Raw genomic sequence first — 115343 nt, forward strand, 5'->3', positions numbered from 1 at the left:
ATAAGATGTATTTGTTGACATGTTTTTAAACTTTGGAAAACCTCTGGTATTTATATCTAAATATCCATCAAATATATATTTCCCAGCTTCTTCTCCTTGTTTGTTATATAGAGTTAAAGTACCACCTTTTGTCGCTGCAGCTTCCTCTAACATTTTCTCAGAGAAAACATGATGTTGTAAATTCAATACACTTTCTCCATTTATAAAACTATCCATATCAACATCTAAGTTATTATCATCAACAAATTTTTTAAACATTTCAATTTCATCATCATTAACAATTCTTAATCCACTTTCTCTCACAGGTTCTTCCTCTAAAGAAATTTCTCCTGCTTTCATAAGTGGATCCCACACCTCTTCACGAAGATCTATATTTGCATATGCTTCATATGCAGCATCTACATCCGTAATACCATCAATATTTCTTACCTCTTCTACAAACTCGCTGTTTAGAAATACATCTTCTGGGCCTGTAGAATATGCATTAAAATAATCATCTTCACTAAGTTCAAAATCAGGAGAATCTTTATACATGTTAGAATAATCCAAAATCTGAATAGCCATAACCGAAGAAATACATAGGATACTTGCTGCAAACAACGAGAAGACAGTTTTTATAAATCTTCCTCGATTTTTGGTAATATTACGCCATGCCATCTTTGGAATTGAAACACTCTTTTTCGCATGAATTTCCTTTTTACTAACTTTAATTTTCCCTTGAGAGAAGTATAATGCTTCTTTTGGTGAAATAGAATTAATCTTTGTCAATGGCAACAACATACTGACAACTGCTATTAATGCTGCAACACCTAGAACCACAAATAACAGCCATACTCTAAATGTTAAAACATCTACTACAGAAACATTAGATCCACTTGACAATCCCCTTAGGAACATTGGTAAAATAAGTTGTATCGCAAGGAACGCTAATATGCTTCCAATAAGTAAACCAAATACGGTTATATAAATAATCTGTCTTTGTTGAATTAAGAAAACTTGTTTCTTAGTCGTACCAATTGTACGAAGCAATCCCAATTCACGAACATCCTTTTCTAATGATATCTGCATAATATTATTGATTAACAGAAATACACTAACAGCAATAATTACACATAGTAGAATCATTACATCATAATCACCATAAATATTTTCAATTGTTTTATATTCAATAGAATCACCAGCTGCAAATTGCTGTGTATCATCAATTGTCTCAATATCGTTATATAGTTTTTCTTCTGTTTCTTCAAACAGCAGACTATCATTTTGTTTCATTAGTAAATAATCCGGATTTTCCAACGATTTATTTGCTGTTTCCAAATATGCTTCTGAGAAAAAGGCAACCGCCGGAGATGTATGTGGATCAACATATTCAGTAAAATATCCACTAAGAATAAACTCTTCTGTAGTTTGAATCCCTTCATCCTTCACTACATCTAAGGAAACAACAGTCCCAATCTCTGGTTTTACTCCTAATTCATCTAATGCACGCATAGGTAACATTACTTCATATTCATTTTCAGGATATGTTCCTTGAACATCTGTAAATGCAGGAACATAAAGTTTTTCGTAAGCAACACCATCTGTTACTACACCAAGAAATATTTCATAATCACCCTTTACCCCTACATTTACATATGATTCCTTGCCTACAATATCTATATAATCTAGCTTCTTTATTTTTTCATATTGTTCTGGTGTCGGTCTATCTAGTAACGCTGTGCTTAGATCTCCACCCCTTCTTGCAGCTAATAGATATTCCGAATCCACTTGTGCAAAGGAAATACTAATAATACTAAATAATAATGTTACTACTGCCGCAATCGATACAATCAACAAATAATTTCGTGATCGGTTGTTCTTGTAACTTTTATTTGCTAATCGTTTGATGACAGATGCGTTGTTATTTGCAATCTTCATACTTATAGTACCTTTCCATCCTCAATACGAATAATCCGATCACACATCTGAGCGATTTCCTCACTGTGCGTTACAATAATAATCGTTTGCTGATACTTTTGAGCAGTCATCTTCATCAATCCAAGTACTTCCATACTCGTTTTTGAATCCAAATTACCTGTTGGTTCATCAGCAAGAATGATTGCTGGTTTTGTCGATAATGCTCTAGCGATTGCTACACGTTGTTGTTGCCCTCCTGATAGATTTAGTGGCATTGAATACACCTTATCATTTAGTTTCAATGTATCAATAATTCCATCTACAAATGCCGTATCGACTGTTTTCCCATCCAACTGTAATGGAAGGATTACATTTTCATATACATTTAATGTCGACATTAAATTATAGTTTTGAAAAACAAATCCAATGTTTCTTCTGCGAAACACTGTTAATTCTCTGTCATTCAATTTATCAATGTCAGTATCCAGTATTGTAACATTTCCATCTGTTGGATAATCCAATCCACCAATCATATTTAATAATGTAGTTTTTCCACTACCTGATGTCCCAACAATTGCAATAAATTCCCCTTGTTGAATTTCAATATCAACACCTTGTAGCGCTTTTACCTCGTTTTCTTTACCAGGTAAGTAAACCTTCTTAAGGTCTTTTGTTATAAGTACCATCATAAGTTTTGTCTCCTTTATCTAACTACATTATAAAAACCAAATATTACAATTTAATAACAAAAAAGAAACTTTTAACGTTTCTTATTTTGGCAGCACAATTGTAAAGATTGTTCCTCGCTCTTTACGTTTTACTCTCATAAATCCATTATGAGATTGAATAATACTTCTGCTGATATATAAACCAAGACCAAATCCCTCTTGGTTACTTACTTTGTTCCCTCTGTAGAAACGTTTGAAAATCAGATGTTCTTCACCTTCATCAATTCCAATTCCATTATCTTCTATCTGAATCTGGGCAAACATATCATTCTCAATAATTGATATCTTTACAACTCCATCTTCTTCACTGTACTTAATAGCATTCTCTATTACATTAATCAAGGCTTCTTTCATCCACTGGAAATCATGTAATGTTTCATAATCGGTTGATTCATCAATTTCTATAGAAACATTCTTTAATTTTGCTTTATCCATTGTTACTTCAACAGCATCTTTTAGTGTATTGGCAAGTGATTGTTTCAGAACTTTTAGTTGGATAATCTTACCTTCAATTCTAGACATCTTAATAAAACTCTCTGTCAAAAAGGATAATGACTCCATTGAGTTTTCAACACTTTTAATATACTCCTGTTGTTGAGGAGTGGTTTCTTCCATCTCCAACAATTCTAAATATAACTTCATATTTGCTAAGGGCGTACGCATCTGATGTGCAATATCATTAATCAATAATCGAATTTCATCTCGATCATTCCGTATCCCTTCTTCTTGTTGTTTATATAAAACACTTAACCTCTGCAGTTGGTGTTGAATCTTTGAAGTAATATAATCTTCATTGACAATAAACTCCCCTATACTTTCTTGATTGATAAGCTTATCAACAATCGCTGATACTTGTATCAGTTCCTGTTGAATCTTCTTTTGTTCTCTTAAAATAATCAGATAAGTACATACCGCAAAGATACAAGCAACAATAATTAATTCATAATTCTTCTCTATAATTCCATAAACACTTGCTGTGATAACAAGCACAAGAATCATAATAATAGAAGAATACTGTTTTAACTTATCTTTCATATTATTCACCAAAACGATATCCACTACCAAACACATTTTTAATATATGCTTTTGGATCATCATCTAGTTTTTTTCTTAGTCTACTGATCGTAACCGTAACCGTACTATCATCAACATATTGTTCTTTTGAATCCCAGATTACTTCAAGAATGTTTTCTTTTGTTAGTACTCGGTTCATGTTTTTCATTAATAGATACAAAACATCAAACTCTTTTGTAGTTAGACTAATAAGGTTATCATGAACTTTTACTTCACGTCGATCTACATTCATTTCCAGTCCATTATAAGTTAATATTTTTTTCTTATATTCATTTCGACGCAGCACTACTTCAATTCGTTTTAATAACACCTGCATCGAAAATGGTTTCACAATATAATCCTCACAACCTTCATCATATGCTTTAATCATATCAATTTCATCATCTCTTGCTGTTAAGAAGATTACTGGTAAGTATCGATCTGATGGAAGATAGTTACACACTTCAAAACCATCGCCATCTGGTAATCCTATATCCAATAGCAAAACATCAATACGCTCATTTTTCAGCATTTGAATGCCTTCATATGTCGTATATGTCTGAACTACTTCATAATTAGATTTCTTAAGTAGTAACTTAATTGCATTATTTAATTTTTTATCATCTTCTACAATTCCTATTTTTGTCATTGTTGTCTCCTACTACTATAAACTTATCTTACCATCTGCTATTTATTATGTAAAATGCTTGTCATGAATCATAGATTTATTAGAATGCTTATGATAGAATTTGATTGAATAAAGGAGGTTTCCTATATGTTAAGAGAAGTTGCAGAAAAGTACTATGAACAAGGATATAACTGTGCGGAAGCGATGCTTCGTGCAGGGAATGAGTATTATAACTTACAGTTACATGATAGTGATATGAGAATGGTAGCAGCATTTGGTGGAGGATTTCAAAGTGGTGATATCTGTGGTGCTTTGTCAGGATCAGCATGTATTATTTCATGTAAATACATCGAGACAAAAGCTCATGATAATCAAGAGGAATTAAAAGCCATCACCCAAAAATTAATGGATACATTTGAAGCAAGAATGAGTTCAAAATTATGTAGTGTAATTAAACCGATTTATTATACACCAGAAGTAAAGTGTAGAAATACCGTTGGTTTAAGTGCTGAGGTATTAGAATCAGTAATTCATGAATTTGAGGAACAAAAATAATATAATAGTAATATTTAAAAACACCAATTAGTTGCATTACGTAACTGATTGGTGTTTTATTCTCATTAATTTTCTTTTTTCTTCTTAGTCAGATAGATAACTGCAATTGCTGATATTAGCATTGCACCAAACAATAACATTGTTTGAGTACTATCTCCGGCTTCTATGGCTTCTGTTTCACTTGTTTTGTTTAAATCAGTAGTCGTATTGTCTGAATCTTGGATTTTTTCATTTATAATTTGATAATCTTCTTCAGATAATCCAACCACTTCTAATTCACCATCACCATTTGACACTATTTCAAATTCAATATTTTCATTAAATGTAAGATAACCAGCAAGACCTTTACTTTCTCTTAATACATAATTTCCTACACTCAAGTTGTTAAAAACTATTTCTCCATCTTCATTTGAAGTTTCTGTTGTAGTCTGATTAATATCTTTATTTGTAAGTATGAACTCTACACCTTTTAATGGATTTGAATCTTCATCGGTTTTAAAGAAACCTACATTAATAGTTTTTAAGGTATTAGTAATTGTATAGTCATTACCATTATTATTAACTGCAGTCGTATAGATATCACTTAGTGATTCCTCATGAATTGAATATATGAAATTCTCTCCTACATTATTATATAATGGTAAATTCACCGTTTCACTTGTATCCTCACCAATCACCTGATTAAACTTCGATGCCCAATTGTTTTTAGCACTAAGTTCTATTGGTGTACTTTTTGTCCAAACATCTGCATCTGTTGTATTATCTCTTGTTACTGTAAACAAGATATTATTTGGTCGTAACTGATAATTATTATCTAAATCGTTCCATACTTTATTTACTGACAGCTCAGTACCTGGTGCTTTCACTGATGGGATTGGGAAATCAAGCAACTGTGATGCTGTGTATGTATTCGCCTGCAATGTTGTCTGTCCATTAGCACGATACCATAGATCTGGCTCAAAATTGTTTGCTTCAGTATTAATTCTAACTTTATAAGTAAGTGTAATTTTTTGATTTGCACCTAAATTTATATGACTCATACTTATTGTATTATTTACTTCTTCTACTGTTACACCATTCAATAAATCAGCATCTTCCACCCATGTTCCATCAACTTTTTCATATCCTGTTAGTTCATAGTCTGCACTAGTAAATACACCATCTGTCTTTTGAAGCAGAATTTGCTCTCCCATAGGATCAGTTGCTTGTCCTTCAAAAACAGTGTTAAATACATTGAATGAAATCTTATCTAAGATAGCATCTAATCCTGATAAATCTTCTGGGATTTCATAATACAACCTTGAGGAAGATGCGATATTTAACGCCACAAATTTACCACGAGTACTTGGCTGCGATGCTACTGAATATACTTCATATCCCTTATCTTTTAAATCAATTGCTTTCCCTACTGTATATTCTGCTAATAATGTACTATCTTGAGGCGTCAAAGATGCAGGTATCGGATCAAAACTAGTACGAATAAAATTATCACTTGCCCTTACATAAATATCATTAGAATTTCTGTCATAATCCTTATAATAATTTGTCATTGAATAGTTTCCATTAGAAACAATTTCTCCATTATTTGTGTAACTTGTTGCACCTGATGATTCAGGATATACAATATTTGCACTTCCATCTCCAATATGAATAATAATCTTTCTAGCATCCACTCTTGAATTGGTTCCTTCCATAACATCCTCTGCTGCAAACAACCCTCTTTGAATAAAGGTACCAGAATGCTTTGATTCTACTCCTACAAAGTTTACAAGATCATCTACATTTGATCCTAATGGCATTGTTTCAATATTCTTGTTGTATTTTACAATTCCTACCTGTAGTACTGGGTCATTTCCATTTTCACTTTGAGTTGCCCAAGATACGGTATCTAAAAACGAGTTAACTGCTTCTTTTGCATTTTCTAGTTTTTGACCTCGCATTGTTGAAGAATAGTCCATAACAATCACTAAATCTACTGGTTCATATTTTGAATTACCTTTTATATCTAATGTAACATCAAATAAACCTTGAACACTTGAATCCTCACTAACATACTTTTTAAGATATGCCTGATCATCATAATTTACATATTGTTCATCATCAAAACTTACTTCTTGTGTATTTCCATAATCATAATTAACAGTATTTCCATTCACTACTGAATTCTTCAGATATTCACCGCTATCTGTATTTTCATATTCAAAATTTCCTATTGTATCTGCTGCTACTCCCTGGACAAATACAAAAGCACTTATCATAATTGTGCATAATAAAACAATTCCTAACTTCCCTTTACTTTTCATCATTTTCACCTTTCCTTGTTTACTCTAATCACTAGTATCCTAACTTTAATAATAGTGACTAATATCACCATTATTAAAACACTATATACCTTAATAACCAACTAATATGAATTAAAAAAAGAGAAGAAGTATAGTTTCCCCTCAATGTTTTAAACATTTACAATATGGTAGCCTGATACATTTGATGTTGTCTACATCATTAACTTTGCACTATGCATAGGTTTTCATCCTCATTTCTTATGAAACCTTACAGAATGCAGTTTTAATAATTCAGTATATGCTCTCAACAACTTGGTATTTATTATTTATTCTTCACTCTTGTTATCCTTTAATTGCATGTATATCCACCAGACTCTAGATTCTTAATATAGGTTGATAGTTTAAAACCATCTTCTTGATTACCTTTATCTAAATACTTGTCATCTTCAAAATATGCCAACACATCTAAATAGCCCCTTAAATCAATTGTCTCTAAATCTATCGTAGTTTCCATTATAATTACAAATTCCCCTGTTTGAGGATATTCAATAGTTGCTTCACACCCCTCTAACTTTTCACATTCCTCTTTTTGATCTTCCTGATAATGCTTTAAAACATCAACATACTCATCCCTGCTATATATACTCATATAAATATTTGTGCTATTCTCATCAAAATAATACATAACTGTATGTGTGTAAGTATTTATTCTATCTCCATCATACTCAAACGTTCTCACTAGCCTCACAGGTAGATCCTCATCCTTATAGGAATCATCTGGAAAACAAACTATCTCTCCACTTTTATCACACCCTACTAACATACAAAACATAAATATAATCCCTAATAATTTTCGCATACTGTCCCCTCTCATCTTTAATTATTATCTCTTCTATAATAACACAAAAAAGTATGTAGAACATCACAGTAAACTATAGCAGTAACAAACCCATGACTACTATTTGTATTCAAACTTTTGATTCAGAATTGATACCTTCAAATAGTGATAATACTCATGCTTATTTATATGTTAATGAGCAATGAATTAGCTATCATTACGTAAATAAAACACCTTTTTTTTATCTATATTTATTAATAAAGATTTTCAAGAATAGAAACTCGATAGCTCCCTTTCACAATAAGAAATGAAAGAATTGTTGATAATAGGATTGTGCCCATTGATACAATTAAATTAGCTTGAACAACATGTGTAAGAGCGGCAATTATCCAAACATGACCACAATAAATCAAAGTAGACATTGACCGTAGCACTCTTGTGTCTGACAACTGTGATTTCGTTTGAAGTAAAAAAGCAAATAGAAAGAATGTTAGTGGAATCAAAGATAAGTACATTGAAGACAAATCAGTGAGTAGATGTTGGTACTGAAGAGTATATACCTCTGCACATAACAAAACTGAACTGATAACTAACCCTACTCTAATAAAGCTTGTTCTAAATCTAGGAGTATATGCTAAGATTGCACCAATCACAATATAAATAGATACAAAGAAGATTCCATTTCTGGTAGTATCAAATATTTGAATAATTACTAAATTAATGGAATGCAGGAATGGAACTTGTTCTAAAACAGGACTATACATATTTGATAACATTCCAATAACATATAGAAGAAAAGTAATTAGCATTGTAACTGGCATTCTAACTTTTTTGAATATTAAATATACAATCCATGTTCCCATAAGTAATGCGGGTAAAAACCATAGATGATAAACGCTACCATTTAAAAATAGATTTTTAATGAAATAAACAGAATTAAAAAGATTATCACTATTTAAGGCATTTATATAAATAATTGGTAGATACAGAATTGTCCAAATTAGATATAGTTTTAAGATTCTAAAACTATATCTTTTCATAATCCCAAGTTCTTCTTGCTTAGTATCAGATGACCGTATTTTTTTAAATAAGAAATAACTTGAACAGCAACAATAAAATGGTACTGCAATACGAGCAAGTATTTGAACAATAACTAAATTTAAATCTGGAGCAATTTCTTGAAATGGAAATGTGTGAATACAAATAACTAACAATGAACTCACATACTTCGCTATATCAATCGCAAAATATTGTTTTTTCATAACTGTTTCCTCTCTCTTTTGAAAACTGTATGCTTGTATTATTATATTAACACATTAATATTGATAATGATAGAAAATTATTGATTTTATTTATATTCAATAAATAATAAAAGAATGCAATTAATAGATTCTGAACTAAAATCAGACTATATAACTACATTCTTTTTATTATAAACCTTATATATTTTTTAATATTTCATCAAAGCCATATATCGCTTTACCATTATCGCGAACGTTTTAAGATCCTCTTTTCTTCTTAGAATCATAATAATATTATCCGGCTTTGATTCACTCTCTATAATATGAACGTTTCCACCCTTATCTATCATTTCAGATATATCATCCAATATCTTTTGAATTTCATCATCAATATCCTTATGATCAAACAAGGATTTAGAAACTAACTCTGAAATGTGATGATATGAAATAACATGATGCTCTTCTTTGGGAATACCAAAAACACGAACCATTGCTGGATAAGTGGTTAACCATACATTTCCACTTTTTCGTATTTCATCAGGATTAAATTTGTTACGTTCGACCGCTTTTCTAATTGTATTCCCATCAGAGAATCCCCATTTTTCTGCAGCTTCACTAAACGTTAACACTTCACTTAAATCAATCACAATAATCCTCCATATCTCTTTATCATTATAAAGGTTCTATAATATGAAGTATAGTTAAAATGGTGTTTTTTCTTTTATATCTGCTAATGCTTTTTCTCCATTCATTCTACCAAAAACTAACATATCAATAGAATCAACCGGAATTCCATATGGTTCAACCACTTTCATTACCTCACCTTTTAAATGGCGCATCTGAGGAGCAATCCAAATTCTAGCTAAACGTTCACCTAGATTATTTTTAATCATATATTCTTCTCTTATGAATGTAGTAGGACCATAAGCTAATAATAAATCATACTTTTTATCAAGTTCCTCATAGTTTTTTAGTATTGAATCAATATCATCTACTAAGATATTTTCTCCCTCAGCTGCCTGTTTAATCTTCAAGCAGAAGAAACTAGAGGTTCCTCCTCCAGAACAACAAATATAAACTAACATGTCAATTCCTCCTTTATAAATCTTTTTGACTCTGTAATAAATTCTTTTTCTTTATCTTCAAATACTGCGTGTCCACAATTCGGGTAGAGATGAAATTCAATATTAGGGTTTTGAACTTCGTATATTACATCTACTATATTTTTTGCAATACATATCTTGTCATCTTCACCTTGAAGAATCAAAGTAGGTATTTTTATATCTTTAATTACATCAGTAAAGAAGTGTTTAAAAAACCAATCTGACATTGCTGCAGTGTGACGTAAAGAATTTGATGAATTGAATGATGAATAGATATAATTTGATATTAATTCATCTTTAAAAAATAATTCAGGAGTTCCTTTAAAAGAAGATAATACCTTTATTAATTTGGATGATACTTTAGAAGTATAGTTTCCTTTCATACCATCAAAGAGTTCTATTGCCTGTCTGCGGTTAAATAAGATTGCAGGACTGCTTAAAATTACTTTATCTACTAATACACCTTGTTCTATAGAAAGGCAAGCTAAGCAACCACCAAAGGAACAACCAAACAATATTACTTTATCCAGATTGAATCGTTTTTTCATATCATTAACAACTAGTGATACATCATCTGTAATTAACTGAATGCTTAATCCCTTTTGCAAATCATAAAGCGATTCGCCACTTCCTCGCTGATCAAAATATACGCAACAATAGTCTTGATGGAAAGATTGAAAAACTGGTAGTTCCATAATTGCCTTTGCACCACTACCAGGTCCACCATGAAGAAAAAGAACACCAGTCTTTGAGTTCAATTCCCCTTGAGCATATACTTGTAATTCACAATTATTAATTAATAATTTATAGTTCATCTTACCACCTTCGGTTGTCACTACTTAGTGACAATTATATAATATCACTATATTCTCCTTTATGCAATTCATTAATCATAATAAAAATCATTAAACATAACTACTAATAGCTATATCTAATGATTTCATTTATTATTTAAGAATTGAATTCAATGTCTGCACCGTCTCCATTGCATCTTTACAATAATAATCAGCACCTATATCGCTTGCTATATCTGCTGTTAACACTGCACCTCCCACCAGGATTGGGCAAACATTCCCTTCTTCTTTCAATGCTTCAATTGTCTTTTTCATTGAAAGAACCGTTGTTGTCATCAGTGCACTTAGTCCAATTGCTTTTGGCTGATGTTCTTTATAGGCATCTACAACTGTCTGCACAGGAACATTCTTTCCGAGGTCAATTACTTGATATCCATAACTTTCTAAAACAACTTTTACAATATTCTTACCAATATCATGAATATCGCCTTCTACAGTAGCCAACACAATCGGTCCCTTTTGCTGACTCTTGTCAGTTTCAAAACATGACTGTACTACTTCAAAAGCTTTCTTTGTTGTTTCGGCTGATTGAATTAATTGTGGTAAAAATATGATGCCTTTCTCATATTCTTCTCCTACAATATTTAGTGCAGGAATAATAATCTCATTCACAACAGTTAATGGCTCTTTGGTTTCTAACTCTTTTTTACAAACTTCAACCACTTCTTCCTTTAACCCTTTTTTTATAATTTCTGATAATGTGAAATCTGTTTTTGTTGCTGTTACTTTTTGTTCTTTACTCTGATTTGATTGCTTGTTAATATAATGCTCGCTATCAATATCTATATAATTGATTACATTAAACGCATCAATTGTCCCCATCAGTTCATTGTCTAATGGATTAATAATTGGTAGATTTAGTCCAGCATTCATTGCCAACGTCAAGAATGTACGATTCAGTAGTGCTCGATTTGGTAATCCAAATGATACATTGGAAACTCCAAGCACTGTACTAACCCCCATTGCATTTACCATCTCTACTGCTTTTAGGGTTTCTTTCACTTCTTTTTGCTGAGCCGATGCTGTTAAGGTAAGACAGTCAATAATAATATCTTTCTTATCGATACCATATTCTTTTGCCGTTTCGATAATTCGTTTCGCTATATCTACCCGTTCTTCTGCAGTTAACGGAATCTCATTATCTAAGGTTAATCCAATAACAGTACCACCATATTTTTTAACAATTGGAAAGATACTTCTCATTACTTCTTCTTTACCATTAACTGAATTAATCAGTGGCTTTCCATTATAATAACGACATGCTTGTTCAATTGCATCTGCAGATGAACTGTCAATTTGTAATGGCAAATTGATTACTTCCTGAATCATTTTAATAACTTTTGTCATCACAGCTACTTCATCAATTCCTGGAACTCCTACATTTACATCAAGAATATCAGCTCCTGCCTGCTCTTGAGCAATTGCTTCAACCAATACTTCATCATAATGTTCTTCTAATAATGCTTTTTTTAATTTTTTCTTTCCAGTTGGATTTAATCGCTCACCACAAACAACTACTTTATTAGTAATTGTTACTGTTTGGGTATGACTTGATACTTTTGTTAGTGATTCCACTGATCTTTGCTTAACATTTGTAACATTTAGCTTCTTTAGTTCTTCTATAAAGGCTGGAGTTGTTCCACAACATCCCCCTACAATAGCAACACCATCATTAAGAACATCTATTAAATAATTTGAAAATTCATCTGCTTGTAAATGATATACCGTTTCGCCAGATTCCAATGTAGGTAAACCAGCATTTGGTTGAATCATAACTGGAACGCTTGCTGTTGCCAATAATTCTTCAATAATTGGTTTTAATTCTTCCGGTCCCAGTGAACAATTCACACCAAGTGCATCTACACCTAATCCTTCAACTACATTCACAAAGGTTTCTGGGTTTGTTCCAGTTAGTGAACGACGATTTTGTTCAAATGTCATAGTAACAAAAACTGGTAAATCACTATTTTCTTTAACTGCAAGAATTGCTGCTTTTACTTCATATAAATCACTCATTGTTTCAAGTAATACAACATCTACTTCATCTTTTACAACTTCTACCTGTTGTTTTACAAGAGTATAAGCTTCATCAAATGTTAGAGTTCCTGCTGGTTCCAGTAATTGTCCAATTGGTCCAATATCAAGAGCAATATAGGAATCACTTACTCGATTTGCTTTTTGTTGAGCAATCTTTGCATTTTCTACTGCTGCCTTTATCATATGCGTATACTTATATTTTGATTCTTCCATCTTTAGTGGGTTACATCCAAATGTATTTGTAGATATAAAATCTGCACCTGCATTTAAATATGCCACATGAATATCCTGTATTAATTCAGGATTTGTAATATTCAGTTCTTCTGGAATATCTCCACCTTTTAATCCTGCTACCTGAAGTTGTGTACCCATCGCACCATCAAATATTAGTAACTCTTTCCCCAATCGTTCTAATAACATGTCTGATTCCTCCTTAGAAACTCACAATCATTTAGTTGCCTACATCCTTTGCAACTTTTTGTTTTTTCTACTTTGCCAATCCCAATAATCCCAAGCATTGTTTTCATTGGAATAAATAAATCATTCTGATCTATTGATATTCCTAAATGTTTATATAAATTCATCCTTGTCGCAAATAAGCGATTTAACGACAGTGGTATATCACTATATCCTGGAGCATAACGATAACTTCTATTTTCTGGAAGATACTTATCTTCATACTCATCACACCCAACTTCTAAATATGCACTTGCCACTGCATCAAAAACAATTCCTTTACTCATATCATAAGATGCGTAATATTTTATTTTTTTATCAATCTGTACTCCTAGTGTTGAAGCAATCACAATACACTCTTTACAATTTTCTAAGTTAAATTCCAGACTTTCAGATGAAATCAGTATGTCCAACTCTTCAACTCTTAATGGATGTTCTAATGAATATCTTTGCCAATAAACTTTCAGTTGAGCAATTTCCATAACTTCTTTTACACATTCATCAAGTAAGTTATCAAATGATTCTGTTAATTCCTGATTTGTATGACCAAGATATTTGAGTGCCAGTTGTTTAATCTTGTTCATAATAAGACTTCAATATAGAAGGAATATTAGAAAAGATACTTTTCGCAATTTCTGGACGATTCATGGTATAAATGTGAATGCCATCTGCACCATTGGCAACTAAATCAATAATCTGATGGACTGCATAATTAATCCCTACTTCTTGCATCGCTTCTGGATGATTATAAAACTTTTGTATTTCGGTAGATAACTGATACGGAATTGTACATCCACATAGTTTTGCTGTTCTTAATAGTTGTTGTGAATTTAAGGCTGGCATAACTCCAGCCAAAATGGGAACATCAATTCCTATTTTACGTGCTTCTTTTACTAAACGGTAATAGTAATTATTATCAAAAAAGATTTGAGTAATTAAATATTCTGCACCAGCATCCACTTTCTCTTTTAATGCCTTTAAGTCATTTTCAAAACAATCTGCTTCCTGATGAACTTCTGGATAACAAGCACCACTTATACAAAATTCATCTGGAAACGCTTCATGAATAAATTTAGATAAATCTTTTGCATAAGCAAAATCAGAATTCACTTCTCCTGTACTATCTAGCGGCTGATCTCCTCTTAGGGCTAGAATGTTATCCACATTCTTTTCCTTTAACTCATTACAGTATTTCAGTACATCCTCTTTGGATGATGTAATACAGGTTAAATGAGCTACGCTTTCAATCCCATATGTATTCTTTATTACACTCGATATTTCAACTGTTTTCCCAACTGTTGAACCACCAGCACCATAAGTGACACTTATAAAATCCGGATTCAAGTGAGATAACTCTTCAATTGTCTGATAGATTGATGAGATATCTCCACTTTTGTTCTTTGGTGGAAAAATCTCAAAGGAAATTGTTTTTTTCTGCTTTAAAATATCACTTATTTTCATAATACGCTCCTTAATTTTATTTTAAAAAAGGATAGACTTGTCTAAATGTGACACCTCTACCCGATAAAAGTGCATTGCTAATCCTTACAAATAATACATAAAACTATCATTAAAATTAATCTGATCAAATTTTTCCATTAAATCATATAATGAAATCTTTGAGAAAAATTCAACTATATGATTTTGAAATGGATGAAACACCATTTCAAATGAAGTTATTTCTATATTATTTGAGGGAGACTCTTCTGCATCAAATAAAGATGATTCCGTTGCCTGTAATATATTTAATACAGATATTTCTTTTGCATCACGCGAAAGTCGATAACCACCTTTAGGTCCTTTTATTGATACTACCAACTCATTTCCCTTCAGTTGAGAGAATACCTGTTCCAGGTATATTTTAGAAATGCCTAACTCCTCTGATAAAGAAACAAGTGATTTTAATGTCTTTGATTCATAGTATTCAGCTAATAATATCATTGCTGATAATCCATATTTTGTCTTTGTGGAAAATTTCATAGATCCTCCTAATTACAACTATTATAGCATAATCATAACTTCATTTATGCAATTAATATGGGTTTTAGTTCATACTTATAAACTTTTTCAAAAATTGTTTTGTTCGTTCTTTCTCAGGATTTTGAAATAACACATCAGGACTTCCCTGTTCTACAATCTCTCCATCCTCAATAAAGACTACATGATCAGCCACATCTCTGGCAAACTGCATTTCATGAGTTACAATCAAAGAAGTAACATGTTCATTTGCCACCTCTTTGATAACATTCAACACTTCACCTACTAACTCTGGATCTAATGATGATGTTGGCTCATCATATAACAAAATTTCTGGTTTCAAAGCCAATGCTCTGGCAATTGCCACTCGCTGTTTCTGACCACCTGATAATGTTGCTGGATATGCATCTTTCTTCTCCAGTAATCCTACTTTTTCTAATAGTTTTACTGCCGTTTGATTAGCTTCATGTTTGTCTATTTTCTTAACCACCTTAAGTGCCAATGTGATATTCTCTAGAACTGTCTTATTACTAAAAAGATTATAGTTTTGAAATACCATTGCTGACTTCTTTCGCACCTCTGCTATTTTGGCTTTATCTAGTAGCGCTAAATCATAGGAAGTATCATCTATCTCAAGAACCCCAGAGTTAGGTTTCTCCAATAGATTCAAACATCTTAGAAAAGTAGATTTGCCACTTCCACTAGGACCTATAATCGCAATTGTTGTACCTTCTTTGATTTGCATACTAAGTCCATTTAACACATTATTCTCATTAAAACTTTTATGTAAATTTTCTACTTTAATCATGACTTCACCTCTATGTAAGCTTCATTTCGTAATGACGTTCTAAGAATCGCTGCAGACTACTTAATACGGTACAGAATAGAAGATAAATAAATGCTACTTCTAAATAAAGAATCAATGGTTCATAAGTAGTTGCCACAATTCTTTGAGTCACCATAAACATTTCGCTGACTGTTATATTCGCAGCCAGTGAAGTATCTTTCAATAAACTGATAAACGTATTAAATAGTGCGGGAATAGCATTTCTCAGTGCTTGGGGAAGAATTACATGAATCATAATCTGAAAGTAATTCATCCCTACCATAAATCCTGCTTCTTTTTGACCACTGTCAATTGCTAGAATCGATCCTCGAATTGTTTCTGATGCATATGCACCCACATTTAATGAGAATGCTGTAATGGCAGCAGGAATTGGATCAAGTAGTATTCCAACATTCGGTAACCCATAAAATATAATAAATATTTGAACTAATAACGGTGTTCCTCTAAAAACCCAAATATAGAATCTGCTTATTGTTTTGAAAACTGGTATATTTGCAACTTGAACTGTTGCTGTTGCAATCGCAATTAGCAGACCAATAGCAAATGATATCAATGTTAATGGAATAGTATACAAGAATCCAGGAATAATTATCTTTCCAAATGAACTGACAATTATATCAAAAACTCTACTGTCCATATTTATTCACCTGCTTGTGTAGAAATATCTTTTCCAAAGTATTTTTCTGAAATTTCCTTTAATACTCCTTCGTCTTCTAATTTCTTTAAAGCATCATTAATTGCTTCTTGTAGGTCTTTGTCATCACTTCTTATAAGAAAGGCAGTTCTTGAAACTTCATCAGATGTAGCAGCGATTTTCACTCCTGCATCTGGTTTGTTTTTTATATAATCCAAATATGTTACATTATCATTTACTGTTGCATCCGCTCTACCTTGTGTAACTAATGAGACGGATTGATCAAATCCCTCTGTCCCAACTATTTCAGCACCATACTCTTAAGCAATCTTCGCCCAGTTTGAAGTAATTGTCTGTGCAGATTTTTTTCCTTCCAAATCTTCAAATGAAGTAATTTCTGTATTATCTTCTGGTACAATGATCACACCTTGTGAATATGTGTATGGAGTAGAAAATAAATATTTTTCTTCTCTTTCTTCAGTGATTCCTACCTGATTTGCAACAATATCATATTTACTTGCATCTAAACCTGCAATAATTCCATCCCATTTTGTCTCAACAAATTTTACTTCAACACCTAACTCCTGCGCAACAGCTTCTATAATTTCTACATCATAACCAACTAATTTATCATCTTCATAATACGAAAATGGTGCATAAGTTCCTTCTGTAGCAACTGTAATCACTTTATCATCTACTATCTTTTCATATGTTGTTTGTTCTTCATCACCAGATGCACAGCCACTGACTACTAAACCAAAGGCTATTGCAACTAACGTGTATTTTATTTTTTTCATCTTTTTATCTTCCTTTCGCTTTATCCAAAGCTTGTTTTAAATCATCTATTAAGTCTTGTGCGTCTTCAATTCCTATTGCAAACCGTATCAGGTTATCTGCAATTCCTAACTTATCCAATAATTCTTTCGGATAAGATTCATGAGTCATAGTTGCAGGATGACACAGCAGTGACTCTACACCACCAAGACTCACAGCTAATGCAAAAATTTCTAATGAATTAATGAATTTCTTAATATCATATTCTTTCTTTAAACGAATCGAGAATACCGCACCAGAACCTGTTGCCTGGTTACGTTGAATTTCATAACCTTCATTGCCTTTAAGTCCTGGATAATAAATTGCTTCAGCAATATCTGCTTTATCAATAAACTCAATTAATTTCTCTGTGTTCTCCTGATGTTTTTCTAAACGAAGTGGAAGTGTTTTAATTCCTCTCGCCAATAAGAATGAATCAAATGGATTTAGAACACCTCCGTACGTATTATGAAGAAATTTCAATCGTTCATTTAATGCATCATCATTTAATACTACTAATCCAGCAAGTAAATCTGAATGACCCCCATAATATTTAGTAGCAGAATATACTACTATATCTACACCCAAGTCTAATGGTTTTTGGAAATAAGAAGTTAAGAATGTGTTATCTACAATCAGAAGAATATCATTCTTCTTTGTAAACTCTGCCAGTCTTCTTAAATCTGTAACATCTAACAAAGGATTAGATGGTGTTTCAACAAATATTCCTTTTACATCTTTATCAATGGTATTTAAATCTAATTTATTCAGATCTGATACCATTTCATATTCTATTCCATGAGTAGGAAGAATATCTGATACATAACGATAGGTTCCTCCATAAACATTTGAATTCACTAATACTTTATCTCCACTTTTGAATAATCCAAACACCAGTGATATTGCTGCCATCCCAGTAGCTGTTGCGAATCCATATGTTGCACCTTCTAAATCCGCTACAATCGTTTCAACATTCTTTCTGGTAGGATTACTCCCTCTGCTGTATACATATTCACCGAATTCATCTAATCCCTTCTGGATAAACGTTGATGATACATGAATGGGAACATTCACTCCATGTATTGTATGATCATCACTTAAACCTGAATGAATTGCTTTTGTTTCATATTTCATAAAATAATACCTCCACTTTTAAAAAAAAGACCTCTCGGCCTAATATAAAACATCTCTTTTGATTTCTATAAAAAGCTCCTATTTAAATATATTCATTTTTCCTTTTGCATCATACAACACATCATAAGAATACCCCTCTTTCTGATAACATACTATTCATATATGTTATCTATGTTATTTGTTATTATATAGAAATTTAATTGGTAACGCAAGTAATAAATAAAAAAATCTTCCATCCCATAGGACGAAAGACTTCGTGTTACCACCTAATTTTGCTATTATCTCACAACAATAACCTCTTCGAGTACTATCATACTCTATCGCTTTAACGGGCGAACACGTCAATACCTAACATCTCTGCTCAGTATGCAACTCCGAAACCATGTTCACAAATCTACTCTTCTTACTCACTTTCACCATACGTGAGCTCTCTGCAAAGAATTTCTAATTGTTACTCTTTTCATCATCGTCTTTATTTATTGTTTACAATACTACCATCGTAAAAAAGAAATGTCAAACAAATTTTGATCTGTGTTAATTGAACACTTAAGTTCCAGCCCATAGTAGAAGTAACTTAGTAAAATAGAAAAAGTTGGAAAGGCTTTATAACTAGCACTTCCCAACTTTTATCCTTTTAAGCTATATTCCTATCTTTTTAATAATTTTTTTCTATTCATTAACAACAATATTGAAACTAATCCTAATCCAAGATAGAACATTATGTTTGTTGAATCAGAAGTATCTACTGTTGTATTGCCTGGAGCAACTGATGGATTGGTTTGGTGTTCTTTTAATACTGTTACATCAATTGTTGATGTATTTGTAACAACCTCACCATTGCTTGCTGTATATTCAGCAGTAAATGTAAGTTTGTATGTTCCACCATTCTTACCACCATTACGTATTGCTTCCAATTCTTTTCCATTCACTTTAATATTAATTGTTTGATCTGTTGTTATAATCTCTTTATTTTCATTTAGCAAGTATGCTTCTACTTGTGCTAATACCATCGCTTGGTTAGTATCAATCAATAGTGATTTTTGATATTCGATTGTGAAATCCCTAGCTGTTATTCCAAGCTCATATCCATCAGGTGTAACAATTACTGGAGGTGTAGAAGTTCCTTCTACTGTTACCTTAACCAGTTTGCTTACACTTTTATCACCTTGTTTTGCTTCAAACACCAAATCAAAGACTCCTCCTGCAGTAGTAACTTTATTAATTGATTTAATATTGTCACTGTATGCAGTAATCTGATTACTAATATCATTATAAGCAATGATGTTTCCATTTTCATCTCTCACTGCTTCAAACGCTTTTACATCTCCTTTAACAATTGCTTCTGCAATCGTTAAATCTTTTGCTTCTTTTTGTGTAAGATTAAATCCAGAACCTGTAATTAGTAATGATTTTGTACTATCCCAAGTACTCTCATCACCTTGTACCATTACATCAATTGTCGTTGTCGTTTCTTTACCATCAATGTTTGTAACTGTATAAGCAATTTGATATACACCAATGGCACTAAAATCAAGTGTACCATTTGGTCCTGATACAACTTCCACCTTCACATCACCAGTCAAGTCAACACTTAGTGGTTGTGCTCCAACTGTGTCTTGTGCCTGTAAGTAACTTGCACTAATTGCATTTTTTACTTGTTCAAGAATTTGTTTATCACTTACCATATATAACTGTGAATCTGCATTTATTTCTGGTAGTCCATGGACTTTCACAATTCTAGTTGATGTTTGAACATTTCCATATCTGTCACTGATTTCATATGTAAGTTGATAAGTACCAGGTGTTGTTAATTTACCATTTTCTAATGGCATATTATGTCTGATTACTGTATTGGAAATACTTCTTGTGCTTAATTCAGATAAAGTTATTTCTTCACCATGAGCATCTGTTGCGCTTACTCCGTCAAGTGAAAGGAATTCATCTCCAACATAGTATTCGACATCATTAATTGTTACATCTGGTTTGATTACTGTAGGTTTTACTGTAACTTCTACTTCAATGCTTACACCATCACTGTCTTTTGTAGCTGTAATAGTAAGTGGATATGTTCCACCAGGTAAACCACTGTTTTTAATACCATCCAATTGTGATGTGTCTGTTGTAATTGTTGATACTGCATCTAATGTTTTTAATTCATATGCACTTGCAGTTGCATCACTTATTACACTTGTAATATCAGCATTTTTCGCATCTGCATTCGCTAATTCAAATGATTTTGCTTTTACTACAATTCCATTGTCTTCTTGAATCTCAGTTCCTTCTACTACAACTAAAATATTCATACTTACAGATCGATCACCTTGTTTCACTTCTAAAGTAACTGTAAATTCATTTCCTGTTTCACCAACCTTTTTAATATCCTCAAGGTTACTTACAGTAATCTTACTTGTTACTTCTTCTGTTTTCGTAATATTTCCATTTTCTTTTGTGTAGTCATAAGCAACTGCGTTTGCTTTATTTACAATATCTTCTTTTGTAACTGCTTTTGCTTCCGCATGTGTTAATACGATATTCTCTGCATTAATTGATAAATCATCATTCTCTTGTGTTCCCTGTGAAATAACTAGAACATCTACTACTTTTATTTCTGTTTTTCCACCTTGAACAACTTTGTATTCTACTTTGTATAATCCAGCTTCACTATAATCATTACTTGGTCCGCTTACCAATCTAACTTCAATGTTAGTAGTGATATCTGTAAAATCAGCAGTATTACCTACTGTGTCTGAAGCCTTTAAGTAGCTTGCAGTTGCTGCACTTTCCACTTGGCTTTGAATTGATGCATCATCAATATTATAAGCCTGATTATACACATCAATTGAAGGTAATCCATTTACCTTTGTTGTTCTTGATGCTGTCTGTGCATTTCCATATGAATCGGTTACTATATACTCTGTTGTATATGTTCCAGGAGTTGTATAAATTAATGTTCCTTTAATTGTTGTAGTATAAGTAACACTCTCATCCAACACTAGTGGTATATTTGCACCCAATGCATCTTCTGCACTTACACCATCTAGGATATTAATTGGATCTCCAACATAATATTCACAGTCATTTGCTGTAATTGTTGGCTGTTGCAGAGTTGGACTAACTACTACATTAATTGTAATTTCAGAAGTTTTTCCATAAGCTTCTGCTGTAAATGTAAGTGGCTTCGTATCACCAGCTAACCCTACTGCTTTAATAGCAGCAAGTTCTTCTGCTTTTGTTACGATATCATCTACTTCATTTTCATTCTTAAGTAGATATGCACTTACTCTTCCTTTTGTTTGAGATAATGATTCATTGATTGTTTCTGTTTCAGTATTTGCAATCGTAAATCCCTTTGCTTTTACTACAATTCCATTATTCTCTTGAATTTCAGTTCCTTCAACTACAACTAGAATTTCTTTTGTGATTGTTCCACTAGTTCCTGTCGCAGTAAAGGTTACTTTGTATTCTCCACCTTCTTCAGTTACATTCTTGATACTTGTAACATCGCTACTTGTAATTTCACTAAGTGTATCAATTCCAGTAATCACATTATCTGTTTTTGTATATTCATACGCTTTCACATCCGCAGCAGTTATTGCTGTATCCTCAGTGAATTCTTTCGCTTCCTCTTGTGTAAGAACAATATTATCTCCTCTTATCGATAAATCATTTTCAGTAAGTGATGTATCATCTGTAATTAGTACACTCACTTCTTTCGTTGCTGTTTTACCATCATTCTCTACACTGTATTTAACTACATAAGGACCTACTTCTGTAAAGTCAGCACTTGGTCCACTACTCACCGTATATGTAACTCCTGTAATAGTTGTAGGCATCGCATTACCAACTACATCATTTGCTTTTAAATAACTTGCTGTTGCAGCAGCTATGATGTCTGCATCAATTGTAGATGAACTCACATTGTATTCTTGTGCAACTGCAGTTATTTCAGGTAATCCATTTACTTTTACTAACTTCGTAGCTGTCGAACTATTGCCAAACTGATCCGTTACTTCAATAGTAACATTATATGTTCCAGCAGTAGTAAATTTATCTTCATCATTTGGAATACTATGTGTTACATTTGTGTTCTTGTTTTCTTCACTCGTGTCTAATTTAATCGTTGTATTTGTTGCATCTACTGCACTTACTCCATGCAATACATTAAATGTATCTCCAACATAATGCTCACAAGCATTTGCAGTAATTGTAGGTCCTACTAAAGTTGGACTTACTACTACATCTACAACAATTGAAGCTGACTTTCCATCATCTTTTGCGGTGAATGTTAAGTCTTTTGTTGCTCCTGATAATCCAACATTATTGATATTCGTTAGTTCAGCTTCATTTACTTCAATTTCAATGACTGCTGTTTTATCTTTTAATAGATATGCACTTACCTCTCCGCCTAATTTTGCAGATGTAGCATCTATTGTATCTGTGTTTGCTAATGTGATTCCTTTCGCTTTTACTACAATCCCATCATTCTCTTGAATTTCAGTTCCTTCTACTACAACTAGAATTTCCTTTGTGATTGTTCCACTAGTTCCTGTCGCAGTAAAAGTTACTTTATATTCTCCACCTTTTTCAGTTACATTTTTTATGTCATCAATACTACTGATTGTAATATCTGCAAGAGAATCAACCCCTGTAATATCTCCATTTTGTCTAGTGTATTCAAACGCTTTTACATCTGCTTTCGCAATTGCTTTATCTAAATCAAATGCTTTTGCTTCTGTTTGAGTTAATGCAATATTATTCGCATCAATAGCTAAATCATTTTCAATTACCATATCCTCAGATTTAACAAGCACATCTGCCGTTTTCGTTCTTGTTACAGTACCAATTATTGCACTATACGTTACTTTATATAACCCAACTTTACTAAAGTCTGTAGTTGATGGTCCATTACTGATTGTGTATGTTACTGGTATGCTTTCTTCTTCTGGTGTATCTCCTACATTATCTCCTGCCTGCATATATACAGCACTTCCTGAAGATTGTACACTACCTGCTATATCACTATCACTTACTACATAACTTTGAGTATTTGCACTAATTACTGGAACTCCATGTACTTTCACTAATCTAGTAATTGTAGCTTTGTTATTATAGCTGTCACTTACTGTATATGATACTGAATAAGTTCCTGGTGTTGTAAGAACCCCAAGTTCGGTTGGTACACTACTTGAATTAATTGTAGTATTTGCATCATCACCACTTAGTTTTATTTCAATATCTTCAGTCTCATTATTTTTAGCACTAAAGCCATATAACCAATTTACAGTATCTCCTACATATTTCTCCATTGGTGTTGCTGAAAGCGTTGGAGGGGTATTGGATATAATTGTAATTGTGATTGGATCGCTAATTTTTGTATTTCCATAAATATCTTTTATTGTAAGTATAATTTGTACGCTTGTTGTTCCTGATTCCAATGGTTCTGGAGTAATTGTTGCACTACCATCATTGTTATTTCTTATTGTTGCTTTGCTTGTATCACTTGCACTAACAAACTCCCATGTGTATGGTGTTGTAGCATCTTTAATATTTTCAAAGAAACTTGGTTCGATTGTACTATCAATCGTTATTGTACTTCCAACTTTTACGTTTTCACTAGGTGTACTTAAAGTAACATCCATTGCACTATCTGGATCATACTCAATGAATCCACAACCAATAGTTGTTGCTGCTGGTTTAGTAGCATCAATACCAATTGCTTTTCCTCGATTTACACCTGTAGGAAGAGCATCACTATCAATAGACCTATTTGAAGTGTTATTAATTGTATACTCAAAATTCCCTTCTAGTTCAGCAAACTCTACTGCATATGTTCCATAACCTAATCCCTGATTATAATCAAAGAAGTACTCGCCATTTTCATTTGTTGTAGTCAATACTTGTGTTGAATCTTTCATAACCGGCTCATATACATTTGATTCATTCATCTTATATAGTTTTACTTCATGTCCCTGAATAGGTGTATCTTCATTATTATATAAACCATCACCATCTTTATCCACGAATACAGTTCCACTAATTTCAGCTATTACTAATTCAGTTCCTACCTTTGTTCCCTCAAGAGTCCCTCTATAGCCTTCTGTTTCTACAGCATAAACAGGATTAAAAATATTTCTAGTGCTTATCTTATTTCCTTCATCTGCTGATTCCATATCTTCATCTACCATCAATGGAACTTTGAACTCTAGTTCCACATCTGCTGGTATTTTTGCAGTTGTTTTGATTCTTACCATATTCACTTCATCTAAATTAACTCCCGAGCCACTATAAATCTCATCTTCAGTGTAGTTACTTTCATTTGCAGTTGTTGCATATGATATATCAAAACCTTCTTCTTCACCTAGTAAATCTGTAAGTCTCATATTCCATTTGAAAGCTGAACTTTGGAATTTTCCTCCAAAGTTTTCTCCTTCTTTTGGAATTGGAATATACATCGTTAAACTATCAGCTTCTTTTCCACTGTTATTTATTATCTTTGCAGTGTAATCTGCTTCTGTACCTGGTGTAAAGTATGCTAATGTATTAGCATTTCCTTCAGAATAAGGTTCTTTTGGCTCTTCACCTTTTAATGTTAAATAAGTATCTATTAAAACCTTTTCATTTTTTTGTACTTCAAAAGTTGTTTTATTAAATGAAAATAGTGTTTCTACAAGATTATCATTTCCATTAAAATCATAGGTATCTATAATATACGTTCCGGATGTACCAGCATTTGCATATCCATCTTTTCCCCATGCGACTAAATCTTGTCCATTATATGAATCTGTATAGGTAATATTAGTTGATATATTATATTGAATTGTTGGAAATACATTCTTAGGTTCTTCACCATACCAAAAACCGGTTTCAAAATTTTTCGTAGTTATTTTATAAAACATATCTCCATTATCGTTATAATATGGATCCGAAATAGTCCAATCATCATGAACTACGGTTCCTCCTTTTATAACAATACTATCTATATCAATCGTAGTTCCTTCAGGTTGTCTAATATAAATCTCTGGATTAATCATTTTTCCAGAAGTCATTGTTGTAGCATAATAATAAGAAACTCTCATTTCTGCTTTTATTGAAAATGTATCCCCAGCAACAATTGAGTTTATTAGAGTTCCTTTTGTATTATAAAATTTTACTGTGGAATCACCACTATAGACATATTTTGTTTCGTTTCGTGAATTATTAATTGTTGAGTCTAGGCTCTGCTTTGTTTCTGCTTCTTTTCCCTTTTCGTAAATACTCATCGTTACAGTTGCAGATGTAGTTCCTTGAGCAAGTCTTCCGTAAGTCGCAATAGTTCCTCCAGTCGCACTAGATGAACCTTGATATACCGTACGATTATAACCTGAATTAAAATTACCAACTTCGGCCTTAACAGCTATGAAGAACTCATCTTCATCTAATTCTTCATTAGCCTTTGTAAGTATTCTAATTTGAGTACCTGAAACTATTAATTTACTTAAGTCTGCATCAATCCATACATCTGGAGATTTATTTGTCTTATATTTCACTGATGTAATCCCATCTCCAGAAGCCGTCCCATCAAAAGGAATATTTACTCTGGATACTAACCAATTTGAATCTATATCAAATTCTACAACCTGATTTTTTACACTAGATTGGTTTTTATTAGTTAAACCATAAAATGATGCAAACGCATGATAGTCTTCACTTGCATTATTCATCCCAGTGATTCCAGTATTACTGAATCTATTAAATGTCAGCTTAAGTGATTCGTTTGGCATATCAACCACTGTAGATGAATGTTTTCTTCCCATATTATCTGCAGTTAACGTTACTTTATAACCATCATAGTATTCAATTTCTATATAATCATATCTAGGATTTGAAAAAACTGTTCCTGTTGCAGCATCCTTTGGTATTTTATACTTCACTTGACCATAATGGTCACCGTTAGTTTTTATTCCCGTTATAATAACTCGTGAGTTGTCTGGATCATTCTCATAAGTTAAAGATGTAGACAAAGCAGAAAACCCAGCAAATTCTGTTCCCTCAGGATAATAAACATACTGTTTCATTTCCTTAACATAAATCGTTCTTGAACCATATTCTAAATCAAGACCTGCAGTATAATTTACATATGGCATATATGATCGTACACTAACACCATAATTTTCTTCATCATCAGTACTGGCATATACTGTTGTTGTTTCATTTGAATTTACACTTCGATAACCATTAGCATCAGTTGCAATATTCGCACCTACAGCTTTTACTGACTGAGATATACTACCAATCTCCACTCCTGCTTTTGATGCACTAGCAGTAATATCTCCAGGAATTTGCATTTCTCGATAATATCTAGCTGCATCAACACGAACATAAACATCAATTGTAATCTTTTCCGTAGAACTAGCAACATTAATTTTTAGAGTTCCATACGTTGATCCTATTTTAGTAAACCCTCCTGTAGCATCTGTTTCTTTTTTAGGAAGCGTCATACCTATAATCGCTTTTTCTTCAGCACTTCCAGATGTATAAGGACTAAGTATTGCTGTATCTACACCTGTTGTTACTGGATTTCCTGCTGTATAAATAGTTGTATATTTCATTCCTTCTGGAAGGTCAATAGTTATTTCTTTGTCTGCAGAAGTTGAATCTTTAAAATCAACCACTACACTCACTTTCTTAATCAAACCATTTCGCCATCCAGTACTTTCATCATAATCAGGAATATTGAGTGTAACATCACCATCTGATACTGATGATCTTGGGAATATATCATTCACAATAGAAATTGGTGAAGTTACATTAGTATTTGTCGTATCTTTAATATCCACAATATCATCTACCATAACTTCTTTCTCATATGTATATTCTTTTCCATTTTCTAAATATACGATATCAAATTTATAAGTATCATTCTTATCTACAAGATAAGATACAATACCTGTTCCTAAACTAATTCCTTCAGGATCAATAACATCCTGAATATTGTACGTCTCACTGATACTTTCCAAATCAAGTGAGATAGTAGCTTGTGTATTCTCTTCATTGTATATAATTTCTTCTTTTACTTCTAGTTGCTCCGCCGCAAATATACTTGGTACTTGCTTAAATACACCAATTGATGTAAAAACTAAAAGTAAGGAAAGGGTTACTTTCCATAAAATATTTATTCTTTTTTTCATTTTGCCCTCCATTGTATTACATTAGTTGGACAAGAGAGATGGAAAAGCGGTTTATGCTTTTCGCCAAATAATATAAATTATTATAATTCCACCAATACATAGTAATGGAAATAATGATATTTGAGTTTCTTCTCTTGTTATTGTAATCTCTTTTATTTCTAAGTCAGGATTGCTAATTACATCGGACACATGAATGACATGATTCTTTTCCGTAATAGTTGCTTCCTCACCATACTGTTTATCAGTTATTCTAAATCGTAAGTTATTCTTTATTTCTTCTTCGTCTTCACTTTCAAAAATTGCATAGACATCAACATTCGAAGTGATTGTCTCTAAACTTCGATCCCACTTTAAAAAAGTTCTGCCTTCCTCTTTATCAGGGGTAATCGATTTAGGACTTTCCATATAATAAACTTGTTCACTATGGAATAGTTCTCCATCAACATAATAATTTACTGTATATTGTACCTTTTGAAATATTGCATATAAATTTACACTTTCATGAATTGCATCATTTTGATAGAAACTGCCTGAACCATCTTTTTGAGTGTTAAATCCTACAAATGTGTATCCATCTGTATCAGATAGTGAAGGAATCATTGGTGTACTTCCATCTATTACATTTTGATTCGATAACAAAGTACCTTCATGGTAAAACTGCACGTTATGTTCTTTAGGAAATGCATAATTACCATAGAATGCGTGTTCCAATTTTTGAGTTTTTACTGATGATGAATCATTTGGTACAGTAATTGATAAACTACCCGTAATCTTCCCTTGCGTAGATCCAACTGATTTTACTGTCAGAATAATTGTTGTTTGTTGATTCGCACAAGTAATACTAGCACCTGTTGATGATATAAACTGTGAATACTCCTGTTGAGATACAACTCTTCCATCAATTTGTAAGACACCACTATAGTAAGCCAGATACTCCATTCCATATGTTCTTTCAAATTTAGCAGTGATTTGATTATCAGGTAAATTTGTAACATTAAAGTGCAATTGTACATTTGCACCATAAGGAATATTGGTTTGTGAAGATAGTGGTGTTAATGTAGTACCATCAACATAATATCCACTTGAACTTTGATTGATATCAAATACATTTCCTTGTATTCTGCTAACGAAAAAGAAATTACAGACGATTATACCAAATAAAACTAAGATTTTACATTTATTCTTCATCGACATCAATCTCATAACTTACTTGATTTCCTACAACATCACTTAGAAAAAGTTGGAAGCTTCCTTTTATATCAATTTCTAATTTCTGATTATCAGGAATTAGAAGTTTCTCACCTTCATATACAATATAAGAAGATTGATAATCAATCCCTTTATTGTCACTCAAATTAAACTGAAGCACATTATTCTCATATGCAACACTATTTAGTTTTGGTAATTCTTTATCAATGTTTGTAATTTCTACAGCGGTTTCTTCATCTTCTACTGCAATTCTATAGGTTCCATTTGTATCAGCAACAAATATTAATTGTTTTCCTTCAAGTACATAATCAACTGCTGCTGCATCTTTCGTTATCTGTATCTGATTCTCACTGTAATCACCATTCATTAATGCTTCTACTTCAATACTGCTTGAACTTAATTCATTATAGTAAGATATCTTCTCAATACTGCCACTTGCTTGAGATTGCCAACTTTGATAGCCTGTAAATCCAACACCTGTTACTACTGCCGTTGTGATTAATATTTTTGTTGTTCCTCCCAAGAACACTCCACCTTTTACACCACCTGTTGTAATTACGATTGTGGTAATCTTATCAAGCACACGAACCGATGCTTCTGCTGACATCTGATTCTGCATTACAAGTTCCTGAAATGCTTGATATACAATTGGTGTAAATCCTACACTTAAGTATTTTGTTGGGGTGTATCCTTTCTCTTCCAATTTTGGTTGTAATAGTTTTCGAATTCTTACCAGTCTTGATTTAATTGTTCCTGTTGGAATACTTAAAATTTCAGATATTTCATTTACAGTTAAATCATCAAAATATTTAAGAAAAGCAACCTCATGTAACATTGTTGGTAAATTCATAATCTCTTTTTTTACAACACTCACTAATTCTTTTTCATCCATATCATCAGAGATTTCTTTACTCTCTACAAACTCTTCTAATTTAGAATCACCATCCGAATACTTATCTTTTCTTTTTCGATTATTCACATTTGTTGAATGATTAAAAACAATGGTAAATATCCATGAATGAAATGCTTTATTATCTTTTAATGTATGAATCTTTTCTATTACCTTAATAAACGTTTCTTGAACCGCTTCTTCAGCATCAGCTTCATTCTTTAATAAAGTTAATGCAAAATAGTAAAGTGGGTTACGATAATACTTATAAATATAGTCGATTGCTTCACTATCTCCCTTCCTTAATCTTTCAATATACTCTATGTCTATTTTCTCTGTTTTCATACTGCCCTCCATCTGCAATGGTCATGAAATGTATACTTCTTCTTTAGTTGGACAATCCTATTCAATTTTCGGTTGATGAATCATCAACTTTTTTTGCTTTTGAAAAGTCACAACGAATTTATTCCCCCAATATCGTGTACTAAATGTACATTCTATGTACATCGTCCTTTCTTTAGTCGTAAAAAACTAATAGATAGTTCATTTTCATCTAAAAAACTTTTTGCACAAAAAAATACAGACATTTTTTTATGCCTGTATATATGAGTAATTTTATTTATTAATAACCATAAGAAATTGTTACAATCCCTAACTCTTCTCTTAGTTCTTCAAGACCTTCCTCATCATTATTTTCATACAAAGGAGTACCTTCTTTTATATATAGATCAACAAGATTCATTCCATTCGCATCCATTACTTCTGGTTTTGGTAAGCCATTGTTATTATATGCTTGACAGACTAACTCAAAATCTTTTAAATGACTTGTTTCTGGCTGTTCTGATTCACCATTTTTGCTGGCTAACTGAGCAAGCAGATTTCCTTCATTATCATACACTTTAGTAGATACTTCACCATCTGAAGTGATAGTACCATTTTGTGATACAAACAGTATTCCCAAAATGCTTGCACTAATAAAAACAAACATGATTACAAATCTATATATATCGTCTTTTTTCATCCCAATATTCCCTTTCTATTATTGAACTGTAGAATCTATCTATTACCCTTACAATCATTTTATAATGCATTGTAAAACATTGCAATCAATTATTTTGTAGCCTACATATGTCATTACTCATATCTGATTGGTTGCCCAAGCATTCTTACTTTTGCCTCTGCAACTGTTTCAGAGTTTGGATCAGTATCTACATCATATTCAATAGAAGTACCATCTTCATCAGTAACGATTGCATCAGCAACTCCTGGTGTTGGATTATCAATAGAGTAAAGAAATCCTCCTTCAGGCATTTCCAGAATTAACTGGTCATCATCCAATCCAGAAAAATATTCATCAAGCTCTTCTTGTGTCCATACATCTACACTCTCATTCATATTTATTCCATCAGAATTACTTACATCAGTAATAGTAGAATTACTTAAATCTATTCTATTTATTTCTGCATCCATTGATTTAGCACTAATTAGTAATAAAATACATACAAAAATCGATCCTGATAAAATTATTGTTTTTTTCCCATTTGATAGTTTCATCCTTATCCCTATTCCTTTCATAAAATTATCTAAACATATGATTCTCTATATCCATCATATATCTTAAAACTAACTATTTCAATATAATTGGCTAATATGTAGATTTTGTTGTTTAATTTATGTCCCCCCATTTCCTAGGGAATAGTTTTTATAACAATCTACTTTATAGGTTATTATTCATTTCCATCTGTTCTTTGATAAGGCATCTCTCCACTTAATGCACGAATAATCTTACAATGAATATAATAACGTTCATCAATATCCCTTGGATCCGTATTAAATGGGTTATTACCATTTTCATAAGCACATGTGTATAGTGTAATCATATGATCAATAGCACTCATTTCCACACCACTGTCATAACGCCCTTTTTCTTTTACCTCATTTATATATGCCTGGTAATCTTCATCATCTTGAAAATCAATACGATAAGATGATGAATCACTTTTACTTACATAACTGCTAAACACCTGTAACTTATAGTTTGCATCTGGTGTGTAATAGTATACATAAGGGTGCTTTTCAAAAAATTCTTTATCCATATAGTTCTCAAGTTCTGCAAACATCGTTCCATGATAGACATTATGACCATAGATAAATGTATTCAAATCACTTAAGTTGGCATTGTTTCGATAATCCATAAAGATGGCTCCAGCATAATTACTTTCCTTTTTAAATGTATGATCCAAATAATAGTCATTATCAGTTCCTTTTACTACAGGATAAGAAATATCAGTATCTAATACTACAATCCATCCAACAACCTCAGGGTTCACTGCCAACAATTCTTCAAAGTCAATTTCAAACTCATCCAGTTCTTTTTCCGTTTTAGGAACATTGACCAATTCACGAATCTCTTCTATTTCATTCGCTTCATCATTATTTGCCTTCCATATAGTATACAAATTGAAAGCGGCATAAATAAATACACATATCGCAACTATTAATATAATTCCTTCAATAATTCTTCGAAGTTTACTTACTGGTTTTTTACTTTTTTTTGCCATGCTATACCTCATGATTACTTCTTCGTATTTTATTATATCACATACATGAAAACTGGGCCTTTCAGCCCAGTTTCTTATAGTGAATATAATTTCTTAAGTTCGTTTAGTACACTCTCTTCATTATTAGCACCAATGATATGTTTAGCAATTTCTTTTACTTGTTCATGTGCATTCGCTACTGCGTAAGATTCGCCAACGCTTTGAAGTAATTCAATATCATTAAGGTTGTCACCAAAAGCCATACACTCTTCCTTATTTATTCCTAATTTTTGTTGGAGTATCTTAATTCCTTCTCCTTTGTTTAACCCCTTTACATTAATATCAATCCAATCACTTCCAGAACTTACTGCATTCACATGTTCACGTAAAGGTTCAAACAAATCGATAGAATCACCTGCATTTTGATTCTTAAAATAAACAGATATTTCTAGAAACTCATCATCAATATCTTCAAAAGAATTGACACATTCTAAATCAGGAAAATGATGTTCCATAATATGCATTACATCATCATTACCATTAAATACATAACCCTTTTTTACTCCGGAAAATGCAATTACCCCATCACTCTTTTTTGTGACTTCATTGATTTCCTTTGCAATTTCTTTGGTGAATGTAGTAGTTTTTAAAACCTTTCCCTTGTAATAGACCATTGCACCGTTTTCAGAAATAATAATCATATCATCTGCAATCTCTTTAAATGTATTCCTGATGGAATGAAAAGAACGACCAGTAGCAATTCCACAAGCAATTCCTTTCTCAATAAGTGATTGAAAAATTGAGACAATTTCTTCTGGTATCTCTAAATTGGATTTCACAATCGTTCCATCCATATCACTAACAATTAATTTAATCATATAATTTACCACGCTTTCCAATTCAAATCATAAACTAAAATAAGTTATTTTTCTAGACATTATCCTCCCAAAAGTTGTTTTACTAGTTACATTTTTTGAAACAAACGTTCTTTTCGTTCTAAACCAAAGGAAACAACTCCTTTTAATTAGAGTTGTTTCCTTTTTAATATTTTATAACTATGTATTACTTTTATTAAACTCCGTGTAAGCTTTTTCTACATCTCTAAGAACATTTTTCCCATTCATTCTTCCATAATCAACAGGCTTTACTATTAGAACAGGAACTTTATCACCATACTGTTTTTGCATATCATCAAGCAAATAATTTACTTGTGGGCCTAACAACAAAACATCAAATTCGCCTTCATTCTTATCAATAGAACTCATATCAACCGCCCAGATTTTATAATCTTTTCCTTCAGCAATTGCAACTTCTTTCATCTTCTCCATTAACATCCCAGTAGACATACCAAGTGCGCAGGCTAACATAATTCTCATAAATCATTCCTCCTTTCCTACCAACTCTGTATATGAGTACACTATATTTTTTAAATTCAGATTAGAATTAATTGAATTAATTTTTTCAATTGCAGTCTTTGGAATAACTTCCATTCCATGATACCCTCCAAGAATTGCACCTATCATTGATGCCATGGTATCAGTATCACCACCTGCATTCACTGCACAATAAATAGCATCTGCAAATGATCCTTTTGTGGCTGCAATGATTGCAAATACTGCTGCTACAGAACCTTGCACTTGAATTCCAGTTCCTATTTCTTCATCAAGCACGCGTATAATATCATCGTTATTTTTACAATTTTCACTTAAAATTACTGCTTGTTGTATACGATTTTCAACATATGGTCCAAACGCATAATAGCCTTCACTATCTAATTGTTGTCTACTACGTTTTGCACCTTGAATCGCTTTATCAATAATCGTATTCACTGTAGCACTTGGATTCTGCGCTTCGTTTATTGCGCAAGCAATTGCACATGCTCCGGAGGCAGCTGCACTATTGTAATGTGTTGGCCAACATAAGTCTAATGTATATACAATAGTCTGATCATGATTCCCTTGCGCAAGTAAAGCAACTGGATTTACTTTCATCGCGCCACCATTCGTATTTTTACCCGCAAAATGACGTTGTTTATCCATCTCATTGATTACAATACCATCACGCAAACGGACCATTGCTTCTTTTGTATTCATCCCAGCATATTTGCCAAATACCTCTTCATCTGTTGACCATTTCAACAATGCTTCAATTGCGATATCCCGATTAAAAACTCCTTTATATTTTAAGATACTTTCCATCACATAACAGCTAGAACCAAAATCATCCGTAACTTGACCAGGGGTAATTCCCGCTGTGATTCTACTGATTGATTGTGCATAATCAGTTAAACCATTTGGAAATGCATCAACAATCTCTTTTCTTGTGCAAAATTCACTAACCGCTCCTAAGGAATCACCATAGGCTGCTCCATATAATGCACCTAATATTTTATGCTGTTTCATTTACAAACTCGTCTGCAGCATCTTCATCTTCTTCAATGTATGCTCCAGTCTCCATATCTGATTTATATTGCACTTTCAGGAATAAGTACCATAAACCAATAAGTGGAATTAATGTCAACAACTGCAAAAGACCAGTCAATAATGAGTTGTTTGATAATATTCCAGATATTCCAATTGGAATCGTAATTGGCAGTTCAATCCCTGTGGTATATGGAATAAGACCAATAAGTGTCGTAAAGTATCCAATGGTAGTTGTAATGACTGGTGTCAATAGCATCGGCACTAACATAAATGGATTCAATACCAATGGGATACCGAACATCAATGGTTCATATATATTGAATATACCTGGGGCAATACCCAACTTACCAATTTTAGCCCAGTCCTTTCTTTTCTTTCTAAAAAAGTAAATTGCTATTAGTAATGGAATTGCAATCCATGCACCATAACTAATCCAAGTTTTGGCAAATGTTGATGTAACAATATTAGGCAGTTGTTGTCCTGCATCCAATGCTGCCAGGTTTTCTGCACTTGTAACTTTAAGTAGTGGACCAAATACACTCCCTGTTAATGACTGTCCATGAATCCCAAAGAACCAGCATAAATTTACAAATATACCATAAATTAACATTGCAGGGTATGTTGTGCCTAATGATTTTAATGGGCTTTGTACAAAATAGAAAATGAATGTTGTAATATCTCCCCACTCTGTTTGTAAGAATATTGTTCTTATTATAACAGCAAATAACATTGCAGTTCCTGCAGGTAAAAATGAAGTAAACGAATCTTGAATTGATCCTGGAACTCCTGCAGGAAGTTTGATTGTCAGTTTATGATTTACTGCCCATCGATATACCTCTACCGATACCATTGCAAACAACATTGCAGTCATAATTGATTTTGACCCTATATCACTTAAATTTAATATATATTCTGATGATCCATTAGGTGCTACAGAAACACCGATTGGAATATTAATTAAGAAGGCAATAACTGCGGTAAGCGCACCATGCAATGGAATCAATCCGTGTCGTTTCGATAAACTATATGCAATTCCTAAACATACAATTAATGCTAAAATTCCATTTGAAAACGTATTTGTTGGAGATACAAAATCTCTAATTGCAGATAACATACCTGGATCCATCCAGTCATCCAGCAATGGAATACTAAACAATGATGTCAATATAGAACCTACCATTGTATATGGCAGTGATAACATAAATCCATCTCTCAACGCCAAAATACGAGTATTTTTATTTAACTTATTTGCTATTGGCATTAAAACTTTCTGAAGTTTCTCTATTAGTTTATTCATATATTTTTTCCTCTTTATTTCTCTTTTATTTCATAAATCATTTGATATAAATTAATCATTTCTCTAGCGCTGTCAAGAGTAGTTAAAGCCATGCTTAAATGATCTTGTGCATGAATCACAATCATGTTAATATCAATTGATTTTCCTCGAGATTCATTTTGAATCAAATCTGTTTGTATCTGATGAGCATTGGTTAAGGCTTCTTGCGCTTTCTCTACATGTAAATTCGCTTCATCAAAACCTCCTGCTCTTGCTTTTTTTATTGCATTCATCGATTCAGATTTTGAATCACCTGCTGCCAAAATCAATTGAAATGCTATTTCATATGTCTCACTCATAATATATTAATTCCTCATTTCTCTTTCTATATCATTAAAACAATCAATAAGTGTTTGATATTTTCTTAACTCTATAATTGCCTTAACATAACTGTTATTAATTAGTAATTTAGATACCATCGATGAAAAAGTATCCATATTTTCATCTACTATTTCTTTTAAAGACATCATAAACACAAATTGAACCTCAACTTCATCCCACAAAATTGGTTCATCTAAAATGGCAACACAAACAAAAGTTTCTTCGCCTATAGATTTACAGGGATGGGGTATTGCCACTAAGTTACCAAACGCTGTTATTGACATCTCTTCTCTTTTCATTATCAAATCATAAAACTCATTTGGTATACTTTTGATTTCTTTGATTTTATTTACCATGGTACTAATTACTTCATCTTTATTGCGTGCCCTTAACCTTGGGATAAATAGTCTTTGATCAAAGAATCTTTCTAAAGCAAAGTTTTTCCCAGACTGTAATAAATTCTTAATAGCTTTAATATCTTTATCATCCATAAAAAACTGAATTTCCAAAATAGGTACTGGTACTTTATATGGAATAGGCACAGTAGTGACCACATAATCTATATCTGAAAAATCATAATCTTCCAAATGCATTACATCTAATGCCACAACGTTATTAAGATAGTTTCCTACTTCACTTTTAAACTTATGAATCAATAAGGAAGCACTCCCTTTTCCCGTTGCACATACGATTACAATATTCTTTTTTGCAATCATACTTTTTTGTCTTTCCAATGCTAAATTAAAATGTAATGCAATATAACCAATCTCTTCTTCATCTACATCTTTTTGATAATGCTTTTTCAAAATACCACTTGCTGATAATGCTAGCATATATGCAAGCGAATACCGTTTTTTTATATCCACAAGCAAAGGATTCTTAAGATTCATGTCGAATCTTATTCGAATATCCATGGGTACTAAATGAAGGGATAAATTCATAATTAATTCAAAATCATTTGTAAAATCAATATTATAACTATTTTTAATTTCATTTAGCATATGTTTTACAATATTATTTATCTCTGAACTTATTACAACATTTTCATCACCAGGGATTACCTCTATGAACTGTTTCCCTGATAAATGTACTGCAAGATAACCAATTTCTGATTCTGGAATTTCTATTTCAAATGTAGTTTCCAAAAAATTAGCTATTCGTTTGGATACATCGTAGGTGGTATTTTTTTGTAGTGAACTTAGCATATCAGTGTCCATAGGAACAAAGTGACCTTCTTTCACTCGTTCTATCGCAATATAGATATGCGTAATTAAATTTCGATAAGATACTTCACTTATTCGAATATTTGATTCTTTCATATACTCTGAAACCACCTCACTAATGATACGCAGAGTCTCTTCTACTGCACCTTCATCATCTCCTTCAAGACGATTGATTGTATAGGCGGCAGCACATAATCTCAAATCAAATTCTTTTCCTTCAACCTTCATTCCATAATTTGGACGTGTAATCAGGTTTAAATTAAATTTTTTCAATATACTTCTAACCGTTTTTAAATCCGTTGATATACTAGATTTTGATACAAATAATTGACTGGCCAAATCATCCATTTTTACATATTCACTGTTATTTAGAAGAAGTAAGTCTAACAGTTAAGCAATGCGATCTTCACTAGTTACAGGTATATCAATAGATTTTTCATCTATCTCATCACAGAACTGCTGAAAACAATCTAGGTCTGTTATATTCATACTATAACCAATTCCTGACTTTGATAAAATTTCAAATCCATTTTCAGATGCTTGCTCATTCAGCATTTTTATATCATTGCGAATAGTTCTTGTAGTAACTTGAAACTCTTTTGCCATGGCTTCACTAGTTGAAAGTTCATTCTCACATAGATATAGCAATATACCTTTTTCTCTTTTATTCATTTTCTTTACCTCTTCACCCTTATTATAAGTAATAGTTCCCTTCTCCTCAATATGAAGAATTTCAACAACTCTTTAGGAAATGGTTGCATCAACAAAAAAAAGTTTGAAGTCATTACAACTCCAAACTAATTTACTATTTTTCAAAAAGAACTTTTAGATACCCATACCCTTCTTTATCCATATCATCATAAGAAACAAATCTGAGAGCTGCTCCATTGATACAGTATCGTAATCCTCCAGCATCTTTTGGTCCATCATTAAATACATGACCTAAATGAGAATCATTTACTCTACTTCTAGTTTCTGTACGTACCATATTATGACTGCTGTCACTTATTTCAACCACGCTGTTTATATCAATTGGTTTAGTAAATGATGGCCATCCACAGCCTGCGTCATACTTATCTAAAGAAGAAAACAATGGTTCTCCACTTGCGATATCAACATAAATTCCCTGCTCATCAAACTTATCAAATTCACTTGTAAAAGGATGTTCGGTAGCACTATTTGCAACTACATCATAAGCTTCATTATCGAGCTTATCTTTCATATCTGTATCTGATAATTTTTTATATTTATATGGATCTACTTTGATCTTCTTCACATCCTGTATTGCCTTAAAATCAATATGGCAATATCCATTTGGATTCTTTACCAGATAATCCTGATGGTAAACTTCCGCTGTAATATAGTTTTGTAATGGTTCTACTTCTACTACAACATCTCCATATTCGTTCTTTAGTCGCTTCATTACTTCATTAATTTCATCTAAATCACTTTCATCAACATAATAGATACCACTGCGATATTGTCTTCCAATATCATTCCCTTGCTTATTAAGTGACGTTGGATCCACAACTTTAAATAATAATTCAAGTAAAAATGATAGTGTAATAATATCATTATCATAAGTAATTTTAACCGTTTCCGCATGATCACTTACTTTCAAATTTTCATAAGTGGCAACTTGGGTTACTCCATTTGCATAACCTACTTCAGTAGCAATTACACCCATGATGTTTTTCGCATATTGCTCTATGCCCCAGAAACATCCACCTGCAAAATATATATCCTTTACCATATTGTAATCCTCCTTGAATACTTTATATCCTTCTTATTAATATACTCCACTTTCGATATAAGTGAAATTGGTTTGCACTTTATTGTCTATATTCTATTTTACTACAAACCCTATCAATAACGTTATATAAATTTTCATTACACATATCCACACTCTTATTTACTCAAGTATAAAAGAAGTATATTTCTTATAATATGCTATAATTTTCACGGAAGGTGATATAAGTGAAAAGGAGAATTAATTATTTTGTTGCAATTATTGCGATTACAATACTTGCGATTGTAATTATATTTCGTGACAGTATTGCAGTAAGTATTGCGCAATCAAATGCTGCTGCTCAAGTTTTATTCAGTTCTGCTTCAGCTTTTGGTGGATTCGCTGTAAGTTATTTTTTTCAAAAAAGAGAAGAGCAGGAAGAAGACGAAGGTGATTTAAAACTTAATATTTGGAAAGCTCAAAATGAAATAAAATTAAATGAAGTAATTATTAAAGAAATTATAAAAATTATGCAAGACCACACGAAAGGTGCTGAAATAACAATAGACAAACTGAATAAGGAAACAAAAACAGTTTGTATGAATCTTCTAACAACCATTTCGCTTGATGGGATTCGTGGATTGCTGTCAGCAAACTTAAATGTAAACAGTCAAATTAATCGAACTGATACAATTTCTAATCTTGTCCCTGATATCGCACAATTATATTATCTGCTTTCTTTAAAGGATAATATCGATATTAAAGGATTAAAAGAATTTTTAAATAAAACGAATGAAATATATGATGAAATTGAAAATGTAATAAAGAAACTATAAAAGCCCTTGTTTGATTCAAGGGCTTTTATATTGAATAAGTGGGAAAACTAAGTATATTGAGTTTCTAGTATTTTCTAGCTAGAAAATTTGGAGAGATAATTCTTATTTACTTCTAGCATTTCATCAATTATCGCAGCAGCTACTGTTTCATCCTGTACCAATGGATTGATGGTTAAGGCACTTAGAATCGTACTATAATTTCCATTCATTGCACCTTCGGCGCTCATAATTTCATAAGATTTGATTTGTCTGCACAGACCTTCCACCATAATTGGTAATCTACCCATTGTAATTGGCTTAGGTCCATCTTTTGTAATTACACAACTTATTTCAACTACTTCATCATCCCTAAATGAAGAACATGCTCCATTATTCAGTGTATTTACAATTTGAATATCACATAGATTATTATAAATAGAATTGATTAAGTTACAAGCTGCATCGCTATAATGTGCACCTCCACGTAATTCTATCTCTTTTGGTTTTACATCTAAATTTACATCTGCATACTTTTCAAATAGATTCTTTTCAACTTCCTTCACAACCTGTGCTCTGCTTCCTCCTTTACTTGCTTCTTCAAATGCATGCTCATACATTTGTTGTTTTACGAAATAATATCGTAAATAAGGACTTGGAATACAGTTTAGCGTATTTAGAAATTCCTTTGTATATGGAATTGTTTCGAAGCGTTCACTAAATGATAGATTTTCATTGTATTCACCTAGTTTGCTAATTACTTCCTTTGTGATTTCATCACCTTTGTAGTATACATGTAAACCAAAAACCATATGATTTAATCCAGCAAAATCAATTCTTAATTCTTCTACATCTAAGTTTAATAACTTAGCAATTCTATGCTTAATGACAATTGGAGAATTACATAAACCTATGAATTTTTTCCATCCACTATAGCGGAAAACTGCCTCTGCATTTAAACCAGCTGGGTTCGTGAAACTAATAATCCAAGCATCTGGACACAATTCTTTACAGTCTTCGATAATATCCATGATGACTGGAATCGTACGAAGCGCTTTAAACATCCCACCAGGTCCATTGGTTTCTTGTCCGATTACTCTATATTTTAATGGTATGAGTTCATCATGTTCTCTTGCATCTAACTGACCTACTCTGAACTGAGTAGTTACAAAGTCTGCATCCTTCAGTGCTTCTCTACGATCTAAAGTAGTAAACACTTTTATATCTGCATTGGCTTTTTTTATCATTCTTCTGGCAAGATTACCAATGATTTCTAATTTTCCTTTACCTTCTTCAATATCAACCAACCATAATTCATCAATAGGAAGGGTATCGTTTCTTTTAATAAATCCTTCTATTAATTCTGGAGAGTAAGATGACCCACCTCCAATAGTTACAACTTTAAGTTTGTTCATTTTTCCACCTCCTTTATTTTAAATCTGCTTTTAATAATATTCCCATTTTTAATAAGAGTGGATACAACAAATAGTTCAATGCCAGTATTAACACCGCCATATAAATAGCACCTATATAGAAATTAAGAATGATATAATATAGTGCTGTTAATAAAAATATAATCTTAATAAAAGAATCAATATGTTTCATACTCATATTCTCGAATAAACACTTTACGTTATACGTCTTTCCACATTGTTTGCAACGCATCCCGTTCAAAAAGAAGAAGTGCAATCCTTTAAAGTTAAGTTCATACTTTGTTGTATTACATTTGCATGGTTGTTTTTTTAGTTTCATAGTTTTTACCCTATTAAATTGTGTTCGTCCAGTAAAGCAAATAATTTTCTAGTATATTGAATTGAATTTGAAGCAATCATACAGATATCCATCGCATGAATCATCAATACTGATGGTAGTACACTTCCATCCTCAGCATCTTCGCTAAGAAATGAAAATTGATACTTATGAGCTTTTAAAAGTCCTTCTTGTGCTTCATCCAATATCTGATAAGCTAATTCTTTTTCGCCAATGTTAAAGCGATCAAATGCATCAAACACTTTCGCATTGGCATCCCCAGCATAAGCAATCATCATTGATAGGCTTTGCTCAAATTCTTCATTTTTATTCTCGTTCATCATTTCACCCATCTTTCTAGTCACCTATACAGTAACTGCTGTTTCTTCATCTACTTTTTGTCGATCATACATTTTGATGAATGGATAGTAGATGAAACAATTTAGAACCATTAGTATTAACCACCAAATTAAATTGGCAACGTTACCTCCTGATGACAGATATGATCCTAAGAATCCTGGTAAAGCCCAGTGTAATGTAATATACGTTCTTCCTATAACATTGAGATAGGATAGAAGCCAAGTCATTAATAAATTAAATGTATTGGTAAAGAGGAATGGAATCAGCATAATTGGATTTAGTACAATTGGCATACCAAACCATAATGGTTCTGTAACGCCAAAGACTGCAGGTACCATTGCTAGTTTTCCTATTTCTTTTAGATGTGATGATCTACATTTGACTGCCATCATAATACAGATAGCAAATGCAGAGACACTAGAGTCCTGGAAGAAACTTTCAAATGATGGAGTGATGATATATGGCATTGCCTGTCCTGCAGCAACAGCTGCTGCATTTGCTTCGATATTAGCAAGTGCGAATGGATATAGTGCTCCTCCATTGAAGGCAATAATACTTCCTCCATGAATTCCTGCAAACCATAAAGAGCGAGAAACCAGACTTTCAGATAGAACTGCTAATGGAGAATCGGCAGCTACTGCGAGTGGAGAAATAATCAGTGAAATCAACTCTGGGATATTTACTCCTAATACCAAACGAATGCCCCATACGATGACAACGATAACACTCAATGATATTAACATTTCAAATGCTGCTGAAATAACTGGTGGCACTGAATCAGGCATCTTGATGAGGATTCCTCTTTTTGTAAATTGATAATTCAGTGTAACCGTGATAACTCCAGCTAGAATTGCACAGAAGATTCCCTGTGATCCCATATAAGCCAGACTAAGTGTTCCTTCCTCAGTTAATGGATTGACCATAATCAAGAAGATTGCAACTGTTGCAACTCCATTAACCAGTGGTTGAAGTTTTACTGTATTTGCCAGTGAGTATCCAATAGCAAATGACATATATAATGCGATCATTCCTAATGTAAGAACATTGGGGACATTTAAGATACTTACATAAGGGGCTACTATTTCTGCCCAAGTATCATTTGGAAAATAACAGATCAGCAAAAACATACTACCAATTAATACAATCGCTAAGGTAGATGTAAATGCATCACGTATTGCTAATAAATATTTATTTGATGCCATCTTAAATAAAGGCGGCATAATCCTATCTTCCATAAATTGAACAACTTTGTTCATAATTTTGTCCTTTCTATGAATTTATGGTATTCATACGATTTTCAATTTGACTAACAACTTTTTTTGCATCCTGTAAACCATAAGCTACTACATCAATGACATCAACAGGAATATCCAGCTCATTGCATTTTTCACTTACAGCACTTAAATAATTACGAATCTGTGGAGCCAACAATACAATGTCGTAGTTTTCAAATGGCAGTTCAGAAATCTCTGATACGGAAGCACATTCTACTTCGATTCCACTTTTGAATTCTTCTGTGTATTTTATTATTTTAGTAATCATATTTTTACTTGTTATAGCGAATTGACAAATAATTAATGCTTTCATAATAATTTTCCCCCTTTTGTTCGAATCGTATTATGTTTTTACCTGATTTAGGATATTTTTAAAATTCTTACTGTAAACTAATTCTTTTTCTGAATCATCATCAAGCGCTGATTCAACACAACATTTCATGACTTCAAAATAATTAAACGGTGTATCCGTTCCGAATAGAACTTGTGACAGTACACCTTTATCTTTGGCATCATTGATAACTTTTCCATTGATATTTGATATTTCAATATAACAGTTCTTGTTTTCCATACATACTTCAATTGCATGACTAGTCATAAACAAGATACCAGCATGTGCCATAATAAAGTTTATATTTGGATAACGTTTTGCAGCTTCTGCAAACTTGTATGGATGAACAAAGTTATTATCACCACAATAGCAGATAACTGGCAGATGATATTTATTGGCAACTTCAAAGGTTGGACCAGTAACTGAAAAATCATCGATGGAGAACCCATGTGTAGGTGTATCTAATTTCAATCCTTTCAGTCCCAGTTCAACAACTGCTCTTTCCAGTTCTTTTTCTGGGTTCTTTTGGGTATGATCAAGAATTGCAAAACCAATTAATCGATCTGGATATTTCTTAACCATGTCACCTATATAATCATTATTTGGATATGGAACATACGAGAATACCACTGCCTGATCAATATTTGATTCATCCATCTGAGCAATAATTTCTTCTGCGCTCTGTCCCTTTCTTCCCCTACGATTACCTATATGATTGTGTGCATCAATTACAAACATATTCACCACCTTCTTTCTGTAATTAAATCTTCCATGTTCTTATAAGTGATTTTATGAAAAACTTCTGGGTCGTCGGTTGCATAATGCATCTTTAGTTTTTCCATTTCAAAATGGTAGAATGGAATATCTGTTCCCATTAGAAATTTATCTGGACAACTGCTGACTGCTCTTCTAACAGCACTTAAGGAAACTGTAGAACCATCAAGATAAATATTACTATTGCGCTTACAAACTTTAATTGCATCATTGGATAACCAACAGCCACCCATATGAGCCATTTGGAATGTAACATTTGGCCAGCGTTTCGCCGTTTTTTCAAACTGCAATGGAGAACTATTCGGTGCGTCTGATGTACAGTGAATAATACAATGCAGCCGATAGCGATCACAGATTTCAAGTAACGGATCTAACATGTAAGCACGATCTGCAGGAAAGGCATCACACACAGGATGTAACTTCAATCCTTTTACACAACGATTCAATACATAGTCAGTAAATCGTTCCACACAATCTTCGTGATAAGGATTGATAAAGGCAAAAGGTATAAATCGCTCTTCATGACCTTTGACTTGTTCTAGCATTCTTTCATTTTCTTCAATGGTAGAATTAGCAGGCATTAAGAACACCTTTTCAATATCAGCATCATCCATTTCTTTTAATAACCCCTCAATATTCAAAACCTCTTCATTTCTGTTCTTTAAATGAACGTGAGAATCCATAAACTTTTTCATATTCTCCTCCTTTCTTTGTAATCGCTTACATAATACACCATATTTCTCACTTTCTAGGGTTCAACATATGACACTTTCGAGTCAATAGTGAAACAAACGTGTCAGAATGAATATGAAAACATACTGATTGGTCGAAATATCTTCACTAAAGTGATGCATTTGATACAATTGTTTCACTTAATGATACACTCAATATTTTTATATTCGCTATAATATAGGTAAGAGTGCCCTATTTATAGAGAGGAGTATATAATATGAGTTTTTTCCTAGAATTGCAGAAAAATAAGAATTCAACACCAATTGAAAAAGCAATTACCAACTTCATCATTAACTATCCAAATCAGGTAATTGAAATGACAATGGAAGATCTTGCAAAAAGTACATATACTTCACGTTCCACAATTGCTCGTTTTTGTAAGAAACAAGGATATGATGGATTCAATAATTTAAAAATGCAACTTGCTATTGAACTGAATTTATTTTTAAAAGGTGAAGAAACAACATTATCTTCCCTACCTTTTGAAAAAGGTGATGAATCCTCAGAGATTGTAGATAAGATTATTTCACAAAGTACATTCTCTATTTCTGAAACTATCAGATCCAATCCAATTGAAAAAATCGAGAACCTTGCTGATAAGATTCTCGCTGCAGACCATGTGGTTTTCCTAGGTGTACAGTTTAGTGGAGTTGTTGCTTATGATGCGCATTTAAAATTCTCCAGAATTGGACTACATAGTAAATACTTTACTGTGGAAAGTGATATCTTAACCTATTCTTATTTTGCATCTCCCAATGATGTTGTATTCCTTCTGTCTTACTCTGGCGAAACCTCAGTTATGTTAGAAGCTGCAAAACACATTAAGAACAGAGGTTCTTACATGGTATCCATTACCAAGAATTATAAAAATTCTTTATTAGATTATTGTAATTTGAATATGTATATTAATAGTATTGATGATCCAAACAACAACTTATCACTATCATCAAGAATTGCTACATTGGGTCTTATTGATGTAATATATGGAATATTATTTAATGAACAAAACGAGAACTTCTATGATCGATTAATGAAAATAAATAAACTATATAAAAAAGATTTTGGTAATTATTAATGTCCTCATCAACCATAACAATCATTGGACAGATTATCTCCATGTTCATTCTAATTGGAATTGGATACACATTACACAAACTAGGCATACTAAATAAAACTGTATCAAAAAGTTTATCTGATATCCTAATTAATCTAACGATTCCAATTGTCATCTTTCTCTCATTTAATAAACCCTATAATAATATAGATGCAACAAATCTACTAATAAGTTTTGTTTTTTCCATCATCGCTCATTTATTATTTATCCTTACAGCACAATTACTCTTAAAAGATCCCATTGATAAAAATATAGTAGCAATCCCGAATTCAGGATTTATGGGAATCCCTTTAGTATCTGCAATTGTAGGAGAATACGCTATATTCTATATTTCAGCATATATGGTAGTCAATTCGATTGTACAGTGGACATATGGATATAATACACTTAGTCCTCATAATAAATTATCCTTGAAGAAACTATTTCTATCTCCTTTAATTATTTCAATCCTAATATCGTTATTTGTATACTTTATGAATATTCAAATATCTTCTATAGTTACTACTCCATTAACCTACTTAGGTAATATGAATACACCACTTGCAATGTTAGTGCTAGGTTCTTTCCTTGCATCAAGCAATATAAAAGACCATCTTGATGAACTAAAAAAGAATCTTCCACCAATTCTAATTCGTCTTATTCTATTACCACTTATTTGTGTACTCTTAGGATTCTTTGTAGGAAAAGACTTAGATTTTCTAAGAAGAATCATCCTGATTCTCTCAGCCTCTCCTGCAGCAATCAGTGTTGCATTATTCACAGAAAAAGCAAAGCTAAATTCAAATCGAGCATCCGTGCTGATTTGCCTATCTACTTTGCTTAGTTTATTTACGATTCCAATCATCCTTGAAATTGCAATATCGTTTTGGAGTCTTTAATCTCTATATAAAACAAAAGCCCAACTAGGGCTTTTATAATAAATTGAAGTGCTTTAACGCATTTACTACACCATCATTGTCGACATCGTCTGTGACATAGTCAGCTACATCTTTTACTTCTTTTGAAGCATTTCCCATCGCAACCCCAACTGCCACATGTTTCAGCATTGGAATATCATTTCCACCATCTCCTAATGCCATCGTTTCTGATAACTTAATATCAAAGTGTTCCAGAAACTTATCAATACCATTCTGTTTCGTTCCACCCATTGGTGATACATCACAAAATAAATGATGCCAACGTGAAGAAATACTGTTTGGTAATAATTTCATAATTTCTTTTTCCTGTGGTTCATCCACAAACAACATACACTGATATACGTTATAATCCGTTAAGATACTAACATCACTTGCAGGGGTTGCATCATTCTTAGTAATCTTATTTAACTCCTCTACTCGCTCATTTCGTTTATTATAAAACTTTCTGTCTTTGGTAATAAAACCACATGCAATCGGATGATCTTCAATATAGTTTAATAAAGTTTTTATATCATCTTTATCAACTGCATTTTCATATATCACTTCATCACCTGAAAAACAGTACTGTCCATTCATTGTGATAAATCCATCAAAGGGTAAATCCTCCAATGCACCTAACCCATCTTTTCCTCTTCCTGTCGCAATAAATAACTTAATTCCCTTCTTACGTAAATCCTTTAATGCCTGGATTGTGGAATCCGCTATCTTATGCGTTTTAAAACTTATAAGTGTTCCATCAATATCAAAAAAAATCGCTTTAATCATCTCTTTATGTCCTCCCTAAGATAAAGTATACCATGATTATTTTAGTGGTTTATATAACAATTCTATAAATTAAAATTAATATATGATAAAATTCTATTAAAGTTATAATTATATGAGAGAAAGAGAATGGTGAATTATGAAGAAAATAATAAAACTAATTTTTGTTTTATGTTTCCTTGTAGTATTTGGTTGCGGAAACACAAACAAGGAAATAGTGATTACTGACTATTGGACTGAAACTCAACAATTAATATTGGACTTAACGAATGACAGTGGTGATTATGAAGATGATAATTGGACCATGTATGTCCAACCTGAAATTGAAGCTGAAGATGTAAATAAAAGAGATTTGAGAGTATCAAAAACTATAGAAGACACAACAGACCAAAAATTATCTGTTTCTTTTAGTTTTAAACATATTTCTGGTTCACAGCGTACTATTTATACATATGAAAAAATTGAAAAAATAGATACTGAAAATTCAATAATCCAAACATTGACTTTAACAGCTTATGATGGAGGTAATTACAATTATGCTCTTGAATACTCTGCTGAGAGATATGTAAATAATAAAGTTGCTAATAGTGATATAAAAAATGGCAGACTTATCTTGGAAGGTGAAGATAAAGCAACATATTTATCAGTTCCTCTTTTGAAGGAAGGAATTACATCCATAGAAAAAACTATTACTGACTTTGAGAATAAATTTGATATTAATTTAGAAGACTATGGATTTGTTAATATTGCCAAAGCGTGTAAAAACGAAGGGTTTGAAGAACAATTAAACATTGCTGATGATACCTCTGAAAATTCAATTAACGTCTACTCTGATATAGATTATACTGCTTCTGGTCATAGTTATTTTTGGAACTTAAACTATGAAGATGGATATAAAAATGTACTGTTTCGAAAGTGTGATGTTGATGTTTTATCATATATCGAAAATTACAATGTTACATTAGAAGAAGTCGAACCTAATAAATTCTATGATATGTTGATGTCAAATGGGGACTTGATTCAAAGAGTTGCATTCTATGAAGACAATATACTTATTTATTCATCAGAATTTACATATGAACAAATTGATAATGATTTGATTAATAATAAAGGAATGGAATCTGAAGTAATATTAGGTAACAAAGAAATCGTTTTATAGTATATAAAACCTCGTTATTGAAATCATCATAACGAGGTTTTATTTTTATACACTTATATAATAACTAAACTAAATCACGATAGGTAATTAATTCTATCTCATTCTCTTTTATATACCTAATAATTTCTTCGTCGATTGCTAAATCTAAGTCCAGCATTCGATCTAAGGTTAATGATGTATGTTTAAACAATTCATAATCGATATGACCACAGTGGACAATATAAATCCAGATTTCATTATCACCAATATTTGGGAGAAATTTATTTATAAATCTTACTTTCTTATCTGGCTTTAACTGATCCTCTAATGAACGATTTTTATCCAGCAAATCAGCATCCATTGGATAATTGTAATCATCATTTCCAAGCACATCCATTGAGAAAATAATCTTGTATTTATCTGCAACTGTCTTCATCGCTTTGATAGTATTTGGTGTACACAAAGAATGAGGATGAAGATATTCTGGGTTTCTTCCCATCAGTTCAATAAATCGTTTTACTTGATTCTCTGTTTCTAATAATACTTCATCATATGGATATGGATCTTCTTCAAACACAGCAACAAGACCCTGAACTTCTTTTAATGGATATTTCTTCATTTGTTCTTGTGAAGTAATAAACATACCATCAGCATCAACCAAACTTGGAACCTCTTTTGGATTGCTTACTGGTTTACCTGCAACAAAATTAATATCAATCCCTAAACATACATCAACTGATTTAATTTTTTCTGCTGCTAGTTTTGAGCTGTCCATATTCACAAACATCCCAGTATTACGAATAATACCTTTTGTAATCCCCTTGATTACACCATCACTGACTGCATCTGTAATTCCATAGTCATCACTTTGCATTAGTAATTTTTTCATTTATTTGTTCTCACTTTCTATTTCTACTACTGCATCATCCTCACCAAATCCAAAAATCATACTCATTACAAATGCAATTACAAAGGTAACTGCGCATGCGATAATTGCATATGTCATATTTGAAGATTCTCCTCCAGCAAAACTTAAAAATGCCAGAATATTTGTTGCACCAAAGAAATAGTATTTAACACTTAAGAGTCCTGCAATCAGTCCGCCAGCAAACCCACTTGCTAATAGGTATATAATACTTCTTTTATATCTTAGTAAAATTCCAAATAGTACTGGTTCACTAATACCTCCAAGTATAAGAGTAACTGCACTACTGCTTGCATACGCTTTATTTTCAGCACCTTTTATTTTGATTAAGTAGGCAAGAGAAATTGCAATTAGTGCATAATTACCAATACTTGCGCCAACAAACATAATTGATTCAAATCCTTGAGTTGCAATCTGCGTAACTCCAACAGCAATTAATGCCTGATGCATTCCTGTTGCGATTAATAGCGGCCATAGAGCTGCTACTAGACCTACTGCGATTGGACCTAATACTTCATGTAGTTTCGTAATTGCGACAGCCAAACCATCTCCTACGAAAGCTCCAACTGGTCCTAGAATACACAATGCAATTGGTAGCATAATTAGAACCGTTAGAAGTGGAAGTAACATAGATTTCAATGCTGTTGGAATTACTTTTCGTAATCCTTTTTCCAAATATGACATTGCCCAACAAATCATAATCATTGAAATAAAACTAGACGAATAGGTAGTCAGTTTCATTGGAATTCCATATACACTAAATGCCTGACCTTCTTCCACAATCTGGAATAAGGTTGGATGCAGTAAAATCCCCGCAATAAATAGTGATAATGGAATGCTTGTATTAAATTTTTTCGCTGCTCCATATGCCACATACATTGGGAAGAAATAGAATCCTGCATCTCCTACAAATGTTAATAATCGCATAAGATCATTTGTCTCAGGTAATACATTCAACATTGTTGGGCCAAGCAATGCAACAATCAATTTAATCAAACCGGCAGCTGTTAGAATTGGTAACATTGGCGCAATACATGCACCAACAACATCCATGATTGTATTTCCAATTCCTTTTAATGAAAAGTCCTTTTTCTTAGGTTCTTCTTCACCTGCTGCTACTTCTGTATTTGGTAATTGCGATGAAACTTCACTAAATAATTCCTGAACTGCAGGACCTATAATTAGTTGAAGTTGTCCCCCTTTGTCGACAACTCCCATCACATCACTTGTGGCTTTTAAACTATCCACATCAACTTTATTCATATCTTTGATACGAAATCTTAATCTTGTTATACAGTGAGTCACAAATTCTATATTATCTGCTCCTCCTACTTTTTCAATAATACTAGTTGCTAATTCTTTTTTGTTCATTTTAATAAACCTCCTTTTTAAACAACTTATGTTTAAAAGGTCTAGCCAGCCTTACTGTCACTATCCAGTTCAGTAATAACCTCACCTCCTTATGTTATGACAACCTAATGGTTTGTCAGTTTAACTACATGTACAAGCAAAAATAGAATTTCTCCATCCAATGATTCCTTATACATGGTAGAAACATACTTTAGTATTTTTAATACCGTATCATATTGCTGAGGATACTGCTCTTTGAGCGTATTCAACAATTCCTGATTTCCTTCTGCTTTTAGATTACTTTTATTCAAAATGCGTTCAAAGAAGATTCTTAGATGCATCAGAAATCTTGTGTAATCCAAACTGTCTTTATCAAGCTCTAAATTAAAATCACTTTCAACAATCGTATATACATCTTCAATCATTCTTGTGGTAGCAACAATATCTTTTACTTCCGTATTGTTGATTTGCGCATTCACAATATGTAATGCGATAAAACTTGCTTCATCATCATCAATCTTTACATCAAATCTTTTTCGAATAATTTCAACTGCTTTTAATCCAGCCTGATATTCTTCTTTATACAGACGTTTTACATCCCATAACAAACCATGGTCAAACGCAATCCCCATACTGATGCGTTCAATAAGATTATGAATATGATCAGTCAGTGTGACATAGATTTTATCACTAAGATCTTTATCTACGTTTTCTTTAATGACATCAATTACTTGCTCCGAAACTTCAATAATATCATTTGGAACACTCGTTAAGACTTCCTGATAGCGATGGATTATTTCAATATTCTGACTTCTAAAAACTGTTTCAATTTTATCCTTATCAACAACATCTCCACTTTTCTTTTGAAAAGCAATCCCTTTCCCTTTTATAATAATTTCATTGTCATGTTCATCAAGACACATAACAGCATTATTATTCAGTACCCTCTTAATAATCATTTTTCACACCTCTATTCTATTACCATCAGTATATCATTTACCTCAACCTTATTTATATTCATTATCTGGATATTTTCATAATTAGCTGAGTTGGTAATAACCATAATCAAATCCCCTTCATATCCCTCATCCTGAATGAAATTAAAATCTACAGATACAAGTTGATCACTTACGTTCACTTCATCTCCTAATTTCACATAACCAGTAAAACCCTTTCCATCAAGTTCTACTGTATCAATACCAATATGAAGCAATACTTCTACTCCCTCATCACTAGTAATCCCAATTGCATGATTAGTTGGAAATACTGCAGTAATCACCCCACTGATTGGTGCAACTACATTAGAATCATTTGCGACAACTGCTACTCCTTCTCCTAGCATTTTCTGAGAGAACACTTCATCATTTACTTTTTCAATTTCTTTTAAATTACCTTTCACTGGTGCATATATATTCATTATTTTACCTCCTTTAAAAATCAAAAAAGATCCGTTACATAATTAAAAAATCATGTAAACAGATCTTGCTTAACTTAATAATTACAATACTGAGCTACATCCACATATTAGCATTAAAGATTTGCTTTGTAAATAGAAATTCATTTTTTTTACCAAAATTTTGTGTATTGCAATAAGAAGAATTGAATACTATAATTATTTTAGATTATAAGTATTTCATATAAAGAAAGAATGGAGAATTCATAAAAATGAAGAGAATTATATTACTACTATTTGTTTGTATTTGCCTTACTTCCTGCTCTCAAAACAGCACCGATTCGAAAGATAATACAACAAAAAAAGATACGCAAGAAAAGAGTTCAGAAACTACAAAAGATGATTCAAAACAAGAAAATAATAATCAAAACAATGATAAACAAGAATCTGATTTTGACGACGATACCGCGATTAATACATTAGTAAATTATCTTAAAATTGAAAACAAAGATGACTTCGTTTTTAATACATTAGCAAAAAATAATGATTATATCAATTTAGAGGTAATATCTAAAGAATTATTGAAAAAAGGTGGTTTAGAAAGCGTAGGTAACTACTCTGTTTCTAAAAATGGAACTGTTGCAGAAATGATTGTTCCTGATGAATTAATTGGGTCATGGCTAAGTGATGATCACTCAGTAAGTTATATTATAGGTTATGACACAATTACAGTTAATCCTTATCAATACTCTATTACTGAATACAACATTACAGCTGAAGATGATACTACAATTACTTATGAATTTTATTGGGATATTGATAAATTTGTAGAACAGTATAATTTAAATATAAACCCTCAACCAGTTATCATTGAATACAACAAACAGGATCAAACAATTAATACTGGTGTTATGTTGCATAAAATAACGAATTAAAATCTTTATTCTTTTTATACATTAACAATAAAACAAGCTACACTAAGATTAAACAATCTTAGTGTAGCTTTTCAAATGTTTTTAGAAATTATGAAAACAAACAAAATTTCTGAATACAATTTAATTATTTATCTCATTATTGCATTTCATTTCATCAGCTAACTCATCACTTGAATACTCATATTGTTCTTCATAGTAATAAGAAAAATCTAGTCCTTTAAAAAATATCTCTCGATTATCGACATCAGCTGTTGTTATGTTTTTTAGTTCAACTATTAATTGGCTACTATCTTTTACTGACTCTTTCATAAGATACATATACTCTTCTTTATCTAATTTCGACCAATCAATAACCACATTTAGTTCTTGCAAGAGAAGACAATCTAACCATAGTCTTCCACTCCTTCCATTTCCTTCTCGAAAGGGATGAAGAATATTTATTTCAACATACTTACTAATGATATCTTCAAAACTTGCAGTTGGCATTTCATCTATTCTTTTTAAGTTTTCTTGAAGAAAGTTTGTGTTTGCAAACTGAAAACCGCCTTTGGATAAATTAACTTCACGAAGTTTGCCAGCCCATTCGTAAATATCATCAAATAGCATTGTATGAATAACAAACAGCGAATCAATCTTTCTAAAATCAATTTCTCTATATTTTTTTTGCATCCAAAAAGAAATCGCATTTTGCTTGCTTATACGCTCTTCTTCTTTTTTTAATTTTGCAATCTTCTCTATTCCAAGTTTATTTTTAATCATTCAATCACCTTTATTTATTATCATAAGTATATCATATTACATTCTAAACATTATTATTTTTATTACTTATTATCCATCTGACATTAAGCAGAAATAAGGTTTTAATTAGTATAATATTACCACCTCTATTGAAAGCCATCATAAAATTGATTATGATAGGTTCATAAGAGGTATAACTATGAGTCATACAACATATGAAAGTGTAGCATGGGAAAATAATTTACCAGTTAAAATTCTTCATTTCAATTTAAAGGAAATTAGTAAACAATATCCACAATTGGATATTCAAAGCACTAACTTCATTCCTCTACATTGGCATCGAAGCATTGAGTTTACTTATGTAAAAAAAGGAAATATTTTTTTGCGAGTTAATGATAACCTAACACAAATAAACAGTGGTGAATATTTACTTGTAAATCATAATGAACTACACGAAATACATAGTAATGTGGAAGCCGATACAGAAGCTATCTGTCTTATTATTTCCTATGACTATTTAAAGAATTCTATTCCTGATTTTGATACTTTATATTTTAAATTAAATCCAGAACACTCAAGTTATAAAAATTTTAAACAACGCTTTGAAAAGATTGTTAATTATTATAATGATCATAATGAATACAATTATTTACGTATCACTTCTATAATTAATGAAATCATGTTTGATTTAATTAATTACCATAGCAGTAAAATCAAACACGAGAATGTAAGAGAACAAGCTTATATCAAAGAAGTAATCAACTATATTCATAGTCATTATAATGAAGATTTAACCCTTGAGACAATGAGTTCAGAGTTTCATATTTCGCGCGAACATTTTTCACGCCTTTTTAAAGCACGTTTAAATACTTCTTTTTTAAATTACCTACAAAACTATCGTATTTATCAGGCTTTTCCAGAGATTGTTAATTCTAATCTTACGATTGACGCAATTAGTAGAAAGCATGGTTTCCCTAATACGAAATCATTAATTGCCCAATTTAAGAAGAGATATAACGCAACACCAATGGAATATAGAAAAAAACATCATCAGGAAATATCAATAATTGACCATAATCTAAATATAGAATGACAACAATGAAAGCGTTTACTTCGTTATGATATACATATCATAGGAGGTCAAACATGAAAGAAAAGAAATATAGTGATAGTTTAGTAAAAGCTATCAAAGAGAAACAATATGTTGAAAACATAAATGGAATGAATGTGATTCAAAAGCCTATTCCAGATTGTGATATTAAAGGGGCTATGGATCCTCGTCTTTATGATGATCAAAAGAAGATGGCGACAATGATGCGATTTATGCCGAAAGGATTAATGAAGATGGATGCATCACCAAAATCAATTGAGCGATTAAGAAAAATGTTCAATGGTGTAAAGAGTATTCCTGTTACATCAGATGCGATTGAAACAAAAGAACTATTCATCAAAGGTAAAGATGATAACGATATTCCTATTACAGTCTATTTACCACTAGAAAGAAAAGAGAATTTATCTACTTTATACTATATTCATGGTGGTGGTTTTTTTGGTGGACATCGCGGAGTTGTTGATCAGTTAGTAAGAATGATTGTTGAAAAGTTTAATATCGTTGCTGTATCAATTGAGTATCGTTTAGCTCCAGAAAATCCATATCCGAAAGGTCATGAAGATTGCTATGAAGGATTGAAATGGGTATACAAGCATATTAGTGAATATAGTGGTAATCCTAATAATATTTTTGTAGCTGGTGATAGTGCTGGAGGTAATCTCGCACAATACTGTACTACACGTGACTTAGAAGATAATTCTCATATGGTAAGAGGACAGATGTTACTATATCCAACAGTTAATATGGCTGGTATTGATGATGAATATTCACACTGGAGTATTGATAAATATAATATTTATGATAAACATAAAAAGGTTTTAACGGCGTCTTTATCAATGATGGGTGGAGATAATGGTATGACAAGTATGCTGGGTTCTTTATTAGGAACAACTGATATTATGAATAACTATTTAACTCCTTATATGATGGATCCAGACAATCTGCCACCAACATTAATTACTGTAGGTGAACATGATTTTCTTTATATTGAATGTTTAGCATATGCCAGAAAACTAAATCAGGCAAACGTAGATACAACGACTATTGTCTATAAAGGGATGGGACATGCTTATGGAGACAATATTGGAGTTTATCCACAAAGTGAGGACTGTGCATTAGAACTTGGAAATTTTATTGAGAAATATACAAAGTGAGGTAACGATGATGAAAAAACTAGTATTTGATGTTGGCGCAAGTGCAATTAAATATGCACTTATGGATAATGAAGCAAATATATATGAAAAAGGAAGTGAGAAAACACCTCAAGATTCTCTTGACTCGTTTCTAGCTATTTTAAACTCTATTTATACTCAGTTTGAAAAAGACATTGATGGAATTGCAATGAGTTTACCTGGAACAATAGATTCCACTACTGGTCAAATTTATGCTCCTGGTGGTCTGCTGTACAATGCAAATGTCAATCTGATAGAGCGAATGAAAGAGTTTACTTCCCTGCCTATTACCCTTGAAAATGATGGTAAGAGTGCTGCTCTTGCAGAAGTATGGAAAGGTCATTTACAGGATGTAAATGATGGGATTGTACTTGTTTTAGGTTCTGGTATTGGTGGAGGAATCATTAAGGATAAAAAATTATGGCGTGGAAGTCATTTGTTTGCAGGTGAATTTTCTTTCATCATGCAGAATGGTACTTTTGCGATGGAGAATGTATTTGCAATGCGAGCAAGTACTTCTGCTCTTGTTTATGGAACAGCTGCAAGAAAACAAATAGCCCCTGATACCCTTGATGGTCATAAAGTATTTAATATGATTGATAATAACGATGAAGATGCCTTGATGTCACTTCAAAATATGTGTAAAAGTTTAGCAGTAGAAATCTTTAACCTGCAATGTATCTTAGATCCTCAAAAGTTTCTAATTGGTGGAGGTATATCACAACAAAATATTGTAATTGAGAAAGTACGTGAAGAACTGGATCTTATTTATGATGCAATTCCTTTTGAAGTTCCTCGTGCTGCTTTAGATGCTTGTCGTTACTATAATGACTCTAACTTAATTGGTGCTTTATATAATTTCTTGAGTATACATAATCTTGGAACAACAAATGAAAAATAACATTAAAAAGAAAAGTTATCTGTTGATAATGTTGTTTTTATGTTGCTTAATTATTGCAACTCTATTTGATTTACAGATTTCAACTGCTCTATATAATCCAAAAAGTACATTTGGCTGGTTCTTTGAATCCTTTGGCGAAATGATTATTTTTCTCATTGGAGGTTTCAGTTCTTTGTTCTTAATTATTGTAAAGGATAGGAAAAAGAGATTATCAACTGTTATTTATGGATTCTTATACTTATTTAATCTATTAGGATTTATAATGATAATTTCTACTCATTTAAAAGTATCATCACTAATGCTTATACCACTTGTAGTTATTTATCTAATGGTTACGATTCTCTTGGTAAGAGCAGTTCCAAAGGAAAACTATAGTATTACCAAAAAGATAGCGATGATTGGCCTAATCTTATCACTGGCTCCTATCTTTATAATCAATATTATAAAAATGATATGGGGTCGACCTCGGTTTCGTTCTATGAGCAATCCTTCATTACAATTTACACCTTGGTACCTTCCTCAAGGACTTACCACAAACAATGAGTTTATGTCATTTCCATCAGGACATGCTGCAAACAGTTCAACAATCCTTTGGATCACATTATTACCTTATGCAATTACTTCATTAAAATCAATAGTAAAACCTATTACTGGATTTGCAATTATTTGGTTTATTTGTGTTATGGTTAGCCGCATTATTATGGGAGCACACTTCATGAGTGATGTTGTAATCGGTGCTTCCATTACCATTACATTATTCTTACTATTAAAAAGGAGGTATTTAAAAAATCATGATATTTAAAAAATACGCAATAAAAAAGATATTAATTAACTTTGTACTTGTGAATATTGTTATTAATGGATTCTTCTATTATTTTAACTTTCGTAATTATGAAGGTCCATTGTACCTTCAATCAATTAAAGGAGATTTACTATTTGGCTTAGTAATGTTAGCACTTCTTTGTGCATATACTGGATTTATCAATACTCAAAAAGATGTATTAACTGGAACTTTTTATGAAGAAGATTTACATTTCAAACTTAGTAAATATCTTCCAAAAACACTGACATTACGATTATTGGCAGTTATTCTATTCGTATCCATAATTGTTTACCCCATGTTTATTACGATACCAAACCTTTTAGGTGTCAACGAAATTAATCATACGATTGGATTTCTAATTAAAACCGGGTCTGCTGCACTTGCAGCTGCAGTTATTGGTTACTTTGTAATTACACTATCTATTAGTGACTACAAAAACTTATCTAATAAAACATATTAGAATTATTTATAAAGACTATAAAACCACAAAAGCGTGTACTTAATAAAGTACACGCTTTTACAGTGTTCAGCTATTTTTTTGATTCTTCAAACTTTCTTTTTCCTAAAATACCAAACAATGCAACTGATCCAAACAACAGCAATAACATTATTCCTTTGTTTGTATTATCACCTGTAGATATATCTTCACCATTAATGATTTTATCATCTGCTGCTTGATTTGGAATTTCCGTTCCATCGATTGTTGGATTATTTTTTAAAACTAAATTAGATTCTGCTTTTTCTAAAGTAGTTTTAGCATCAATAAAATCAATCTCACTTGTATCAGATGGGTCTAATCCCATAAGGTAGTCATAAGCTTCCTTATAAGTCTTATAAGAATCTGCTGTATATTTTTCTTCAGCTCGTAATTCAATATTATTACGATATTCTTCTAAATCAACTGCTCTCTTTTCTAATGAAAGAAGTGCATTTTGAATTTTTTCTACCATTTCTGATATTTCTTTTTCAGATCCTGATTCAAATAGTTTTTCACTTTCCTTAAGAAGTGTACTTAGTTTTTTATAAGATGAACTAGTATAGTTATCTTTATTTACTGTATTAGCAACTTCAACTTTTTCACTCAATGCTTTAACGCTTATAAGTTCACTTCTTGCATCTAGAATTGCATTTGCTAATGCTTCATCTTCTGATGACTCATGAGCCTTTTTCGCATTGTTAATAGCTGTTGTAAGCTTCTTATATGAATCTGTTGTATAGTCTGCTCCATTGATTGCTTCTGCTTCTTTGATAATAGCTTCTAAGTCAACTGAAGACTTAATTTGCAATTTTTCTTGTGCTTCATTAATATCCTTAATTGCATTAGCAATCTCATCTATACTACCATTTTCAAGAAGCCCTTTTGCATTTTCCACTGCATCTTTGTATGCATTATAACTATCTTCAGTATAGTTTTCTGAGTCATATGTATCAAACTCTTCAATTACTGCTTTTAATCCTGTAATATCTACTAAGGCAGTTATCGCATCATCAAATTTCTTTTGCGCCTTTTTCATATCAGTTGGATGTACTCTATCTTGTCCAAGTTTATCTTGCTCAATTAAAGATTCTAAATCTTGTTTTGCAATAATTAAGGTTTCATAGCTTGTTTTTGTATAATTATCTTCATTTATGAAATCTGTTTTTTCTAGTCCTAATTCTGCTAGTTCACGATTTCGAATAGAATATTCTAGTCTTGCTTCCGCATCATTAATTTCAGTTACAATTTTATCTGCATTGGCTTGTGACAAATTTTCAGAATCACTTAATGCAATTACTAACTTTAACATTGCTTCTTCATAATTCGCATACGTAGATACTGAATAAACATTTTCATCGTTGCTAATTTTATCTGCGATTATTTGTTCTAAGTCACTAAGATTACTTGCTTTCTCTTTTGCATTCATACGAGCCGCTTTTAGAGCTCCTAAGGCAGAGTCTGCAACTTCTTGACTAACTGAATCTTTATGTTGAATAATGTCTTCAGCAACCGCTACTGCTTCTTCATATACACGCACACTATCGTTTGTCCATGTAGATTCTGCACCATTTGCAATCTCTGCTTCCAACAACGATACATCAGCAGTTGTGATTGATTTTGTTGATAACATCATCTCAGAGATTTCAGGAATTTTATCTTGCCAACTAACAGTAATTGATACTACTGATTTTGATTGATCAAATACAAATTCATTGATTGCCTGATTCAATTTACCTGCTGATACACTTGCTCTTGTACCATCTGAATAAGTAATAGAAACTGCTGCATTAGAAATCTCACCTGTCTGAATAATACGAATTGACTTTAAATCATCAGATTCTGATATGCGATAAGTGAATGAACTATTCTTTTCTGATGATTTATATGTTGTCGCAAAATCTTTATCAAACATGTTTGATGGTATTTTACCTCTTTCTTCCGCTGCTTCTGCAATTACATCTTTATTTGATTCCGATGTAATATACTTACCATCATTTATCTGAATTTCACCAAATGCTACCCAGCGATGACTATATGTTTTTAAAGGACGAACTCGTAAATATCTTCCTTTCGCAGTTAGATTTGTTGCTTCTGCATACATATATCCTGGATTTTTTGAATCATGGGTTAACCAAGCTGCATCTTTCGCAACTGAACTATCCCATACATTTTCAAAATCACCTTCTTCGTTGAGTGTCATAACAGTAGTCCAATCACTACCGTTAGGGTCATTTGATACTTCAAAAACCGCACTTCTCAAGTAGTTCAATTGTGTTTCATTTACATAATAACGAATAGAAGTAAAATCAATTTCTTGTCCTAAATCAAACGTTATATGTTTAGTTTCATCTTGTGGTCCAGTAATCAAACCTAATGTGCTAAGATTTCCATCAAATACATTACTAACAGTATTTGCCGTACGCATATCGGTTGCACTATTTTGTTGTGCGAAATCACTTGTTACTGACTTATCAGCTATATACATATAAGAAACATTAAACTGATCAATATTCCAGACTTTTGGTGAATCTACAGTATTGATGACACGAATATAACGAGCATCAACAACTTCACTTGGATTATAATCAGTCCAAGTCAATGCATTCATTGATGTCTGCAGTTTAAATCCTTCTGGTAAATCCGTAGTGTCAATACTATTAATTTGTTTAATATTGTCTAACTTAATTCCAATATATTGATGTTGTGCTAGAGTTACGCTTCCATTTGTCAATAGTGCATTTCCCTCTGTATTTAAGTTTGCCAATATACTAGTATTCACATTTGTATAAACATGTTTTGAATCTCCATCAGAAGGTACTTCTTTTACTGTGAATTCTGAGAATTTTCCCCATGATGCACGAAGTTCAAGATTACGTATACGAATGTATCTTGCTTTTGTTCCATTTAACTCTATATCCAAAGTATCTTTTCCATTAGCAGCACCAGAATAGTTTTCATATCCATTTACTGCTGTCCAAGTGCTGCCATCAATTGATGTTTCAATTGCATACTTCATTAGCTTATCACTTCCCTCTGCTCCTACTACAATATGAGCACTTTGTAAGTTCGCGATTTTCCCTAAATCATAGCCAAGAAAATCATCTACCAAGAAGCTATCATTTGTTATGCTTGGAGAACCATCTGGATCATACCAAACAAAAGTATTATCATCTCCATCATATAAGTTACTTTCAGTTCCTGAATATATGGCCCAACGATCAGTTTTGATAATATTGTACTGAATTGGTGAACTATCATGTTTTCCTATTTCTACTTTAAATTCTCCAACTCTCCACCATATTTTTCTATGAGTAACATTGCGAATTCGAATTGATGTCGTTGTAATATTTCGTGCATCTAAATCAAAGTTTTGTACTTTAGAATTATCAATGTCAGCAATTTTCTGCCACTCATTATTAGTATCTAAATATTCTAAAGCACCATCTGTAATTACATCATTACCATTACTTCCACCTTGGGCAAAAGACACTGATTTAAGCAATTGTGGTTCATCAAATGTATAGGCTATATAACTATCTACTGGTAATTCATCTTTATTAGGATTACTTCCATTTGATATCCATACTTCACCAGCATCATTGCTTCCAGGATTACCATCATTCAACACTGCCCAATCAGTATTATTCATACGATCACGGTTTGTTGAATAAGTACCATTTACTTCAGGTTCTGGCTCACTTGCTGTTTTATTAATTGTAATTTCATGAACATTCAAATATGCATCTTTTGTATTGTTTTTTGTAGCTACTAAACGAATACCCATTGCTTGAAAATTCTCAGGTAAGTCTTCTTCATTAAGAATGATTTCTTGGTAATTTCCTTGTACAGCAACATACTCTACTCCATTGAGGTCTTCCCACTCTTTTCCATCTTTTGTGTATTGTAATTTTGCATATTCCATATGATTCTTTCCATTTCCCAGTAAGAAACGTACATATGTAATATCAATCTTTTTACCTAACATAACCCCAACATAATCACCTTCATATATCCATACTGGACTTCGATAACTTGCCATTGTTGAATCATCTCCATCAAATACATTTGCTGTGCTTCCTGATGGATTATCTTGTCTGCTAGTAATAAATGTTTTTGTTACAATATCAGGATCCATAATACTCTCTGAACGCATTGATAAGTAAGAATCTAATGCATTTACAAACGGTACGATATGTTGTACTCCAACTTCTGCTCTTTCATTATGATCTACATACCAGAACTCATGTGTTTTCGATCTCTCAAATGCTGCTTTCCCCGCTGTTTGATAATTCAATAATCCTGTAGTGTCATTGTTAATTGCTGCCTTTACTCCATTTAGATAAGCAATCGTAGCTTCGTTAGTGTCTGACCAGCAATCTAACCAATAAGACATTTGATCTTTCAAACGAGCATCTCCTGTTGAATTAGAATATGTTTCCACTGCTTCTTGTAAGATATTAAATTCTTCAATCATTACATCTACATCTGAAACAGTAAGTGTTCCTGCATTTAGTTTATTTTTAAATTCAGTTAGTTTAGGTGCTAAATCAACCGATTCCTGAAGTACTGTTACACGACTATCCATATCCTGATTAATCATATGTTTTGATAATTCTCTTAGTGCTGATGAGGCTGATGTTTCGACTGCACTATTATGATCTACATATTTAAATGAGTCATACCATGCTTGGTCAGCTTCTTCATTGCTACTCCAGATATTCCATGAATAGCATGCATTTCCAAAAATAGCAACTTTACTTGGTTCTGATTGTTGCATTGGATTTAAAACGATTCCCTGAATATTACTAGGATCTACATTTGGATGCAGGAAGGTTGTATAACCACCCATAATTAAATGTTTCTTTGAGTTGTCTGTACAAGGCCAGTTTACCCACAAGTAAGGACCACGCCCAGCATTACTTGTAAATGTTTGTGTAAAGCTATTTGATACTTCACCCCATACACGTCCACCAGTCATAACAATCTGTACATTTTCTGGGAACTGACTATAGTAAGATTCTCCCATTCCCATATATTCTTGTGTACAGAAAGGAAGTGTTAATTTCAAATCAGGATATTGTTTTTGCATTTCCTTTAACCAATCACTCATATCACTTAAGGTACGAATATAGTTTGTTCCACCTACATTTCCTGCATCATCTGCAAGAATTGCAATTTGACGAACATCACCATCTCTGATTACCTGTTCAAACTTTGCCTGCATTACTGCTAAATCTGCCTGATAATTTTCTTCTGAATTATATCTTATTGCGTTGCTCATATATGGATGAAGAGCATAAACAAATCTACATTTTGATTTATTTCCAGCATCAGCCAATGGTTTTATCTTTGTTTCAATTTCTTCAGCTGTATATAATTCACGCCAATTAGAATTATGCTTAGGATCATCCTTAGGAGCATAAAAATAAGAATTTAGCTTGTAGTTTCCTCCCCACTCCATTAGCGCAACACGATCTTCTGTAGACCAAGGATTTCCATAATACCCCTCAATGAATCCTCTGCTCTCAACATCTGCGTAATCTTCTACGATAAAGTTTTGTATTGTATAACTATCCAACTGCTTAATAACATGATTAAGTGTTGTCAAAGCATAAAAACTAGAATCTGTATCTCTTCCTAAAACAGTAATTACATTATCATCCACAGATAGTAAATAACTGTCTGTCTTATCAAATAAATTACTTGTTTTTAATGTAGAGTTATTCTCAGCATATGTATCAACATATCCTTTTGAATTATGAATTCCAATTAAAATATTTGTTTTCCCTGATTCTACTTCATTTACTTGAGTAACCTGTAATCCTTTAGAAGCTGCTATTTCATTAAATAACTGTTTTGTATATTCATCGATACCATCTTCATAAATTACATTTACCTCATTTTTTATAATGAAGTCTCCTCCTGTATATTCAATAAGTTGAGGATTCGGGTATATCTCATATTCATTTGCTTCGTTCGCGTTAATCAGATTGTTCTGATAATCTGATGGAACGATACCAATTGATAAACCCAAAATAATAAAAACCATTAAAAATTTATATACTTTTTTCATCTCTATTCTCCTTTTCATTTTTAATCCTTTCCTTATATACAGTTAAGCGTTTGTTTATCACCATCCTTTGTTTTTCTCTACATATAAAAAAAGACAAGAAAACTAATCACACATGTGATTAGTTAGTCTTGCCAATATCTTGTTACAATCTAACCTTATCGGATTTTATTGTCTTATGATACTTTTTTAGAGATTGATCTCCACCAAATATCAAAACTTACTTCCTTATATTTACTGTTGTCATCTTTCGTTAAAACACAGTAATCAAATATAGAAATAATAGAACCATAAAAACTGCTTAATATCAATTCACTGGGAATATCCTCAAATAAATCATTTTCAATAAGTTGTTTAAATACTTTACCAACAAAAGCAAAAGCTGCTGCTGGTTCTTTTTCTCTTAGATAATTTAAATCTGGAGAAGTGCTATACATATTGAAAAATGCAAAACTTGCTTTATTCTTTAAAAACCAGTTAACACTTGTAAACCACAGCATTTTTACACTTTCCTCATCTCCAGATAAATCTGATAATTTTTCAGAAATTGAGCTTCGAAAAGATTCAATTTCTCTTTTATACAGAGAAATAATTAAGTCATCTTTCGTTTTAAAGTAATAGAAAAATGTACCATTGGATACATCTGCCTCTTCTGTAATCTTTGCTGTTGTAGTTTTCTGCAACCCATTGCTTGTAAACAACAATAATGCAGCATCTAATATTTTATCTCTATTTTCCATAAGTCCTCCAAAACAGAATAATTCATAATTAATGATAGATATCATTTATTCTTATGTCAACAGAGAAAGAATCAATCTATAGAGTGTGTACTCTACAAATTGATAATAGCATAGCTATTCTAAATAATCAAATAAATTTGAATTTTTCTTCTAATTAAATAAAAAAGAACTAGTTTCCTAACTAGTTCGACTATTTTCTAAATGGAGCGAGCGAGGAGAATCGAACTCCCGTATCGACCTTGGCAAGGTCGTGTTCTACCATTAAACTACGCTCGCTTAAATAAAAAAATGGCGGAGTAGGAGAGATTTGAACTCTCGCGCCAGTTTCCCGACCTATACCCTTAGCAGGGGCACCTCTTCAGCCGCTTGAGTACTACTCCACAAGTTGCATATTGCCATATTATAATACCATAGCACAGCACTTTTGACAAGCACCAATTTACTTACAAAAAGCAAAAAGGTAGGAGTCCTACCTTATGCTATCTGATATCCTAATCCAGTAATTATTCTGGTAGCTGATGCAACTGCATCACCCCGTCCAAGAATCCCGACTGTCTTTTGTTCTAAGTTAATATCAAACTCAATTCCTGCATCAGTAAGTGCTTCTGAAATCTTTTCTACACAATGATCACAGTCCATGTTTTTTATAATTAAGATATGTTTCATTTTATTATTTCCTTTCTAAATCATCTACTACTTTGATGACATCTTCTAAGCCATCAACAATAATATCCGCTTCTTCCTGATTTATCCCAAATTCTACATCTCTTATTGCAACTACATAAATCCCGGCTGCTTTACCTGCTTCAATTCCAAACTTAGAATCTTCTACTACCACACACTCATCTTTACTAACACCTAGTTTTTCCATTGTGTGAATATAAATCTCAGGATGTGGTTTACTTTCATCGTATTCTTCACCACTTGATATCTCATCAAAGAACATATCAACTTCTAGCAGTTCTAAAGTTTTCAATATCAAATCTTTAGGACTTGAAGAAGCAAGTCCTAACTTATAGCCTCTACTTTTAAAGTGAGTTAGGGTTTCATACAACCCTTCCTTCTTAAGTGCCATGTATACTTCTTTTGTCAGCTCCAAAGAGTCGTTTACACGCTCCAAGAACGCTGTACCACTCATCTGTGGCTGAACTAGTTCATCTAGCTTCTGTGTGATTACATTGTCGTTAGAACCAACAAAAGAATGAATCAGTTCTTCCGTATAAGCAATGTTTAATTCTTCAAAGTTTTTTCTCATTAATTGCATATAATACGTTTCCGTATCTATGATTACCCCATCCATATCAAATATAATTGCTTTTTTCTTCATAAGTCTCCTAATATGTAAATTTATCGTAGTATTTCATTTTCTCTAGTGAATTCATATCTGCAATTGGATTATCATCCAGACGCAGTTCATATAGTTCGCTTAGATTTAGAAGTGGTTCTAAATCAATAATATAATTGGCTTTCAAAGTTAAACTTGTTAGCTTTGTAAGATTCATAACTGGTTCCAGTTCACTGACACCATTGTGATCCAAACGAAGTCTTGTTAGATTAACCAAGTTAGAAAGTGAAGATATATTCGTAATAACATTATTATATAAATCTAAATCAGTTAAATGATCCATTTCCTTTAACGCATCTACTTTATAAATCTGGTTATTTGCCAAATTTAATGTAGTTAGGTTTGTCAGTGTTGATAGTGCTCTGATATCACCAATCCGGTTGTTGCTGACATTTAACTTCACTAACTTTGTACAATCCTGTAAAGGAGTTAAATCAGAAATCATATTGTTGTGAAGATTACATTCTTCTAAATCTTTAAAGTTTCTAATAAACTCAATTGATTTAATTAATGTCTGATTTAGTTTAAGCTTTACCAAATCCTTCATTCCACTCAATACTTCTGGATTCACAACTCGATTATATCCTAAGTCTAATACTTTCATCTTATTTAAATGTTGTAAAGATGAAAAATCTTCTACCTGGCAATATGCCAAGTGTAGTTCCTCCAACTCTGGTACCTGTTCCAACATTTCAATGTATGGAACATTACAGAATGATAGATTCAATTTCTTTAGGTTTGGTAAACTTGATAAGAAATTCAAATCATGTAAGTAGTGATTATTTGATAAATCCAGTACTTCCAGTTTAGTGAATTCATTTAATACTGTTGCATCACTAAACAAGTTACCTGATAAATCCAATACTCTCAGATTCTTTAAATTTCCAATCATCGAAATATCATACATCCATAAGTATGGCAGATGTAATTCTTCTAACTGAACCAAATCTTCAAATACATGCAGATCAAATCCTTCACTACGAACCCCACCATGTAAGATACGTAGTTTTTCTAATTTATCCAACTTATCAATGTGCGAAATAAATGTACGATTGATATTTAACTCTTCCAGATTATCCAAATCTTTTAAGTATTTCAAATCTAATGGAAATACTTCATTATGAGATAAGTTTAAGTATCTCAGATTTACATAATCAGAAATTGGTTCAATACTCTGTAATGCATTTCTTGATAAGTTTAATTCTTCTATGTGCTCCAAACCTTCTAATGGTGAAATATCTTCAATTCGATTGGAAGATAAATCCACTTTTCTTAGATTGATACAATCTTCTAAACCATCAATTGACTCAATATCTCTACTCTTACAATTGAGTTCTTCAAGCGATATCATATCCTGTGAAGTTAATGGTTCTTCTTCACCCTTTCCTAATGTCGATAATATGCACAATCTTAAATTTTCATCCTTTATCATATTAAGACCTCCTTTATAACAAGAAGAAACTTGCTAATCCCAAATAAATCAATAATGCGACAACATCGACTAATGTTGTAATAAGCGGTCCTGCCATTACAGCTGGATCAAATCCTAGTTTTACAGCAATCATTGGTAATGTACATCCAATTAGTTTTGCTACCATTACGGTACACATTACAGTAACCGAAATTACAATTGATGTTTCAATATCAACCATTCCCATAAATATTAGTACTCTAAAGAAGTTCACAACTCCCATGGTAACACCACACAGAATTGCTACACGAAACTCTTTAAACCATACCTTAAAGATATCATTTATTTTCAGTTCACCCAACGCCAACGCACGAGTAATCATCGTACTGGATTGATTACCAGCATTTCCTGCTGCATCCATTAACATTGGTACAAACACCGTCAGATAAGCTACTGTACTTAACTTTTCTTCAAATATCATTAGGATATTTCCAGTAAAGGTTGCACCAATCATCAATACCAACAACCAGACAATACGGTGTTTATACATACTAAGTACACCAGTTTCCAGATATGGTTCATCCGTCGGTTGTACCCCACTCATCTTATGGATATCTTCGGTTGCTTCTTCATGAATTACATCAATAATGTCATCATAGGTAATGGCTCCAGCCAGTTTACCTTCATCGTTGATAACAGGAATTGTTGATATATCATACTTTTGAACTAACTGTGCAGCTTTTTCCTGCTCATCATTCGTATGCACATACACCAAATCCGTATCCATCGTATCTTCAATCTTGTCATCATCATTCAAATACAATAACTGCTTTAATGAAATCGAACCAATCAGTTCTCGCTTGGTATCCGTGATATACGCATAACCCAAGGCACGATCAATATTCTTTAGTCGACGAAGTCGCTCAATCGACTGCAATACTGTCTCATTACGTTTTAAAGTAATATAGTTTGTATTCATAATCGATCCACACGAGTCTTCTCGATAGTTTAATAACTTGTTGATTTCAGCACGTCTTGCTGGCTTAATATTCTGAAGCACACGCTTCACAATATTTGCTGGCATTTCTTCCATAAAATCAACGATATCATCACTGTATAAATTATCCAGCATTTCCTGAATCTCTGGTCCAGTAAATGACTGTATTAAATCTTCTTGTTTATCATGGGGCAAATAGGAAAATATTTCACTCGTGACATTCTTTTTTAATGTCTTAAATATGAACAATGCTTCATTCATATCCAGTTGGTCTACTAATTCACTCATATCTACAATGTTATAGTCATTAAACATTCGACGTAACTCTTGTACATTCTTGTGATGAATCAGGTCTTTCAACTGTTCTACTGTTACATTTCTATTTTCCATAACTGCTCCTCCCCGGGTTACTTCATAATCTTGAAGATAACACCGTCTGTTTCTACATTTTCCGCCACAATCTGATAATGACTCGCTTGTACAACTTTACTTACAATTGATAGTCCTAACCCAAACTGTCCACCCTCGCCTTTTTCATAAGGTTTAAATAACGTCTTCAGACGTTCTTCATCAATCTGTGGTCCATCGTTATAAATACACAACTGATCATCATCCAGTGTAATAACGATTTGCGTTTTCGCATAACGAAGTGCATTCTCTAAAATATTCTCAACACATACGCGCCATGCTTCCTCCGTACCTCTAAATAATGAAGTCTTCAAGTTTGTTTCAATTTCAATCTCCGGACGAATTACCTTAGAGTTTAAAACAACTGTAGATACAACATCTTTCATATCACACATAACATCTTCATTATCCTGACTTAGAATATATTCCACACGATTCATAAACAATAAACTGTGAACCTTCTTTTCCAAACGGTTCGCATTATCAATAATGACATCAACACTCTTCTCCAATGTGTCATAAGGATAAATACCATCTTTGATACTTTCTCCATAAGACTTAATTGTTGCAATCGGAGTCTTTAAGTCATGTGATATATTATGAATCATTTCTTCCTTTGTTTTTTCCTGTCGAGCAAGTTCATCACGCATACTTACCAGTGCGGATGCAACTTCACCAATCTCATCTCGACGATGAACATTTAACTTGGCATCTTTTCCAAGCTTCACTTTTTCAATATAATTACGAATCTGATTTAATGGACGAATAATATTACCCACCCACAACATAATAATTACAAAGAACAAACCAACCACAAAGATTGTAATATCCATTACAATACTTACAAACGTTGATTTAAAGTTATTCATATATTGATTATTCAACAGACTGACCATAATAATATCGTCATCTCCATTTAAGAAACGAATACTGTAATAGGTATACGTCTTATCTGGATAGTTATAATCAATACTTACATTCTTATAATACATACCAACTGGTCCTTCACCAATTGATTTCAATGCTCTGATGTTATGATATACGTCTTCAAAAATATCACTTTGTTTGATATTTTTTTCGTCACCAATGATACTGATTTCTTCATCATCTAATTCAAAGAAAAACGTATCGACATAAGCATTTCCCTGACTTGATAAATCCGTGGGTTCAATATTCAGTTCATGGTAATAGGACAGTGAATCCTGTACTTCTCTTAACTGATTGAACATCTGTTCTTCGGTATAACGATTTACTGTATTATTTATAAAAATAAGAAAGAAAATCGCAAAGAACGAAATAAAACTGATGATTAATACAATCAGTTGCTGGGACAAAGAAAAATTCTTTATCCAAAATCTAGAATTCTGCATTATCCTAAACGGTACCCAAACCCATAAATTGTATGAATATTCAGATTCGGTAATTTCTTACGTAATCTTCTTAACGTATCATCAACAACACGATCACTACCAAAATAGTTGTCTTCCCACACATTCTCCAAAATCATCTCTCTGGAGAAAGCGATACCCTTGTTGCGAATAAACATCATCAGCAAGTCAAACTCTTTGGTTGTAAGATCGATTTCATGGTCTCCTTCAAATACTTTTCTTTGTACTTCATCCAGTTCATAACCATCAATCTGAATTCTACTTGATTCCTTATAAGCACGTTTCATAAGGTTGTTGACACGTAACACCAATTCTTTTGGTGAGAATGGTTTGGTGATGTAATCATCACTACCTTTTTCTAATCCAATAATACGGTCAAATTCTTTATCTCTCGCACTCATAAAAATAACGGGTATTTCGCTTCCCTGGCTACGAATTTCTTCCAGCAAGTCAAACCCACTTTTATTGTCAAGCATGATATCTAAAATCCAAAGATGTACATCATCATCATTTACATGAGCATATGCTGAATCATATGTTAAATATGAGCGTACTTCGTACCCTTCTTTTTCTAAATATCGTTTTACTAGTTCATTTAAATCTTTTTCATCTTCAACTACACAAATTACTTTTTTCATATGAGTCACCTCTTATAGTCCTATTGTACCAAAATTATGTGATAGTAAAAAGGACTTTTTACAGTCCTTTCGATTTAATAAATTCTACCACTCGATTAACATGACGTTCACACAAAGCATCTGTTTGTGCTTCTACCATAACTCTTACCAATGGTTCGGTTCCACTTGGTCTCACCAAGATTCTACCATCGCACCCAAGTTCATCTGCAACTTCTTGAACAATTGCATTTAAACTTTCGTCTTCAAGTGCTTTTTCTTTGCTGTTTACTGGCACATTAATTAAAAGTTGTGGATAAATAAATAAGTTTTCACTCAACTCTTTTAATGACTTGTTGTACTTCTTCATTACTTCAAGTAACATCAACGCACTTAAAATTCCATCTCCAGTAATTGCATGTTTTTTAAAGATAATATGTCCTGATTGTTCTCCACCTAAAATGTAATCATTGTTTTCCATTTCTTCAAAGACATATTTATCTCCAACTGCTGTTTGTTTATAATCAATTCCTTCTTTTTCCAATGCTTTATATAATCCAAGGTTTGCCATTACCGTAGTAACAACCATATTATCTTTTAATTCTTTATTATCTCTTAAATATTTTGAACAGACATATAAGATATGATCTCCATCAAATAATTCACCATCTTCATTAATTGCAATTAATCGATCTGCATCTCCATCAAATGCAAATCCTACATCGTAATTTCCTTCACGAACCAATTCTTGCAAACTTTCAGGATGTGTTGATCCACAGTGATAGTTAATATTTACTCCATTTGGTGTAGAGTGAATAACCTTAGTAGTAATTCCCAAATCACTGAAGATATCAAGCGCACAAGATGTTGCACTACCATTTGCCAAGTCTAAAGCAACACGAATATCTGATACATCCAAATCAACAATTCCTTTTAGACGTGATTCATATAACACTAATCCATCTGAGAAATCAATTGCTTTCCCAATATGATCATCACTGGCAAATTCTACTGTACTGTTTCCATCCATGTATTCTTCAATTAAGTCTTCAATGTTGGCATCCATCTTTTTACCTTCAAAGTTGAATAGCTTAATTCCATTGTCATAGTAAGGGTTGTGTGATGCACTAATCATTACTCCACAATCAAATTTCTCTTTTTGAATTAAGTATGAAACACATGGTGTAGGACATACACCAATTAAGTATACATTTGCTCCTGTACTAATTGCTCCTGCAGAAATTGCCATTTCAAACATATCACTTGATAAACGTGTATCTTTTCCAATTACAATCTTTGCTTTTCTTTGTTTTCCAAAATAGTATCCGATGTATTGACCAATTTTTACTGCCATATCCAATGTCAGTTTATCATTCGCTCTCCCTCTAACTCCATCTGTACCAAAATATTTTCCCATAATAATTTTTCTCCTTGTCTCTTTATTCCAGTTCTACTTCTATGGTTTTATCATTTAATGTGTAAAGTATCAAGATATTCTTTTTCTTTACACTTAATTGTACCGAACAGACATCTGCTGTACAATCACTTAAATCTGCGACAACTTCAAGGTCTGATGCCTTGATACCTTCAATCATACTTTTGATTCCCTTAAGTTTGATACTAGTTTTATAGTTCGCTGAATTTTTGACACTCATACCTTCTGGTATATTGGTGAATTTTATTGGAACATCATTTACGGTCCTACTTTCAGCAGCACCAAACTTCACATCTACTTTTAAGGTTACTGAATCACCTTTCACTGATGTATCTGAAGGTAGCTTCAGCGGTACGGTAACACTCTTTGTACTAATATCTTCGGTGATATTAGTAAGTGGTACACTCACTGTAAGTTTACTTATTTCATCAAGTACTTCCTGAGAACCATAAAGCGTTACTTCCTTTTTATCCAGTTCATACGATTCAATTGATATATTATCTGGAAGATTACCAGTAAACTCTACTTCAAGTGGAACATCTTTATGATAAGATGTTACCTTTACTTTAGCCGTTACCTGACTAGGAATAATATCTACATCAAGTAGTTCCCCAGTTTGTGAGTAAGCAACAATATCTGCGGATACTTCAAAGTCCGCTTTCTGGTCACTTACATCAATCAATGCCTTCACATATGCAATCTCATTCATTCGATCTTCACTCGCACGAATCAGTACATCATTCTGTGATAATTCAGGCGTTGACAATGTATAAATATTATCGATTTTATTCGTATTCGTATATTCATAACCCAGTGTAAAACTACTTGTTGTTTTTCGTTTTACGGTAACCACAACTACATTTGGTTCCACTGTTACATTTACTTTATCCGAGAAGTTCACCGGTTCCAGTTCTACTTCATAAGTTCCTTCCCCAAGCTCTGCAAGATTTGCACTTACCCGGTAATTGGATTGCTGTTGTGATACATATTGCACATCACTGGTATCACCGGTTACAGTTACATTCACTGTATCTGGTAATCCTTCCACTTCATAAGTGTTAGAACTAATATTAGATGTAACAGCTACATCTTTCAGTTCCACTGCCTGTTTTAAGTTATTGGTGAAGATATTGCCTTCTGCACCACTTTGGACAATTACACAAATCAGAGTTGCCAAACAAAGCGCAACTAACTTTCCATAACGATCATTAAATAAGATTCGCTCAATCCAATTGGAAACAAATCGAAATCCTTTTAGAAATGCATTCTCTACACTACTATATGTACGTTTAAAGGATTCGGAATGTTGCGCAAAACTCTTTTTGTTCGATTCGTCTCTTGGAGTTTTATTTCTATTTCTCAGCATCATTCTTACCTCCTTTTTTTGGAGTCTTTTTTGATTTATTCATTACGATTGCATCCGCCTTAATCTTTTCTTTATGTTTTGCTTTTGCTTCACGTCTTTTCTTTCTATCTGCTTTTGAATCTTCCTGAATTGGTGGAAGTGCTTCTGCTTTTACCGGTTCTTTCTTTTGTTCACCTTCATCAGAAGAGTGAATTGTCATAAGTAAGAATACTTTTAACTCTTCTGCACTCATCAGGGTTAACTTTCCTTCTTGAGCAATTGAAATATTTCCTGTTTCTTCTGAAACAACAATTGTTACACTATCCGTAATTTCACTGATTCCAACTGCAGCACGGTGACGTGCTCCATAATTAGATGGAAATTCTCTTACAGTTGGTGGGAAATATGCACTTGCACAGGCAATCTTATCACCTTGAATAATTACTGCTCCATCATGTAATGGTGTTCCAGGTACAAAAATCGAACATAACAATTCTGATGTAACATCAGAATTCATAATCGTTCCAGTACGAATGTAATCAGCAAGTGAATTTGTCTGTTCCAGTGAAATCAATGCCCCAGTTTTACTTTTAGAAAGCGTAACTGCTGTTTTTACCAACTCTTCAACCAGATGTTGTCGTTGGTTTTCACTTAATGTCGCCAAACTAGAAAAAACCGTCGTACGTCCAAGTTTTTCAAGTAGTGAACGTAACTCCGGTTGGAAAATAATGAATATCGCTAAAAATCCCCAGTTCAAAAACTGAGTAGTTATAAATTCAATGGTTCTTAATTCCAGGGTCTGTGCCAGCCAGTTTACCAAGAATACAAAGATAATCCCTTTCGCAATTTGAATCGTTCTAGAATTATTCTTTATTATTTTAAGACAATAAAAAATAATTACAGCAACAACGCCAATATCAAGTGCTAGTTTTAAAAACGAAATAAAATTGTCAAGTGTTAGATAATTCAACATATAGCACTCCTTTTATCTGTCTAATTATATCATAAATCATATGTATAATTAAAGGCTCATCAATAACGATAAATACTCAGCAACATCTTTTACACTTACTTCACTATGTTCTTTGATTGCATCAATTGCATGATTTAAGGTTGCACCATGAAATGCTTCAATCATACAAATATCATTGTATGAGTCACCAATACTATATACGTTATCTTCACTTACATTTTCACGTTTTGCAATATGACGCAATCCATTTTCTTTACTTGCACCTTTTGGGACAATATCAACACAATTCAGATTCGTAAATGCTTCTGCTTTATCACCAAAATTTTCATTTATGTAAGCTGCTAAAACATTAGCTGCTTCCTGCCCATTAAAGTTTACTACAATCTGTGCAACTTTCTTATTCGCTAATATTTCTTCCATACTAATTGTAGAAGGTGCATTATGCAAATCATCTTCTATTTTCATTTTCGCTACTCTTGAACGATTTACTCCATCATTCAAAACATAACCATTACATTCAACCGTTTCAATATGTTCAACGATTTTTTCTACTGCATCGAAATCCAGTAATAACATCTGTTCAATCTCCAGATTTTTATCTAAGATAACTCCGCCATTATTACAAACCAAGAAGTCGATATCTAATCCTTTTGTTTTTATTTCCTGACGAATTGTAGTTGTACTTCTCCCAGTTACAATACCAAACAGGTTCCCCTGTGCTCGCCATTTCTTAATCATTTCTATATTCACTAATGATACTGCACCATCTACTTTTAAAGTACCATCATAATCACTACCCAAAATTTTCATTTTGTCACCCATAGCCTTTCTTATCTATTATACTACAACCATGCATTTTCAAAAGAAAAAAAGCACACTTTATATGTACTTCTTTAGTCTTTGATTTAGTTGCGCAATTGGTAAACCAACGACATTGCAGTAATCTCCATGCATTTCTTTTACAAATAACTTACCTAACCCTTGAATTCCATAGGATCCTGCTTTATCCAATGGTCTGGCAGTTGTAATATAACGATTGATTTCATCATCACTTAACTCATAAAAGGTTACCTCAGTAACTTCATGAAATAATTCATTATTATCTTCATGACAGATTGCCACTCCAGTAATTACTTTATGGGTATGCCCACTTAGCATTGACAACATTCGATAAGCATCATCTAAATCTTTTGGTTTCCCTAATATCTGATTCTCGTATAATACCACTGTATCGGCACCAATAACCACAGCTTGCTTATGTTGTTTCGCAATTACACTTGCTTTCTGTAAGGCAAGCTGTTCAATTGCCTGTTCTACTGGAAGTGATTCATCAATTACTTCTTCAATATCACTAACTTCAATGGTAAAGTTGATATTCACACTTTCCATTAATTCTCTTCTCCGTGGTGACTGACTGGCTAAAATAATCTTCTTCATTATTTAACAGTCTTTACCCATCCATAAGGGTCTGCTTTAGTACCCCACTGGATACCTGTTAATTCATCATATAGTTTACAAGTTAACTCACCTGTTTTAAAATCATTGATAATTTGAACATTTCCTTTGTAGCTAAGTTCGCCAATTGGAGAAATAACCGCAGCTGTTCCTGTACCAAAGGCTTCTTTCAAGCGTCCATTCTTTGCATACTCCATTAAATCATCAATATCTAGATGACGTTCACTGATTGTATAACCCCAGTCTTTTAATATTTGAATACAAGAATCTCTGGTAACTCCTGGTAGTACACTACCTTCTAATGGAGCAGTAACAATTTCATCATCAATAACAAACATTGCATTCATCGTTCCAACTTCTTCTACATATTTACGGTGTACTCCATCAAGCCATAAGACTTGTGTGTATCCCATTTTCTCTGCTTTCACTTGTGCAGCAATACTTGCAGCATAGTTTCCACCACACTTTGCAAATCCAGTACCACCAACAACTGCACGTACATATTCATCTTCAACAAATATTTTTACAGGGTTTACACCTTCTGGATAATATGCGCCTACAGGACTTAAAATAATAATAAATTTATAAGCTCTGGCTGGATGTACACCAACTCCTGCTTCTGTCGCAAAACAGAATGGTCTTATATATAATGATGTACCTTCTGCTGAAGGAACCCAATCTTTTTCATAATCGACAATTGCTTCTACTGCTTCCACAAACAGTTCTTCGCTTACTTCTGCCATGCAAAGACGTTCATTTGAAGCAATCATTCTTTTCGCGTTCATCTCTGGACGGAAAATTAGAATCTGATCGTGATTGCGATATGCCTTTAACCCCTCAAAGGTTTCTTGTGCATAGTGCAATACCATACTTGCTGGATCCATTGGGATTGGCCCATATGGCACGATTTGAGCATTGTGCCACCCTTGCTCAACTGTGTAGTCCATTACAAACATATGGTCTGTAAAGTAATGTCCAAACCCCAGATTTGATTCATCTGGTTTATTTTTTAATTGTTTGGCTCTTGTTATTTTGATATCCATTAGGAATTCCCCCTTTTTTTCTTTTAATATTACGCCTCTTCATCTATAAAAACAATACTTGATATAACTTTTTATGCTTTTTTAAATACCAGATACTAAAGATTGCCAGCCCAAAGTAAACTGCTGCAAATCCACCCACAATACGAATGATCATTGAGAAGAATAATTCCTCTGGTAACATTCGAATCATAAAATCGGTTCGTGCATCAAGCAACCATAAATCATTACTGAAGAATACATGATGGAACCTGGTCCAGAAATCGCCAAAGTCCACAACTGCATACATTACAATAAATAATAAGAATACTAAGGATACCATCATCATGCGCAAGTAACTTGTGGTGAAGATTTCTAAGAACTCCGGTTTATTATCAAAGAATAAAATTAGAAATAAGATAACTCCCATCACTGCACTACATCCTGCAACTATTCCAGCATTCTTATAAAGATTTCTCACATCAATCATATGTGTGTATTCTTTTTCATTAAACATTGATATCTCGCCACCTTTATAAGTAACCTCCACATCAATATCATCGCGTTTTCCCTGTAAGTAATCCAAAAGTACATCCATACTCTTAATATAATCTTCACTGGATACATCCATTGATTCGCTAATATTAAGTTTCTCGTCCTGTTGCTTATAAAAATTGATTGAAAAAGCATTCAATTGAATACTTGCAAACAATACAGCATATATACATAAAAGGCTGGCAATAAAGCCAAACACTACTTTTAGTTTATAGTTCATGATTCACCTCCCATCTATTTTACTACAAACTTCACGCGTTGCGTAAAAAAAGTGGTTTATTCAACCACTTTTAAGCTACTAATTCACAAACAATATACTTTTCTTTCCCATTATCAAATGTCAATGGTGTATAGAAAACCACTCCATCTTCAACCAAATCATTCTGCATTGATAAACGATAGGTTTTTCCTCTTTCCAAATCAAGTTCAAATTCCATTAAATCCGTTTTATACGTCTTATTAGAAACCATTCCTTGTACATATTCAGAGAATCTTCCTTTGATTACCCGCTTACCAGGTTCTACTGGAATGTAGCGTTCTCCTTGTTTATCAAGTTTTCCTTCGGTCATTTTAACTTTTACTCCATCAATAAATAAATTGTCAGAATAGTAAATCAAAATTGCTTTCGACTGCAATTCTTCCTGTTTCTTGTTTTCTCCCTTTTTACGTGTCTTACTACCAATAACCAGAAATACAACCATTAGTACAATCGACACCCCAAAGAAAGGGATTAATATTCCAAAACCGTTATCCATAACATCATCTCCTCCAATAAATTAAATATATATACTATCTTTAAGACTGATAAAAGAGGAAAAAGGTTCAATTTATTCAACAGTTACCGATTTCGCAAGATTTCTAGGCTGATCAATTTCACAACCTCTCAAGTTAGCAACCTGATAAGAAAGCAGTTGTAATGGAACTACAGTAACAATTCCCTGCAGCATCATATCTACCTTAGGAATCTCTATTTTATAATCATAATAATCTTCACTAACATTCAAGCCTTCACGAACAAACAAGATTACATTTGCACCTCTTGCTTTTACTTCTTTGATGTTACTGATTGTTTTTTCAAACAAACGTTCATCCGTACAAATTGCAATCACTGGCGTTCCTTTTTCAATCAAAGAAATCGTTCCATGTTTCAGTTCACCAGCTGCATATGCTTCACTGTGAATATAGGAGATTTCTTTCAACTTTAAAGAACCTTCCATTGACAATGCATAATCCAATCCTCTACCTAAGAAGAATACATTTGAATGACGTGAAATAATCTTTCCTGCTGTAATGTACTGTTCATCCTTTAGTAGTTCGTTAAGAATATCTGGCAGACAATGAATCTCTTCAATAATCTGATCAATTTCTTTTTGCGTAATACGATTATGAATATATGCAAGATTTAATGCAATTAATGATAACAATGCTACCTGTGTACAATAAGCTTTGGTTGTTGCTACAGCAATCTCAGGTCCAGCCAGTGTATAAGCTACATATTTTGCTTCTCTGGCAATACTGCTTCCAACTACATTCACAATCGCAAAGGTATCAATCCCCTGTTCTTTCGCTAATAATAATGCTGCTAACGTATCTGCCGTTTCTCCACTTTGCGATACTAGTAATACTAATGTATCTTTACTTAATATTGGATCTTTATAGCGATACTCACTGGCAATCTCGACATCTACTTTTACTCTTGCTTTGGTTTCAATTAATGATTTTGCAATCATTCCTGCATACATCGCAGAACCACAAGATACAATATGAATTTCATTATACTTAGATAAATCAGGTAAGTTCTTTACCAAATCCTGAATATCATCTTTGATATAAGCAGCCATTGTATCACGTACTGCTCTAGGTTCTTCATGAATTTCCTTCAACATGAAATGTTCAAATCCACCCTTTTGAATATCGGCAGCATCCATTGTTGCAGTTAATACTTCATGATCCATTTCTTCTTTATTTAAATTATAAATATGTTGTGTATCTTTATTTAATACTGCTATTTCATCCTGACCTAACAAGATATATTGTTTTGTATACTTTAAGATTGCTGGTACATCACTGGCAATAAAACTTGCCCCATCTTTTAATGCAACAATCAATGGTGAATTTCTGCGCATTGCATACAATGTATCTTCATCATCACAAAAGATGATTCCAAAGGCAAATGATCCTTTGAATGCTTTATTGGCAGCAACTAATGCATCCAACTTATTATGGTGTTGTCTATACATATAATCAATATATGCAGATGCTATTTCACTATCCGTTTCTGAATCAAATACATAACCCACTTGTATCAATTCTTCTTTTAATGCTGCATAGTTCTCTACAATTCCATTATGAACCAAGGTTACTGCTCCATGATGATGTGGGTGTGCATTCGTTTTACTTGGTATTCCATGCGTTGCCCATCTTGTATGAGCAATTCCTAAAGTTGAAGAAGGAATCTGATGACGTTGCAGTTTATCTTCTAATGATGCAACCTTTCCTCTTGTCTTTGTAATTCTTACTCCAGTTTCTTGTAAGGTTGCGACTCCTGCTGAGTCGTACCCACGGTACTCCAACGACTTTAAGCCGTCAATTAAAACACTATTGGTGATCTTTTCAGATCCTACATAGCCTACAATTCCACACATTTAGTTTTTACCTCCACTATTAAAAGACCTCTTTAAAAGGTGTTCGCTTAGTGCTGAAATAACTTTTGTACCTATTATCTTGTCTTTGTGTTATTTCTATCGATTCACTATAACCGCAGTAGCACCCGCCGAATATTTCGATTACTACTGTCCTCGTCAACAGCTAAGCTGTCCTGGCGCTCATTGCTGTCGATTTGCAACAGCAACTGTGTTGATTATACTAAATAAATAATAAAAAGTCTATCTTGTGAAAGATAGACAAAGTTTAATAAATTGTTTTATAGTGATGAAAATAACTATAACGAGCTTTCTCTAGTGAAATCTTTGTACCATGAGCTGGATAAAAAATTTGAATATCTAACAGCAATAATGAATACCAAGAATACATTAATTGTTTCTTATTATCCACAAATGGCGGCAGTACATTATCACCAATAACATTTGTCATGGAATCACCTACTATGGCAATTTCACCAAACACCAAAGTTATGGAATCCGCACTATGCCCTGGTGTATTGAATACTGGATTTTGAATTCCAAAGTAATCACGCCATGGCAGTGTTTGAATATCACGCACATCAAAACATGGTGGAAACTGATTCCAGTTCTTAGATAACCTTGCAAGTCGCTCAACTAATTTACTGTATAACTTTGCACCTTTTGGCACACTACAGTATCCACCTAACAGTGGATAGATTGCTAAACGATGTGCATAAATTGGACACCTGTAATAATTTTGAAAATATGCAGCATTCTGTGCATGATTACTATGAGAGTGAGTTAAGATAATACAATCCAATTGATGAACATGATGCTTTTTAAGAAAACTAATAATTTTCTTTCGTTCTCTTTTTACTCCTGTATCAATTAATATACTTCTATCTTTACTCTTTAATAAATAACAATTGCATCTGATAAGTGATATACAGTAAATACTATATCCATTATATGTACTGATTTTCATAAGTTCCTCCATCTTGTGAGAATTCTTATTCCTATTATATACCTATTTCTTCTCTTCTAAAAGAGCTGACTCTGCATGCTTAGAACGATAGGTATTAATAAGACTTCGTATCATAACATAAGAAGGAATCCCTGCTACAGTTCCAATAAGTCCAAAGAATGTAGAACCGACAAAAATCACAAACAGTATCACCAGTGGATTCATTTCCAACTGCGATTTGTAAATTCTTGGTTCAATCAGATATGGATCAATAAATGATGAGAATGCAATAACTCCAACTGTTCCTAACACAACTCCCTGTCCTTGAGATATACCAGTTAATAATGCAATTGCATTTGCTGTTAATGGTCCTACATAAGGAATAATAACTGCAAACACATTTAAGATTGCTAAAATCATCCAGTTCTTGTGTCCAATCAGATAGAATAGTAATCCATAAATTGGAAACTTAGAAATCATAATAAGTCCAAATGATCCTAAGAATTTTTGTAGTTCATGGTCTGCATTTCTTACATAATCAGGAAGTGATGGGTTAATAAATGTTAATACTTTTTTCGTTCCTTTTCTGATTGGTTCATCATAAAGCATAAAATAAATTATTAAGATAAAACTAAACATCCAATATACTACACTACTAATTAAATTAATGATAACAGTAATCATTTGATTACTTAATGTCATAAGCAATGATTGTAAGTTATTAAATAAATCTAAATTCTTTATATAATCCATCACACTCTTTTGAAGATCTAATTTACTTAATACATTCGTATCAATAAGTTCAAATAAAGAGTTTGCACCTTGTCCAACATAATCAGCCAATAATGCAAATTGACGAATTACTTCTGGAACAATAAACACAAGACAAAGAATAATGATTCCTACAAGACATAAAATGGTAATCAATACTGCAAGTCCACGTTTGTGTACATACTTTTGTATCTTATTTACAAACGGCCGAAGGACATATGCAATCATAAAACTTAGCAAAAATGGCATAACTGCAGTAACAAACAAATCAACTGACCATTTCCATGATTCTGTTGTTAATTGCAGTAATGCAACAATCGCCAATATTAATGTTATTGAAATTAACACTTTTATTGAATTTTTATCTTTTAAGATTTCTTTCATCTTATCTATTATCTTTTTCATATAGTCTCCCTTAGTTCTTCTCTCATTCTATCAAAGCTTAGGATGGTTGTAAAAAGCTATGAACTACTATTTTAACACTTTTCTTAATAAATGTAATTTACAGTAGTTGTTTTCTTCGTTTACTATACCAAGATCTTCATATCCATTACGTAAGAAGAACTCTAAATTTCCGTTTGGGAATGTACTTTCTTCATCACTAATCACATAGACATCTTTATATTCATTACATAAATAGTTTTCTAATTCCTCTAGTGGTTTACTCTTATAATCATAGGAATCATCACAATCATAAATACAGGTAATAAATGCAGATTCCTTGTGTTTAGGTATATCATAAGGAACTAGCATACTTGAAAGATACTCTACTCCACCAAGTAAACGGTTTTCATTATCAACATTTAAAAAACCATAAATATCCTGGTTACTATGATGTAAGAATGTTGCTTTTCGCTTACTACTATCCGCATTACAGCTACCACTACACTGACTAGCTATATGACAATTCATATCTGTTAGAGGGATAATCCTTTCAAACGCTACCTGAAACGATATAACAGGTATATAGGGCTTTTCTTTAGGTAATTCACTTAGAAGTAACAAATCTAGAAAATGGCGTCTCAGCGGGCTAAAATAGCGATGTTGATTATTCACTACAATGAGTGTAGGAAAAAACATATGTTGTTCTTTTGCCAACATTTGATTTTCATTGATATCATAAATATTAATATCTAAAGAATCCTTGTATTCTTCCAATAGTTTCAGCATCTCATTATTTAGTGGACACTGATAAGACCAGTAATAAAAATCCAGTTTCATAGTAAACTCCTTTTTAATATTATACTCAAAACCAAGTTAATTTAACATCTTAAATATATCAATAAAATATCTTTTATAATATATATAAATAAATATGTGAAATTAACTGAAATTAATATTTAGTGAACGATTATTTAAAATTAAGCATCTAAATTATGTACGCATTTTTTGAGTGCGGTTTATGAAAGAGAGGCAACATTATGAAAAGAAGGGCATTTCATATTACTTTAAGTCTACTAATTATATGTACAGTATTTGCATATGGAAAAGAAGATCTCAGGGCAACAACAAGTTATGATCTAAATAATGGATCAATTGATATCGTCACAAATGGTAGTGATATAGATATCAAGCAAAACGGAATTACCATTGATACTATTTCACCAAGTGAAACAATCGCTATTACATCAAGTGTAGCTACTACTAACAATAATCTAGAAATTGATATTACTGGTATCAGTGAAGAAGTAACAATTAAAATGACGAATGTAAATATTGATGTAACTGGAAGTAAGTTAGCTGCAGTTGATATTACTGGAACTGGTAGCATTCGTTTTGAATACGAAGGAACTAATTCCTTTAAAAGTGATGCAAAGATTGGTGCGGACATGGCAAATGGTTTCAGTACCAAAGCAAGTGATGGTATTAATCTGACATTTGCTGGTAGTGGTACTACAACATTTACTGGCTACAATTGTGGTGTTTACTTAAACAAAGGAGGATTAATAATCGAAAGTGGAACTATTTCAGCAATTTCTAAATATCCTACACCTGATCTCATGGGAATGGGAATTTATGGATTAACTGCTTCATTGACAATTAATGGTGGTGACATCTATGCACAAGGAAATACAAATGGAATCTATGCAGATAGAACAATTACCATCAATGGTGGTACTATCGAAGCTGTGGGAAATGTAAATCGTGGATTGTATGCGGTTAGTAATTTAGTTATCAATGGTGGTGTTTTAGATGCTATTGGTCCATCCATTGGAATTCAAGCAAACGTAGCTACTACTAATTACACTAGAATCAATGGTGGTACAGTTACTGCCAAAGCACAAAATACAAGTAATGATTGGGTGCTTACAGCAGATAATCTTACTGTGAATGGAGGAAGTATCCTAGGCCGTTTTCCATCTAACATAACTCCAAAAAATACAAATGGAGATAGAGTTTATTTAACTACATTAACTTTAGAAAATTCAATTCAATCACTTATTACAAATTTAAAAATCGATGGAATTGATGGTGTTACAAGTAATGCTACAGGATTAGCTTATGGAATCAATGATGTTTATAGTGATGCAAGTGGAAATCTATACTTCTACTTAAGTGAAGCAGACGACAAGCAAATTACAGTATATGATGAAACACCTTCTCGTTACCAAAATACATTTGATCGAGTAAATGATAATACCAATACTGCAACATTATTTATGGATAAAACAATAACATTCCATTATCAAGATAGTGACGGAAATCAAAGTGCTATTTACAATGTAGGTTATGGTAATACATTCAGTGAAGAAAACCCAACATTTACTAATCCATCAGGATATATCTTTGATGCTTGGTATTCATCATCAACTGGAAACGTGGAATTTGATTTTGATCAAACAATTACATCAAACCAAGATGTGTATGCACAATACACACCAATTAATTTAGAATTAGTTGCCCCTTTACTGCCTGATGCGGTTGAAGGACAATACTATTCTGTAACATTACCCAAAGCAATTGGTGGTGTGCCTACTATCACTTACGAAGTAACAAACCTACCTGAAGGATTAACGTTCAATCCAAATACATTAGAAATAACTGGAACCCCTGTAAGCAGTGGTGAGTTCACAATTACTTATATTGCTACGGATTCTCATACTACAGCACAAAAGGTTTCTGTAAATACAACTTTAAAAGTTTTAGATTCAACTGAACCAAAGGATAATATAAAACCTCCTGTAACGGATAATGAAGATAACACTACAGACAATGGTTCTAATGATGATGGCAGTACGATTACCCCACCAGTAAAAGACAACGACTCATCTACATCAAATGATGACTCAGATACTACAATTATAGGAAAACCATCAACATCCGTAACTAGTAACACAAACACAAATAATTCTGCTATTTCTCCTACAACTGGAGATACAACAAACCAAACGCAATTATTTATTATGTTAGGTGCTGCTGTAGCTATATTGGCTGCTTATGGATTCTACAGAATGAAAAGAAAAAATAAATAAACTATACGAAAATAGTACATATCACAGCAATTGTGATATGTACTATTTTTTCTATTCTTCTATTTCTAATATCTTATAATTTGGATAGGCTTTTTTCAAAAACTGATCATCATATACCGTATCGCAAACTCTATCAAGAAAAGTATCTGGTGCCTTCCCCTCTAAACGTTCTCTTTGTCGTAATAATGCTGTACCAGAAATTACTATATTAAAAGACATAAAAATCAATAATCCTATATACAATAATTTTGCTGGTTGATAAGGAATTTCTTCTATGATTTTAGAAAATATTGGATAGATTACATACATCACAAGCATTCCACCAATTCCCCACACTAACATAAATGGTACTGTAGTTCTCCCACCTATGTTTAAAACTGCTTTTCCATAACTCCAAGATTTTGAATGAAAAATATATTCTTGAGCTAAACTCAATAGATATTCTATGGCTCCACCAATCAAACAACTAAGACTATAATTTGCAACCCATTTACGTTTCTTATAATTCTTACCTAGAAGAACGACAAATGAAATTGCACCAAGACCATAGACTGGATTAAATGGTCCATAGATTAATCCACTTCTTCGAACCCAGACATTAAACTTAAAAAACTCTAAAAGTTGCTCATAGTAAGTCCCAACTACGCAACCCACTACAAAAAATAAAAATATCTTGGCAAAACAATATCCTTTCGCAAATACTTTGTTTTCATTTTCTTTCGTTTCTGCTTTTCTCAGTAGTTCCATAAAATCACCTCATGTTCTATAGGACCCCTGCAACAACACTTACCATTTGTTTATACATTATAAGTTATTTCGATTAATAATTCAATTTATACAAATGAATTTACATAACAAGAAAATGATTTCTAAGAAATCATATTAAATACAAAGATTTAATACCAGGTACCTTTCTTGTGGCCCTGTAAGGTTATTCTCTTCTTTATCTTTCCTGATGAAAGGTGGTACAATAAAGACTTTAGATCAACCCTGCTCCATTTACACGCAATGAAATTCCATCTACAATACCGACCAGACATCTTCCATTAGTGACTGCATTAATATTGTAGTTCCATTTTGTGCTTACTCATTTATTAACATTTATTTCTTTTTATCCTAATTATTTTATAGAACTTCCCTAATTAATAAAAAAACTCACTTCTATATTATTTATACAAAAGTGAGCTTAAATTCATTTAATAATTCTATGCATCTAAATCATTAGATGTCTTTTTTCTTTTCCTAAACAATTGAATAACTACAATTGAAACACCAAGTGCTGAATACAATATATTTGTATTCGTATTATCACCTGTTGCTACCGCTTCCTTCTCCTTGGCAATGATTAACACTTTGTCAGGTTCAGGTGCTACAGCAGGCTTTTCAGGTTCTGGTGTTGGTTCTGGATCCGGATCAGGAATCACAGGCTCTGGATCTGGCTTTGGTTCAGGAATAATAATTGGTGGCTCTGGGATAAGTACAATTTCGTCTTTCCAGATTGCATACAATTCAACATCTGTTTGAATTGATGTAATTGAATCAAGAGCTTTATAACTGTCTCCACTTCCATCCGCTTCTGTATTCCATTCCACAAACTCTGCTTTTGCTTTTACCAGATTTCCTTTTCCTAAGACGATTACATCGTCACCAGCATAGTACTGCTTTTGATCAACAGGCACTTCCCCACCAGTTGCACCATTTTCATGGTATGTCACAGTGTATGGTGCAATTAGGTTGATGTCCTGAACTACTACTAGTGAATATGTCATATTGGCATATAACAATCTTTGCCTTTTGGTTACTTTATATCCACTTGTATAAGTAGCACCTTCCATATCTGTCCAACTCATTTCTGAACCAGTATCATTTACAGCTCCATTAATAAGGACTGGATATCGAGATGTTATTGCACCATCATTTAAACTCTCAAATGAGGTAATTGGTGAAACACCATCTAAATCCACAGATACATTAGGAATTACTACATCAGTTCCTTGATATTCATTTGCTTCTAGATAAATTACTTGCCCTTCAAAATGAATTACACTCGTAAACGGATTTGTAATTGATGATAAAGGACTTATGTCAGTAATATGATTGTTTGCTCCATTGATGATACCTAAATCGTAAGTATTCATTCTGGTAAGTACACTCATATCATAGACATTGTTGTTATCAAAATATAGCGATTCAAGAGCTGCTATATTTTCAATTGGATTTAAGTCACTAATGGAATTAGAACTCATCCATAATGTTTGAATTTTTGTCAGATTTCTTAAAGGTTCAATACTTGAAACCGCATTGCTGTTAAAGTGTAAGTCAGTTAGATTTGCTAATCCAGCAACTGGGCTTAAATCTGAAACCTTGTTGTAACATTGATTGAATGATAAATATTTAAGATTTGTTAATCCGCTCAATGCTGAAATATCTGATACACCAGTTGAATTAAATTCTAAGTAAGTTAAATTACCTAAATTTTGAACTGGTAAAATAGAAGTAATTGAATTGTTCGACACTGACAGTTTTTGTAAACTAGTAAAATTACTAACTACACTAATGTCACTTAATCGATTATTATTTACTCCAAGTTCAATCAGACCACTCAGTGATGCAATTGAACTAATATTAGAAATCTGATTTGAGTTCAGATATAAATACTGTAAACTTGTAAGGTTGTTTACAACACTTACGTCACTAATTTGGTTACTATTCAAACTAAGTTTTGTTAGTCCGTTTAGATTTTGAAGATGTTCCAAAGAACTCATTCCTATATTATCTGCCATTACCGTTTGTAATGAAGTATTATTAGAAATTGGTTCTAGTGAAATTCCACTGTTATTGGAAATATCCAAATATGTAAGGCTAGTTAAACCTCGTAAAGACTCAATAGAATTAATCGAATTACTAGCAATAGTTAAACTTTGCAGACTTGTTAAATTTTCAAACCCTGTTATATCTGTGATTTTATTTTGTTGTAAATTCACAGTACGTAAACGAGCTAATCCAGTCAGTTTAGAAACATCACTAATGTTGTTATTAAGCACACTTAAAGAACTTAGATAGTTTAAGTTTTGAATTCCCTCTAAATTGGTAATTCCACTATTATCTAATTTCAGTGTTGTGATTTTATTTAAATCATTTTGGCTCACACTAGCAGTGCTACTGGTTCCCAATGCTCTTGCTACTCCTGCTGCCAAATTGGCATCAGGAAATATTTCATTGATTGGTTTTGTCTGATCTATTTCATCTGCATAGTATTGATTACTGTTGGTAATTGAGATAAACATTGAAACTAATATTACTACTATGAATAATGCTTTCTTATCAATAAGCTTCAGTTTCATTACTCTCTCCTCTCATTAAATGAAGAGTAATAAAATGAATAGAAACTCTACTTACTCAACATATGAAATTATTCGCATGTTACTTTAATTTCGTAATCTTCCTTACCATATGGGTCTTTAGGTATAATTTTGATACTTTCAGATTCTTTATCACAAGAACTTCCTAAGTTTTTCATGATTTTCTTGCTATCTAGTTCTGTTACTTTTTCAATGCTATCAATTGATGTTCTCAACCCATCTTCCGTATATGCAGATAAAAAGGATTCACGTTCTTCTGAACTTTTTCCTAGTGTCAAAATATCATATAAATAATCTTCATAGTATAGTTTGGCAAGTTTTGACATTTGTTGTTCGTTTTCTTTTTTCGCACTTTGGTCCATTTGGTTTTTTAAGAAAAATCCTCCAGCTCCAACTACAACTACGACTGCACAAATGATAATAATTAGTTTCTTTTTCATAATTTACTCCTCTATTTCTTTACAATGAGCAGAAAACATATCATATTTTCTGATATGTTTTCTACACAATATTTACTACTATTTCTTACGTTGATGGAATCTTCTAAATCTAAATTTAGACCATCCAAAGAACAGAATTAATGCTCCTCCAATATATAGAGCGTAACTAGTGAACAAGTCACCAGTTGCTGGTGCAACTGAAGGGTTTGAACTTATTACTGGTTTATCAGTAACTACTGGAACTTCTTCTTTTTCCCAAATTGCGTATAGTGTAACTGATCTGTCTGCTGCAACGATTCCCATATTGCTCATTTGAGCAAATGTTGTTGTATCTCCAATATTGAATGATACACCAGTTCCATCAGGCGAACTATTCCACTCTACAAATTTTTCTTGAGTATAAACTCTACTCATGAAACCTCTAATTGTAACAAGATCATTTCTGAAGTAGCTTGTTTCATCTACTGGTACGTCGCTACCTGTATATCCATTTCCATTGTAATAGATTCGATATACACTTTGAGCTACTTCAATTTCTACTTCAGGAGTCTGTTCTCCTACAACTGCTTTGTTTGCAATAACAGTTGTTTGTGTTTCATTTAATGTACTACTCATAGTTACACCAAATGTCACTGTGATAGTTTCATTAGGCTCAATATCCATACTGATTCCATTTACTAATTCAGCCAATGTCACTGTTTGGTTCTTAGAACTGTCACTATCACTTGCAACTACTACGGATACATTATCTGTAGTTTCTGCAATGTAAGGTAATACTTTATCAAGTGTATCTTTAATTGTTACACCTTCCAATGCTACATCACCTTGGTTTTTCGCTGTGATTGTATATGTCAGTTTTTCTCCTGCACTAACTTCACCATTACCATCAGCATCTTTTACATCTTTGCTTGCAAGCAAGTCTGCTTTTCCTGTTGGTATTACTACTGGTGGAGTTTCACCATCACCAATCACTGCAATGTTTGTCAATTCCTTAACTACTTCCGTGTCTAAGTCTGGACTTACAGTTACATCAAATGTAATTGTAATAATTTCACCGCTTGCTACATTATAGTTAACACCATCAATCAACTGTTGTGCAGAGATTGTTGTATTCTTAGTTGCATCTTTATTACTCTTTACACCAACACTTACGGTGCTTGGAGTTTCTGCAATATGCGCTAAGATTCCACTCATTGTATCTTGAACAAATACATTTTCAGCAGCAACTGCTCCTGTATTGTTCAATACAATACTATAGTGTAAAACTTCATTTGGTGAAGCTATGTTGTCTCCACTTGCATCACGAACTGATTTTTCAGATATTACATTTGCTTTTCCAGTAGGTAATTCAACCGTAGAAGTTGTTCCTCCTATTGTCGCAATATTCTTAAGTACTGTAACTGCATCTGTATCTAAATCTGCTTTCACTGTTACGCTGAACGTAATTGTGATTTCCTCTGATGCTGCTAGGTTATACACAATACCATTAATTAGTTCATCTCCAGTGATTGTTGTATTCTTACCAGAATCAGTACTGCTACTTACATTTACTGAAATAGCACTTGATGATTCTTGGATATTACCTAGAACTCCAGTTAATTCATCTTTAAATTGCACATCATTTGCAACTACAGAACCTGTATTCTTTCCTGTAATTGTATAAGTGATTTTCTCACCTGGTGATGCAATCTTATCTCCACTTTCATCTACAACTGTTTTCGAAGATGAAATTGTTGATTTTCCAGTTGGAATCTTAACTGTTTCGTTTTGACCACCAACGGTTGCTGTATTCATAATTTCTTTTACTGCTTCAGTATCTAAGTCCGCTTTCACTGTTACTTTGAACGTTACAGTAATCACTTCAGATGGTGCCAGTTTGTATGTCAATCCACTAATTAGTGCATCTCCACTTACCACTGTATTCTTACTAGCATCAACATTACTATTTACGTTTACACTAATTGCTGAAGAAGCTTCATCAATATGTGGAAGAACGCTAGTCAAAGTATCCTTAATTACTACATCATCACTTGCCACTACTCCAGAGTTTGATGCTGTAATTGTATATTCTAATACTTCGGTTGGTGATGCCACTTCGTCACCATTTGCATCAGATACTGATTTTGATGCATTAATGATTGCTTTTCCTGTTGGAATTGTAATCTCAGGAGTAGTATCTCCAACGGTTGCTTTATTCGCAATTGAAGGTACACTTGTTAAATTCAAGTATGCATCTACTGTTACTGTAAACTGTATCGTAATTGTTTCATTTGCTGCCAACTTATATGTAAGTCCACTATTTAAATCAGTTCCACTTACTGTAGTATTTTTAGCTGCATCTGTATTACTATTTACAGTTACACTAATATCTGCTGCTTTTTCTTGAATGTTTGGCAACAATGTCGTCATTTCATCCTTGATTACTACATCTCCACTTACAGCATCTCCTGTATTCGTTGCTGTAATTGTATATGTCAATTGTTCTCCTGGTGATGCATATCCATCATTGTTTGCATCACTTACACTTTTATCAGATGTCAATGTTGCTTTTCCTGTTGGAATTTCAATTTCTGGTCCTGGAATATCATCTAGTGTTGCCTGATTCTTGATTGACTTAACAGTCTCAACATCCAAGTCTGACTTCACAGTAACCTTAAAGCTTACTGTTACTGTTACACCTTTTCCAATTTCATCAATTTCAATACCATCAATCAAATCTTGAACTGTTTTAGTAGTTACCGTTCCACCAACATTTACTGTTACTGTATTTGCTTTTGGATCATTTACATGTGGTAATACATCTGTAAGTTCATCTTTGATGACTACATCCTTAGCTGTTACACTACCATTGTTTGTAGTTGTAAGTGTATATGTCAACTCTTCTCCTGGTGATGCAAATCCATCGCCATTTGCGTCGACTACTTCTTTATTGTTACTTAAATTCTTATTTCCTGTCGGAATTGTGATTTCTGGTGTTGTATCCCCTACTGTTGCTTTATTAGAAATTGCAGTTACCTTAGATGTATCTAAGTCACTCTTAACTGTTACCTCGAAAGTTACAGTTATTGTTTCTTTTGAAGCAAGTTTGTAAGTCAATCCACTAATTAAGTCATCTCCGGTTACGGTAGTATTCTTACTTGTATCTGTACTAGTTACGCTTACAGAGATCGCTGATGATGCTTCATCAATATGAGGTAATACATTATCTAATGTATCCTTAATCATGATATCATCACTTGTTGCATCTCCACCATTTGTAGCTATAATTGTATAAGTAAGTTTTTCTCCTGGTGATGCAATGTTATCACCACTTGCATCTTTCACATCTTTATCAGTCACAAAATCAGCTTTTCCCGTTGGAATTGTAATTTCTGGTCCAGTATCACCAATCGTTGCTTTATTCGCAATTGAAGTTACTGTAGATGTATCTAAGTCACTCTTAACTGTTACATCAAATGTAATTGTTAATGTTGAATCTTTTTCTAGTGTTGGAATTGTAATTCCATCAACTAAGTTTTGGATTGTATAATTTGTTTTCACTCCATCAATATCTACAGTCACTACTGTAGAAGCTGTATCATTTACATGTGGTAATACATTATCCAACTTATCTTGAACTAGCAGGTTTGTTGCATCTGCTGGTCCAGTATTTGTAGTTGTGATTGTGTATGATAACTTCTCACCTGGTGATGCTACGTTATCTCCACTTGCATCTGTTACCGTTTTATTTGATGTAAGGTTTGCTTTTCCTGTTGGAATTTCAATTTCAGGTCCTGGTACATCTCCTAATGTTGCTTGGTTTTTAATTTCTTTAACTGTGTCAACATCTAGGTCTGATTTTACAGTAACTTTGAAACTTACTGTTACTGTTACTCCTGCGCCTATTTCATCTATTGTAATTCCATCAATCAAGTCTTGAACAGTTTTTGTTGTAATTGAACCTCCAACATTTACTGTTACTGTATTTGCTTTTGGATCATTTACATGTGGTAACACATCTGTAAGTTCATCTTTGATGACTACATTCTTAGCAGCTACACTACCATTGTTTGTAGTTGATATTGTGTATGTCAATTCTTCACCTGGTGACGCATAACCGTCATCATTTGCATCCACTACAGCTTTTTCGTTACTTAAGCTTGTCTTTCCTGTTGGAATTTCAACCTCAGGTCCTTTTTCACCGTCTAGTGTTGCTTGGTTAGAAATTGATTTCACTGTACTAGTATCCAAGTCTGATTTTACAGTTACGGTGAATATTAATGTAATTGTTTCATTTCCTTTTAACTTGTAAGTTAATCCAGAAACTAAATCACTTCCACTTACCGTTCCATCTTTACTTGAATCTTTATCACTACTTACTGTTACTGAAATTGCTGAAGCAGCTTCATCGATATGCGGTAATAAATTTGTCATCTCATCTTTTAAGATTACATCATCACTATCTGCATCTCCATTGTTTGTAGCAGTAATTACATATGTAAGTTGTTCTCCTGGGGAAGCTATGTTATCTCCGCTTGCATCGCTCACACTCTTATTTGTAGTAAAGTCTGCATCTGATGTTGGAATTTCTACTTTTGGATCCGTATCTCCGATAGTCGCTTGGTTAGCGATCGAAGTCACTGTTGTCGTATCCAAATCACTCTTAACAGTTACTTTAAACGTTACTGTTAATGTTGATCCACTTTCTAATGTAGGAATTCTAATTCCATCTACCAGATTTTGGATTGTGTAATTTGTTTTCGTTCCATCGATATCTACACTTACTACGGTAGCACTTGTATCATTTACATGACCTAATACATTTGTAAGTTTATCTTGAACTAGTAAGTTTGTTGCATCTGCTGGTCCATTATTCACTGTTGTAATTGTGTATGACAGTTGCTCTCCTGGTGATGCATATCCATCATCATTTGCATCTGATACACTTTTTGCTGATTTAAGATTTGCTTTTCCTGTTGGAATCTCAATCTCTGGTCCTGGTTCATCTCCTAATGTTGCCTGGTTTTTAATTTCTTTAACTGTATCAACATCTAGATCTTCTAGCACTGTAACTTTGAAACTTACTGTTACTGTTACTCCTGGACCTATTTCATCTATTGTAATTCCATCAATCAAATCTTGAACTGTTTTTGTAGTCACTGTTCCACCGACATTTACACTTACCGTATTTGCTTTTGGATCATCTACATGTGGTAACACATCTGTAAGTTCATCTTTAATTACTACATTCTTAGCTGTAACACTTCCATTGTTTGTAGTTGATATTGTATATGTCAACTCTTCTCCTGGTGATGCATAGCCATCATTATTTGCATCTGATACATCTTTATCATTACTTAAGTTTGTTTTTCCTGTTGGAATTACAATCTCTGGTCCTGGTGTATCACCCAAAGTTGCTTGGTTCGCAATTGATGTTACTGTTGTAGTATCTAAATCACTCTTAACGGTTACTTCAAATGTCAATGTGATTGTTTCACCTGCAGCCAGTTTATAGATTAATCCACTAACTAAAGCGTCTCCACTAACTGTAGTATTCTTACTTGCATCTGTATCACTACTTACTGTTACTGTAATTGCTGTAGCAGCTTCATCAATGTGAGGTAATAAGTTTGTCATTTCATCTTTTAAGACTACATTTCCACTTTCTGCATCACCATTATTTGTTGCCGTGATTGTATACGTTAATTTTTCTCCTGGTGAAGCTATATTATCTCCACTAGCATCACTTACGCTCTTAGTAGATGATAAAGTTGCTTTTCCTGTTGGAATTTCAATTTCAGGTCCTGGCACATCGCCTAGAGTTGCCTGATTCTTGATAACCTTAACTGTTTCAAGATCTAAGTCTTCTAGTACTGTAACTTTGAAACTTACTGTTACACTTACTCCTACACCTATTTCATCTATCGTAATTCCATCAATTAAGTCTTGAACTGTTTTTGTAGTTACTGAACCGCCAACATTTACTGTTACTGTATTTGCTTTTGGATCATCTACATGCAGTAATACATCTGTAAGTTCATCTTTGATGACTACATTCTTAGCAGTTACACCACCATTGTTTGTAGTTGAAATTGTGTATGTCAATTCTTCTCCTGGCGATGCATATCCATCACCATTTGCGTCCTCTACATTTTTGTTATTACTTAAGTTTGTCTTTCCTGTTGGAATTTCAACCTCAGGTCCTTTTTCTCCATCTAGTGTCGCTTGGTTTGAAATTGACTTCACTGTATCTGTATCCAAGTCTGATTTTACAGTTACTGCAAATGTAAGAGTTACTGTTTCATTGCCTTTTAACTTGTAAGTTAATCCAGAAACCAAATCACTTCCACTCACTGTTCCATCTTTACTTGAATCTGTATCACTGCTGACGTTTACTACAATTGAAGCTGCACTTTCATCAATATGAGGTAATAAGTTTGTCATCTCATCTTTTAAGATTACATCATTACTATCTGCATCTCCATTGTTCGTTGCTGTGATTGTATACGTTAATTTTTCTCCTGGTGAAGCTATATTATCTCCACTTTCATCTGATACACTCTTACCAGTTGTAAAGTCTGAATCTGCTGTTGGAATTTCAGTCTTTGGCTCGGTATCTCCAATTGTTGCTTGGTTAGCGATTGAAGTTACTGTTGTTGTATCCAAATCACTCTTAACGGTTACTTTAAACGTTACTGTTAATGTTGACCCACTCTCTAACGTAGGAATTCTAATTCCATCTACTAGATTTTGAATAGAATAATTTGTTTTCGTTCCGTCAATATCTACGCTTACTACTGTTGAACTTGTATCATTTACATGACCTAATACATTTGTAAGCTTATCTTGAACTAACAGATTACTTGCATCTGCTGGGCCATTATTCACTGTTGTAATTGTGTAAGATAATTGTTCTCCTGGTGATGCATATCCATCATCATTTGCATCACTTACACTCTTCGCTGATTTAAGATTTGCTTTTTCTACTGGAATTATGATTTCTGGTCCCGGTTCATCTCCTAATGTTGCCTGGTTTTTAATTTCTTTAACCGTTTCAACATCTAAATCTTCCAGTACTGTAACTTTGAAACTTACTGTTACTGTTACTCCTGCACCTATTTCATCTATTGTAATTCCATCAATTAAATCTTGAACTGTTTTTGTAGTTACTGAACCACCAACATTTACTGTTACTGTATTTGCTTTTGGATCATCAACGTGTGGTAACACATCTGTAAGTTCATCTTTGATGACTACATTCTTAGCAGCTACACTACCATTGTTTGTAGTTGTAATCGTATACGTCAATTCTTCACCTGGCGATGCATATCCATCACTATTCGCATCCACTACAGATTTTTCGTTACTTAAGCTTGTCTTTCCTGTTGGAATTTCAACCTCAGGTCCTTTTTCACCATCTAGTGTTGCTTGGTTAGAAATTGATTTCACTGTACTTGTATCTAAGTCTGATTTTACAGTTACTGTGAATGTTAATGTGACTGTCTCTTTTCCTTTTAACTTGTAAGTTAATCCAGAAACTAAATCACTTCCATTTACCGTTCCATCTTTACTTGAATCTTTGTCACTACTTACTGTTACTGAAATTGTTGAAGCATCTTCATCAATATGAGGTAGTAAGTTTGTCATTTCATCTTTTAAGACTACATCACCACTATCTGCATTTCCATTGTTGGTTGCCGTAATTACATACGTTAACTTTTCTCCTGGTGATGCAATATTATCTCCACTTTCATCTGTTACTGATTTGTTAGTAATAAAGTCTGCTCCCGCTGTTGGAATTTCAGTCTTTGGATCAGTATCTCCAATTGTTGCTTGGTTAGCGATTGAAGTTACTGTTGTCGTATCTAGATCTGATTTCACTGTTACTTTGAATGTAACCGTTAATGTTGATCCATTTTTCAGCGTTGGAATTCTAATTCCATCTACTAGATTTTGAATAGAATAATTTGTTTTCGTTCCATCAATATCTACGCTTACAACTGTTGAATTTGTATCATTTACATGACCTAATACATTTGTAAGTTTATCTTGAACTAACAGATTAGTTGCATCTGCTGGTCCATTATTCACTGTTGTAATTGTGTAAGATAATTGTTCTCCTGGTGATGCATATCCATCATCATTTGCATCACTTACACTCTTCGCTGATTTAAGGTTTGCTTTTTCTACTGGAATTATAATTTCTGGTCCTGGTTCATCTCCTAATGTTGCCTGGTTTTTTATTTCTTTAACTGTATCAACATCTAGGTCTGATTTTACTGTAACTTTGAAACTTACTGTTACACTTACTCCCGCACCTATTTCATCTATTGTAATTCCATCTATCAAGTCTTGAACTGTTTTTGTAGTTATTGAACCACCAACATTTACTGTTACTGCATTTGCCGTTGGATCATCTACATGTGGTAATACACTTGTTAATTCATCTTTGATGACTACATTCTTAGCAGTTACACTGCCATTGTTTGTAGTCGAGATTGTATATGTTAATTCTTCACCTGGTGATGCATATCCATCGCCATTTGCATCCACTACATTTTTGTTATTACTTAAGTTTGTCTTTCCTGTTGGAATTTCAACCTCAGGTCCTTTTTCTCCATCTAGTGTCGCTTGGTTCGAAATTGATGTTACTGTACTTGTATCCAAGTCTGATTTTACAGTTACTGTGAATGTTAATGTAATTGTTTCATTTCCTTTTAACTTGTAAGTTAATCCTGAAACTAAAGCACTTCCACTCACTGTTCCATCTTTACTTGAATCTGTATCACTGCTAACGTTTACTACAATCGAAGTTGCATCCTCACTAATATGAGGTAACAAGTTTGTCATTTCATCTTTTAAGACTACATCTCCACTATCTGCATTTCCATTGTTGGTTGCTGTGATTGTATAAGTAAGTTTTTCTCCTGGAGAAGCAATATTATCTCCACTTTCATCAACAACTGATTTTCCGGAACCGAAGTCTGCATTCGCTGTTGGAATCTCAGTCTTAGGATCGGTATCTCCAATTGTTGCTTGGTTAGCGATTGAAGTTACTGTTGTTGTATCCAAATCATTCTTAACTGTTACTTTGAATGTAACAGTCAAAGTTGATCCATTTTTCAGTGTAGGAATTCTAATTCCGTCTACCAGATTTTGGATTGTATAATTTGTTTTCGTTCCATCAATATCTACGCTTACTACTGTTGAACTTGTATCATTTACATTTCCTAATACATTTGTAAGCTTATCTTGAACTAACAGGTTTGTTGCATCTGCTGGGCCATTATTTGTTGATACAATAGTGTATGTCAGTTGCTCTCCTGGTGATGCGTATCCATCATCATTTGCATCTGTTACACTTTTTGCTGACTTAAGATTCGCTTTTTCCACTGGAATTATGATTTCAGGTCCTGGTTCATCTCCTAATGTTGCTTGGTTTTTAATTTCTTTAACTGTATCAACATCCAGATCTTCTAACACAGTAACTTTGAAGCTTACTGTCACAGTTACACCTGCACCTATTTCATCTATTGTAATTCCATCTATCAAGTCTTGAACTGTTTTTGTTGTAATTGAGCCTCCAACATTTATTGTTACTGTATTTGCTTTTGGATCATCTACGTGTGGTAACACATCTGTAAGTTCATCTTTGATGACTACATTCTTAGCAGCTACACTACCATTGTTTGTAGTTGTAATCGTATACGTCAATTCTTCACCTGGCGATGCATATCCATCACTATTCGCATCCACTACAGATTTTTCGTTACTTAAGCTTGTCTTTCCTGTTGGAATTTCAACCTCAGGTCCTTTTTCACCATCTAGTGTTGCTTGGTTCGAAATTGCAGTTACTGTACTTGTATCTAAGTCTGATTTTACAGTTACGGTAAATGTAAGAGTTACTGTTTCGTTTCCTTTTAACTTGTAAGTTAGTCCAGAAACTAAAGCACTTCCACTTACTGTTCCGTTTTTACTTGCATCTGTATCACTGCTAACATTTACTACAATTGAAGCTGCATCCTCACTAATATGAGGTAACAAGTTTGTCATTTCATCTTTTAAGACTACATCACCACTATCTGCATCTCCATTGTTGGTAGCTGTAATAGTATAAGTAAGCTGTTCTCCTGGTGATGCGATATTATCTCCACTTTCATCAACAACTGATTTACCAGATGATAAATCGGCCTCTGCAGTTGGGATTTCAGTTTTTGGATCTGTATCTCCGATAGTCGCTTGGTTAGCAATTGAAGTTACGGTTGTCGTATCTAAATCACTCTTAACGGTTACTTTGAAAGTCACTGTTAATGTTGATCCGCTCTCTAATGTAGGAATTCTAATTCCATCTACTAGATTTTGAATCGTGTAATTTGTTTTCGTTCCATCAATATCTACACTTACCACTGTAGCACTTGTATCATTTACATTTCCTAATACATTTGTAAGTTTATCTTGAACTAACAGGTTAGTTGCGTCTGCTGGTCCATTATTCACTGTGGTAATTGTGTATGTCAGTTGTTCTCCTGGTGATGCATATCCATCATTATTTGCATCCTCTACACTCTTCGCTGATTTAAGGTTTGCTTTTCCTGTTGGAATTGTAATTTCAGGTCCTGGTTCATCATTTGATGTTGCCTGATTTTTTATTTCCTTAACTGTATCAAGATCCAGATCTGATTTCACTGTAACTGTAAATGTCACAGTTGCTGTTTCCGTTGCTTTTAGTTCTGAAACTGTGATTCCACCAACTAAGTCTTGAATTGTGTGTGTTGTCTTCGTTCCGTTTACATCTAACGTAACTACAGTGGCACTTGTATCTTCTACATGAGGAAGTACACCAAGTAACTCATCTTTAATTACTAAGTTACTTGCATTTGCAGGTCCCTTATTTGTAGTTGTAATTGTATACGTCAACTCCTCACCAGGTGTTGCATAACCATCACCATTTGCGTCAGATACAGCTTTATCTAAATCAAGTTCAGCTTTACCAACATTGATTTCAGTTCCACGCTCAATATCACCTAACGTTGCCGTATTTGTAATCTTGCTTACTGTTTCTAAATCAATGTCTGTTTTCACTGTTACTTTGAAACTGATTGTAACTGTAGTTTTACCTTTCACTTCATCGATTGTGAATCCATCAATTAAGTCTTGTACTGTTTTTGTTGATATTTGACCATTGTTGTTAATTGTAACCGATGCTGAAGTTGGATCATCTACGTATTTTAATACCTCTGTCAGTTTATCTTGAACTAACATGTTACGCATTGCTCCACTACCTTCATTTTCATATGTTAGTGTATACACCAACTCTTCACCTGGGGAAGCAAATGTATCATTGTTAGCGTCACTAACTGATTTATTTCCTTCTGATGACCATGTTCCATATAAGAATGTTACATCAGTATCTCCTGTTGGTGTGTAAATAAAGTCGCCACTTGAGTCTAAATCATAAATTGTGGTATCTGTATTGATACGATATCCTAAAATATCATAGTTTTCGATACTTGTTGGCGTTCTTGTCAACTCTTTATCAATTTTTACAATTTCTGGATTTGGACTCATTGAGAAGGCTGGTAATGCCTGGTTTGTATCTACATCAATTCCCTGATATGAAATAGTAATCCATCCAGATGGATTTCTTTCATACTTGAATTCATGTTCATATGTACCTTCATCATTTACATACTTCTCATCATCCAATGTAATTGTCTTTGTTGCATCTTGTGGTGTTTGGAACAGCCAATACTTATCTTCACCATTTGGTAATTCATCGTATTTTGTAATGGTTGTACTATCGTATCCAAATGTTGGATTTTCAATTACGTTTCCATTAGCATCTAATGGGATACCTGCTGTTTCAATTACTTTTCCATCTGCATCTTTGTTAACTACATTGTCTGTTGTTGCAGTATAGATATTTTCATAGATTTCTCCATCTACATAACCATTACCTACATGTGTAGATTTCACTGGTGTATAGAAGTTATCTGCAACATATGAAGTAACTTCTTTTGTAGTTTGAGAATATGAATATCCTTCCACCATTACAATTACTTTACAGTTATCATAAATATCTAACGTATTTTCAACTGTTTTTGCTGTTGCATCTGCCAGAATTTTATCATCCAGCAATTCACCTGTAGTATAGTTACCACTTGCATACAATTCTTCAAAACGATCAGATGAAATGCTTGTAGCATTAAAATCATCATTATCAGTATCGTAAGGCAATATCACATACTTGATTGAACGTAATTCTGGAGTATAACTCAAGTTCAATGAAGCATCTTCGAATTTTGCTGGCATATGTGTTTCAATTGTAACTGTATCCTTCTTAGGATTGTCTTCATCAATATAGATTTTTTCTTTTGTTTTATCTACTGTTGAGTACATTGGTTCTGCTGTAGGCATACCACGCATAAACATAACTTCGTATGTATAGCGGTCATATAACCCGGCAGTCAAACTACCATTTGAATCATATCTGCTATTATAATCCCAGCCCCATGCAATGGAACCTGAACCATCATTCCCCCACTTATAAATGTTACCAGATTCATCTAGTAGCGTATAAGTAGATCTTGCGGATACGATTTGTGTCACATACGGGATATTCTTAAATGCAAGTTCACGCCATACATTTTCTTTTGCATTCCCTTTGTACTTTTCATCATAAATAGTTGGATGTAATGTATTAAATCCATATCCATAAGTTGCATTTCTGCTAGAACCTGTAAAAGGTGTTTTTGCTGAAGAATCATAAATTTGTGTATCTCCATCACCAATTACCTTTGGCCATTGTTGTGCTTTGGTAAGTTGAATGTCATTTGCAGTCTCATAACCACCTTCACGACCTAAACCAAAATATCGATTACTTCCCCAAGCCCATGAACGTCCATGCTGGTCAACAAAGTAACTAACACTCTCACCTGCAAACACCTTTTGTGCTACTGGTGTATAACCCACTTTAGAAATTTCTGCAGAATCAGTTTCCACCACTTGTGGGCGGCTAATCGCTGTCGCAGTACCTGTACTTGCAGCCATACCATAAACGGCACCCCACTGCCATACAAGGCCGTTTTCATCTAATGCAACGTTCATTCCATAACAAGAACTAATATCAACGACTTTCCCCATACCTGCAGGTTTTGTCATTTTTGTCAGTGTTGCATTGTATCCTGCTGTTTGCCCATTACCAAGTCTTCCTTGATATTGATACCCAGCACTCCAGATATCACCATTTTCATCAATCGCATGGAATTGGTGATCCCCTGCTGTCATTGCAACAAACTTCGTTCCTGTTGGAACACTAATTTTAACTGGAGTTGTCTGCGATGTTGCAATTGATCCAGTACCTAAAGCACCAAAAGAATTGTACCCCCAACCCCAAATTTGTCCATCTTCATCAATCGCGTAGTTAAATCCCATGATTTCTCCACTACTTGAAAGAATTTGTTTTATCTTTGGTAGCCCTGGCACTTTTTGTGGTGTTGTATTGGTACCTGTTGTAGTACCATTTCCCATTTGTCCATATGCTCCATGCCCCCAGGTATAAACATTCCCCTGATCATCAAGAGCCATTCTATTTTCATAGTTTCCTTGAATCTGAACTACAAAAATATTATTATCAACGAAATAAGGAATTCTTCTCATTCCACCAAAATAATTTTGTTGCGATACGGTTTTACCAATTCCTAATTCTCCGTATAAGTTATATCCCCATGACCAAACTGCTCCATTGGCATCCAATGCCATTGCACCCATTTGTCCATTAGAGACTTGTGTCATTTTAACTACAGAGCGTTGACCAACACTTTCAGCATCATAATCACCGATACCTTCAAGGTACTCAACAGAACCTGGTAAATTGTTCCAATCAATACTGTCTATTAAAAAATTGGAATCCTCGCCAAATATATCCTCAGTGGTAGCTGCTTCCACACTTACTTGTAAATCATCAATACCGAATAATGACGATAAATTAAGTGATGCTAAAGCAATCAGAAAAGCAAATGTCATTTTTACTAGCTTAATTAACTTTTCTTTACCCTTTTGGATATAATCTCTCTTTTTCTTCATTTTTTCCTCCTTTTCTGATAACAGCATTCATATTAATGTCGCCATCAATATATAAAGTCGTTAATCTTAATTGAAAGGTTCTTGGTTTTTGTATAAATTTTCTGAGATGACGGTAATTTCCAAATCATTATTAGCGTAATCATAGACTATGAATATGTTTTCACTAAAATCTTCATAAATAAATTCAATTGAATTACTATTCACATTATATGTATAGTCATAAGAACGATTTCCATTTTTATAATATTCTATCTTTGCAGGATCAACACCTGAAACATCATCTTCTAAATATAAAATATATTTATTAGTACCTACTACATCATTTCTTACATAGACTGGAGATGCTTTATCAATATTATTTATAACGATAATTTGTTCATCTACCACTTGTCCATCTTTCATTATCTTCACTACATACTGTCCATTCTCTTCTATATACATTGATTCTTTATCGTTGAGTAGAATCTGATCATAAAGATCATTACTGGTATGTACTTCTACTTTAATTGCTTGATTTGTATATTCTTCGTTATAGGTAATACTCTCAATCTGACATACTTCTTCTTCAAAATCGATATCTGGCTTTACCATCATTTCGCCTTCAAAGGCTTTCGGTTCATTTTTATCATCCATCAAAAACAGTGTTACAGGTATCGCTGCAAGAATCCCACCAAGAATTACCTTCTTCGCTACAGACGCACCACCAGCACCTGCTAATATTCCTCCTGCTGCACCAGCAGCTCCAGCAGTTTTTACGGCAGTTGCGATAGATGTATATTCAGGGGTGCTACTAACAATTGTCCCTTGAATATATTGAAATCCCGAAGCAAATAAAACTGGTATTGAGAAACCATATGTCTTATAAGTCGCAGGAGTAATTCCACTTTTTCGCAGACTACCCTGTAACTTTATTTTTGCTCGATGCGCTCTACTTTTAACAGTTCCTTTAGGAATCTTTAATATATAAGATATTTCTTTTTCTGACAGATCTTCAACATAACGTAAAATAGCAACATCTTTCAGTTTGTTGTCCATTGTATTAATTTCTTTGGCGATTGCTTCTCTAAGCATCACTCCATCCATATGACTGTCCATGGATACATTTGATTCATCTTCCATGCTGTTGACATCTAAAAATTCTGGCAGTTCCACGCTTTTATTTTTATTACTTCTAAGGACATTGATACTTTCGGTATATGCAATTCGCATAATCCACACATGGAATGCTTCAGGTGTCTTAAGCTTATTGATTGATTTATATACACTCAAAAAAGTATTCTGCACGACATCCTGTGCCACTTCCTCGTTATTCACATGGTTATAAGCGACAAAAAAGATACGATTGGAATATATTTTATATATTTGTGCAAACGCACTTTCACTGCCACTTTGAAATTCCCTTACTAATTTGGGATCAATTATTTGCTTTGCCATATGCCCGCCTCCTTAATTAAGCCAGTCAAGACTGAAGAGATATCTTGCGATAATATCTTCTTCCTTAACAACGCCAAAGTGTCTAGAATCTTTTGACACTACTCGATTATCACCACAGACTAAATATTCACCATCTTTCAACTTTACAGGACCATAGTCTTCCGTAAAGTCTAGATCACTATCTTCCATTGCTTCTGCTTTATATTCCTCATCTATAAAATACTCATAGACTGGATTTCCATCAATATAAAGCGAGTCTCCACGGTATTGTACAGTTTCATTTGGTAACCCAATAATTCGTTTCAATACATTTTTTTCTTCTTCAGGAGAATATACGACAACGATATCAAATCGCTTCGGTTCACTGAAGGTATATGAAATCTGATCTGTTATTATAATTTCATCATTTTCCAACACTGGGTACATACTTGAGCCAGTGACTGCGACTGGTTTAAAGATGAAATTCATAACAATCCAAAATAGTCCACAAAACACAAAAAGAATACGTACCATACTTATAATTTTTATTGTTCTGGAATCACGTATTATTCGGTTTTTAACTTCACGGTTCTTTTCAGTTTTCATAATCGCCCTCTTATTTGTTCTACTTATTTCATTTTCAAATTACCACTGATTTTCGTTCCTTTTTCAATATGGATATGTTCTACAACGATATCACCCATTACTCTGGACTTGCTCATAAACTCCGCACTAAATGCATCAACATTTCCTTCGATTGCACCTTCAATTGATGCATAATTAGTTTTAATGTCTCCTTTGACATAAACATCTTCTGCTATATACACATCTTCTTTTGTATTAATATTTCCATAAACTTTTCCATTTAATATATTTAATCCACTTGCTTCTATGTTTCCTGTAACCTTTGCATCATTACTGATTTCCACCTGATTAGAAGAATAGATACTTCCATTCACTTTCCCTTTAATAAAAGTATTTTCTTCACAGTGGATATTTCCATCAATTACAGAACCTACACCAATAATTGATTCATTTTCTAAACCTGTACTCATTGGTTTATATTCTCTTCGCTCAAATACTGGCTCATGATCTATTACTGGTTCTTCAATCTGAACATCTTCAATTATTACCTTCGTTTCTTCTACTACTGTCTTTGGTTTTTGAATTGTTCTATGTTTAAATGTTGGTTTGCTTAAATTACCTGACTCAATTCTGCTTGGTCTGATTCTCGTTGTTTCCACCTTAGGTGTTTCTTTAACAGACACATTTTGCGAATGCTTTTGTTGCTTTTTTTCTTCCAATGCATTTAAATGAACCAAATCACGTTTTTTAGGTAACCCTGTCTTTTCCAACTCATTTTTGCATTTTTTATAAAAATCGTTAATTTCCGACATACTGTTGTCCATCATTCCGTTGATGAATGTCAACGTTGAATTAGCACCTTTTAAATCCATTCCATTCAAACGGCTTTCTTTAAAATCATCAATTAAGAGTTTACATGCTGACAACTCTTTTGACAGTTGCCCAAATTCTTCTTTTAAATCTGACATATCATTTTCTAACAAGTCTGGATTATTAACTAATAACTCCACAAGTTCTTCCCATTCCTCTGAATATACATCTTTATACATATCATCATAGAGTTCATTAGCTAACAACACTTCATTATCTAATTTCTTCCATAACAATTTGCGAATAATCAGAGATAACACAATAACTACTAGAGTGATAACTAAAACTGTTACAATAAACTCCATTGATAGAAAATTTGCTCCTATAAAATTACTCATATTACTTATCTCCTTTCACTTCATGACTTCTTACAATACTTATTTACAGGTGTATACTTCCTCATCCATTACTTTCAGAAAGACTTCCTTACTAAGGTATTCTGATTCTTGGTTTATATAGGCATTAAATACCCCTGTCGCTTTCAACTCTTCAAAATTATCATCAATCTTCACCTGTAAGGTTTCAATAAATAAATCATCTTCAAATTTATAAGAGTAAGTTACTTTTGTATCCTTATATATATCTTTGATATCATTTGCATATACTTCTAAATCTTCTTTTGGAACTCCAGACTTTTCATAATCTAATCGAATCTGATATTTGTACATTGTAATTGTGTCATCATCATATTGAATCCAATAAGTGTCATTACGATCATCACTAGATTCTTTCAAATCACATACAATTTCGTTACTTCCTGAAGAACAAGACAAACAGATTCCTACCAAAAAGATGACAGCAATCCGTTTCACAATATTATTGATTTTCTTATTAATCCCAATCTTCCCTTCATCTTTACCAATCAATTGAGCCGCCTCTATTCTCTGTCAATAACCACAGTGTTCATAGCATTGCCTGTTTCTTTTTCTCCAATGTTAATAGCACCTAGAATCTTTGCACCCTTTTCGATATCAATATAAGTGGCAGTAATATCACCAAAAATCCTTGCTTCGCTTGATAATACTACTTCTGAACTGCTGGTAACATTTCCTTCCACCAATCCATTAATGCTGATAACTCCACCAGTAACATTTCCTTTGATTTTTGAATCCGCTTCAACTAATACATTTCCAGCAGCATTCACATCTCCACTAATCACTCCACTTAATAAGGTTATTGAGCTCCCACTCACATTTCCTGTGATGATTGCCCCATCATCAATTTCAATTTCTCTTTCACATGTAAGATTTCCTTTGATTTCTCCTTTTGCGATTAAGGGTGTAACTAAAGTTACATCACCTTCTATAATCAACCCTTTCGCAAATACTGAGTAATCATTTTCATTTGAAACTATGTTGTCGTTGTTGTATTCCATTTCTTTCTCCTCCGTCCTTCAATAGTTTTCATAATCTAAAAAATATTTTTTAGATTCCATGAGCTTTCAAATTCTATGCCCTGTTAAAGTAAAGTCGTTTTTTTTCACCAATTGGTTCATTTTTTTCCTATATTTCTTAAAAAAGTTATATTTTTATATGTATTTCTATCTGTACATCAAATTACGCTCTTTTTCTTACCACCCAATCAAAATGTAATAAATCAAACAATTTATGTCATAAATGACTCTATTTTTCCATTTATCCTTTAATTTCAATTCCTATCATTCATTATTTTTAAATAAATTTATAGAAAAAAATATTCAAAAAAGTGAACGAAACTAAATCTCATTACGACTAAAGAAAGAATGTAATAAAAACATTCAAATTAATGGAGGTCTTATGAAAACCAAAACATATAAAATTATATTGATCAGTTTACTTATAGGTGTGATTGGAACCAGCGTAGCAGTAGCAAAAAATAACATTTCTGCTGCAGATACGATTGAGGCAATCGCTCCAGGAAACTGGGATGAACATACAAATGGAAATGTTGTAGGTGCAAATGAAGAAATAACAATGCAGACTTACAGCACAGTAATAGCAACATATGAAAATAGCGTTTCTTATACAACAAGTGGAACCTATTCTACCATCAGTGAAAATCTAAACAATGGATTTGATGTAACAATCACTGGTGGATCAGGTAGTGTTGAATTAAGTGGCACACAAACTGGAGTACTAAGAATCACGGGTGGAGATATTACTTTAAAAAATGGTAATTTTACCAGAACTGTTTATCTGACAGATACTAATACTACATTAGAGAATACAACAATTAATACAACTAACAATTATGGTTTAGAGTTGAACAGTAACGTAAATATAACGGTAGATGTTACATCAAAGGTCAAAGTGAATAGTGGCTATGCATCCGCTATTATTGTGAATGAATATCGTAATAACATTAATATGTATATCAATGGAACTTTGGAATCGAACATGCAAGGAATTGGTGTTACTGAAGGTTCTACAGTAGACAACATTATCATTGAAGGTACAATGCGTAATGAACAAAACTATGGACTTGTAAGTACTGTTTATGGTGGGAAGATTAACTATCTGGAGTTCACAGAAAGTAGTTATACGAGCACGCCAAAAGGACTGATGGTTTATAACCAAGTAACAACTGGATCAATTGGCAATGTTATAATCAATGGATATATCGAAGAAGCCAGGGTCATTTTAACAAATGGTTCTGCTTCAACTACTCCTACAATTGGAACTGTTGAATTTAATGCATATGTAAATAAATTATATGATGGTGCATTTTATATTAATGGAACAATAAATAGTTTAACTTTTGGAAAAAACAGTTATATTAATCAAACAACAAATAACTATGGACTTATTTATACAAATAATGGAACTACTATTGGTAAGATTGATTACTTCGGAACTTTTGTTTCTAGTTACTTAATTGTAGATAGTTATGCATCAACAAAGATTGGAACAATCAATCTAGATCCTGTAGATATTCAAACAAGCGCTACAGTTGGGCATAACGCCTTATTTTGGTTAAGTGGTAGTGTTGATACATTATTGATTAGCGAGAATGTGTTTGAAACTGAAACTATATCAAGAGCAATCAATTTGCAAGCAACTGCAGTTATTAAAGAAATGAATATAGATAAGAGTGTATTAGATGCAGAAGTCTTAAGCGCTTCTGGCCATATCTTTAGTAATAAAAGTGGAAATCAAATTCAAAATCTAACGTTAACGGATACTTTATTGTTTGGTGATTTTATAGAACTGAATATTGATGGTATTTCTTATACGCATATTGAACCACAAATTGAAGTATCTAACTTTAAAGTCATTAACAATGTAAGATATATTGATGTAGAGATCCCTAATTTAGAAGGTTTTGATAACCTTTTAGAAGAAGGTGTAGACTTAATGTTTATGAGAAGTGATTATTCAATATCTAGTAATTTCAAATACCATGGTGGAACTATGGCAGTTGAAATACCTGAGGAAATTACATCAACTGAAGATTTAACGATCACTAACTATGCGAAATATAATAGAGAAGATCAAGTTGCAATTTCTTCAAAAAGAAATCAAGTAATCGATTTGGACATATCTCAATACGGTATTAATGGAAATGATGTAGAATATATGGAAGAAAGCTCTATTACGATTGAAGAATATATTAATGATGCACAGATAATTGGTATAGGTGAAGACTTTGATATGGATGTTAATTTATCTTCTGTTGACTTTACAACAAGAGGAGAATACCAAAGTGAAGTAACCCTTACTTATACGGATGGTATCACTGTTACTGGTAATTATAATGTAACAATTATTGGTGAAGACGAAGAGAATAATATAGGTAATCAGAATAATAATGAAGATGATAATGATGATGACTATGAAATAGATAATCAAGAGAACGGAAAACCTAATCCTGATGATGGTAATCAAGAACCTGAACAAGGTCCTACTAATAATGAAGAAACAGACAATCAAAATAATGCAAACAAAGATAATTCTTTAAATACTGTTCAAGATGATGCTAACAAAGCTGAACATACACCTGCACAAGCAGCTATGAGTAATTCAGTGAAAACATCAGATACAACAAATACTGCATATTATATTGCATTGTTAGTTATTTCAGTTGGATTGGTTTCTATTAGGAAAAAACCTAAAATTAACTAAAATCGCTATTCAATTAATTTGCTTAAATTAGAAAATCTGTTAATTCCCCATTTGGGAACTAACAGATTTTCCTTATAATAAAATAGATATGCGCTCATAAAAATTTTTAAAGATACATATTAACTGTAATTATATATATAATTACATGATTCCTGGCAAACTTTTCCTTTCTTAACTTTAAAGTTTAAAATCCAACTAAACTTTTAACAGTTTCTTCTCTAAATATTTAGAATTAATAATATCTTGCATAGTACTTTGAGTATCAGGCGAGAATTTATGAATAGCACTCAAAGCATCACTAAAATCTATCTTCATATTTAATGCTAGAATTCTAGCAGCATGTAGATGATTTTCATATCTTTCGTATGTTGGGTTTGATGCTAATTCTCTCAATGTACTTCTAGACATAATGAAACTTTTCTCTACAAGTGATGAATCAGTAAAACTCTTTACTATGTTAATATTATTAGTCATAACTTTTTTTTGACCTATTATTGATCCACCGACTTCATTCCATGGAGGAATTTGCCCGTTTTCTAACCTGTATGATTCAATTAATATTCCTTCTACTCTCTTAATATCAGCTATCCCCTGCTGAGTAGAATAATCTTGCAGGGGAGCGTCCTGTGATTCAATAAAATCATCAAATAACACTTTATTTCTATATACTTTCCCCTGAGCCAAAGGAGACTGAACAAATATAGTATAACCTAACCTTTCGTTTAATTTGAAATATTCCATAATTTTTTTATACTTACAGCTTTCATTAGTGGTCCTAATAATTCCTAAATGTTGGCAAAACCTTAGTTCAAGGTCGCTAGCCAATCCAATATATAAAACTTCTTTTGTATTATAATCCCAAAAGCAATAAATACCATGCGAAGACCACCCATAATAATCCGAGGGATTACAAAGTATCTCTAATGCTTTTTTTATTTCTACAATTTCTTTTTTACTAAATGAATCTAAAATAACAGTTCCAAACATTCTCTCTCCTTCCAATTCATATAACTTTAATAATTATACGAATTATTTTCTATTTTTTATTAGTTCTATTTACTAAATAGTCAATAGTTGTATTATAAAAATCGGCTAACTTACTAACTATCTCAATTGGTAAAGAACTTTCACCTGTTTCATATCTTGAATAAGTTCTTTGTGATATCTGTAAATACTCAGCTAAATTTTCTTGCGTAAGATCTTTATCTTCTCTTAAGTCTCGCAATCTCCTATATATCATAAATACCTCCCAAACTTTCTAAATCAATTATATTTCTTATGATACCCAATACTTATTTTTAGTCTGAAATCGTCTAAATCTAATTGACATATAGAGATGACGAAAAGATTATAGCTAATACAAATATGAATACGGAAAACTTTGCTGAGTTAAATAACAATCCCACAGTAGCCAATTCAAATGGAGCAACAAATATTTGGGCATCTAATAATACAATAAATAGTGATAAATCAACAGGGACAGCAAATACCAAAAGTAACAATGGCTCTGTTGGAGAAAGTACACCAACATCTATTCCTGTGCTACCAGTAAAGTTATACTTTTGTTATCAACAAAATAATTTGCAGTATTAGTTTTAGAGGGGGAGAGGTAATGGTGGAGAAATTGAAGTTGAAAAATGAACGCAGATATTGTATAGTTAATATACGTAATGTGAAGGTCTGGATAAAGAAATAAAGATTAATATTAAATTCATTAGCAGCAAATAGTTAAAGCGAGGAAATATATTTTTTTTAAAAATTCTTTTGTTTAACAAAATCTAATTTCTAAATCTAGCACAAGAAAAAGACACCAAACTCGGTCAAAAGTAATAGGTGTCTTTTAATTTACTTGTACTATAATCTTATCGCCCAATAAATTTATTGGCTTGAATAAGAATAACACAAACTAACACAAGCGTAATATGAATACTTTCAAAAGCCATAAAAATTTCAACTCCATTCACGTACCTTAAACGAATGGTAAAGAGCTTTAATCGCACTACAGCTTTGACTTACAGTTGCTCTACATAAAAATGCTCATTCCAACAGTTAAGTCTATATATAATATTAACATAAAATGAAAAAGTTGCATATTGCATTTTGTTATGATAAATAACAAAATGCTAAATAAACTGACAATATATTTATTAACAGTTTATAAGATTTTTTATACTTAGAATAGTGATTTATTAAGGAGAATTGATATATTATGTGTTGTAAAAAAAGAAATGAAAAAAACGAATCATTAAGGAACAAAGGATCTAAAATTTATATTTGGATACTCTCTATCTCTCTAATTTTAATTCCATTAATTATCTTTAGACTTCTTTTCTGTATAGCAGACGTAATGGGAGGAGAGAGGAAGTTGTTGTATTACCTAAATACTTTTCAACCTAATAGTTTATATTTTTTGTTATATAGTATTATCGGTTTGATTACTATCTATTTTACAAGAAGATTTCTTTTAGAGTTACTGAAAAACTCTATTGTCAAACATATATCTACAACAAATATTAGATTATATTCAGGTTTATGTCTATGTGATAGAGTCCTTCCAATTACTGTGATTATATTTATGATTTTTGTAAAAGGTACCAATCTAATTATATCAAGTGATTTGAGCGGTCTAGATGATAATGCCATAACAATAGTTACTTCCGTTATAGGGTTTACAGGTGTATCATTGACAGTGTTGCAAGCTTCTAGTTCATTAAAAAGGGTTTCAGCTGATAAGATGCACAATTCTACTGAATGGCGCTCTAATTTGATGGATATTGCTTCAAAGAAGAAAATTAACTTAGATGATGTCTTACGTGTTCTATCTGCTATGACGCCTTATAAAAATAATTCAGATGAACAAAAAAAAGAAAAATATAATGTAAATAATATGGTTGATGAGATACATGATAAAATTAGGGATAATACTAACTTGGTTTATGATAGATCATGTGAAGGATATCATTCAATAGTATTTCAAGAAGATGCAAGCTTAGTAAGAGAATATGCACGTGTTTTATTAAAGTTAGATTGGATTATAAATACTAATTATCGTTCTAGAAACGAACTTGAAAAATTAGTTCAAATTAAGGAACTAAAAAAACATTTTTTTATCTCACAAAACAACAGGAATGAGTAGCAATAGCTTAACATATACATTCTGTTTTGTTATAATTTATATATAAGGAGGATAAAGAAATGAACTACAAAAATGATACTAAAC

Annotated in this window: 93 protein-coding genes, 2 tRNA genes and 1 other annotated feature (2 of these 96 cut by a window edge); of the genes, 16 read left to right on the forward strand and 79 right to left on the reverse strand. The window is 32.7% G+C overall.

Annotated features, from left to right (window positions below):
* The 4 genes from J2S15_RS12430 to J2S15_RS12445 form a co-directional block, all read right to left on the reverse strand.
* A protein-coding gene (locus J2S15_RS12430) for an ABC transporter permease (RefSeq protein WP_307408788.1) crosses the window boundary here: on the reverse strand, positions 1-1917 show its 5' portion. It extends 624 nt beyond the left edge of the window; 1917 of the gene's 2541 nt are visible here — the first part of the coding sequence; the start codon lies at positions 1915-1917; its stop codon lies beyond the left edge, outside the window.
* A gap of 2 nt (positions 1918-1919) precedes the next feature.
* Positions 1920-2585 carry an ABC transporter ATP-binding protein gene (locus tag J2S15_RS12435; protein WP_307408790.1) on the reverse strand — a complete coding sequence of 222 codons (666 nt, stop codon included), beginning with the start codon at positions 2583-2585 and terminating at the stop codon, positions 1920-1922.
* A gap of 81 nt (positions 2586-2666) precedes the next feature.
* Positions 2667-3659, reverse strand: coding sequence for a sensor histidine kinase (locus J2S15_RS12440; protein ID WP_307408792.1), 993 nt, complete (start codon positions 3657-3659; stop codon positions 2667-2669).
* 1 nt (position 3660) lies between these two features.
* Positions 3661-4326, reverse strand: coding sequence for a response regulator transcription factor (locus J2S15_RS12445; protein ID WP_307408793.1), 666 nt, complete (start codon positions 4324-4326; stop codon positions 3661-3663).
* Positions 4327-4452: 126 nt separating this feature from the next.
* Here J2S15_RS12445 and J2S15_RS12450 point away from each other — a divergent pair, with 126 nt between their 5' ends.
* On the forward strand, positions 4453-4860 hold the full coding sequence (locus J2S15_RS12450) for a C-GCAxxG-C-C family protein (protein WP_307408795.1): 408 nt from the start codon (positions 4453-4455) through the stop codon (positions 4858-4860).
* A gap of 65 nt (positions 4861-4925) precedes the next feature.
* Here J2S15_RS12450 and J2S15_RS12455 read toward each other — a convergent pair whose 3' ends face one another.
* From J2S15_RS12455 to msrB, 29 genes are all read right to left on the reverse strand, one after another.
* Positions 4926-7163, reverse strand: a complete 2238-nt coding sequence (locus tag J2S15_RS12455; RefSeq protein WP_307408797.1) for a SpaA isopeptide-forming pilin-related protein — start codon at positions 7161-7163, stop codon at positions 4926-4928.
* Between the two features lie 328 nt (positions 7164-7491).
* Positions 7492-8001 (reverse strand): hypothetical protein, encoded by a 510-nt coding sequence (locus tag J2S15_RS12460; protein WP_307408799.1) that lies wholly within the window; start codon positions 7999-8001, stop codon positions 7492-7494.
* Between the two features lie 233 nt (positions 8002-8234).
* Positions 8235-9242, reverse strand: coding sequence for an acyltransferase family protein (locus tag J2S15_RS12465; protein WP_307408801.1), 1008 nt, complete (start codon positions 9240-9242; stop codon positions 8235-8237).
* Positions 9243-9430: 188 nt separating this feature from the next.
* Positions 9431-9868: a helix-turn-helix domain-containing protein gene (locus J2S15_RS12470; protein ID WP_307408803.1), complete on the reverse strand. Its 438-nt coding sequence runs from the start codon at positions 9866-9868 to the stop codon at positions 9431-9433.
* 54 nt (positions 9869-9922) lie between these two features.
* On the reverse strand, positions 9923-10306 hold the full coding sequence (locus J2S15_RS12475; RefSeq protein WP_307408805.1) for a PTS sugar transporter subunit IIB: 384 nt from the start codon (positions 10304-10306) through the stop codon (positions 9923-9925).
* Positions 10300-11139, reverse strand: coding sequence for an alpha/beta fold hydrolase (locus tag J2S15_RS12480; RefSeq protein WP_307408807.1), 840 nt, complete (start codon positions 11137-11139; stop codon positions 10300-10302). The genes J2S15_RS12475 and J2S15_RS12480 overlap by 7 nt, the downstream gene beginning before the upstream one ends.
* 132 nt (positions 11140-11271) lie before the next feature.
* Positions 11272-13635, reverse strand: a complete 2364-nt coding sequence (locus J2S15_RS12485) for a homocysteine S-methyltransferase family protein (RefSeq protein WP_307408809.1) — start codon at positions 13633-13635, stop codon at positions 11272-11274.
* Complete coding sequence (locus J2S15_RS12490; protein WP_307408811.1) at positions 13626-14255, reverse strand: hypothetical protein; 630 nt, start codon at positions 14253-14255, stop codon at positions 13626-13628. Before J2S15_RS12490 ends, J2S15_RS12485 begins: the two co-directional genes overlap by 10 nt.
* The gene (metF, locus tag J2S15_RS12495) at positions 14242-15132 is read right to left on the reverse strand and encodes a methylenetetrahydrofolate reductase [NAD(P)H] (RefSeq protein WP_307408813.1); all 891 of its coding nucleotides are present in this window, start codon (positions 15130-15132) and stop codon (positions 14242-14244) included. Before metF ends, J2S15_RS12490 begins: the two co-directional genes overlap by 14 nt.
* Before the next feature lie 84 nt (positions 15133-15216).
* Positions 15217-15651: an RrF2 family transcriptional regulator gene (locus J2S15_RS12500; RefSeq protein WP_307408815.1), complete on the reverse strand. Its 435-nt coding sequence runs from the start codon at positions 15649-15651 to the stop codon at positions 15217-15219.
* 64 nt (positions 15652-15715) lie between these two features.
* On the reverse strand, positions 15716-16456 hold the full coding sequence (locus tag J2S15_RS12505) for an amino acid ABC transporter ATP-binding protein (RefSeq protein ID WP_307408817.1): 741 nt from the start codon (positions 16454-16456) through the stop codon (positions 15716-15718).
* A 10-nt stretch (positions 16457-16466) separates the two neighbouring features.
* The gene (locus tag J2S15_RS12510) at positions 16467-17132 is read right to left on the reverse strand and encodes an amino acid ABC transporter permease (protein WP_307408819.1); all 666 of its coding nucleotides are present in this window, start codon (positions 17130-17132) and stop codon (positions 16467-16469) included.
* A 2-nt stretch (positions 17133-17134) separates the two neighbouring features.
* Positions 17135-17434, reverse strand: coding sequence for a PhnD/SsuA/transferrin family substrate-binding protein (locus tag J2S15_RS20315; protein WP_370872538.1), 300 nt, complete (start codon positions 17432-17434; stop codon positions 17135-17137).
* 15 nt (positions 17435-17449) lie between these two features.
* Positions 17450-17926: a transporter substrate-binding domain-containing protein gene (locus J2S15_RS20320; protein WP_370872533.1), complete on the reverse strand. Its 477-nt coding sequence runs from the start codon at positions 17924-17926 to the stop codon at positions 17450-17452.
* Positions 17927-17930: 4 nt separating this feature from the next.
* Positions 17931-19076, reverse strand: coding sequence for a trans-sulfuration enzyme family protein (locus tag J2S15_RS12520; RefSeq protein ID WP_307408821.1), 1146 nt, complete (start codon positions 19074-19076; stop codon positions 17931-17933).
* A 237-nt stretch (positions 19077-19313) separates the two neighbouring features.
* Positions 19314-19552 (reverse strand) — a binding site (T-box leader).
* 171 nt (positions 19553-19723) lie between these two features.
* On the reverse strand, positions 19724-28243 hold the full coding sequence (locus J2S15_RS12525; protein WP_307408824.1) for an SdrD B-like domain-containing protein: 8520 nt from the start codon (positions 28241-28243) through the stop codon (positions 19724-19726).
* 51 nt (positions 28244-28294) lie between these two features.
* Positions 28295-29431 (reverse strand): InlB B-repeat-containing protein, encoded by a 1137-nt coding sequence (locus tag J2S15_RS12530; RefSeq protein ID WP_307408826.1) that lies wholly within the window; start codon positions 29429-29431, stop codon positions 28295-28297.
* Positions 29421-30686 carry an RNA polymerase sigma factor gene (locus tag J2S15_RS12535; RefSeq protein ID WP_307408828.1) on the reverse strand — a complete coding sequence of 422 codons (1266 nt, stop codon included), beginning with the start codon at positions 30684-30686 and terminating at the stop codon, positions 29421-29423. Before J2S15_RS12535 ends, J2S15_RS12530 begins: the two co-directional genes overlap by 11 nt.
* A 277-nt stretch (positions 30687-30963) precedes the next feature.
* On the reverse strand, positions 30964-31362 hold the full coding sequence (locus tag J2S15_RS12540) for a hypothetical protein (protein WP_307408830.1): 399 nt from the start codon (positions 31360-31362) through the stop codon (positions 30964-30966).
* Between the two features lie 113 nt (positions 31363-31475).
* Positions 31476-31895, reverse strand: coding sequence for a hypothetical protein (locus J2S15_RS12545; RefSeq protein WP_307408832.1), 420 nt, complete (start codon positions 31893-31895; stop codon positions 31476-31478).
* A 173-nt stretch (positions 31896-32068) separates the two neighbouring features.
* Complete coding sequence (gene srtB, locus J2S15_RS12550) at positions 32069-32902, reverse strand: class B sortase (protein WP_307408834.1); 834 nt, start codon at positions 32900-32902, stop codon at positions 32069-32071.
* Between the two features lie 74 nt (positions 32903-32976).
* The gene (locus tag J2S15_RS12555; protein WP_307408836.1) at positions 32977-33759 is read right to left on the reverse strand and encodes an HAD family hydrolase; all 783 of its coding nucleotides are present in this window, start codon (positions 33757-33759) and stop codon (positions 32977-32979) included.
* Positions 33760-33936: 177 nt separating this feature from the next.
* Positions 33937-34257: a PTS sugar transporter subunit IIB gene (locus J2S15_RS12560; RefSeq protein ID WP_307408838.1), complete on the reverse strand. Its 321-nt coding sequence runs from the start codon at positions 34255-34257 to the stop codon at positions 33937-33939.
* Positions 34258-34260: 3 nt separating this feature from the next.
* Entirely contained in the window at positions 34261-35283 is a 1023-nt protein-coding gene (locus J2S15_RS12565; protein ID WP_307408840.1) for an ADP-ribosylglycohydrolase family protein, read from the reverse strand.
* Complete coding sequence (locus tag J2S15_RS12570) at positions 35270-36601, reverse strand: PTS sugar transporter subunit IIC (RefSeq protein WP_307408841.1); 1332 nt, start codon at positions 36599-36601, stop codon at positions 35270-35272. Before J2S15_RS12570 ends, J2S15_RS12565 begins: the two co-directional genes overlap by 14 nt.
* Positions 36602-36615: 14 nt before the next feature.
* Positions 36616-36939 (reverse strand): PTS sugar transporter subunit IIA, encoded by a 324-nt coding sequence (locus J2S15_RS12575; protein WP_307408843.1) that lies wholly within the window; start codon positions 36937-36939, stop codon positions 36616-36618.
* Positions 36940-36945: 6 nt separating this feature from the next.
* Positions 36946-38574, reverse strand: coding sequence for a BglG family transcription antiterminator (locus tag J2S15_RS12580; RefSeq protein ID WP_307409003.1), 1629 nt, complete (start codon positions 38572-38574; stop codon positions 36946-36948).
* On the reverse strand, positions 38575-38856 hold the full coding sequence (locus tag J2S15_RS12585; RefSeq protein ID WP_307408846.1) for an HTH domain-containing protein: 282 nt from the start codon (positions 38854-38856) through the stop codon (positions 38575-38577).
* 133 nt (positions 38857-38989) lie between these two features.
* Entirely contained in the window at positions 38990-39937 is a 948-nt protein-coding gene (gene msrB, locus J2S15_RS12590) for a peptide-methionine (R)-S-oxide reductase MsrB (protein WP_307408848.1), read from the reverse strand.
* 224 nt (positions 39938-40161) lie between these two features.
* Here msrB and J2S15_RS12595 point away from each other — a divergent pair, with 224 nt between their 5' ends.
* Positions 40162-40749 (forward strand): hypothetical protein, encoded by a 588-nt coding sequence (locus J2S15_RS12595; protein WP_307408850.1) that lies wholly within the window; start codon positions 40162-40164, stop codon positions 40747-40749.
* Between the two features lie 74 nt (positions 40750-40823).
* Here the strand turns inward: J2S15_RS12595 and J2S15_RS12600 are convergent, their stop codons facing one another.
* The 7 genes from J2S15_RS12600 to J2S15_RS12630 are packed head-to-tail and all read right to left on the reverse strand — an operon-like array spanning position 40824 to position 45908.
* Positions 40824-42140 (reverse strand): 6-phospho-beta-glucosidase, encoded by a 1317-nt coding sequence (locus tag J2S15_RS12600; protein WP_307408852.1) that lies wholly within the window; start codon positions 42138-42140, stop codon positions 40824-40826.
* Between the two features lie 13 nt (positions 42141-42153).
* A complete protein-coding gene (locus J2S15_RS12605) occupies positions 42154-42477 on the reverse strand; it encodes a hypothetical protein (RefSeq protein WP_307408853.1) in 324 nt (107 codons plus the stop codon).
* A gap of 5 nt (positions 42478-42482) precedes the next feature.
* On the reverse strand, positions 42483-42827 hold the full coding sequence (locus J2S15_RS12610) for a PTS lactose/cellobiose transporter subunit IIA (RefSeq protein WP_307408856.1): 345 nt from the start codon (positions 42825-42827) through the stop codon (positions 42483-42485).
* A gap of 12 nt (positions 42828-42839) precedes the next feature.
* On the reverse strand, positions 42840-44090 hold the full coding sequence (locus J2S15_RS12615; protein ID WP_307408858.1) for a PTS sugar transporter subunit IIC: 1251 nt from the start codon (positions 44088-44090) through the stop codon (positions 42840-42842).
* Positions 44091-44103: 13 nt separating this feature from the next.
* Positions 44104-44421 (reverse strand): PTS sugar transporter subunit IIB, encoded by a 318-nt coding sequence (locus tag J2S15_RS12620; protein WP_307408859.1) that lies wholly within the window; start codon positions 44419-44421, stop codon positions 44104-44106.
* Between the two features lie 30 nt (positions 44422-44451).
* A complete protein-coding gene (locus J2S15_RS12625; protein ID WP_307408861.1) occupies positions 44452-45177 on the reverse strand; it encodes an amidohydrolase family protein in 726 nt (241 codons plus the stop codon).
* A 2-nt stretch (positions 45178-45179) separates the two neighbouring features.
* On the reverse strand, positions 45180-45908 hold the full coding sequence (locus J2S15_RS12630) for an amidohydrolase family protein (RefSeq protein WP_307408862.1): 729 nt from the start codon (positions 45906-45908) through the stop codon (positions 45180-45182).
* A gap of 254 nt (positions 45909-46162) precedes the next feature.
* Between J2S15_RS12630 and J2S15_RS12635 the strand changes: the two genes are divergently transcribed.
* Positions 46163-47020, forward strand: coding sequence for a MurR/RpiR family transcriptional regulator (locus J2S15_RS12635; RefSeq protein ID WP_307408864.1), 858 nt, complete (start codon positions 46163-46165; stop codon positions 47018-47020).
* Positions 47020-47937, forward strand: a complete 918-nt coding sequence (locus J2S15_RS12640) for an AEC family transporter (protein ID WP_307408865.1) — start codon at positions 47020-47022, stop codon at positions 47935-47937. The genes J2S15_RS12635 and J2S15_RS12640 overlap by 1 nt, the downstream gene beginning before the upstream one ends.
* A 33-nt stretch (positions 47938-47970) precedes the next feature.
* Here J2S15_RS12640 and J2S15_RS12645 read toward each other — a convergent pair whose 3' ends face one another.
* Positions 47971-48741 (reverse strand): Cof-type HAD-IIB family hydrolase, encoded by a 771-nt coding sequence (locus J2S15_RS12645; RefSeq protein WP_307408867.1) that lies wholly within the window; start codon positions 48739-48741, stop codon positions 47971-47973.
* Positions 48742-48877: 136 nt separating this feature from the next.
* Here J2S15_RS12645 and J2S15_RS12650 point away from each other — a divergent pair, with 136 nt between their 5' ends.
* Positions 48878-49897 (forward strand): hypothetical protein, encoded by a 1020-nt coding sequence (locus J2S15_RS12650; RefSeq protein WP_307408869.1) that lies wholly within the window; start codon positions 48878-48880, stop codon positions 49895-49897.
* A 64-nt stretch (positions 49898-49961) separates the two neighbouring features.
* Here J2S15_RS12650 and J2S15_RS12655 read toward each other — a convergent pair whose 3' ends face one another.
* The 4 genes from J2S15_RS12655 to J2S15_RS12670 form a co-directional block, all read right to left on the reverse strand.
* Positions 49962-50765 carry a ChbG/HpnK family deacetylase gene (locus J2S15_RS12655; RefSeq protein WP_307408870.1) on the reverse strand — a complete coding sequence of 268 codons (804 nt, stop codon included), beginning with the start codon at positions 50763-50765 and terminating at the stop codon, positions 49962-49964.
* Complete coding sequence (locus J2S15_RS12660) at positions 50766-52172, reverse strand: PTS transporter subunit EIIC (protein WP_307408872.1); 1407 nt, start codon at positions 52170-52172, stop codon at positions 50766-50768. It abuts the gene before it with no gap.
* Between the two features lie 104 nt (positions 52173-52276).
* Positions 52277-53110 carry a PRD domain-containing protein gene (locus J2S15_RS12665; protein WP_307408874.1) on the reverse strand — a complete coding sequence of 278 codons (834 nt, stop codon included), beginning with the start codon at positions 53108-53110 and terminating at the stop codon, positions 52277-52279.
* A gap of 11 nt (positions 53111-53121) precedes the next feature.
* On the reverse strand, positions 53122-53568 hold the full coding sequence (locus tag J2S15_RS12670) for a PTS sugar transporter subunit IIA (RefSeq protein ID WP_307408876.1): 447 nt from the start codon (positions 53566-53568) through the stop codon (positions 53122-53124).
* A gap of 248 nt (positions 53569-53816) precedes the next feature.
* On the opposite strand from J2S15_RS12670, the gene J2S15_RS12675 reads away from it, so the two are divergent.
* A complete protein-coding gene (locus J2S15_RS12675) occupies positions 53817-54479 on the forward strand; it encodes a hypothetical protein (protein WP_307408878.1) in 663 nt (220 codons plus the stop codon).
* A gap of 120 nt (positions 54480-54599) precedes the next feature.
* On the opposite strand, the gene J2S15_RS12680 is transcribed toward J2S15_RS12675, so the two are convergent.
* A complete protein-coding gene (locus J2S15_RS12680; protein WP_307408880.1) occupies positions 54600-55238 on the reverse strand; it encodes a Fic/DOC family protein in 639 nt (212 codons plus the stop codon).
* A gap of 178 nt (positions 55239-55416) precedes the next feature.
* On the opposite strand from J2S15_RS12680, the gene J2S15_RS12685 reads away from it, so the two are divergent.
* From J2S15_RS12685 to J2S15_RS12705, 5 genes are read left to right on the forward strand one after another with little or no spacing between them, the layout of a single operon-like run.
* Positions 55417-56310, forward strand: a complete 894-nt coding sequence (locus tag J2S15_RS12685; RefSeq protein WP_307408882.1) for an AraC family transcriptional regulator — start codon at positions 55417-55419, stop codon at positions 56308-56310.
* Between the two features lie 53 nt (positions 56311-56363).
* The gene (locus J2S15_RS12690) at positions 56364-57482 is read left to right on the forward strand and encodes an alpha/beta hydrolase (RefSeq protein ID WP_307408883.1); all 1119 of its coding nucleotides are present in this window, start codon (positions 56364-56366) and stop codon (positions 57480-57482) included.
* Positions 57483-57492: 10 nt separating this feature from the next.
* Positions 57493-58401 (forward strand): ROK family protein, encoded by a 909-nt coding sequence (locus J2S15_RS12695; RefSeq protein ID WP_307408885.1) that lies wholly within the window; start codon positions 57493-57495, stop codon positions 58399-58401.
* A complete protein-coding gene (locus J2S15_RS12700; RefSeq protein ID WP_307408887.1) occupies positions 58391-59203 on the forward strand; it encodes a phosphatase PAP2 family protein in 813 nt (270 codons plus the stop codon). The genes J2S15_RS12695 and J2S15_RS12700 overlap by 11 nt, the downstream gene beginning before the upstream one ends.
* On the forward strand, positions 59193-59684 hold the full coding sequence (locus tag J2S15_RS12705) for a hypothetical protein (RefSeq protein WP_307408889.1): 492 nt from the start codon (positions 59193-59195) through the stop codon (positions 59682-59684). The genes J2S15_RS12700 and J2S15_RS12705 overlap by 11 nt, the downstream gene beginning before the upstream one ends.
* A gap of 70 nt (positions 59685-59754) precedes the next feature.
* On the opposite strand, the gene J2S15_RS12710 is transcribed toward J2S15_RS12705, so the two are convergent.
* From J2S15_RS12710 to J2S15_RS12815, 22 genes are all read right to left on the reverse strand, one after another.
* A complete protein-coding gene (locus tag J2S15_RS12710; protein WP_307408892.1) occupies positions 59755-65775 on the reverse strand; it encodes a beta-N-acetylglucosaminidase domain-containing protein in 6021 nt (2006 codons plus the stop codon).
* A 173-nt stretch (positions 65776-65948) separates the two neighbouring features.
* Positions 65949-66512, reverse strand: coding sequence for a TetR/AcrR family transcriptional regulator (locus J2S15_RS12715; RefSeq protein ID WP_307408894.1), 564 nt, complete (start codon positions 66510-66512; stop codon positions 65949-65951).
* A 202-nt stretch (positions 66513-66714) separates the two neighbouring features.
* Positions 66715-66788, reverse strand: a tRNA-Gly gene (locus J2S15_RS12720).
* Positions 66789-66801: 13 nt separating this feature from the next.
* Positions 66802-66892: transfer RNA gene (locus tag J2S15_RS12725), tRNA-Ser, on the reverse strand.
* Between the two features lie 94 nt (positions 66893-66986).
* On the reverse strand, positions 66987-67178 hold the full coding sequence (locus J2S15_RS12730) for a heavy-metal-associated domain-containing protein (RefSeq protein ID WP_307408896.1): 192 nt from the start codon (positions 67176-67178) through the stop codon (positions 66987-66989).
* A 4-nt stretch (positions 67179-67182) separates the two neighbouring features.
* Positions 67183-67839, reverse strand: coding sequence for an HAD family hydrolase (locus J2S15_RS12735; RefSeq protein ID WP_307408898.1), 657 nt, complete (start codon positions 67837-67839; stop codon positions 67183-67185).
* A 7-nt stretch (positions 67840-67846) separates the two neighbouring features.
* A complete protein-coding gene (locus tag J2S15_RS12740; protein ID WP_307408900.1) occupies positions 67847-69289 on the reverse strand; it encodes a leucine-rich repeat domain-containing protein in 1443 nt (480 codons plus the stop codon).
* 13 nt (positions 69290-69302) lie between these two features.
* Positions 69303-70655: a magnesium transporter gene (mgtE, locus tag J2S15_RS12745; protein WP_307408902.1), complete on the reverse strand. Its 1353-nt coding sequence runs from the start codon at positions 70653-70655 to the stop codon at positions 69303-69305.
* Between the two features lie 17 nt (positions 70656-70672).
* On the reverse strand, positions 70673-72043 hold the full coding sequence (locus J2S15_RS12750) for a HAMP domain-containing sensor histidine kinase (RefSeq protein WP_307408904.1): 1371 nt from the start codon (positions 72041-72043) through the stop codon (positions 70673-70675).
* Positions 72043-72699: a response regulator transcription factor gene (locus J2S15_RS12755; RefSeq protein ID WP_307408906.1), complete on the reverse strand. Its 657-nt coding sequence runs from the start codon at positions 72697-72699 to the stop codon at positions 72043-72045. Before J2S15_RS12755 ends, J2S15_RS12750 begins: the two co-directional genes overlap by 1 nt.
* A 58-nt stretch (positions 72700-72757) precedes the next feature.
* Positions 72758-74092, reverse strand: coding sequence for a phosphoglucosamine mutase (glmM, locus tag J2S15_RS12760; protein WP_307408908.1), 1335 nt, complete (start codon positions 74090-74092; stop codon positions 72758-72760).
* Positions 74093-74114: 22 nt separating this feature from the next.
* The gene (locus J2S15_RS12765; RefSeq protein ID WP_307408910.1) at positions 74115-75476 is read right to left on the reverse strand and encodes a CdaR family protein; all 1362 of its coding nucleotides are present in this window, start codon (positions 75474-75476) and stop codon (positions 74115-74117) included.
* Positions 75463-76428 (reverse strand): diadenylate cyclase CdaA, encoded by a 966-nt coding sequence (gene cdaA, locus J2S15_RS12770; protein ID WP_307408911.1) that lies wholly within the window; start codon positions 76426-76428, stop codon positions 75463-75465. The genes J2S15_RS12765 and cdaA overlap by 14 nt, the downstream gene beginning before the upstream one ends.
* Positions 76429-76476: 48 nt before the next feature.
* Positions 76477-77238 carry an HAD-IIB family hydrolase gene (locus tag J2S15_RS12775; RefSeq protein ID WP_307408913.1) on the reverse strand — a complete coding sequence of 254 codons (762 nt, stop codon included), beginning with the start codon at positions 77236-77238 and terminating at the stop codon, positions 76477-76479.
* A gap of 69 nt (positions 77239-77307) precedes the next feature.
* Positions 77308-77865, reverse strand: a complete 558-nt coding sequence (locus J2S15_RS12780) for a Maf family protein (RefSeq protein WP_307408915.1) — start codon at positions 77863-77865, stop codon at positions 77308-77310.
* The gene (locus J2S15_RS12785; RefSeq protein ID WP_307408917.1) at positions 77865-78926 is read right to left on the reverse strand and encodes a branched-chain amino acid aminotransferase; all 1062 of its coding nucleotides are present in this window, start codon (positions 78924-78926) and stop codon (positions 77865-77867) included. Before J2S15_RS12785 ends, J2S15_RS12780 begins: the two co-directional genes overlap by 1 nt.
* Before the next feature lie 43 nt (positions 78927-78969).
* Positions 78970-79677 carry a TIGR01906 family membrane protein gene (locus tag J2S15_RS12790; protein ID WP_307408919.1) on the reverse strand — a complete coding sequence of 236 codons (708 nt, stop codon included), beginning with the start codon at positions 79675-79677 and terminating at the stop codon, positions 78970-78972.
* A 70-nt stretch (positions 79678-79747) separates the two neighbouring features.
* The gene (locus J2S15_RS12795) at positions 79748-80212 is read right to left on the reverse strand and encodes a hypothetical protein (protein WP_307408921.1); all 465 of its coding nucleotides are present in this window, start codon (positions 80210-80212) and stop codon (positions 79748-79750) included.
* Between the two features lie 72 nt (positions 80213-80284).
* Positions 80285-82102: a glutamine--fructose-6-phosphate transaminase (isomerizing) gene (gene glmS / locus J2S15_RS12800; RefSeq protein WP_307408923.1), complete on the reverse strand. Its 1818-nt coding sequence runs from the start codon at positions 82100-82102 to the stop codon at positions 80285-80287.
* A gap of 265 nt (positions 82103-82367) precedes the next feature.
* Complete coding sequence (locus tag J2S15_RS12805) at positions 82368-83066, reverse strand: MBL fold metallo-hydrolase (protein WP_307408925.1); 699 nt, start codon at positions 83064-83066, stop codon at positions 82368-82370.
* 42 nt (positions 83067-83108) lie between these two features.
* Entirely contained in the window at positions 83109-84221 is a 1113-nt protein-coding gene (locus tag J2S15_RS12810) for an AI-2E family transporter (protein ID WP_307408927.1), read from the reverse strand.
* 66 nt (positions 84222-84287) lie between these two features.
* Positions 84288-85037 (reverse strand): hypothetical protein, encoded by a 750-nt coding sequence (locus tag J2S15_RS12815; RefSeq protein ID WP_307408928.1) that lies wholly within the window; start codon positions 85035-85037, stop codon positions 84288-84290.
* Between the two features lie 200 nt (positions 85038-85237).
* Here J2S15_RS12815 and J2S15_RS12820 point away from each other — a divergent pair, with 200 nt between their 5' ends.
* Positions 85238-87289 carry a putative Ig domain-containing protein gene (locus J2S15_RS12820; RefSeq protein WP_307408929.1) on the forward strand — a complete coding sequence of 684 codons (2052 nt, stop codon included), beginning with the start codon at positions 85238-85240 and terminating at the stop codon, positions 87287-87289.
* A gap of 51 nt (positions 87290-87340) precedes the next feature.
* On the opposite strand, the gene J2S15_RS12825 is transcribed toward J2S15_RS12820, so the two are convergent.
* From J2S15_RS12825 to J2S15_RS12865, 9 genes are all read right to left on the reverse strand, one after another.
* Positions 87341-88036 (reverse strand): putative ABC transporter permease, encoded by a 696-nt coding sequence (locus J2S15_RS12825; protein ID WP_307408931.1) that lies wholly within the window; start codon positions 88034-88036, stop codon positions 87341-87343.
* A gap of 458 nt (positions 88037-88494) precedes the next feature.
* Complete coding sequence (locus J2S15_RS12830; RefSeq protein WP_307408933.1) at positions 88495-90633, reverse strand: leucine-rich repeat domain-containing protein; 2139 nt, start codon at positions 90631-90633, stop codon at positions 88495-88497.
* 68 nt (positions 90634-90701) lie between these two features.
* Positions 90702-91091, reverse strand: coding sequence for a hypothetical protein (locus J2S15_RS12835; protein WP_307408934.1), 390 nt, complete (start codon positions 91089-91091; stop codon positions 90702-90704).
* Between the two features lie 78 nt (positions 91092-91169).
* Positions 91170-105155 carry a DUF7927 domain-containing protein gene (locus tag J2S15_RS12840; RefSeq protein ID WP_307408936.1) on the reverse strand — a complete coding sequence of 4662 codons (13986 nt, stop codon included), beginning with the start codon at positions 105153-105155 and terminating at the stop codon, positions 91170-91172.
* A 66-nt stretch (positions 105156-105221) separates the two neighbouring features.
* Entirely contained in the window at positions 105222-106589 is a 1368-nt protein-coding gene (locus J2S15_RS12845) for a sigma-70 family RNA polymerase sigma factor (RefSeq protein WP_307408938.1), read from the reverse strand.
* 12 nt (positions 106590-106601) lie between these two features.
* Positions 106602-107174, reverse strand: a complete 573-nt coding sequence (gene lepB, locus J2S15_RS12850; protein WP_307408940.1) for a signal peptidase I — start codon at positions 107172-107174, stop codon at positions 106602-106604.
* 23 nt (positions 107175-107197) lie between these two features.
* Positions 107198-108361 carry a polymer-forming cytoskeletal protein gene (locus J2S15_RS12855; protein WP_307408942.1) on the reverse strand — a complete coding sequence of 388 codons (1164 nt, stop codon included), beginning with the start codon at positions 108359-108361 and terminating at the stop codon, positions 107198-107200.
* A gap of 39 nt (positions 108362-108400) precedes the next feature.
* On the reverse strand, positions 108401-108889 hold the full coding sequence (locus J2S15_RS12860; protein WP_307408944.1) for a hypothetical protein: 489 nt from the start codon (positions 108887-108889) through the stop codon (positions 108401-108403).
* 11 nt (positions 108890-108900) lie between these two features.
* Positions 108901-109398, reverse strand: coding sequence for a bactofilin family protein (locus tag J2S15_RS12865; protein ID WP_307408946.1), 498 nt, complete (start codon positions 109396-109398; stop codon positions 108901-108903).
* Between the two features lie 400 nt (positions 109399-109798).
* On the opposite strand from J2S15_RS12865, the gene J2S15_RS12870 reads away from it, so the two are divergent.
* Positions 109799-112123: a hypothetical protein gene (locus J2S15_RS12870; protein WP_307408947.1), complete on the forward strand. Its 2325-nt coding sequence runs from the start codon at positions 109799-109801 to the stop codon at positions 112121-112123.
* A 195-nt stretch (positions 112124-112318) separates the two neighbouring features.
* Here J2S15_RS12870 and J2S15_RS12875 read toward each other — a convergent pair whose 3' ends face one another.
* Together J2S15_RS12875 and J2S15_RS12880 are read right to left on the reverse strand one after the other, a co-directional pair.
* Positions 112319-113110: a hypothetical protein gene (locus J2S15_RS12875; protein WP_307408949.1), complete on the reverse strand. Its 792-nt coding sequence runs from the start codon at positions 113108-113110 to the stop codon at positions 112319-112321.
* A 49-nt stretch (positions 113111-113159) separates the two neighbouring features.
* On the reverse strand, positions 113160-113363 hold the full coding sequence (locus J2S15_RS12880; protein WP_307408950.1) for a helix-turn-helix domain-containing protein: 204 nt from the start codon (positions 113361-113363) through the stop codon (positions 113160-113162).
* 125 nt (positions 113364-113488) lie between these two features.
* Between J2S15_RS12880 and J2S15_RS12885 the strand changes: the two genes are divergently transcribed.
* From J2S15_RS12885 to J2S15_RS12895, 3 genes are all read left to right on the forward strand, one after another.
* Positions 113489-113716: a hypothetical protein gene (locus J2S15_RS12885; protein WP_307408952.1), complete on the forward strand. Its 228-nt coding sequence runs from the start codon at positions 113489-113491 to the stop codon at positions 113714-113716.
* A gap of 616 nt (positions 113717-114332) precedes the next feature.
* On the forward strand, positions 114333-115259 hold the full coding sequence (locus J2S15_RS12890) for a hypothetical protein (protein ID WP_307408954.1): 927 nt from the start codon (positions 114333-114335) through the stop codon (positions 115257-115259).
* A gap of 59 nt (positions 115260-115318) precedes the next feature.
* On the forward strand, positions 115319-115343 hold the 5' end (the start) of the coding sequence (locus J2S15_RS12895) for a hypothetical protein (RefSeq protein ID WP_307408956.1). It continues 113 nt past the right edge of the window; only the first 25 of its 138 coding nucleotides appear in the window; its start codon is at positions 115319-115321; its stop codon lies beyond the right edge, outside the window.

Source organism: Breznakia pachnodae (genome assembly GCF_030814225.1).
GTDB lineage: Bacteria > Bacillota_I > Bacilli_A > Erysipelotrichales > Erysipelotrichaceae > Breznakia > Breznakia pachnodae.

Bases quoted from the DNA above. Each gene is read 5' to 3' on its own strand.
- J2S15_RS12435 (WP_307408790.1), bottom strand. From the start codon at position 2,585: ATGATGGTACTTATAACAAAAGACCTTAAGAAGGTTTACTTACCTGGT.
- J2S15_RS12440 (WP_307408792.1), bottom strand. From the start codon at position 3,659: ATGAAAGATAAGTTAAAACAGTATTCTTCTATTATTATGATTCTTGTG.
- J2S15_RS12445 (WP_307408793.1), bottom strand. From the start codon at position 4,326: ATGACAAAAATAGGAATTGTAGAAGATGATAAAAAATTAAATAATGCA.
- J2S15_RS12450 (WP_307408795.1), top strand. From the start codon at position 4,453: ATGTTAAGAGAAGTTGCAGAAAAGTACTATGAACAAGGATATAACTGT.
- J2S15_RS12455 (WP_307408797.1), bottom strand. From the start codon at position 7,163: ATGAAAAGTAAAGGGAAGTTAGGAATTGTTTTATTATGCACAATTATG.
- J2S15_RS12460 (WP_307408799.1), bottom strand. From the start codon at position 8,001: ATGCGAAAATTATTAGGGATTATATTTATGTTTTGTATGTTAGTAGGG.
- J2S15_RS12465 (WP_307408801.1), bottom strand. From the start codon at position 9,242: ATGAAAAAACAATATTTTGCGATTGATATAGCGAAGTATGTGAGTTCA.
- J2S15_RS12475 (WP_307408805.1), bottom strand. From the start codon at position 10,306: ATGTTAGTTTATATTTGTTGTTCTGGAGGAGGAACCTCTAGTTTCTTC.
- J2S15_RS12480 (WP_307408807.1), bottom strand. From the start codon at position 11,139: ATGAACTATAAATTATTAATTAATAATTGTGAATTACAAGTATATGCT.
- J2S15_RS12485 (WP_307408809.1), bottom strand. From the start codon at position 13,635: ATGTTATTAGAACGATTGGGGAAAGAGTTACTAATATTTGATGGTGCG.
- J2S15_RS12490 (WP_307408811.1), bottom strand. From the start codon at position 14,255: ATGAACAAGATTAAACAACTGGCACTCAAATATCTTGGTCATACAAAT.
- metF (WP_307408813.1), bottom strand. From the start codon at position 15,132: ATGAAAATAAGTGATATTTTAAAGCAGAAAAAAACAATTTCCTTTGAG.
- J2S15_RS12500 (WP_307408815.1), bottom strand. From the start codon at position 15,651: ATGAAATTTTCCACAAAGACAAAATATGGATTATCAGCAATGATATTA.
- J2S15_RS12505 (WP_307408817.1), bottom strand. From the start codon at position 16,456: ATGATTAAAGTAGAAAATTTACATAAAAGTTTTAATGAGAATAATGTG.
- J2S15_RS12510 (WP_307408819.1), bottom strand. From the start codon at position 17,132: ATGGACAGTAGAGTTTTTGATATAATTGTCAGTTCATTTGGAAAGATA.
- J2S15_RS20320 (WP_370872533.1), bottom strand. From the start codon at position 17,926: ATGAAAAAAATAAAATACACGTTAGTTGCAATAGCCTTTGGTTTAGTA.
- J2S15_RS12520 (WP_307408821.1), bottom strand. From the start codon at position 19,076: ATGAAATATGAAACAAAAGCAATTCATTCAGGTTTAAGTGATGATCAT.
- J2S15_RS12525 (WP_307408824.1), bottom strand. From the start codon at position 28,243: ATGAAAAAAAGAATAAATATTTTATGGAAAGTAACCCTTTCCTTACTT.
- J2S15_RS12530 (WP_307408826.1), bottom strand. From the start codon at position 29,431: ATGAAGAATAAATGTAAAATCTTAGTTTTATTTGGTATAATCGTCTGT.
- J2S15_RS12535 (WP_307408828.1), bottom strand. From the start codon at position 30,686: ATGAAAACAGAGAAAATAGACATAGAGTATATTGAAAGATTAAGGAAG.
- J2S15_RS12540 (WP_307408830.1), bottom strand. From the start codon at position 31,362: ATGAAAAAAGACGATATATATAGATTTGTAATCATGTTTGTTTTTATT.
- J2S15_RS12545 (WP_307408832.1), bottom strand. From the start codon at position 31,895: ATGAAACTATCAAATGGGAAAAAAACAATAATTTTATCAGGATCGATT.
- srtB (WP_307408834.1), bottom strand. From the start codon at position 32,902: ATGGCAAAAAAAAGTAAAAAACCAGTAAGTAAACTTCGAAGAATTATT.
- J2S15_RS12555 (WP_307408836.1), bottom strand. From the start codon at position 33,759: ATGATTAAATTAATTGTTAGTGATATGGATGGAACGATTGTGAAATCC.
- J2S15_RS12560 (WP_307408838.1), bottom strand. From the start codon at position 34,257: ATGAGAATTATGTTAGCCTGCGCACTTGGTATGTCTACTGGGATGTTA.
- J2S15_RS12565 (WP_307408840.1), bottom strand. From the start codon at position 35,283: ATGAAACAGCATAAAATATTAGGTGCATTATATGGAGCAGCCTATGGT.
- J2S15_RS12570 (WP_307408841.1), bottom strand. From the start codon at position 36,601: ATGAATAAACTAATAGAGAAACTTCAGAAAGTTTTAATGCCAATAGCA.
- J2S15_RS12575 (WP_307408843.1), bottom strand. From the start codon at position 36,939: ATGAGTGAGACATATGAAATAGCATTTCAATTGATTTTGGCAGCAGGT.
- J2S15_RS12585 (WP_307408846.1), bottom strand. From the start codon at position 38,856: ATGAATAAAAGAGAAAAAGGTATATTGCTATATCTATGTGAGAATGAA.
- msrB (WP_307408848.1), bottom strand. From the start codon at position 39,937: ATGGTAAAGGATATATATTTTGCAGGTGGATGTTTCTGGGGCATAGAG.
- J2S15_RS12600 (WP_307408852.1), bottom strand. From the start codon at position 42,140: ATGAACAAACTTAAAGTTGTAACTATTGGAGGTGGGTCATCTTACTCT.
- J2S15_RS12605 (WP_307408853.1), bottom strand. From the start codon at position 42,477: ATGAAACTAAAAAAACAACCATGCAAATGTAATACAACAAAGTATGAA.
- J2S15_RS12610 (WP_307408856.1), bottom strand. From the start codon at position 42,827: ATGGGTGAAATGATGAACGAGAATAAAAATGAAGAATTTGAGCAAAGC.
- J2S15_RS12615 (WP_307408858.1), bottom strand. From the start codon at position 44,090: ATGAACAAAGTTGTTCAATTTATGGAAGATAGGATTATGCCGCCTTTA.
- J2S15_RS12620 (WP_307408859.1), bottom strand. From the start codon at position 44,421: ATGAAAGCATTAATTATTTGTCAATTCGCTATAACAAGTAAAAATATG.
- J2S15_RS12625 (WP_307408861.1), bottom strand. From the start codon at position 45,177: ATGTTTGTAATTGATGCACACAATCATATAGGTAATCGTAGGGGAAGA.
- J2S15_RS12630 (WP_307408862.1), bottom strand. From the start codon at position 45,908: ATGAAAAAGTTTATGGATTCTCACGTTCATTTAAAGAACAGAAATGAA.
- J2S15_RS12635 (WP_307408864.1), top strand. From the start codon at position 46,163: ATGAGTTTTTTCCTAGAATTGCAGAAAAATAAGAATTCAACACCAATT.
- J2S15_RS12640 (WP_307408865.1), top strand. From the start codon at position 47,020: ATGTCCTCATCAACCATAACAATCATTGGACAGATTATCTCCATGTTC.
- J2S15_RS12645 (WP_307408867.1), bottom strand. From the start codon at position 48,741: ATGATTAAAGCGATTTTTTTTGATATTGATGGAACACTTATAAGTTTT.
- J2S15_RS12650 (WP_307408869.1), top strand. From the start codon at position 48,878: ATGAAGAAAATAATAAAACTAATTTTTGTTTTATGTTTCCTTGTAGTA.
- J2S15_RS12655 (WP_307408870.1), bottom strand. From the start codon at position 50,765: ATGAAAAAATTACTAATGCAAAGTGATGACTATGGAATTACAGATGCA.
- J2S15_RS12660 (WP_307408872.1), bottom strand. From the start codon at position 52,172: ATGAACAAAAAAGAATTAGCAACTAGTATTATTGAAAAAGTAGGAGGA.
- J2S15_RS12665 (WP_307408874.1), bottom strand. From the start codon at position 53,110: ATGATTATTAAGAGGGTACTGAATAATAATGCTGTTATGTGTCTTGAT.
- J2S15_RS12670 (WP_307408876.1), bottom strand. From the start codon at position 53,568: ATGAATATATATGCACCAGTGAAAGGTAATTTAAAAGAAATTGAAAAA.
- J2S15_RS12675 (WP_307408878.1), top strand. From the start codon at position 53,817: ATGAAGAGAATTATATTACTACTATTTGTTTGTATTTGCCTTACTTCC.
- J2S15_RS12680 (WP_307408880.1), bottom strand. From the start codon at position 55,238: ATGATTAAAAATAAACTTGGAATAGAGAAGATTGCAAAATTAAAAAAA.
- J2S15_RS12685 (WP_307408882.1), top strand. From the start codon at position 55,417: ATGAGTCATACAACATATGAAAGTGTAGCATGGGAAAATAATTTACCA.
- J2S15_RS12690 (WP_307408883.1), top strand. From the start codon at position 56,364: ATGAAAGAAAAGAAATATAGTGATAGTTTAGTAAAAGCTATCAAAGAG.
- J2S15_RS12695 (WP_307408885.1), top strand. From the start codon at position 57,493: ATGAAAAAACTAGTATTTGATGTTGGCGCAAGTGCAATTAAATATGCA.
- J2S15_RS12700 (WP_307408887.1), top strand. From the start codon at position 58,391: ATGAAAAATAACATTAAAAAGAAAAGTTATCTGTTGATAATGTTGTTT.
- J2S15_RS12705 (WP_307408889.1), top strand. From the start codon at position 59,193: ATGATATTTAAAAAATACGCAATAAAAAAGATATTAATTAACTTTGTA.
- J2S15_RS12710 (WP_307408892.1), bottom strand. From the start codon at position 65,775: ATGAAAAAAGTATATAAATTTTTAATGGTTTTTATTATTTTGGGTTTA.
- J2S15_RS12715 (WP_307408894.1), bottom strand. From the start codon at position 66,512: ATGGAAAATAGAGATAAAATATTAGATGCTGCATTATTGTTGTTTACA.
- J2S15_RS12730 (WP_307408896.1), bottom strand. From the start codon at position 67,178: ATGAAACATATCTTAATTATAAAAAACATGGACTGTGATCATTGTGTA.
- J2S15_RS12735 (WP_307408898.1), bottom strand. From the start codon at position 67,839: ATGAAGAAAAAAGCAATTATATTTGATATGGATGGGGTAATCATAGAT.
- J2S15_RS12740 (WP_307408900.1), bottom strand. From the start codon at position 69,289: ATGATAAAGGATGAAAATTTAAGATTGTGCATATTATCGACATTAGGA.
- mgtE (WP_307408902.1), bottom strand. From the start codon at position 70,655: ATGGAAAATAGAAATGTAACAGTAGAACAGTTGAAAGACCTGATTCAT.
- J2S15_RS12750 (WP_307408904.1), bottom strand. From the start codon at position 72,043: ATGCAGAATTCTAGATTTTGGATAAAGAATTTTTCTTTGTCCCAGCAA.
- J2S15_RS12755 (WP_307408906.1), bottom strand. From the start codon at position 72,699: ATGAAAAAAGTAATTTGTGTAGTTGAAGATGAAAAAGATTTAAATGAA.
- glmM (WP_307408908.1), bottom strand. From the start codon at position 74,092: ATGGGAAAATATTTTGGTACAGATGGAGTTAGAGGGAGAGCGAATGAT.
- J2S15_RS12765 (WP_307408910.1), bottom strand. From the start codon at position 75,476: ATGCTGAGAAATAGAAATAAAACTCCAAGAGACGAATCGAACAAAAAG.
- cdaA (WP_307408911.1), bottom strand. From the start codon at position 76,428: ATGTTGAATTATCTAACACTTGACAATTTTATTTCGTTTTTAAAACTA.
- J2S15_RS12775 (WP_307408913.1), bottom strand. From the start codon at position 77,238: ATGAAAATTTTGGGTAGTGATTATGATGGTACTTTAAAAGTAGATGGT.
- J2S15_RS12780 (WP_307408915.1), bottom strand. From the start codon at position 77,865: ATGAAGAAGATTATTTTAGCCAGTCAGTCACCACGGAGAAGAGAATTA.
- J2S15_RS12785 (WP_307408917.1), bottom strand. From the start codon at position 78,926: ATGGATATCAAAATAACAAGAGCCAAACAATTAAAAAATAAACCAGAT.
- J2S15_RS12790 (WP_307408919.1), bottom strand. From the start codon at position 79,677: ATGAACTATAAACTAAAAGTAGTGTTTGGCTTTATTGCCAGCCTTTTA.
- J2S15_RS12795 (WP_307408921.1), bottom strand. From the start codon at position 80,212: ATGGATAACGGTTTTGGAATATTAATCCCTTTCTTTGGGGTGTCGATT.
- glmS (WP_307408923.1), bottom strand. From the start codon at position 82,102: ATGTGTGGAATTGTAGGCTATGTAGGATCTGAAAAGATCACCAATAGT.
- J2S15_RS12805 (WP_307408925.1), bottom strand. From the start codon at position 83,066: ATGAAAATCAGTACATATAATGGATATAGTATTTACTGTATATCACTT.
- J2S15_RS12810 (WP_307408927.1), bottom strand. From the start codon at position 84,221: ATGAAAAAGATAATAGATAAGATGAAAGAAATCTTAAAAGATAAAAAT.
- J2S15_RS12815 (WP_307408928.1), bottom strand. From the start codon at position 85,037: ATGAAACTGGATTTTTATTACTGGTCTTATCAGTGTCCACTAAATAAT.
- J2S15_RS12820 (WP_307408929.1), top strand. From the start codon at position 85,238: ATGAAAAGAAGGGCATTTCATATTACTTTAAGTCTACTAATTATATGT.
- J2S15_RS12825 (WP_307408931.1), bottom strand. From the start codon at position 88,036: ATGGAACTACTGAGAAAAGCAGAAACGAAAGAAAATGAAAACAAAGTA.
- J2S15_RS12830 (WP_307408933.1), bottom strand. From the start codon at position 90,633: ATGAAACTGAAGCTTATTGATAAGAAAGCATTATTCATAGTAGTAATA.
- J2S15_RS12835 (WP_307408934.1), bottom strand. From the start codon at position 91,091: ATGAAAAAGAAACTAATTATTATCATTTGTGCAGTCGTAGTTGTAGTT.
- J2S15_RS12840 (WP_307408936.1), bottom strand. From the start codon at position 105,155: ATGAAGAAAAAGAGAGATTATATCCAAAAGGGTAAAGAAAAGTTAATT.
- J2S15_RS12845 (WP_307408938.1), bottom strand. From the start codon at position 106,589: ATGGCAAAGCAAATAATTGATCCCAAATTAGTAAGGGAATTTCAAAGT.
- lepB (WP_307408940.1), bottom strand. From the start codon at position 107,174: ATGAAAACTGAAAAGAACCGTGAAGTTAAAAACCGAATAATACGTGAT.
- J2S15_RS12855 (WP_307408942.1), bottom strand. From the start codon at position 108,361: ATGAGTAATTTTATAGGAGCAAATTTTCTATCAATGGAGTTTATTGTA.
- J2S15_RS12865 (WP_307408946.1), bottom strand. From the start codon at position 109,398: ATGGAATACAACAACGACAACATAGTTTCAAATGAAAATGATTACTCA.
- J2S15_RS12870 (WP_307408947.1), top strand. From the start codon at position 109,799: ATGAAAACCAAAACATATAAAATTATATTGATCAGTTTACTTATAGGT.
- J2S15_RS12875 (WP_307408949.1), bottom strand. From the start codon at position 113,110: ATGTTTGGAACTGTTATTTTAGATTCATTTAGTAAAAAAGAAATTGTA.
- J2S15_RS12880 (WP_307408950.1), bottom strand. From the start codon at position 113,363: ATGATATATAGGAGATTGCGAGACTTAAGAGAAGATAAAGATCTTACG.
- J2S15_RS12885 (WP_307408952.1), top strand. From the start codon at position 113,489: ATGAATACGGAAAACTTTGCTGAGTTAAATAACAATCCCACAGTAGCC.
- J2S15_RS12890 (WP_307408954.1), top strand. From the start codon at position 114,333: ATGTGTTGTAAAAAAAGAAATGAAAAAAACGAATCATTAAGGAACAAA.